98 protein-coding genes, 5 pseudogenes and 3 riboswitches (1 of these 106 only partly in view) are annotated in these 115343 nt (G+C 40.3%); of the genes and pseudogenes, 21 read left to right on the top strand and 82 right to left on the bottom strand.

Annotation, left to right across the window (positions count from 1 at the left end):
* The 15 genes in view from J7I96_RS10920 to J7I96_RS10850 are tightly spaced (at most 38 nt apart) and all read right to left on the bottom strand, a layout consistent with a single transcriptional unit that may run on beyond the window.
* Positions 1-631, bottom strand: partial view of a cobyric acid synthase gene (locus tag J7I96_RS10920; RefSeq protein ID WP_214768017.1) — the 5' portion only. It extends 887 nt beyond the left edge of the window; only the first 631 of its 1518 coding nucleotides appear in the window; its start codon is at positions 629-631; its stop codon lies beyond the left edge, outside the window.
* A gap of 12 nt (positions 632-643) precedes the next feature.
* Positions 644-1180: a cob(I)yrinic acid a,c-diamide adenosyltransferase gene (locus J7I96_RS10915; protein WP_214768016.1), complete on the bottom strand. Its 537-nt coding sequence runs from the start codon at positions 1178-1180 to the stop codon at positions 644-646.
* 14 nt (positions 1181-1194) lie between these two features.
* A complete protein-coding gene (locus J7I96_RS10910) occupies positions 1195-1758 on the bottom strand; it encodes a nitroreductase family protein (RefSeq protein ID WP_214768015.1) in 564 nt (187 codons plus the stop codon).
* Positions 1737-2546, bottom strand: a complete 810-nt coding sequence (gene cobA / locus J7I96_RS10905; RefSeq protein ID WP_063576400.1) for a uroporphyrinogen-III C-methyltransferase — start codon at positions 2544-2546, stop codon at positions 1737-1739. The genes J7I96_RS10910 and cobA overlap by 22 nt, the downstream gene beginning before the upstream one ends.
* Positions 2547-2584: 38 nt before the next feature.
* The gene (locus tag J7I96_RS10900) at positions 2585-3976 is read right to left on the bottom strand and encodes a cobyrinic acid a,c-diamide synthase CobB (RefSeq protein WP_214768014.1); all 1392 of its coding nucleotides are present in this window, start codon (positions 3974-3976) and stop codon (positions 2585-2587) included.
* 15 nt (positions 3977-3991) lie between these two features.
* Positions 3992-5116 (bottom strand): cobalt-precorrin 5A hydrolase, encoded by a 1125-nt coding sequence (locus tag J7I96_RS10895; protein WP_214768013.1) that lies wholly within the window; start codon positions 5114-5116, stop codon positions 3992-3994.
* On the bottom strand, positions 5113-5889 hold the full coding sequence (gene cobM / locus J7I96_RS10890) for a precorrin-4 C(11)-methyltransferase (RefSeq protein ID WP_048678465.1): 777 nt from the start codon (positions 5887-5889) through the stop codon (positions 5113-5115). The genes J7I96_RS10895 and cobM overlap by 4 nt, the downstream gene beginning before the upstream one ends.
* On the bottom strand, positions 5886-6593 hold the full coding sequence (cobI, locus tag J7I96_RS10885) for a precorrin-2 C(20)-methyltransferase (RefSeq protein ID WP_057275921.1): 708 nt from the start codon (positions 6591-6593) through the stop codon (positions 5886-5888). Before cobI ends, cobM begins: the two co-directional genes overlap by 4 nt.
* Positions 6586-7800 (bottom strand): precorrin-6y C5,15-methyltransferase (decarboxylating) subunit CbiE, encoded by a 1215-nt coding sequence (cbiE, locus tag J7I96_RS10880; protein WP_214768010.1) that lies wholly within the window; start codon positions 7798-7800, stop codon positions 6586-6588. The genes cobI and cbiE overlap by 8 nt, the downstream gene beginning before the upstream one ends.
* Positions 7784-8896 (bottom strand): cobalt-precorrin-5B (C(1))-methyltransferase, encoded by a 1113-nt coding sequence (locus J7I96_RS10875; protein ID WP_054396212.1) that lies wholly within the window; start codon positions 8894-8896, stop codon positions 7784-7786. Before J7I96_RS10875 ends, cbiE begins: the two co-directional genes overlap by 17 nt.
* A 5-nt stretch (positions 8897-8901) precedes the next feature.
* Positions 8902-9549: a precorrin-8X methylmutase gene (locus tag J7I96_RS10870; protein ID WP_034312499.1), complete on the bottom strand. Its 648-nt coding sequence runs from the start codon at positions 9547-9549 to the stop codon at positions 8902-8904.
* 12 nt (positions 9550-9561) lie between these two features.
* Positions 9562-10332, bottom strand: coding sequence for a precorrin-6A reductase (cobK, locus tag J7I96_RS10865; protein ID WP_214768008.1), 771 nt, complete (start codon positions 10330-10332; stop codon positions 9562-9564).
* Positions 10329-11261, bottom strand: a complete 933-nt coding sequence (locus J7I96_RS10860) for a sirohydrochlorin chelatase (protein WP_214923836.1) — start codon at positions 11259-11261, stop codon at positions 10329-10331. The genes cobK and J7I96_RS10860 overlap by 4 nt, the downstream gene beginning before the upstream one ends.
* Positions 11262-11279: 18 nt before the next feature.
* A complete protein-coding gene (cobJ, locus tag J7I96_RS10855; protein ID WP_214923838.1) occupies positions 11280-12917 on the bottom strand; it encodes a precorrin-3B C(17)-methyltransferase in 1638 nt (545 codons plus the stop codon).
* A 15-nt stretch (positions 12918-12932) separates the two neighbouring features.
* Positions 12933-13301, bottom strand: coding sequence for a (2Fe-2S) ferredoxin domain-containing protein (locus J7I96_RS10850; protein ID WP_214767995.1), 369 nt, complete (start codon positions 13299-13301; stop codon positions 12933-12935).
* A gap of 151 nt (positions 13302-13452) precedes the next feature.
* A riboswitch (cobalamin riboswitch) is annotated at positions 13453-13642 on the bottom strand.
* Between the two features lie 200 nt (positions 13643-13842).
* A riboswitch (cobalamin riboswitch) is annotated at positions 13843-14038 on the top strand.
* A 175-nt stretch (positions 14039-14213) separates the two neighbouring features.
* On the opposite strand from J7I96_RS10850, the gene J7I96_RS10845 reads away from it, so the two are divergent.
* From J7I96_RS10845 to J7I96_RS10830, 4 genes are read left to right on the top strand one after another with little or no spacing between them, the layout of a single operon-like run.
* Complete coding sequence (locus J7I96_RS10845; protein WP_214768386.1) at positions 14214-14957, top strand: energy-coupling factor ABC transporter permease; 744 nt, start codon at positions 14214-14216, stop codon at positions 14955-14957.
* Position 14958: 1 nt separating this feature from the next.
* Positions 14959-15270 carry an energy-coupling factor ABC transporter substrate-binding protein gene (locus J7I96_RS10840; protein WP_214923840.1) on the top strand — a complete coding sequence of 104 codons (312 nt, stop codon included), beginning with the start codon at positions 14959-14961 and terminating at the stop codon, positions 15268-15270.
* Positions 15257-16033, top strand: coding sequence for a cobalt ECF transporter T component CbiQ (gene cbiQ, locus J7I96_RS10835; protein WP_214767991.1), 777 nt, complete (start codon positions 15257-15259; stop codon positions 16031-16033). The genes J7I96_RS10840 and cbiQ overlap by 14 nt, the downstream gene beginning before the upstream one ends.
* Before the next feature lie 18 nt (positions 16034-16051).
* Positions 16052-16897, top strand: coding sequence for an energy-coupling factor ABC transporter ATP-binding protein (locus J7I96_RS10830; RefSeq protein ID WP_214767984.1), 846 nt, complete (start codon positions 16052-16054; stop codon positions 16895-16897).
* A gap of 113 nt (positions 16898-17010) precedes the next feature.
* Here J7I96_RS10830 and J7I96_RS10825 read toward each other — a convergent pair whose 3' ends face one another.
* The 10 genes and pseudogenes from J7I96_RS10825 to J7I96_RS10785 all read right to left on the bottom strand — a co-directional run bounded on the left by J7I96_RS10825 (position 17011) and on the right by J7I96_RS10785 (position 29045).
* Positions 17011-17229, bottom strand: coding sequence for a YozQ family protein (locus tag J7I96_RS10825; protein ID WP_214767970.1), 219 nt, complete (start codon positions 17227-17229; stop codon positions 17011-17013).
* Between the two features lie 167 nt (positions 17230-17396).
* Positions 17397-18824: an alanine/glycine:cation symporter family protein gene (locus tag J7I96_RS10820; protein ID WP_214767967.1), complete on the bottom strand. Its 1428-nt coding sequence runs from the start codon at positions 18822-18824 to the stop codon at positions 17397-17399.
* A gap of 429 nt (positions 18825-19253) precedes the next feature.
* Positions 19254-20828 carry a class I adenylate-forming enzyme family protein gene (locus J7I96_RS10815; protein WP_214767964.1) on the bottom strand — a complete coding sequence of 525 codons (1575 nt, stop codon included), beginning with the start codon at positions 20826-20828 and terminating at the stop codon, positions 19254-19256.
* A 27-nt stretch (positions 20829-20855) separates the two neighbouring features.
* Complete coding sequence (locus J7I96_RS10810; protein WP_214767951.1) at positions 20856-22028, bottom strand: acyl-CoA dehydrogenase family protein; 1173 nt, start codon at positions 22026-22028, stop codon at positions 20856-20858.
* A gap of 168 nt (positions 22029-22196) precedes the next feature.
* Positions 22197-23102 (bottom strand): LysR family transcriptional regulator, encoded by a 906-nt coding sequence (locus J7I96_RS10805; RefSeq protein ID WP_214767948.1) that lies wholly within the window; start codon positions 23100-23102, stop codon positions 22197-22199.
* A 117-nt stretch (positions 23103-23219) separates the two neighbouring features.
* The gene (locus J7I96_RS10800; protein WP_214767945.1) at positions 23220-24458 is read right to left on the bottom strand and encodes an MFS transporter; all 1239 of its coding nucleotides are present in this window, start codon (positions 24456-24458) and stop codon (positions 23220-23222) included.
* Positions 24459-24721: 263 nt separating this feature from the next.
* Entirely contained in the window at positions 24722-26713 is a 1992-nt protein-coding gene (locus J7I96_RS10795) for an alkyl/aryl-sulfatase (protein ID WP_214767942.1), read from the bottom strand.
* 357 nt (positions 26714-27070) lie between these two features.
* Positions 27071-27424: a DUF2975 domain-containing protein gene (locus tag J7I96_RS10790; protein ID WP_214923842.1), complete on the bottom strand. Its 354-nt coding sequence runs from the start codon at positions 27422-27424 to the stop codon at positions 27071-27073.
* 215 nt (positions 27425-27639) lie between these two features.
* Positions 27640-27942 (bottom strand): annotated as a pseudogene (locus J7I96_RS27985) (IS1595 family transposase); the annotation flags it as partial.
* Between the two features lie 224 nt (positions 27943-28166).
* Entirely contained in the window at positions 28167-29045 is an 879-nt protein-coding gene (locus J7I96_RS10785) for a LysR family transcriptional regulator (RefSeq protein WP_214767926.1), read from the bottom strand.
* Between the two features lie 244 nt (positions 29046-29289).
* Between J7I96_RS10785 and J7I96_RS10780 the strand changes: the two genes are divergently transcribed.
* Positions 29290-29919: a chromate transporter gene (locus J7I96_RS10780; RefSeq protein WP_251025033.1), complete on the top strand. Its 630-nt coding sequence runs from the start codon at positions 29290-29292 to the stop codon at positions 29917-29919.
* A gap of 47 nt (positions 29920-29966) precedes the next feature.
* Positions 29967-30512: a chromate transporter gene (locus J7I96_RS10775; protein ID WP_251025032.1), complete on the top strand. Its 546-nt coding sequence runs from the start codon at positions 29967-29969 to the stop codon at positions 30510-30512.
* A 113-nt stretch (positions 30513-30625) separates the two neighbouring features.
* On the opposite strand, the gene J7I96_RS10770 is transcribed toward J7I96_RS10775, so the two are convergent.
* From J7I96_RS10770 to J7I96_RS10745, 6 genes are all read right to left on the bottom strand, one after another.
* Entirely contained in the window at positions 30626-31942 is a 1317-nt protein-coding gene (locus tag J7I96_RS10770; protein ID WP_214767923.1) for a Na+/H+ antiporter NhaC family protein, read from the bottom strand.
* 191 nt (positions 31943-32133) lie between these two features.
* Positions 32134-32241, bottom strand: a riboswitch (SAM riboswitch).
* Between the two features lie 323 nt (positions 32242-32564).
* Complete coding sequence (locus J7I96_RS10765) at positions 32565-33236, bottom strand: SOS response-associated peptidase (RefSeq protein WP_214767920.1); 672 nt, start codon at positions 33234-33236, stop codon at positions 32565-32567.
* 60 nt (positions 33237-33296) lie between these two features.
* Complete coding sequence (locus J7I96_RS10760; RefSeq protein ID WP_153246094.1) at positions 33297-33452, bottom strand: hypothetical protein; 156 nt, start codon at positions 33450-33452, stop codon at positions 33297-33299.
* 329 nt (positions 33453-33781) lie between these two features.
* A complete protein-coding gene (hutG, locus tag J7I96_RS10755) occupies positions 33782-34738 on the bottom strand; it encodes a formimidoylglutamase (protein ID WP_214767917.1) in 957 nt (318 codons plus the stop codon).
* A gap of 474 nt (positions 34739-35212) precedes the next feature.
* On the bottom strand, positions 35213-37828 hold the full coding sequence (gene ppsA / locus J7I96_RS10750; RefSeq protein ID WP_214923844.1) for a phosphoenolpyruvate synthase: 2616 nt from the start codon (positions 37826-37828) through the stop codon (positions 35213-35215).
* 537 nt (positions 37829-38365) lie between these two features.
* The gene (locus tag J7I96_RS10745) at positions 38366-38770 is read right to left on the bottom strand and encodes a VOC family protein (protein WP_214767911.1); all 405 of its coding nucleotides are present in this window, start codon (positions 38768-38770) and stop codon (positions 38366-38368) included.
* Between the two features lie 695 nt (positions 38771-39465).
* Here J7I96_RS10745 and J7I96_RS28780 point away from each other — a divergent pair.
* A pseudogene (locus tag J7I96_RS28780) lies at positions 39466-39831 on the top strand (SRPBCC domain-containing protein).
* A gap of 227 nt (positions 39832-40058) precedes the next feature.
* On the opposite strand, the gene ggt reads toward J7I96_RS28780, so the two are convergent.
* The 4 genes from ggt to J7I96_RS10715 all read right to left on the bottom strand — a co-directional run bounded on the left by ggt (position 40059) and on the right by J7I96_RS10715 (position 45895).
* The gene (gene ggt, locus J7I96_RS10730) at positions 40059-42134 is read right to left on the bottom strand and encodes a gamma-glutamyltransferase (protein WP_214923846.1); all 2076 of its coding nucleotides are present in this window, start codon (positions 42132-42134) and stop codon (positions 40059-40061) included.
* A gap of 208 nt (positions 42135-42342) precedes the next feature.
* Positions 42343-44337, bottom strand: a complete 1995-nt coding sequence (locus J7I96_RS10725; protein WP_214767892.1) for a TRAP transporter permease — start codon at positions 44335-44337, stop codon at positions 42343-42345.
* On the bottom strand, positions 44330-44836 hold the full coding sequence (locus J7I96_RS10720; RefSeq protein WP_214767889.1) for a DUF1850 domain-containing protein: 507 nt from the start codon (positions 44834-44836) through the stop codon (positions 44330-44332). The genes J7I96_RS10725 and J7I96_RS10720 overlap by 8 nt, the downstream gene beginning before the upstream one ends.
* Before the next feature lie 84 nt (positions 44837-44920).
* Positions 44921-45895 carry a TAXI family TRAP transporter solute-binding subunit gene (locus tag J7I96_RS10715; RefSeq protein WP_214767886.1) on the bottom strand — a complete coding sequence of 325 codons (975 nt, stop codon included), beginning with the start codon at positions 45893-45895 and terminating at the stop codon, positions 44921-44923.
* Positions 45896-46294: 399 nt separating this feature from the next.
* Between J7I96_RS10715 and J7I96_RS10710 the strand changes: the two genes are divergently transcribed.
* On the top strand, positions 46295-47206 hold the full coding sequence (locus J7I96_RS10710; protein WP_214923848.1) for a LysR family transcriptional regulator: 912 nt from the start codon (positions 46295-46297) through the stop codon (positions 47204-47206).
* A 479-nt stretch (positions 47207-47685) separates the two neighbouring features.
* Here the strand turns inward: J7I96_RS10710 and J7I96_RS10705 are convergent, their stop codons facing one another.
* From J7I96_RS10705 to J7I96_RS10685, 5 genes and pseudogenes are all read right to left on the bottom strand, one after another.
* Positions 47686-48678, bottom strand: a complete 993-nt coding sequence (locus J7I96_RS10705; protein WP_214767880.1) for an NAD(P)/FAD-dependent oxidoreductase — start codon at positions 48676-48678, stop codon at positions 47686-47688.
* A 228-nt stretch (positions 48679-48906) separates the two neighbouring features.
* Positions 48907-49155 carry a ferredoxin gene (locus J7I96_RS10700; RefSeq protein WP_214767877.1) on the bottom strand — a complete coding sequence of 83 codons (249 nt, stop codon included), beginning with the start codon at positions 49153-49155 and terminating at the stop codon, positions 48907-48909.
* A 43-nt stretch (positions 49156-49198) separates the two neighbouring features.
* Positions 49199-49993, bottom strand: a complete 795-nt coding sequence (locus tag J7I96_RS10695) for an alpha/beta fold hydrolase (protein WP_214767875.1) — start codon at positions 49991-49993, stop codon at positions 49199-49201.
* Between the two features lie 201 nt (positions 49994-50194).
* Positions 50195-50978 (bottom strand): annotated as a pseudogene (locus tag J7I96_RS10690) (SDR family NAD(P)-dependent oxidoreductase).
* A 365-nt stretch (positions 50979-51343) separates the two neighbouring features.
* Entirely contained in the window at positions 51344-52624 is a 1281-nt protein-coding gene (locus tag J7I96_RS10685) for an MFS transporter (RefSeq protein WP_214767872.1), read from the bottom strand.
* Between the two features lie 691 nt (positions 52625-53315).
* Between J7I96_RS10685 and J7I96_RS10680 the strand changes: the two genes are divergently transcribed.
* The gene (locus J7I96_RS10680; RefSeq protein ID WP_214767869.1) at positions 53316-54338 is read left to right on the top strand and encodes a hypothetical protein; all 1023 of its coding nucleotides are present in this window, start codon (positions 53316-53318) and stop codon (positions 54336-54338) included.
* Between the two features lie 236 nt (positions 54339-54574).
* Here J7I96_RS10680 and J7I96_RS10675 read toward each other — a convergent pair whose 3' ends face one another.
* From J7I96_RS10675 to J7I96_RS10630, 10 genes are all read right to left on the bottom strand, one after another.
* Positions 54575-55321 carry an IclR family transcriptional regulator gene (locus J7I96_RS10675; protein WP_214767866.1) on the bottom strand — a complete coding sequence of 249 codons (747 nt, stop codon included), beginning with the start codon at positions 55319-55321 and terminating at the stop codon, positions 54575-54577.
* A 166-nt stretch (positions 55322-55487) separates the two neighbouring features.
* Positions 55488-56483, bottom strand: coding sequence for a 5-oxoprolinase subunit C family protein (locus J7I96_RS10670; protein ID WP_311315211.1), 996 nt, complete (start codon positions 56481-56483; stop codon positions 55488-55490).
* Positions 56480-57238, bottom strand: a complete 759-nt coding sequence (pxpB, locus tag J7I96_RS10665; RefSeq protein WP_214767863.1) for a 5-oxoprolinase subunit PxpB — start codon at positions 57236-57238, stop codon at positions 56480-56482. The genes J7I96_RS10670 and pxpB overlap by 4 nt, the downstream gene beginning before the upstream one ends.
* Before the next feature lie 22 nt (positions 57239-57260).
* Positions 57261-58052: a putative hydro-lyase gene (locus J7I96_RS10660; RefSeq protein WP_214767848.1), complete on the bottom strand. Its 792-nt coding sequence runs from the start codon at positions 58050-58052 to the stop codon at positions 57261-57263.
* 86 nt (positions 58053-58138) lie between these two features.
* Positions 58139-59278 carry an NRAMP family divalent metal transporter gene (locus J7I96_RS10655; RefSeq protein WP_214768380.1) on the bottom strand — a complete coding sequence of 380 codons (1140 nt, stop codon included), beginning with the start codon at positions 59276-59278 and terminating at the stop codon, positions 58139-58141.
* 121 nt (positions 59279-59399) lie between these two features.
* Positions 59400-60158, bottom strand: a complete 759-nt coding sequence (gene pxpA / locus J7I96_RS10650) for a 5-oxoprolinase subunit PxpA (RefSeq protein ID WP_214767845.1) — start codon at positions 60156-60158, stop codon at positions 59400-59402.
* Positions 60159-60416: 258 nt separating this feature from the next.
* Positions 60417-61541 carry an N-methyl-L-tryptophan oxidase gene (gene solA, locus J7I96_RS10645; protein WP_214923851.1) on the bottom strand — a complete coding sequence of 375 codons (1125 nt, stop codon included), beginning with the start codon at positions 61539-61541 and terminating at the stop codon, positions 60417-60419.
* Between the two features lie 93 nt (positions 61542-61634).
* Positions 61635-63194, bottom strand: a complete 1560-nt coding sequence (gene hutH / locus J7I96_RS10640) for a histidine ammonia-lyase (protein WP_214923854.1) — start codon at positions 63192-63194, stop codon at positions 61635-61637.
* Between the two features lie 82 nt (positions 63195-63276).
* Positions 63277-64662 (bottom strand): MFS transporter, encoded by a 1386-nt coding sequence (locus J7I96_RS10635; RefSeq protein WP_214767822.1) that lies wholly within the window; start codon positions 64660-64662, stop codon positions 63277-63279.
* An 804-nt stretch (positions 64663-65466) separates the two neighbouring features.
* Positions 65467-66789: an MFS transporter gene (locus J7I96_RS10630; protein ID WP_057275972.1), complete on the bottom strand. Its 1323-nt coding sequence runs from the start codon at positions 66787-66789 to the stop codon at positions 65467-65469.
* 261 nt (positions 66790-67050) lie between these two features.
* Between J7I96_RS10630 and J7I96_RS28405 the strand changes: the two genes are divergently transcribed.
* Positions 67051-67182, top strand: coding sequence for a hypothetical protein (locus tag J7I96_RS28405; RefSeq protein WP_285289394.1), 132 nt, complete (start codon positions 67051-67053; stop codon positions 67180-67182).
* Between the two features lie 108 nt (positions 67183-67290).
* Here J7I96_RS28405 and hutI read toward each other — a convergent pair whose 3' ends face one another.
* The 4 genes from hutI to J7I96_RS10610 form a co-directional block, all read right to left on the bottom strand.
* A complete protein-coding gene (gene hutI / locus J7I96_RS10625) occupies positions 67291-68589 on the bottom strand; it encodes an imidazolonepropionase (RefSeq protein WP_214767819.1) in 1299 nt (432 codons plus the stop codon).
* Positions 68586-70262, bottom strand: a complete 1677-nt coding sequence (hutU, locus tag J7I96_RS10620; protein WP_053534747.1) for a urocanate hydratase — start codon at positions 70260-70262, stop codon at positions 68586-68588. The genes hutI and hutU overlap by 4 nt, the downstream gene beginning before the upstream one ends.
* A gap of 194 nt (positions 70263-70456) precedes the next feature.
* Positions 70457-71926: a helix-turn-helix transcriptional regulator gene (locus J7I96_RS10615; protein ID WP_214767816.1), complete on the bottom strand. Its 1470-nt coding sequence runs from the start codon at positions 71924-71926 to the stop codon at positions 70457-70459.
* A 291-nt stretch (positions 71927-72217) separates the two neighbouring features.
* Positions 72218-73537: an MFS transporter gene (locus J7I96_RS10610; protein ID WP_214767813.1), complete on the bottom strand. Its 1320-nt coding sequence runs from the start codon at positions 73535-73537 to the stop codon at positions 72218-72220.
* A gap of 438 nt (positions 73538-73975) precedes the next feature.
* Here J7I96_RS10610 and J7I96_RS10605 point away from each other — a divergent pair, with 438 nt between their 5' ends.
* The 3 genes from J7I96_RS10605 to J7I96_RS10595 all read left to right on the top strand — a co-directional run bounded on the left by J7I96_RS10605 (position 73976) and on the right by J7I96_RS10595 (position 76742).
* Complete coding sequence (locus J7I96_RS10605; RefSeq protein WP_214767810.1) at positions 73976-74581, top strand: TetR/AcrR family transcriptional regulator; 606 nt, start codon at positions 73976-73978, stop codon at positions 74579-74581.
* Positions 74582-74745: 164 nt separating this feature from the next.
* Positions 74746-76176, top strand: coding sequence for an FAD-binding oxidoreductase (locus tag J7I96_RS10600; RefSeq protein WP_214767807.1), 1431 nt, complete (start codon positions 74746-74748; stop codon positions 76174-76176).
* Positions 76173-76742 (top strand): MFS transporter, encoded by a 570-nt coding sequence (locus J7I96_RS10595; protein ID WP_214923857.1) that lies wholly within the window; start codon positions 76173-76175, stop codon positions 76740-76742. Before J7I96_RS10600 ends, J7I96_RS10595 begins: the two co-directional genes overlap by 4 nt.
* A gap of 228 nt (positions 76743-76970) precedes the next feature.
* On the opposite strand, the gene J7I96_RS10590 is transcribed toward J7I96_RS10595, so the two are convergent.
* Together J7I96_RS10590 and J7I96_RS10585 are read right to left on the bottom strand one after the other, a co-directional pair.
* Positions 76971-77855, bottom strand: coding sequence for a DMT family transporter (locus tag J7I96_RS10590; protein WP_214767801.1), 885 nt, complete (start codon positions 77853-77855; stop codon positions 76971-76973).
* Positions 77852-78811: a DMT family transporter gene (locus J7I96_RS10585; protein WP_214767798.1), complete on the bottom strand. Its 960-nt coding sequence runs from the start codon at positions 78809-78811 to the stop codon at positions 77852-77854. The genes J7I96_RS10590 and J7I96_RS10585 overlap by 4 nt, the downstream gene beginning before the upstream one ends.
* 115 nt (positions 78812-78926) lie before the next feature.
* On the opposite strand from J7I96_RS10585, the gene J7I96_RS10580 reads away from it, so the two are divergent.
* Complete coding sequence (locus tag J7I96_RS10580) at positions 78927-80270, top strand: aminotransferase-like domain-containing protein (RefSeq protein ID WP_214767795.1); 1344 nt, start codon at positions 78927-78929, stop codon at positions 80268-80270.
* A gap of 409 nt (positions 80271-80679) precedes the next feature.
* On the opposite strand, the gene J7I96_RS10575 is transcribed toward J7I96_RS10580, so the two are convergent.
* The 8 genes and pseudogenes from J7I96_RS10575 to J7I96_RS10540 form a co-directional block, all read right to left on the bottom strand.
* Positions 80680-81279: a nitroreductase family protein gene (locus J7I96_RS10575; RefSeq protein ID WP_054396318.1), complete on the bottom strand. Its 600-nt coding sequence runs from the start codon at positions 81277-81279 to the stop codon at positions 80680-80682.
* A gap of 99 nt (positions 81280-81378) precedes the next feature.
* Positions 81379-82356, bottom strand: a complete 978-nt coding sequence (locus J7I96_RS10570; RefSeq protein WP_214923859.1) for a ring-cleaving dioxygenase — start codon at positions 82354-82356, stop codon at positions 81379-81381.
* An 829-nt stretch (positions 82357-83185) separates the two neighbouring features.
* Entirely contained in the window at positions 83186-84586 is a 1401-nt protein-coding gene (locus J7I96_RS10565) for an MFS transporter (RefSeq protein ID WP_214767789.1), read from the bottom strand.
* Between the two features lie 129 nt (positions 84587-84715).
* Positions 84716-84976 (bottom strand): hypothetical protein, encoded by a 261-nt coding sequence (locus tag J7I96_RS10560; RefSeq protein WP_054396325.1) that lies wholly within the window; start codon positions 84974-84976, stop codon positions 84716-84718.
* Positions 84977-85156: 180 nt separating this feature from the next.
* Positions 85157-86872: a GMC family oxidoreductase gene (locus tag J7I96_RS10555; RefSeq protein ID WP_202310412.1), complete on the bottom strand. Its 1716-nt coding sequence runs from the start codon at positions 86870-86872 to the stop codon at positions 85157-85159.
* 18 nt (positions 86873-86890) lie between these two features.
* Positions 86891-87655 (bottom strand): gluconate 2-dehydrogenase subunit 3 family protein, encoded by a 765-nt coding sequence (locus J7I96_RS10550; RefSeq protein WP_251025029.1) that lies wholly within the window; start codon positions 87653-87655, stop codon positions 86891-86893.
* Positions 87656-87714: 59 nt separating this feature from the next.
* Positions 87715-88195: pseudogene (locus J7I96_RS10545) on the bottom strand (twin-arginine translocase subunit TatC).
* A gap of 53 nt (positions 88196-88248) precedes the next feature.
* Complete coding sequence (locus J7I96_RS10540) at positions 88249-88467, bottom strand: twin-arginine translocase TatA/TatE family subunit (protein ID WP_034312681.1); 219 nt, start codon at positions 88465-88467, stop codon at positions 88249-88251.
* A 551-nt stretch (positions 88468-89018) separates the two neighbouring features.
* Here J7I96_RS10540 and J7I96_RS10535 point away from each other — a divergent pair.
* Complete coding sequence (locus J7I96_RS10535; RefSeq protein WP_214923861.1) at positions 89019-89369, top strand: c-type cytochrome; 351 nt, start codon at positions 89019-89021, stop codon at positions 89367-89369.
* 108 nt (positions 89370-89477) lie between these two features.
* Here the strand turns inward: J7I96_RS10535 and J7I96_RS10530 are convergent, their stop codons facing one another.
* From J7I96_RS10530 to J7I96_RS10520, 3 genes are all read right to left on the bottom strand, one after another.
* Positions 89478-89738, bottom strand: coding sequence for a hypothetical protein (locus J7I96_RS10530; protein WP_054396339.1), 261 nt, complete (start codon positions 89736-89738; stop codon positions 89478-89480).
* A gap of 541 nt (positions 89739-90279) precedes the next feature.
* Positions 90280-91263, bottom strand: coding sequence for an alpha-ketoacid dehydrogenase subunit beta (locus J7I96_RS10525; RefSeq protein WP_095679607.1), 984 nt, complete (start codon positions 91261-91263; stop codon positions 90280-90282).
* Positions 91264-91275: 12 nt separating this feature from the next.
* Entirely contained in the window at positions 91276-92271 is a 996-nt protein-coding gene (locus J7I96_RS10520) for a thiamine pyrophosphate-dependent dehydrogenase E1 component subunit alpha (RefSeq protein ID WP_214767781.1), read from the bottom strand.
* Positions 92272-92812: 541 nt separating this feature from the next.
* On the opposite strand from J7I96_RS10520, the gene J7I96_RS10515 reads away from it, so the two are divergent.
* Genes J7I96_RS10515 through J7I96_RS10505 form a run of 3 tightly spaced genes read left to right on the top strand, consistent with a single transcriptional unit; the run spans position 92813 to position 96869 of the window.
* Positions 92813-93292 (top strand): MarR family winged helix-turn-helix transcriptional regulator, encoded by a 480-nt coding sequence (locus J7I96_RS10515; protein WP_214767779.1) that lies wholly within the window; start codon positions 92813-92815, stop codon positions 93290-93292.
* On the top strand, positions 93289-95013 hold the full coding sequence (locus J7I96_RS10510; protein WP_214923863.1) for an ABC transporter ATP-binding protein: 1725 nt from the start codon (positions 93289-93291) through the stop codon (positions 95011-95013). Before J7I96_RS10515 ends, J7I96_RS10510 begins: the two co-directional genes overlap by 4 nt.
* Positions 95010-96869: an ABC transporter ATP-binding protein gene (locus tag J7I96_RS10505; RefSeq protein WP_214767773.1), complete on the top strand. Its 1860-nt coding sequence runs from the start codon at positions 95010-95012 to the stop codon at positions 96867-96869. Before J7I96_RS10510 ends, J7I96_RS10505 begins: the two co-directional genes overlap by 4 nt.
* 52 nt (positions 96870-96921) lie before the next feature.
* On the opposite strand, the pseudogene J7I96_RS10500 reads toward J7I96_RS10505, so the two are convergent.
* A pseudogene (locus tag J7I96_RS10500) lies at positions 96922-97362 on the bottom strand (MarR family winged helix-turn-helix transcriptional regulator).
* Between the two features lie 123 nt (positions 97363-97485).
* Here J7I96_RS10500 and J7I96_RS10495 point away from each other — a divergent pair.
* Positions 97486-97926, top strand: a complete 441-nt coding sequence (locus tag J7I96_RS10495; RefSeq protein WP_214767770.1) for a GNAT family N-acetyltransferase — start codon at positions 97486-97488, stop codon at positions 97924-97926.
* A 291-nt stretch (positions 97927-98217) separates the two neighbouring features.
* Here J7I96_RS10495 and J7I96_RS10490 read toward each other — a convergent pair whose 3' ends face one another.
* Together J7I96_RS10490 and J7I96_RS10485 are read right to left on the bottom strand one after the other, a co-directional pair.
* Positions 98218-99516 carry an erythromycin esterase family protein gene (locus J7I96_RS10490; RefSeq protein ID WP_214767767.1) on the bottom strand — a complete coding sequence of 433 codons (1299 nt, stop codon included), beginning with the start codon at positions 99514-99516 and terminating at the stop codon, positions 98218-98220.
* On the bottom strand, positions 99516-99887 hold the full coding sequence (locus tag J7I96_RS10485) for a hypothetical protein (protein ID WP_214767764.1): 372 nt from the start codon (positions 99885-99887) through the stop codon (positions 99516-99518). The genes J7I96_RS10490 and J7I96_RS10485 overlap by 1 nt, the downstream gene beginning before the upstream one ends.
* Before the next feature lie 313 nt (positions 99888-100200).
* Between J7I96_RS10485 and J7I96_RS10480 the strand changes: the two genes are divergently transcribed.
* Entirely contained in the window at positions 100201-100689 is a 489-nt protein-coding gene (locus J7I96_RS10480) for a divergent PAP2 family protein (RefSeq protein WP_214767748.1), read from the top strand.
* A gap of 204 nt (positions 100690-100893) precedes the next feature.
* On the opposite strand, the gene J7I96_RS10475 is transcribed toward J7I96_RS10480, so the two are convergent.
* The 12 genes from J7I96_RS10475 to J7I96_RS10420 all read right to left on the bottom strand — a co-directional run bounded on the left by J7I96_RS10475 (position 100894) and on the right by J7I96_RS10420 (position 114618).
* Complete coding sequence (locus J7I96_RS10475; RefSeq protein ID WP_214923865.1) at positions 100894-101601, bottom strand: GntR family transcriptional regulator; 708 nt, start codon at positions 101599-101601, stop codon at positions 100894-100896.
* 248 nt (positions 101602-101849) lie between these two features.
* Positions 101850-102902, bottom strand: a complete 1053-nt coding sequence (locus J7I96_RS10470) for a YeiH family protein (RefSeq protein ID WP_214767742.1) — start codon at positions 102900-102902, stop codon at positions 101850-101852.
* A gap of 33 nt (positions 102903-102935) precedes the next feature.
* Positions 102936-103685 carry a PIG-L family deacetylase gene (locus tag J7I96_RS10465; protein WP_214767739.1) on the bottom strand — a complete coding sequence of 250 codons (750 nt, stop codon included), beginning with the start codon at positions 103683-103685 and terminating at the stop codon, positions 102936-102938.
* Between the two features lie 136 nt (positions 103686-103821).
* Entirely contained in the window at positions 103822-105174 is a 1353-nt protein-coding gene (locus J7I96_RS10460) for an aminotransferase (RefSeq protein WP_251025065.1), read from the bottom strand.
* Positions 105175-105329: 155 nt separating this feature from the next.
* A complete protein-coding gene (gene xsc, locus J7I96_RS10455) occupies positions 105330-107093 on the bottom strand; it encodes a sulfoacetaldehyde acetyltransferase (protein WP_214767712.1) in 1764 nt (587 codons plus the stop codon).
* A 173-nt stretch (positions 107094-107266) separates the two neighbouring features.
* On the bottom strand, positions 107267-108115 hold the full coding sequence (gene phnX / locus J7I96_RS10450) for a phosphonoacetaldehyde hydrolase (RefSeq protein ID WP_214767699.1): 849 nt from the start codon (positions 108113-108115) through the stop codon (positions 107267-107269).
* A gap of 51 nt (positions 108116-108166) precedes the next feature.
* Positions 108167-108622 (bottom strand): hypothetical protein, encoded by a 456-nt coding sequence (locus J7I96_RS10445; RefSeq protein WP_214767684.1) that lies wholly within the window; start codon positions 108620-108622, stop codon positions 108167-108169.
* Between the two features lie 167 nt (positions 108623-108789).
* Positions 108790-110202, bottom strand: coding sequence for an amino acid permease (locus J7I96_RS10440; protein WP_214923867.1), 1413 nt, complete (start codon positions 110200-110202; stop codon positions 108790-108792).
* 370 nt (positions 110203-110572) lie between these two features.
* Positions 110573-111205, bottom strand: coding sequence for a YitT family protein (locus J7I96_RS10435; protein ID WP_214767663.1), 633 nt, complete (start codon positions 111203-111205; stop codon positions 110573-110575).
* A gap of 537 nt (positions 111206-111742) precedes the next feature.
* Positions 111743-112444: a twin-arginine translocase subunit TatC gene (tatC, locus tag J7I96_RS10430; RefSeq protein WP_251025064.1), complete on the bottom strand. Its 702-nt coding sequence runs from the start codon at positions 112442-112444 to the stop codon at positions 111743-111745.
* A 148-nt stretch (positions 112445-112592) separates the two neighbouring features.
* Entirely contained in the window at positions 112593-112805 is a 213-nt protein-coding gene (locus J7I96_RS10425; protein ID WP_096338675.1) for a twin-arginine translocase TatA/TatE family subunit, read from the bottom strand.
* A gap of 70 nt (positions 112806-112875) precedes the next feature.
* Entirely contained in the window at positions 112876-114618 is a 1743-nt protein-coding gene (locus tag J7I96_RS10420) for an alkaline phosphatase D family protein (protein ID WP_096338676.1), read from the bottom strand.
* Between the two features lie 543 nt (positions 114619-115161).
* On the opposite strand from J7I96_RS10420, the gene J7I96_RS10415 reads away from it, so the two are divergent.
* Positions 115162-115329: an aspartyl-phosphate phosphatase Spo0E family protein gene (locus tag J7I96_RS10415; protein ID WP_082352106.1), complete on the top strand. Its 168-nt coding sequence runs from the start codon at positions 115162-115164 to the stop codon at positions 115327-115329.
* Positions 115330-115343: the final 14 nt, after the last annotated feature.

Here is a 115343-nt window from a genome sequence, read left to right as displayed (position 1 = left end):
TGCCATCGTCCAACAATTCACGCATGCCACGAAATTTATTGATGATGATTCCCTTTACACTATCTCGTTCTTCTTGATCCAATAAGGCAAGTGTCCCGATAATGGACGCAAATACTCCACCACGATCAATATCGGCCACTAAAATGACAGCCGCATCCGTGAGTTTAGCCATTCGCATATTTGCAATATCCCGGTCCTTAAGGTTAATTTCAGCAGGACTTCCTGCCCCCTCGAGTACGATGATGTCATATTCATCTTGTAGTTTTTCCACCGATTTACGGATGATGGGCATGGCTTGCTGGACAAATTGGGACCGATAGCTTTTTGCATTCATATCAAGAAAATGCTTTCCGTGAACGATCACTTCCGAAACCATATCCTGCTTCGGTTTCAGTAATATCGGATTCATATCGGTCGTTGCCGTTATCCTTGCTGCTTCCGCCTGTACCCCCTGAGCCCGTCCGATTTCACCGCCATCCAAGGTTACATAAGAATTCAAAGCCATGTTTTGTGATTTGAAAGGGACGACATGTAATCCTTTATTGGAAAACACCCGGCAAAACGCCGTACAAATCAAACTTTTCCCTACATCGGATGAAGTCCCTTGTATCATGATGGATCGTGCCTTCATTACGCTCACCCCCTAAAACTCTAATCCTTTGACTGCACCGATACCCTCGTCATAATAATGCTTGGCCGCCTCGATCGATGAAACCAAATCCGCCATTTCCATAAGCTCTGGCTTGGCGTCCCTACCGGTAATGACTATATGCATATGAGCGGGACGATTTCGTATTGCATCGATGACTTCAGCCAATGGCAAGACATCATCAATCGGGAATTTGGAAATGGCTAAAGCATTGTTCAGCTCATCCAAAACAAGTAAATCAATTTCCGGATCAGCAAGGGCCAGTTTCGCCTTTTCCCAAGCTAACGCCAATGCATTGCGATGCTCTTCCGGGGTTTTGGTCCAGGTGAAACCAATACCTAGCTGTTCCATTTTAACTCCTAATTTTCCCAATGCCAATGCTTCCCCATATGTACGCTCTGGAGATTTAATGAACTGAAGGTATTTGACATTCATTCCTCTGCCGATCGCCCTTAAAGTCACCCCTAATGAGGCAGTCGTCTTGCCCTTCCCGTTTCCGGTATAAATAAGCATTAATCCTCTGCGTGCCACTCACTCACCTACCCTCATAGCCAAACTGTTTTTTCTATGTATGAAGTCCTTTTAGTAGCAGGAACCGGTTGATCGCCTTTAGGGTATCCGACAAAAATGGTGCCGATCACTTTTTTGTTATCCGGTGAACCGATAAATTCGTGCAGGCGTTCATCCCTGACAAGACCCACTCCTCTAGTGCGCCAAACGAATCCAAGACCAAGTTCTTTCGCGGCAAGCCACATCGAATGGACGGCACAACAAGAAGCAAATACATTGTCTTCGGATGAATCTGGATCGTCAGGTAAAATATCAGAAGTCACGACTATGATAAGCGGTGTCGTCTTTACAACTTCCAGTGAACTGTCAATCAATTTTGGTTTGGTAGGAAAGCGTTCATGTAAATACCTTTCTGCCAATCTTTCATAACGGTGCTTCGCTTCCCCCTTGATAACATAAAAACTCCAAGGTTCACGCAATCGGTCGTTGGGGGCATAGGTAGCCGCTTCCAATAACTGTCTGATTTTTTCGTCTTCCACTTCTTTTCCTTCGTAATTCCTTATTGCCCGGCGTTCCTTCAATTCTTGAATGATGGACATTCCAACTCATTCCTTTCCTTAATGGACTCTGATTCAATCACTCTTTCAAACCATTGGATTTTTTCTCTTAATTGGACGACATCCCCTACTAGAAAGATTGACGGATTTTGAATTTCTTCTTTTACAGCCTTCGAAGAAATCGAACTCAAAGTACCGGTGATCGTCCTTTGTTTATCTGTCGTGCCCCATTCAATGACGGCCACTGGTGTTTTACCGTCCCTGCCATGCTCCATCAATTTTTCACAGATGAACGGCATATTACCAATTCCCATATAAAAGGCAATGGTATCGATGCCTTGAGCCAACGCCTGCCAATTCAGGTTATCCTGCCCCTTGTAATCACGGCCATGGCCTGTCACAATGGCATAACTTGAGGCATGTTCACGGTGGGTTACCGGGATGCCCGCATAAGCCGGTGCTGCGATTCCTGCTGTGATTCCTGGGACGATATCATATTCAATCCCGTTAGCAGCCAGTATCTCCGCTTCCTCACCGCCACGCCCGAAGACAAATGGATCTCCACCCTTCAGACGGGTGACGTTTTTCCCCTGTAAGGCTTTTTCCACTAAAAGTTCATGTATTTCATTTTGAATGAGATGATGTTTCCCTGGTGATTTCCCGCAATACACCAGTTCTGCATCTTCTTTTGCATAGTTTAATAGTTCTGGATTGACAAGCCTGTCATATGCAATGACATCCGCCTTTTGGATACATTCCAGTCCATATACCGTAATCAATTTCGGATCTCCGGGACCCGCACCGACCAGATGAACTTTTCCCGGTTTCATGCTCGCGCCTCCTCTTAAGCTTCAAAAAATACCTTTTACTAGTTGATAGTTTCATGGGCAGATCTGTTTTTTTGTTTTAAGCAAGCATCGATCCAGTTCTTTGCAAGTGTTGGATTGGAAGCAAAATGAAAGTGGGTATACCCAGCAACAAGGTTGTCCAATACACACCCCTCTTGTTTCGAACCGAATCTGCCTTTGGCTTCATAAGCATGTGTAAGATCAGCATCCGCTTCAAATGTCGAGTAGTGGAATTCATGACCTTTTGCCTGCTCCATTTCGTTGATCAAAAAATTGCCTGGAGTTCCTGTTATTTCACGATATCCTAGTGCTGCCAGTTTTTTCTGCATTTTAATCCTGCCCGGTATGATTCCTGCCATCTGATGCGTTTCTCCGGAAGTCGTTTCAATCGATTTGCTCAAAAACATGAAACCGCCACATTCCGCTAGAGTCGGCATCCCCTTTACAATGAAGTTTCTGATGGATTTTATGGCACCCATGTTACCGGAAAGTTCAGCTGCAAATTCCTCAGGAAAACCGCCACCAAGGTATAAACCATCGGCATCCAATGGAACTTCTTCCCCTTTTAAAGGAGAAAAATACTTGATGTTCGCCCCATATGCTTCAAGTAATTCAAGGTTTTCCTGATAATAAAAATTGAAGGCTGCATCTTTTGCGACGGCAATGCACACGTCACTTTCATTTTGGTGTTGAAATATATTTGAGTTCCCACTGGAAACGGGATTTGTCTTTGACAATCGGTATAACTGATCGATATCGATCGTTTCCATGACTAATTGTGCAAGCTTATCGAAAAACGGATTTAGTTCACCGCGTTCAATAGCAGGGATTAAACCCAAATGACGGCTTGGAATATCAATATCCATTTCCCGCTTCATATAACCGAGCACCGGTACATTGCATTCTTGCTCAATGGCTGATTTGACAATTTTATAATGCCCTGCACTTCCCACTTGATTGGCAATGACCCCAATGATGTTCGGACCGGTCGAAAAGTCCTGAAATCCTTTTACAATGGCAGCTGCACTCCGAGCCATGCTGGCACAATTGACTACCAACAGGACAGGGCTTTGCGTGATGATGCTGATTTCAGCCGTCGACCCTGTATTGGATAACGGATTTTTGCCATCGAAGAAGCCCATGACTCCTTCGATGATCGATATATCAGCTCCGGTACCTGCTGTGTTAAGAATTTCCCGGACAGTGTCATGTTCGAACATCCAACTGTCAAGATTGCGTGAAATCCGTCCTGTAACTGCGGTATGATAAGTAGGATCAATATAGTCAGGACCACATTTGAACCCTTGAACCGTATAGCCTTTCTTCTGGAGGGCTGCCATGATTCCGATGGTCAATGTCGTTTTACCGACCCCGCTTCCGGTACCCGCTATTACCAATCTTCTATCATTCATAATTCTTCTCCCTCCTTAAAAAGGAATGACCCCAACTGAAATGGTTACGTTCCCCGATTTTTTCTTTACAAGCTCCAATTGTTCAGCTTTAGTATAAATCCTCACAGCCGGTTCACTCACACCATATGCACCCGTGTATTTAAATACGGTATCCGATGGCGCTTCGATTTTGGCTTGATTAAGCTCTTCGGGTTCATAATGCACGAATTCCCAGCCGTATTTTTCAACTACTTCAATCAAGCCGATTTCGTCTTTCTTTAAAGAAATTGTACAAATCGCTTTAACGCTTTTTATTGAAAATGATAATTCGGCTAGTGTTTCTGCAATCACCTGCTCGATTTCAGCCGCCGCCGTTCCCCTATTGCATCCGATACCTAGGGCAATGACCTTTGGACGATATACGATCCCATTTTCAAGGATCCTCATTTCCGACTGGCTAAGCATGCGGTGAGTCACGACCAGAGCTGCTTGCGGCTCTGCTTTAAGCGCTTCTTCAATGGATGGGTATACGATAATTCGTTCAGGTAATGCCGTTTCATAAGGCCACCAGTTCCGTTCCCCTGACTCCTGTACAACGGCAACATGCTCTTCATTTACTACTGAAGCACTTACTGGCGTCAATTTTTCTGCTGAATCCCAAATCCAGCCGAAGCGCTGGCCGAATAAGTCGACAGGAATCGTTTTTTGTACATCCGAAGCCGTCGTGATGATGGCTCTTGCGTCAAGCGCTGCAGCCACTTCCTTTGTCAGTTCATTTGCCCCTCCCAGATGCCCTGAAAGTACACTGATAACATTTTCCCCTTTATCATCAATGACTACGACACCTGGATCCGTTTTCTTATCCTTCAAAATTGGTGCAATCATCCTGACTACTGCCCCGAGAGAAATAATTAGTATGATTCCTTTATATTCCTTGAACAAAGCTGGCAATAGCATACGGACACTGCCCGAAAAAAGCTGGATCTGTTTATGCTCTTCGTCCCCTTTTTCAAACTTGCTCATGTAATATAGATCGGAATTCGAAAAAACGGTATGTAATTTTCGTGCCAGCTCGACGCCATGCTTTGTAATCGCTACGATCGCATAAGTATGGGACCGTTTAATGGGAGCAAGTTCCGCTTCTTTCAATTCAATGATCATGGTTTAACACCTTTTCTGAAACCGTGGGTAAAGCTCGCATCATATAGTTTGGAACGGTATTCATCTTTATCATGGATGTCAGGGTCCAAAGCCCATCCAGCCAAAATCATCGCGTGCTTGCGGATACCGTTTTGACGCATGGCATCATCTAAGTTCACTAATGTGGTACGGACAATTTTTTGATCCGGCCATGTTGCCCGTTGAATGACTGCGACCGGTGTTTCATCCTTCCAACCTGCTTCCTGAAGTTCTTTAACGATTTTTTTTGTCAAGGTCGCACTCAAGAAAAGGGCAATCGTACAATGATGACTAGCCAAATCACGTAATTTTTCAAATTCTGGAACAGGCGTACGTCCTTCAGCCCTCGTTAATATGAGTGTCTGGGTTAAATCAGGGATAGTCAGCTCTGCTCCTATTGCTGCTGCTGAGGCGAATACCGAACTCACTCCAGGGATCACCTCATAACCAATACCCTCTTTCTTCAATAGGACAATTTGTTCCATGATTGCACCGTACATGGCAGGATCCCCTGTATGGATTCTGGCAACCATCTTTCCTTCTTTAACACGATCGACCATGATGCCAACAATTTCTTCCAAATGCATTCCAGCCGTTTTTAGCACCTCAGCATCGGGTTTTGCCTTAGCAATCAATTCTTCATTCACTAATGAATCCGTATATAAAATCACATCGGCCGTTTGGAGAATGTTCAATCCTTTTACAGTAATCAAATCCGGGTCACCCGGTCCGGCCCCTACAATATATATCTTCATTTTCTCACCACCATCAATGTTAAGTATTCTAGTTCAAGTCCTTCCAATTCACTCACTTTCCAAATCACTTCTTCATCGGAAGTCACTTTGGTTACGACCGAGGCCTTTTCAAGTAAGTCCAAATCTTTTAAAACGGAAATCATTAAATCGATGACCTTTGCCACTTTGATGAACACCACGGCATCATGATCTTCGATCGCCTTCTTCATCGCTTCATAATCATCCCTTGCAGGAACTATCGCAACATGATCATCACCATCAGCCAAAGCGATGCCCAGCCTTGACGCTGATCCATTAAAGGAAGAAATGCCCGGGACCGTCTTGATTTCGACCTCAGGATGCAACTCCTGCATCAATTTCATCATATGTATGAACGTACTATATAAAAGCGGATCGCCTTCCGTAACGAAAGCTACATCTTTTCCTTCATTTAATTTTTGCCAAACCTTTTCAACCGTTCCATTCCATTCCCGATCCAAGATGGCTTGATCTTTCGTCATCGGAAAAACAAGGCCCAGCATCTCCTTCTCTTCAGGACGAATGTAAACTTCAACAATGCGATGGGCGTAGCTTTTACTCCCTTTTCTTTTTTTTGGATACGCAATGACCGGAGATTCCTGAATCACGCGAAATGCCTTTACTGTAATTAGCTCTGGATCGCCCGGGCCCACGCCTAGGCCATATAATGTACCAAGATTACTCATTCATGTCTTCCTTTCGTTGTGCAGTAATGATATAAACCGGATTAAGAGGTACAAATCTGTTCATTCCCAATATTGGCTTACTTCTGGAGATTTGCGCATGCATGATGGAAGTGTGAAAACCAGCTTCAGCAAATGCCTCATTAGCCCGGTAAAGATTCTCGATCGTCGCAGCATTCAGAACGATCCTGCCGCCTTCTTTAAGACGGTTGCAGCAAGTATTGATCAGCTCTGCCATTTCGCCGCCGGTCCCGCCAATGAAGATTGCATCAGGATCCGGAAAAGTTTCCAATCCCTGCGGGGCTTTTCCATGAATAGAGGTTATATCGGTACGGAATTTACGTTGGTTTTGATAACAGTTTTCTAAATCAGGCTCATTTTTTTCAATTGCGAAGATTTGGCCTTCGGGTGCAAGTTTGGCCGCTTCAATTGCCATTGAGCCCGTACACGTCCCAACATCCCAAACTATGCTGTTTTTCCTTAGCTTCAACGCATGCAGACTCAATACTCGAATTTCCTTTTTGGTTATGAGGCCTTTGTCCGGCTTACGCTGCGAAAATTCTTCATCTTCTATCCCCAAGGACCAGCTTGGACCTTCTGATTTTCTTTTCAAAATGACGACATTCAACGGGGAAAATTCACGTTCCATCATTTCACCTAGTTCATACCAGCCAGATTCTTCGGCTTCTCCTTGAAGGTTTTCAGCCACAAATGCCCGGTATTCAGTCATTCCGAATGAAAGGAGATATTTAGCCAGTTGATTAGGACTATTTTCACTGTCTGTAAGTAAGGCCACTTTCGCTTTCCCATCAATTCTTTGGGCCAGCCCTTTCATACTGCGGCCATGAATGCTGACGAGAAAGGCATCTTGCCAGCTTTCCCCCATTTTTGCGAAAGCAAGCTGAATCGAACTGAAATATGGGTAAACCTCCATGTTGATTTTGCTGGAAAGATAGCCTCCCATTCCATAAAACAGTGGGTCACCGGAAGCTAAGACAACCGTTGGACGAGTTTCATCCTGCAGTTGCTCCACGACCTTTTTCAAGCCGCCCTTTATGGCAATCTTCTTGCCAGAATAGTTCGGAAAGAAGGATAAGATCCGTTCACCTCCGACCAGCACTTCACTTTCTTCTATCCATTGGGCATATTGAGGCAGTAAGCTTTCCTGACCGTTATCCCCTATCCCAATTAATTTAATCGATTGACTCAATTCCAACAGCCCTTCCCAGTAATTGTCCTTTCAACGAATAAATCGCCGTTTCCATTTCAATGCCGCCCTTCACCTGGTTAATGGCAGAGTGACAGCAGGATTCACATAGTTTATTAAAAAAGTCAAAGTTATTAATGGCTGACATCATATCCCCGACTTGTGACGCTGTGTTTGCATTCTTTATTTCAAGAACAAGATCATCTTCGGCTCCGACGCTTTGGGCTATTTCCGATAGAAAACCAAAGTCGACCGGGGCACTTTTTGAATGCACCATCATCACACCTTGGGCCACTTTGGAGAATTTACCCATCATGCCGACCAGTGAGACCTTTTTAATTCCCTGCCTCTTACATTGCTTAAGTGAGAAGCCCACAAAATCACCCATTTCAATAAAGGCTTCCTCAGGTAAGTCTGGAAGAAGGCCCATTGCATACTTTTCACTGCGCCCGCCAGTCGTTAAGACTAGATGCTCACACCCGCTCGCTTTGGCGACACTGATAGCCTGGACGATACTTGCCATATATGCGGAACTGGAAAAAGGGACGACAGTGCCCCTTGTTCCCAAAATGGAAATGCCTCCTACAATCCCCAAGCGGCCATTTAATGTCTTTTTCGCTATTTCTTCACCTGCGGGTACGGAGATGACGACTTTCACTCCTCTATTGATCTTAAATTCTTCCAATGTTTGCTGCACAGTGGTTAAAATCATTTTGCGCGGTACAGGATTAATAGCCGCTTCCCCTACAGGAACGGGAAGCCCGGGTTTGGTCACACGACCAACTCCGGTCCCTCCATCCAAGATAATCCCAGGTGCATCGGACCAGCTGACAGTAGAGATAATATGGGCCAGATGGGTGGCATCGGGGTCATCTCCGGCATCTTTAACCGTTTCTGCACTAACCGCATTTTCGGATATTTCATATTTCTCAATAGTGAAAGTGGCATCTCGGCCAATTGGCAAGGAAATCGTTGCCTCCTCTAGTGCATCCCCCGTGATCAATGCAGTCAATGCCGCTTTGGTCACGGCTGTCGAACATGCTCCCGTCGTATATCCATGACGCATTTGTGAGGGGTCTTTTTTCACTTTCTTTTCCATGTTTTTTAACTATCAGCTAAAAGGGAAATCGCGTTCAATGCGGCAACAGTGACAGTACTTCCACCTTTTCGGCCAATATTCGTAATGAATGGAACTTCTGTGATCTTAGCGAGTTCCTCTTTCGATTCTGCTGCAGAAACAAACCCAACAGGCATTCCAATGATTAAGTCCGGTTTTGCAATCCCTTCTTTAATAAGGCGAATGAGCTCGAGTAAAGCGGTAGGTGCATTGCCAATGGCATAAATGCCCCCTTCATTTTCCTTTACAGCTTTTTGCATCGAAATGATTGCCCTTGTCGTATTCAAACGTTTTGCTTCGACCATCACATCCGGATCTGAAATATAGCAATGAACGTCCCCGCCGTGTTTTTGAAATCTTTTTTTGCCTGTACCGCTCTCGATCATTTGCACATCAGCAATGACATGCCTTCCTTTGCGAATGGCTTCCACACCAGCTTGAATGGCATTTGGGTGGATGATGACACTTCTTCCCAATTCAAAATCCGCTGAAGCATGAATGACCCTGCGGACGATCTTCCATTCATCTTCTGAAAAATCATGATTGCCCATTTCTTCAGCAATGATTGAAAAGCTATAATCATATATTTTGTCAGGGTCTACCGTGAGTGGTTTAAAATCCGTTTTAAAATCCATCTTGCATTCCTCCTATTTTTCAATTAGCTGTTTATTCAACTCGGCAATGACATGATCGAAACTGGAATGAACATTCTGATAGTCAACATTCGGTCGTGATATCATGATCGTCTCTATTCCACATTCCAACGCGGCTTCCAATTTCTCATCAACCGCACCGACCTTGCCACTTTCTTTCGTTATCATCAATGTGACACCATACTGTTCATATAGTGCTTTATTTAATTCTTTGGAAAATGGCCCTTGAATCGCAACGATATTTTTTTGTTCAATGCCCAACTGCGCACATTTTTCCATATTGTCCATGCGTGGCAGCATTCTCGCTATGACTCTGGTATTCTCGAGCCCCACCAATTCTTTTGCGAACACGGCCAGGGTTTTACTCCCGGTCGTGAGCATGATGACTCCCCGTTTTGCAGCGGCAAGCTTGGCAGCTTCCTCATAATCACGGACAACTATTAATTTATCATTCTGAAACCATTGACTTTCACGCTCATAACGAATATAAGGGACATTTGCTGCCTTTGCTCCGATAAGGGCGTTTTTGGATGCTTCTTCGGCAAATGGGTGACTTGCATCCACTACAGCCTGAAAACCTTTTGCAGAGATTAAAGATGTCATATCCTCTGCAGATAATCGGCCAATCCGGGTGGATATCCCTGCATCCTGCAAACTCTTGGCCGCCGATTCGGTTACAACAGTTGCCAAAACCTTGAACCCAACCTGCTGCATCTCAATCGCTAATTCCCTTGCATCACTTGTACCCGCCAAGAACAGAATCATTTTGATGTCCCCACCGCTTTCCCATCATGATCGTGGTGATGATCATGGTCATGGTCATGGTCGTGGTCGTGATCGTGGCCGTGGTCGTGATCGTGGTCGTGATGATGGTGATGGTGAGCATGGCCATGTTCCTCGACATGTTTACGATAGTTTTCCAAATCACGCGCCCCGCTTGACCTGCCTTCACTGGCTTCAATTACTCGTTCTTGCAGAATGTTCTGTAAGGTTGGATGATATCCAAAATACTTTGCCAAAATGAAATCTCGATCATGATATTGCTCTTGATAACTTTTCAGCATATCCTCCATTCTTTCCATCAACACCCCTGTGAAGAGGAAATATGGCAGCATCACCACTTTTTTCGCCCCTAAGCGGATGCAGCGTTCAATACCTTCATCAACGTGCGGGTCCGTTACACCCATGAAAGCCGTTTCGACCCATTTAACGTTTAATTTTTCCCATAATAATCTTGAAATTTTATATATATCACTATTTGCATCAGCATCACTGCCGCCTCGGCCAATTAGCAAAATCGCTGTCTCAGCATGTTCAGAGTCCGTATCGAACCCCGCTTCCTCAAGACGGTCTGTCAGGATCGTCAATACATCATGGTGGACCCCGATCGTTTGGCCATATGTGAATTTCACTTCTGGATACTTGGTTTTCCCATCCTCTATTTCAGCTGGGATATGTAATTTCGAATGTCCTGCATGCAACAAAATGATCGGTATGACGATGACTTCAGTAGCCCCTCGTTTTACACAATTATCAATGCCTTTGGATATATTCGGTGCCGCAAATTCCAAGAAGCACGTTTCCACTAGAAAACTCTCATCCAATGCAGGTACCATATTTTCAATAAAATGACGGACTTCTTCATTTCCCGAAGCCAAGCGGCTTCCGTGTCCTACGAACAAAACTGCTTTCATTTACTTTCCCCCTCTTGATTAGTCTTCACAAGGCGCAGGCTCTATGTTTATTTTGGGAGCGATGTCCTGATAAGAATAATTCTGTATTTTTTTCGAACGTTTGAAGTATTTAAAAAGCCGTTCATTGGGATGGGCATTTTGCTTATACTCCCCGACAATGTCCGTGATCAGTTCAACAAGCTGTTCCGGTTCAATGCCTTCCGCAACCGGCTGACCTGGATGGGCTGTTCTTCCAACCGGTTTAGCCCCAAGAAATAAGTCGAACTTCCCTTTTCGGAAGACAATCCCGATATCATCCATCACCGCACTATAACAAGCCATCCCACACCCATTAAAACCGATGTTCAGTTCCTTGGGCATTTTCATTCCGCCAAGCACACGGTGTATTTCATCCGCATAAGGAATGGATTCCGCTTTTTCACCATCACAGAAATCACAGGCCTTTAATGTCAGTACATCTCCAATCGGCGATAATAAAAAGTTTGCTGATTGCAATTTCCCTGTAATGACCTCCGGATCCGTTGTCGGGATCTTTAAGACGATTTTATGATTCGGCGTGTATTCCATCGTTCCCTTTTCCCCGACGACTTCTGCTAGTGTCATCATTTGTTTGGGAGTGAATTGTTTATTAGCCACACCTGGACTAACGGCAAGTTCGAACACCGACTCCATTTTTTGCTGAACAACCGGCTTAATGGATTGCTGAACGGCTTGACCCTTGACTCTGGACAGAGCTTCCATTGCCATTTCAAAAGAAGCTTGCTTCTTTTCAGGTGCTTTTGTAAGTAAGCCAACTCCTCCAGCGGACTCGGGTAAGGCTTCTTGATCTAATGCCCACGGTTCCGCTTCTTTTTGCAGTCGCTGATGGGGCTTCAAAGTTTGCTTTTCCGAATTCAACGTATATTTTCTTTGATAGCCTCTCGGTGTGATGATTTTGTCGTCATATAAAAAGGTGGATGAATTACCGATAATGACGGTGGTCAACATTCCAATATCGTGATTCAACATATCCTTCAAATTGGTAATGACAATATCCTGCCTATCGCGATAAGCACTTTTCACCAACCCGACAGGTGTATCCGGCGAGCGGTAGCGAAGGAGAATTTTCTGTGTTTCAACTATTTGCCGGGTCCGCCTGCCGCTGCGCGGATTATACAGTGCTATGACAAAGTCTGCCATTGCAGCTGCTTCAACCCTTTTAGCGATCAGTTCCCAAGGAGTTAAATGATCACTGAGGCTGATCGTACACGAATCGTGCATGACGGGCGCCCCAAGTAAAGACGCACATGAGTTGATTGCTGAGATGCCAGGAATGACTTCAATGCCCACTCCAGTTTCTTCTTTCCAGCCTTTTTCAATCAATACTTCATAAACCAACCCTGCCATCCCGTAAACTCCGGCATCCCCACTGGAAATCACCGCCACTTTCTTTCCCAGCTCCGCTTGTTTCACTGCCTCCTGTGCACGTGATACCTCTTCGGTCATCCCCGTACTAATGATCGTTTGATCTGTTAGCAGTCCCTGAATGAGTTCAACATAAGTTTTATAACCAATGATGTAGTCACTTTCTTGAAGGGCTTCGACGGCACGTTTGGTAATGTGTTCAAAATTCCCGGGCCCAAAGCCCACGACGAATAATTTACCGTTTGTACTCATTTAAGACATCTCCTTTTACGCTTTGTTCTTTGAAATACCCGTATGAGCAGGGAAATCTGGATTAGGGGTCATTTCCCCGTCATTGTATTGATAGATCATCTGAGGAACAAACTCACCATCATCGATATTATTGACGATCTGCCGACCGAAATCAGGCGTTTCCACTCGATACCAGTTTCCTTGGGGGTAGGCGATCACTACGCAGGCATCCTTACATCTCCCGTTACAGCGTGTCCTCGTTGTATGGATTTTCAGATCCAGTCCTTTTGAAGCAATTTCATCGCGAATCGCTTGGGTTACTTCTTCCCCGCCCTTTTTCATGCAGCTGCTCCCATTACAAATCAACAGATGCGTATTTGTACCCGTCAAGTTCCAAGTAGTCATTTTCTTCCTCCTGAATTCAGGGAAAAGGCAAAATAAAAAACCTTAACATAAGAGTCAAGGTTTAAAAAAACTATATGAATGAGGAGCCAAAGGCAAGCATGCCAAATCCTCCCAAAATCGTCATAGTCCTTCTACCTTTCCCTCCGAAAAGTATCATGCAATTTCAAAAGCAGGTTTCCTGGCTTACGCTTCATTTTACTTTGTCCCTTCCCGGCATCATGCCAGTGGCTATCGACAATTTCATCAGCGTTTACAGTAGCGGGGGCTGCATCGGATTTTCACCGATTTCCCTATTATCCCTTGCTCATTCACACAAGGGCACTTTTAAAAATGAAATATTTGGTTTTATTATACATTTCAACTAACTTAATCTATCATATAACAACTTTGTCAAAATTCAATAGTTTATTCCGACTGTTTAGAAAAGTTTAATAGTGTAAAACCAGTTAAAATCCTTCCCACGCAACAAACTTCGGTACGAAAAAAAAATAGTGTAGCTGGAATTATTTCTTTATGGTACACTATACGAGAATTTTCAAAATAATTACATAAGTTTCATGGTGTTGAATTTCTCGGAATTCAGCTTAAAAGGGAAGCCGGTGAAAATCCGGAGCGGTCCCGCCACTGTAAAGGGAAGTTCCATTACTTTAACTTTGATCCACTGTCAAATGAGATGGGAAGGATGTAATGGGATGATGAACCAAAGCCAGGAGACCTGCCATGAAGCGTGAAACTGTTTCAGCCTACGAGGATGGGCGTGCGGATCAGGCAAAATGGCCCATGTTGGTTCATGCTGCAAAATTCCTGTTCATTACGCACTTCTTTCCTTTGAGAGAAGTGCTTTTTAGTTTGGGCGCCGCTTTTCTTCTCAAGATTGATCAGAAAAAATTAAAAGTGTTGAAAGGGGAAAGAATGAAAAGAACCAATTGGAAAATTATTTATTTTGTCATTTTACTGCTTTTTGTTCCAAAACGGGCTTTGGCCATGCATATCATGGAGGGCTTTTTACCCATAGAATGGGCTATATTCTGGTGGGCCTTGACGCTACCATTTTTAATCTTGGGTTACCGGTCCATTAGGTCCAAAGTAAGGGAAAACCCAGAAACAAAAATGATACTTGGCCTATCTGGCGCATTTGTATTTATATTATCGGCCCTAAAGATTCCTTCCGTTACGGGAAGTTCTTCGCACCCTACCGGAGTTGGTTTAGGTTCTATACTATTCGGACCTTTGGCCATGAGTGTCGTTGGCTCCATCGTTTTGTTATTTCAAGCGGTTTTACTGGCACATGGAGGATTGACGACATTAGGGGCCAATGCATTTTCCATGGCCGTTTGCGGACCGTTCATTGCTTACTTTGTCTTCAAGGGAGCAACTAAATTGGGGTGGTCTTTTTCACTTGCCGTATTCTTGGCAGCTGCTTTTGGAGATTTAGGAACCTATGTGGTAACTTCCGTTCAACTTGCTCTTGCTTTCCCTTCCGAGGTAGGAGGATTCATGGCCTCTTTCGGTAAATTTGCAGGGATTTTTGCCCTGACCCAAATTCCCTTGGCAATCAGTGAAGGGTTATTGACAGTCGTCGTGATGAATTTCTTGAAAAAATACAATCTAGGCGAATTGAAATTGCTGCGAGTTTTATCTAAGGAGGCCCGTTAATATGAAAAAAAGTTTACTGCTGCTTTTCCTGGTCGTCATTCTTGCAACCATACCATTGATCACCCAACAAGGAACGGAATTTGGCGGTGCCGATGGTGAAGCTGAAGAAGCCATCACTAAAATCCAGCCGGAATACAAGCCATGGTTCAACAGTATTTGGGAGCCGCCAGGTGCAGAAACCGAAAGCTTATTATTTGCGCTGCAAGCTGCAATCGGAGCCGGTTTCATTGGATACTTCATTGGCGTAATGAGACAAAGGAATAGGCAAACCAAACAAGAATTGGCCGAAAAATCAAAGCATGTTACTCATTGATAAATATGCCTATTTCAATGGGCTAAAGGATGTACATCCGTTGGAAAAGATGGTTTTTGCACTTTCCCTTTTGCTGTTTTCGTTAACGGTAAGGGATATGGCCGTTTCGCTCATCACTTTTACGGTGATGAGCGCTTTAATCATTTTTGCGGCAAAAATTCCGCTTTCTTATTATCTTAAATTACTTCTATTACCAGGATTTTTTATACTATCAGGAACCATTACCATCCTTTTTTCTTTCTCAAGTAAAATTACTTCGATTTCAAATATATGGTGGTCCTGGAAGATCGGGAATTGGCAAATATTCATCAGTGATGACAGCTTTGGTACGGTGGCCAATTTGATCACTGTCGTACTAGGCAGCATCAGCTGTTTATATTTCCTTACCTTAACTACACCCATTACCGTCATCCTATCCGTACTGCGAAAACTTAAAGTACCTTCCTTATTGGTCGATTTAATAGAATTGACCTATCGCTTCATCTTTATTTTTTTAGATACGGCTTTGGCCATTCACCAATCACAAGCTTCACGGATGGGGTATGGTTCATTAAGGAAAGGCATTCGATCTCTCGGATTACTAATTTCATCATTATTTTTAGGAGTATTGCAACGCTCTGGACAGTTGACGATGGCCATGAACGCAAGAGGCTATCAGGAGAACCTTTCCTATATCGAGGATACTTACACCTATTCCTCACGCAATTGGCTGATCGCGATTGTAATTCTAGGAAGCTTAATCCTTATTAATGGATATTTGTAAATTGGAGGCAACCCAACAATGGACGAGCATATTTTTCATATAGAAGGACTCACCCATCAATTCGCGGATGGAACCTTCGCTTTAAAAGGACTTTCGCTAACGATCCAACAAGGTAAAAAAATTGCATTATTAGGCAATAATGGTGCTGGCAAATCAACTTTATTCCTCCATTTAAATGGTCTATTACAACCTACTGCAGGAAAGATCAGATTCAAGGGCAAGAGAATGAAATATGACCGGAAAGCATTATTATCATTACGAAAGCAAGTCGGCATCGTTTTTCAAGATCCCGACTCTCAGCTCTTTTCCGCTAATGTACAACAGGATATATCTTTTGGACCAATGAATTTAGGATGGGATAGAAATGCAGTCAAGGAGAAAGTAAATTGGGCAATGGCTGAAACGGAAGTAACCGAACTAAAAGATAGACCTACCCATTTTTTGAGCCTTGGGCAAAAAAAAAGGGTCGCTATCGCAGGGGTACTTGCCATGGAGCCCGATGTCTGGCTCCTGGACGAGCCTACCGCTGGATTGGATCCTTATTTCTCAAGACAGATCATGAATCTGCTGGACAGCATCCACCACCCTGACAAAACGATAATCCTCTCAACTCATGATGTTAATTTTGCTTACCAATGGGCTGATGAAATCGTGGTCATGAACGATGGTAAGGTCATATACCAAGGGGACCCTGTTTCCGTTTTCCATGATGAAGACGTTTTGCTGCAGGCACATCTGGAGAAACCGTGGGTTTTTGAAATGTTTCAAGCCCTTCTTCAATCAAGGAATCTTGCAGAAAGTGACCTTTTCCCAAGAACGAAGGAAGAATTGCTTCAAAAGTTGGAGACAGAAAGGATTTATTAATTAAGTATCCCCTAGCTTCTGTTTCACCTTTCGAGAAGCTAGGGGATCTAACCGTATATCTTTAAAATAACAGGCGATAATCCTTATTCCTAAAAAACTTAAAAACCTCAGTATTACTTTTCTTCCTCAGACCTTTCTTTTGCAATCTCAATATCTCTTCCGTTTACATCATCAATGACTGCCTTTATCTCGCCTTCCGCATAAGTATCCGAGACTTGTTCGTGGGTTGTAGCCAGTCCAGAAGATAAAGGATCTTCCCGCTTATAATCGCTGACATCATATATTTTCCCGGCAACTTCTGAAGATTCATTTTTTGATTGCTTCCTATCCATTTTTATCACTCCCAGTTTTTAAAATATCATTACAGTATTAAAGACAAAGGTATTTTGTGTAAAAAACGAAGCAATATTCAATAATGATGAAAAAAGGAGGGAAAAGACAAAAAAGCTTACAAGTAAAAACCCCTTTCAAGGACTTACTTGTAAGCTTAATTTAGAACTTAGGCTTCCTTCTTCACATCCACATTATCGGATGGGTCACCCCAACATTCCACATTCTTCAAACCTTTAATATTGTTCACATGGAAAACTGGATTTTTCCCACTTTTCTTTTGCTTTTGATAATCCGCCAGTGCAGCAAAAGCAATTTTCCCTAGTAATGCTATCGCGATCAGGTTGATAATGGCCATAAGGGCCATAAGCATATCAGCCAGTCCCCAAACAAAGTCCAGTGAGGCAAGCGAACCGAATATCACCATTCCTACGACTGCGACGCGATAGACATTCAGCCAAACCTTATTTTCATTGATGAAGCCGATGTTCGACTCTCCATAATAATAGTTGCCCACAATTGAGCTAAAGGCGAATAACAGGACGATAATGGCAAGGAAAATACCTGCCCAAGATCCCAATGCCGTTCCGAGGGCATTTTGGGTAAGGACGATTCCATCCGTTTCCTTCGATGTATAAAGACCGGAAAACAAAATGATGAAGGCTGTCGAGCTGCAAATGATGAGAGTATCGACAAAAACCCCTAGAGACTGAATGAGACCTTGCTTGACGGGATGACTGACATCAGCCGTCGCACCGGCATTTGGTGCACTACCCATCCCGGCTTCATTTGAAAATAGGCCGCGTTTGATTCCCTGCATCATGGCTGCTCCAAGTACTCCCCCAGCCACTTCTTTTATTCCATCGAATGCACTTTCAAAGATCATAGCAAAAACACCAGGTAACTCGGTAATGTTCATGATGATGATAATCAACGCCACTATCACATAGGCTCCTGCCATGATCGGAACGATGACTTCAGATACCTTTGCAACCATTTTGATTCCGCCAAAAATGATGACAGCCGTGACCATTGCCAAGATGATTGCCGTAACCCACTTTTCAATCCCAAACGATTCGTTGAATGCGCTCGTAATCGTATTTGCTTGTACCGAATTGAAGGCCAGTCCAAATGTAAGCGAAATCAACACAGCGAAAGTGATGCCCATCCAACGGGCATTCAATGCCTTTTCCATATAATATGCTGGACCGCCGCGGAATGCATCCCCATCCTTAACTTTATAGATTTGAGCAAGTGTACTTTCAATGAATGCGGAAGCAGACCCGATCAGGGCTATTAACCACATCCAGAAAACGGCTCCAGGTCCGCCCGTCGTGATTGCGATGGCAACACCCGCAAGGTTACCCGTTCCTACCCGCGATGCCGTACTAATGCAAAATGCCTGAAAGGATGTTACACCTTTTTTATCCGCAGCAGCCCCTTCTCCCAACAGCCTGAACATTTCCCCTACCATTCTGAATTGGACAAACTTCGTGCGGATTGTAAAATAAAGACCCAATCCAACCAACAGGATGATCAATATGGAAGACCATAACACATCATTAGTCCCACTAATAAACTTTTCTAACATCTCCATTAAACCAAACCCCTCTACTTCACTCTAATTATTATTATAAAAACATATACAACTATAATTTATTTCCCCGTGTATCGAGAAAATAAACAAAAGAAGATTGTAAAAAAAAGGAAATTTCACAATGAATCTCCAATACAATAATATATTATATCCTAACACACAATTTTTTTCATTCACGAATTGGTGGAATCAATAGAAAAATATAATATTTCAGTATCATTTACTTTAGGTAATTATCTTTCTCCTCCCTTCATTTAACATTCACTTCAACGTTAATTACACTCATATGAAAAAAGCCTCGCACGTCCTGATTCCAGGTAACGTGCGAGGCTTATTTATCTTGCATTCATCTGCTCTATCTTATATTCTGGTTTGCTGTAGATATAATTTTGAAATCAGATCTTTGATGATACACTTGTTCTGCCTCTCCTACATGGTTAGAATACCTTGTGCAAACAGCTTTCTTAATTCTTTCTTATCTATTTTTCCAATCGGCGTTAATGGGAACTTATCAAGAAAATAGGCTACTTTAGGTACCATATACTTAGAGGTCCTTTGTTTGCAGAAATCAATTAATTCCTCACTAGTACAGTTCGATCCTTCTCGCAGTGATACCACGACACACACTACTTCTCCCCAATCCGGATGGGGAACGCCTATGCAAGCACTTAATGCAACAGAAGGGTGCTGGTTGACCACCCGCTCCACTTCTGATGAATATACGTTCATTCCGCCTGAAATGATCATATCTTTCTTCCTATCTACAATATATAAGTAACCGCTTTCATCCCATTTACCAATATCCCCAGTGTAGAACCAGCCATCACGGATGTATTCACGGGTAAGATCCGGTCTTTGATAATAGCCAACCATCATGGCTGGTGACTTTACGATGATTTCTCCAAGCTCGGTTGGTTTTACATCATTTCCATTCTCATCAATCAGTCGAACTTCGGTAAGAATGCACGGTTTTCCACAGCTTTTCAAAACTTCCGGATTATTATGATAAGCCCATACATGAGCGCTCTTCGATAGTCTTGAAATGACAATATTACATTCTGTCATGCCGTATTGCTGGCGCAAGATAGGCCCGAATACTTCAAAAGCTTCTTTAAGGCGCTTCTGTGAAATCGGTGACGCACCGTAGAAGATATTGCGCATGGAGCCCATATCATATTCCATCTTCTTGGTCTGATCAAGAAGCCTGTATAACATGGTCGGTACCATGAATGTCGTCGTAATTTCGTGTTCCTTTATCGCCTGTATGAATGCTGCAGCGTCGAATGAGCCCATTACATAGATACGGACGCCCGAAACAAGGGATCTCCAAAGTAATGAACCAGCTGAATGCACAATGGGCGTACTTAGCAATACCCGATCACGGTCGTCCAGCGGGTCTTCGATAGCTGCAGAAAGTATCGCGGCGCCGAGTCCCTTCTGGGAATGCATGACACCTTTGGGTGTACCCGTCGTCCCGCCTGTATAGGACAGAAGGGCAATGTCATCTTCTTCAGCTATTGGCAAGTCTAAATTATTTATTTCACCAGGCCATTTAAACCGCTCAAACTCCTCCGGATAAACACTATTAAAGCCTGGGAGCCCAATGACATGGACATCTTCATTCCTCATTTCTTCTAAATACTCAATGAAGCTGTCAAAGTGTGTCTGTGTAGCAATTATGACCACTTCTGGTTTTGCTTCCTTTAAAATGAATTGTATTTCTCGTTTTCCGAGTTTTTCACTTAATGGCACCAGGGTAGCCCCGCATTGCTGGACGGCCAAACCAAACATCACACTTTCCAAACTATTTGGAATGATGGTCGCTATGCGGACGCCCCTTCCTGCACCTAAACGCAGTAGATAAGAAGTGATAAGTTCCGTTTTCCTCCATAACTCGTCGTAGGTTATCGTTTCTCCGTTTGGCAACAAGGTAATAGCTGGCAGGTCGCCGAATCGTTTCATACCTTTATTCATCAGTGACTGAAATGTCAACTTATTCAGCATGTATTTTTTCCTCCCCAAAAAAAGTTTTCACCCTTTTAATAGTGCTTTGGCAATTGTATTTTTTTGAATCTCTGAGGTACCGCTCAGAATCCGATACATCCGTGCACTCCTGTACATTTTTTCTACTGGATGCCCTTTTGCCAAGCCTTTGGAGCCAAAGATCTGAATGGCCTTGTCAGCCACACGGCTATTTACCTCTGAAGCAAACAGCTTGGCCATGGACGTACCGGCCCGATCCTCTTTACCTTGATCAATTTTATCAACCACATCATAGACCATGCACTTTGCTGCATAGATTTCCGTCGCCATTTCTGCGAGCATATGCTGAATTGCCTGGAAGTCACCGATGGGCCGGCCATGCTGGACTCTCGTTTTAGCATGTTCAATAGATAAATCGAGTAGGTGTTGAGCCATTCCGATGAAGCCGGCGGCATGGGATGCGCGATTTGTGTTTATTCTTTTTAATCCGAGCAGCAACCCTTTTCCTGGTTCACCGATTATATTGGCGGCAGGCACACGACATTGATTGAAATTCAATTCAGCATGTATGCGTTCTCCTGATAGGGGAACTTGAATGTCTCCTAGTTCGAACCCCGGCTGTTGGGGTGTTTTTTTATCAACTAGGAAAGCAGTGATCCTTTCTTTTTCTCCTTTCCGGATTTCTTTCGCTATGACGATGGCGAAATCAGCATAGGGTGCAGCACTGATAAAGTGTTTTTTTCCGTTTAATATATAATCTTTGCCGTCTTTAACGGCTGTTGTTTCGATAGCAAAGGCATCCGAACCGGCATTCGGTTCTGTAAGGGCAAAGCAGCAACTCACATCTCCCGTCACAACGGGCAGCACATATTTTTCTATTTGCTCAGGTGTAAAACTTTCCAACATCTGACCAATTCTTAGCGGCCCGCCAATCTCCCCTATAACCTGCCCCCATAGAACCGCACCGGAACGTGCCAATTCTTCCTTGAACATGCACAATCCTTTTAAGCTTACATCTTGTCCACCATATTTTTCAGGGAGGTTAATTCCGTAAAAGCCCAATTCCCTGGATCTTTTCCTTGCCCACTTTATGGCTTCCATCGGAATATCCTCTTCAGCGTTCAAGCCATGCTCCTGTTCATATGGAAGCAGTTCATTTTGGATGAAATCCTGCAACTTTGTTTGAAGTACCTCTAATTTCTCTTCCTGGGTCGTAACCATAAGTTTCCCCTTTCGCTTTTTATTTTCGTTAAACTTTCTAAATAGTTAAAATGTTATAAATCTAATTTTAAATGTAAAAAATATTTAAGTAAAATAAGGATATATGATATAAATATAAAAAATATTGATGCAAATAAAAAAATATTAGTTCCCTATCATCATAGGAAACTAATATTTAAGAGTGGTGTAGAATTCGAGACATTTAATAAACTCCCTGGCAGCTTTTGAAAAGTACTGCTTCTTAGAGCGAACGTAACCGAATTCCATTGTATTATTTTCCAGCTCCACTAAAGGAATGGCCACAAGTTCCCCGCTTAGGAAATAGGGGTCGCTGTTCACTCCAATATCATAGGAAAAGGCGATCGCTAATCCTTCAGCGACGGTTTTTTTGATGATCTCTGTATTATTTGTGAAAAACAATATATTCATCTCACCGTAATGATCAAAAAAACCTTTAATGAACGACTTCATTCTTGGTCCATTGTAAATGACCAAATTTTGGTCCATCAGCTCTTTTGGGGTTATGCTTTTACGGTTCACTAAAGGGGAGTTCTTACTGACCATCACAATCACTTTAGCTTCCATCAAAGGTTGGAATTCCAACTCAATTTCTTTTGGTTTAACCTTTGGGATATTCAATAGTCCGATGTCTATCTTACCATTCCGTACTTCTTCGGTTATCTCTTGTCCCCCTTTTTCTTCAATGACAATTTTCACCTCGGGATACTTCTTCTTAAATAAGGCCAAGGATTTAGGCAAAACCGTTAGAAATAAACCTTGTGTTGATGATAGGCGCAACTCTTTCTCCATCGTATCTGAATGTATTTGGGCACTGTCTCTTATTTCTTCCAATTTGCTTAATACTTCAAGAGCTTTCTGGATGATTTCCTTTCCGTCTTCTGTAGGTATGGTTCCTAATCTTGACCTCTTGAAGATTTTTATACCTAATTCCTTCTCCAAACTCGTAATGGCCATACTGATCCCAGATTGAGAGATATGGAGGCTTTCTGATGCCGTGGAAATCGAGTTAACCTCGGCTACCTTAATGATATATTCCAATTGTTCAATATTCATGGTTCATTCTCCTTCTAGCCTATTACTAATATCATACCTCGAACAGAAAGCCCTTTCAATTTTAGAGAAGTGGAATCAGAACACTTCAAGCTGTATCCTCAAAAGAAGAATCCAGTTTTATACAATGGTAGTTGTTTTTTCATATTCTTTAGCGGGTTGTGCCTGATTATTTTTAATAGATACGGCAACAATCGTTCCCAATAACGCTAATATCACTAAAAACAGGAAAGCGGCATTATAGGAGTCATTAAACAAACTGATAATCAAACCGAGGGCTAAAGGAGAAACCGCACCTGCAATTTGACCGGCGAAAGTTACGAGTCCGGAGGCAGAGCCCGTTAGTTCCTTTGGTGAGTATTTTATGATGATCGTATATAGAACGGTTCCAAAGAAAGACAGTGCTACGGAGTTGAGAGTGAGATAAGTGATGATAAGTGCTATAGACGTGGCGTTAGACATTAGAAACAGAAAAATAGCCGATAATAAAGCGCCTGCAGCGGCAAGATACTTCTCCCGGTTAGCCATATGCTTATCCAGAAGCCACCCGCTTACATTAAACATCAAGAAACCAAAAATATAAGGGATTGCCAATAAACCTCCTGCGGCTATTAAATCCACCCCTTTTTCTTTAACCAAATATATGGGCATCCAAGTGATCAGACCATAGTTGATAATATTTGATATAAACTTGAATATTATGAGTTTCCAAATATTTTCGATTTTAAATAACAGTTTCAGAGCAACCTTTTTTTGTTTCGGTTTGTCTTTTTTAACCTCTTGATTTCCTTGAGGCTTTAGAATGAACCAAATTCCGAAAGAAGCCAATATCCCTAGAATTCCGGAAATGGTAAACATGCCCCGCCAACCGAATGCCACCACCATGGAAGCTGCAAGTGCAGTACCTAATATCCCGCCAATATTTTGGGCAGACAGGAAAAACGAATTTGCCCGGCCCCGTTCTTCTTCCGGAAAGTTATCTCTAATAGTGGACATACTGGCAGGATAGAAAGGCCCTTCACCTAAACCGAACAGGAAACGGATGAATAATAAAGACATGAATGACCAAGCAAACCCAGTCATTACAGTGAACAAGGACCAACTAAACAAAGAAACAGTAACCATGACCCTGGCGCCATACTTATCGGTCATCCATCCACCAAGCGGTTGCATAAGTGAGTAGCTAACAAAAAATATACTGATTAAAATACCTGTCTGGGACGTATTGAGATTAAACTCATCTGCAATAGGGATAATCCCGACATTTATGGCAACGCGATCAAAAAAACTTAAAATCATTCCAACGAATAAAAGACCGCTAATCATTATTTTTCCTTTCTTACTTGCATATAACTGCATTCCCATCACTCCATTTTTTTATATTTTCACAAAAACTCAGCCGCGGAGGAAGCGCTTACAATTCCTTTCGAATTACAACACTTGAAATTTTCTTTTTACGATTTTTGACTTTTGTTCTGTAACTATTAGGAGCGTTTTATAAAAAATTAAAAACGATACAGGATGTCTAACAGGATTAATCAATACATTCAAACCCACGAGACTACTAAGTAGACTCGTGGGTAACCGATCCATCCTGGTTTATAGAATATAGTGGTTGATGATCACGGAGTTACGATATTAACCTTTGTTTGGAATTGATCCAGCAAAGTCAGGAAATCTTCAAACTGATCTTCATCACCGGAAATGGCAACTTTACCGGAAGCTTCCATTTTGGATAAATCTTCACGTCCCAGAGCAATCTGATAGAAGGTCATTTTATCTAATGTTAATGTTGCATCAGGGTTAGACGCCATTTTCCCTTTTTTGAAGTTCAATACAGAATTATTCAGATATATCGTGTAATTGGTTTTCGAATCTGTAAATGTCAAATTGAAAGTCATATTTTTATTTTCCGCTTTCATTCCGTTTAATTTAATGGACAAGAATTTCAGGAAATCATCCATTGGCATATTGAGCAGCGTATCGAGATTCATCATTCCGCCACTTCCCTTTGAGTCTGCCACACCATTCCTTAACTCGTCTGCGCCGGTAAGATAGAAATTCCGCCACACAGAAGATTCAGCTGTGTATCCTAATTGCTCATAAGCTTTAGCCAATAAATTTTTTGCTTCTGTATTTTTCGGGTTGGCCATGACGACATGCTTTAAGACTTGAGCCACCCAGCGGTATTCCCCTCTTTTATAATCAAGTTTTGCCCGTTTAATGACCTTCTTTTCCCCACCCATATACTGTACATATTTAGCGCCCGATTCCTCTTGTGGTAATGGATCCAAGTCGGATGGATTACCGTTGAAATATCCTAAATAAAAGTTGTACACCGCTTTTACGTTGTGTTTCAATGTTCCGTAATACCCCCGATTGGCCCAGACTTTATCCAACTTTTCAGGAAGCTTTAACTCTTCCGCGATTTCATCAGGTGTAAGACCTAAATTAGCTAATCGTATGGTTTGATCATGAATATATTTGTACAAATCACGCTGGCTTTCCAACTGCTCCAGAACATTATCCCTTCCCCATATGGGCCATGTGTGGGCTGTAACCATTGCATCTATATCTTCGTTTCCAAACAAATCAACTGTTTCATCAAGTGCTTTCACCCATTTTAAGGTATCTCTGGTTTTAGCTCCCCTCAATGTATAAATATTATGTAACGTGTGTCCTGTATTTTCGGCTACCACTAAAGTTTTATAATCATTGATATAATAATGCATTTCAGATGGAGCTTCCGAATCCGGCGTCAATAAAAATTTAAATGTAATTCCATCTATTTCCACCGTTTGAATATCATCCTTCACTTCCATTGTTGGCGGTAAATAGCTAAAAGTTCCGTTACTTAATCCTGGGCCAATACCAGAAGTAACAAATCCCCTTTCACTTGCGGGTAAGAGATTTCCAAACATATAACCTGCACGGCGAGACATTATATTGCCTAAAAGAATGTTTTCACTAAGCGCTTCATCGTTAAAACCTGCTGGGACAATAATCGGCACCTTAACTGGATTTTCAGCGTATTGAGCAATGCCTTTCATACCACCAAAGTGATCCGCATGACTGTGACTAATAACAATTGCGCTTACCGGGTTTTTGGGCCGATGTTCGAAATAAAGCTCCATGGCTGCTTTGGCCGTTTCAATTGTAGAAAGTGTATCCAAAACTATTAATCCTGTTTTTCCTTCCACAATGGTAAGCACTGATAAATCCTGGCCCCGAACTTGATAAACGCCATCCACTACTTTAAATAAGCCTGTTATATTTTGTAATTGAGCCTGCCGCCACAAGCTTGGATTTACAGTAAAACTTGCCGGCTGATCTTCTTTGATGAATGAATATCGATTACTATCCCAAACTACGTTACCTTTTGAATTCTTAATTGGATTCATATTCAAAGGCGCAATGAAGCCTTTATGTGCATTCTTGAAATCTTCCTTGTCTGTAAAATTCAACTGTTCATAAACAGCCTTATTAGCTGAAATTGTTGCATCTGTCGCAGGCATCGGCTCATCTGACGCAGCCTTTGTAACAGAAGACCCTGCCAGTAAAACAAAAACAATTGGAACGGTTACAATTCCTTTAATAAAAGATACTTTGGACATTTCATACCCCTTTCTAAGTAGATATCATGTATCTATTCCGAATTTTTCAGCAGTAAACTTTCTCATTTTTTAGAAATTTTTAGAATAATATGAATTTATTTTATAATTAATTTGACTTTAAGTATATTTCCTATTTTTAATGGTAACTTCAATTTCATTTATATAAAGGCTATGTTAAATTGTAATGTTGATATTTGACCATAAGAAAACCGCCTTGGTGAAAAGGCGGTTCATTGAGCTATGAGTCCCCGTAGTTAAATAAATTAGTTGTGTCTGTTTTTTTGATTTTCTTCGTCGCTTTTGTTCTCCAAAAATTACCTGGCTGACAATCCAAAGTCTTACATATCCGTTAATCATTCATTTTTTTGACATTAAATCTGGGGCATTTTTTAATGGCTTTTGAAGTGCGTCCACAATGGCTGCGATGATACTTGTTGCTAAAATACACATTAGACATAATGATGTAGGACCCGCTGCATCATCACTACCTGTAACTTTAGCAAGCACCCTTAAGCTTACTATTCCTAACAAAATGAGGAAAATGACTGTAAAAGCACATTTCTTTATAATCTTCAAAGATTTAAGGGATAATTCAGAGAAAGCATTGTTCTTTTCGATGTAGGTTAATAAGATACACAAAGCCAGCACTGCAATTACAGCCAGAAAAATAATTACCTTTAAGAAAGTGGTTGAACCTTGTTTAACATTCATTTAAAACACCTCACCTATTTAATGACAACTTGATTTTAGCACATTATTTATCGTATAACAGTAAATTTATATTGTTTTTATTTATATTATTATTGTTGTTGAAATATCTTTTTAAATTTAACAACAATAAAAAGCACTTCTCATTACAAAGAAATGCTCTTACTTTAAAATGTTCGATTTACAACTTGTTCAACAAAAACTGCCCGTTTAGATTTATGTGGTCTTCTAGTGCGTTGAGGCGTGTTTATGAGGTAGTTGAGGTTTGATGGCAGGCTTTACAGCGGGTAACGCTGCTGTTTCACCTCTCCTGTTTTGATAACGTATTTACCAAATCGCACAACAAAATGGCTGTCGCAATGTGGGCAGACAAGACTAGCTTTATGCTTTTGTACCTGGATTTCATCATTTGCACGAATAGGAGCCGACATCGGTTTCGTTCGAGACTGCAAGAATTATACAAGTTTGTTTACCACTTTCATTTATGCTTCGGCGAGCTTCTTTATTTCCTTTAACTCCACGCTATATCATCTCCGAACCATCATTATATTTTTTATTATGCCCATTAATCCCTTTGTTTGTTTAACCGAAGGCGAATAACCAAATACAAAATGCCCCTACCGATAGAAAGAGCTTTTATAATCAATGCGGTATATTCAATTTACCATGACTTTTGCTTGCTGCCGGGCTCCACGAAACTGAAAACGTTGCCAATCTTAAGAGTGAACAAAGGCAGCTCCCATCCTTATTGAAGAAAACCAACAAATTTAGACACCCCTATTTTATTAAAACGCTTGTTTTTCCTGACTAGCCATAAATTTCTTGCCATATTTATTCTGTATATATCCACTTCCCGCAAAAAGCCTTGCTCCAATTCTCTTGCCACTGTCAACCTTGGCAAAATGCTGATTCCAAGTCCAGCTTCAACCGCACTTTTTATCGCTTGTGTACTGCCAATCTCCATATAGCTTTCAATTTTATCTAAAACCCCATGCTCCCTTAGCATATTTTCTACGATAAGCCGTGTTCCGGAAATGGATTCACGCCAAATCATCCTTTCATTTCCCAATTCCTCTAGCTGAATTTCTTTTCTGTCTTTCCATGGGTGGTCGGATGGACATACCAATATCAATTCGTCTTCGGCGAACTTGTCTACAATAAAATCGGTGTTTTCCACAAGTCCTTCCACCAAGGCCAAATCAATGACATCGTTTGAAAGATCCTCCAAAACCCGGGGCGTATTTTTTATCGTCAATGTCACTTTTATTTCTGGCTGTTGTTTTTTGAATCTCCCAAGCAAGCTAGGCAATAAATACTCGCCGATAGTCAAGGAAGCCCCTACTATGAGATTTGCATTGTACTTCCCCGTCGATTGCTGAATCACTTCTTTTGAATGGTTGAAGTCATTTACTATGGCTTTAGCAAAAGGGTATAACAGCTTTCCTGCTTCTGTAACCCGCAGCCTTCCTTCCTCACGGTCGAATAACAAAGTGTTATAATAATTTTCCAGTTGATGGATCTGCCGTGTTACAGCGGGCTGAGATAGGAAACTTAACCTCGCTGCCTGGCTTATACTTCCTTCATCCACCACTAAACAAAACATTTTCAGATTTTCCAATTTCAAGAAAACGACCTCCATGTTTTTAGATTGTTATTAAAATGATAGCATCATTAGGTAAATGGTGAAATGAAAATAGTGAGATGCATTCTAAGGCTATTCAATTATTGGCGGCATTCTTTATAAAACGGATGAATCTTCTGGGTATAACTTTTTGTTATACCCGATGATTTTGTTGCAATTTACCCAGCCCTTTTTCTTTGTTATGTTAATGGTAAGAATTAAACAAAGCATGCAAAGGAAGTGACTGATGTCAATGAAAGGACAATGGAAAACTCTATTCCAATTATTTTGGACCTTTTTTAAAATAGCACCTGTCACATTCGGAGGCGGGTTTGCGATGATTCCTTTAATCGAAAATGAAGTGGTCGAAAAGAGAAAATGGATGAAAAGCAAAGAAGTTACGGATGTTTTTGCTTTATCTCAGTCCGTACCAGGAGCTGTCGCCATTAACTCCGCCACCTTTATCGGCCATCGAATTGCCGGAATGAAGGGGGCAATGGCAGCCATGATCGGTGTTTCATTACCTACCTTTTTAATTGTTCTGCTCCTGGGCATTGTGTATTTTTTCATTCAGGATAATCCGAAGGTGGAATCTGCATTCATATCGATCAGAGCTTCCATAGTAGCCATCATCGCCTATGCGGCTATCAAGATAGGAAAAACGGCAGTTGTGGACAAATCGACTTTCTGTATTTTAATAGCAGGAATTCCCGTCCTCTTCTTTCTTCACCCTGTGATGGTAATATTAGCAGGAGCTCTAGCGGGTATTGTGACCATCTCCACTAAGAGAAAATTAGGTTACGATGTCAAGATGGACAAAAAAGAGGGGAAAATAGGAGAAAATGATTTCGAACCTTTCATGGGTGCTGGCATATAGGTAAATCAAAAAAGGTCTAACTAATTTTCAAGAAAGCATGTGATGGAATGATGGTATTGTGGGAGTTGTTTAGCACCTTCTTTATTATCGGCTTTGTATCTTTCGGAGGCGGGTACGCCATGATTCCCGTAATTGAATCGGAAGTCTCACAGCATGGATGGATGACAACGCAGGAATTCACCGATATAATCGCCATTTCCGGGATGTCCCCAGGACCTGTCACCGCCAATAGTGCCATTCTCGTTGGCTATTCGACTGCTGGGTTTGCAGGAGCCATATCATCTGCTCTAGGAATCTTGCTTCCTGCTATTATATTCGTAACCGTTATAGCCACATTTTTCAGCAAATTGAATCATTATCCAGTTGTTCAATCCATGTTTTATGGATTAAGACCGATTGTCACTAGTTTGATCATCTTTGCAGCGATCAGTTTAGCACTTTCCAATCATATGATAACCGTGAACTTTTCATGGCGTACGATAAGCTTATTACTCGTTTTTGGTTTATCGTTATTTGCCCTAATGAAATTACGCTGGCACCCAGCCTATGTAATTATCCTTTCCGGTTTAGTTGGTGTTGTCCTCTATTCATGACAGGTGGCGCACACACAACCATCATTGAAAATTCACATTTAATTATTTCACCCATACAGAAAACACCCAGAATCCAATGATTCAGGGTGTTTTAATATTATTATATTCTCTTTTCAAGAAGTACGTTTCTTCATTTCATCATTTCCCGGCTGCAACCGTGGAAAACCAATCAGGATGGCAATGACGCCACAAAGTCCAATCAGGATTGGGTAATATGAATACGGCAAGATGCTTAACGGAGAAATTTTTGCTACCCCTGCTGCAACCAGCAGTTGTGCTCCATATGGGATCAACCCTTGGATACAACATGCAAAAATGTCAAGGACGCTCGCCGATTTCCGCGGATCAATCCCATACTTTTCAGAAATATTTTTGGCAAGTGGCCCGGCAATGATAATCGAAATCGTGTTATTTGCCGTTGAAAGGTTCGTTAAACCAACAAGCCCCGCAATGCTGAATTCCGCCCCTTTTTTTGATTTGCTATTTCGTGTCACTAAGTGGAGTAGATAATCGATGCCACCATTATGTTTGATTACAGCTACCATACCTGCAATTAAAATGGCAAGGAAGGAGATTTCATACATTCCCGCCATTCCTTCTCCAACTTTTTGAATGACACCCAACGGTTGATAACTACCATCTGCCAAGCCGATGATTCCTGCAAATACGATTCCGATGGAAAGGACCAAGAACACATTGACTCCTGCCAATGCAGTGACCAATACACAAAGATACGGAAGAATCTTCACCCAATCATAAGACTGTTGGGAAATGTCAGCCTGTTCACCCATCGTTAAAATTCCTAGGATGGCACATGTGATGATGGCTGCAGGTAAAACGATGAAAAAATTCACTTTAAACTTATCCTTCATTTTCGTTCCCTGAGTTCGGACAGCAGCGATTGTCGTATCTGAAATGAATGAAAGGTTATCCCCAAACATCGCACCACCAATAACGGCTGCCATTGAAAGGGCAAGTGAAATATCAGTTTGTTCACTAATCCCTACCCCGATAGGTGCGAGGGCAACAATCGTTCCCATGCTTGTCCCCATTGATAGAGAAATAAAACAAGCGATGATGAAAATCCCTACCATTAATAGATTTTGGGGGAAAACAGCTAAGGCAAGATTCACTGTTGATTCAACCGCCCCCATGCCATTGGCAACTTCGGCAAAAGCGCCGGCCAAAAGGAAAATGATTACCATTAACATGATATTGGCGTCCCCGGCACCTTTACAGAAGATATCAACCTTTTCATTGAATGTCTCTTTCCTATTCATCGCCAATGCAGCTGCCGATGCAATGGAAATCGCTACAATCACCGGAAATGAATAAAAATCTTTAGTGATGATTCCAGACCCAATAAATAAAATTAAAAATACGACAAATGGAATCAATGCCCATGGATTCCCTTTATTGTTTGCACTCATGATGTACACCTCTTTTTATTTTTCCCGCGACATGTGTCACAGCTCTTATTCTATTAACAGTTTTCGCAAATAACTCCAATTTGAACCTACCTGATTTTCCAGTCATGGAGCTGTAGCAAATAAAACTGGCATAAAAAAGACCCCTTCTATTTAACAACAAGAAGAGGTCTTTTAATTTATAAAAAACACCCTCCTTATCTTTCAGGCAAAAATCAGCCTGCTGGATTTGGCACAGCACTCCATTTAAGTCCGCTGCCGAGACATCTTCGGGCCAGTCCCTCCGTCTCTCTTGATAAGAAGATTACATTATATAATTTATCAAAAATTACGATGCCTGCCAGAAAAGTACCACGCTGGAAACTTGCCTGAGTTCGTGACATCGAAAGTCGTTTTGAAAAGCAAATATAACAGTACAGCATTTTTTCTATTTTCGCAAGGGTTAATTTTAAAGAATTTCACATGCACTCCTACTGTTCATAAAGAGAACTAAGTTGATTGGAACGGCAGGTGCAAGACTCCTGCGGGAAAAGCGAGTGCCTGGAGGCAACGTTCATATTGTACAAACCCAAAAAAATGCAGACAAACTTCGAGTTGCCTACATTCTGAAAGGTCTAATGACCTCTCAGCAAATTTGTTGGATTAGGTTAGGTGAATTATTTTTTGTCGAGTTCACATCAGTCGATACTTCAAATGCTTCCATTTGTTCCGAATCGAATGACTTTAAATACTTTTGCAGATATGCAGGATCATTAATGGAAGGATTCAACCAATCTTTTTCATCTTCTGGTTTTAGGATGACAGGCATGCGGTCATGAATGCTGGTCATTAGCTCATTAGGCACAGTTGTTATAACGGAGCACGAATAGATGCCGATACCTTCAGGAGATTTCCAGGATTCCCAAAGACCGGCCATTCCAAATGGAGCATGATTCTTCAGTTTTATTCGCATCGGTATTTTTCTTTCTGGTGTCTTCTTCCATTCATAAAAAGAGTCAGCGATTATCAAGCACCTCTTCTTCTTATACGCGTTCCTGAAGCTTGCTTTCTCAGCAATGGTTTCCGCTCTGGCATTGATCATTTTGTAGCCCGCTTTTTCGTCTTTTGCCCAGAAAGGAATAAGTCCCCACCGAAGATATCCAAGCCGGTTCCTTACCCCGTCATTAATGACGGAGAGCACGGATTGGGAGGGAGCAATATTGTAGCTGAATTGGTATTCCCCATCAAATGATCCCTGAATATCAAACCGTTCTTTTATCTCTTCTATGTCAGTGAAAAGAGTGAAACGTCCACACATAATATCGCCTACCGTATTAAGATTTATTACAGTGTATCAAATGGAACGGGCAGGCACAAATCAGCGTTCTAAAATCCTGATATCGGTAAATGGTTGATTAAATAATTCGCTGGAAATCAAAAGAGTGCCAAGGACTTCCCTTTCATCTTCAGCTTTAATGATTTCCGACAAAATTAAGGTACTGCCATTCCTTACCGTTACTTTATATTCATTCATGGAATCCCTCCTCAAAAACACTAGATGGTTGTTATTATAAACCAAAAGCCCACAAGTATCAGTATGGAACTCTGGCAGAGTCATGGTTCCTCAACCTAGATTGGTACATGCCATTATACTTGTAAGAGATGGTCGAACGCAGCAATGCATGGGACCATGAATCCTTTTAAGGAAGCACAAAAAAGACTGTCCATGAATGATCCATGGACAGTCTGGGTGCTGTCAAAGGTTTTTCGCTTTAATACAGAAGATAACATTGAGGAAAGCCACAACAGTCAATACGAAAAGACTTGAAGGACCGAAATGGAGTTGCCGCTATCCCATGTCCATTATTTAAAATGCAGCAAAACCTCATTTATTAAATGCCCTGCCAATGTAACGGTCTTATTATTTTCGTCCAATGAAGGGTTCACCTCAGAGATATCAAATGAGAGGATCTTTTCATTCGATACGATATGCCTAATAATGGCACGGACCAATTTCGGATCCAGTCCAAACGGCGATGGTGCACTTACCCCAGGTGCGTATGCTGAATCAATAACATCCGTACATAATGTAAGCATGATATAGTCATTTTCCTTAGCGAATTCATTTATCCTCCGCTTCGTTTCATCCATTTCGTATAATGACAAATCTTCTTCCAATATGTAGTCAACCTTACTCCTCTCGGCAGTTTCAAACAGTGCCTTCGTATTCCCCTGCTTCTGAATTCCGACACATAAATAGCAACAACTTTGATCTTCGTCCAAAATCTGCTTAAACATCGTGCCAGATGAAGTTTCATTTTCATAAGGTCTCATATCAAAGTGAGCGTCAATATTAATAATCCCTAGTCTAGCTTTTGGTCCAATGGATTTCCTAATCCCAAGATAATGGCCATACAGGGTTTCGTGACCTCCCCCAAGTATGATAGGAATCGCTTTACTCTCCAAAATCCGGGCAACAGCTGATCCCAGTTGAGATTGGGCGGCTTCCATCTCTGTACTTTCACATATTACATCGCCAGCATCCACCAGCTCGGTTTGGGAAGGTAAATGACAAGGTAATTTTGCCAACGACTGCCTAATATGATCAGGACCCTCGGCAGCACCAACCCTGCCTTTATTCCTTTTGACGCCTTCATCACATTTAAAGCCAATCAGTCCAAAAGTTCGTGATGCATTGGAAGAGGTGGCTAATTCCGAAATCGGTGCCAAGCGCACTCTTTGGTGGTATCTAAAGCTTTCGAGGTCAGTTTGGGAATCAATTCTTCCATTCCAATATTTTGAAGTCGGGTTAGTATACATAATTTCTCCTTTATTTTAAAAATTCCGAAATATCTTTCTTAAAAATTATAATGGAGATAATGTATAATTACCAATACAAAAATTTAATATTTTTATAGAAGGTATAGCCGTTTTCAGCGTAATTTATGATATTGACAGATATATCTGTTGGAGAATATCTTCCTCGTATCCGACATTGCTGCTCAAGCCATTAGATTTAGCAAGGAATTATCGATTTTGCCTATAAATAAAATCCACAAAAAGCCCAATTCCCCCGTGTTGCAAGCGAGAAATTGGGCTTTGGCATCATATAAAAGCGACCTTTAACAGAAGGCTCGATCTCAAAATGTCCTTACTAAACTTTAATATCAATTTTCAGTTACTGGCCCCTTATATGACCTAGTGACAGGGGATTTTGCCAAAATCCGCAAAGCATCATTATTTCAATGATTCTCCTAATTCGAATGATCTTCCTTATGATTGAAATATAATGAATTATAGTATTTCTATATAACCTTCTGTTCCATTTACTCGAATACGTTGCCCATCTTTTATCAGCTTGGTGGCATTTACCACACCGACCACGGCAGGTAAGCCATATTCGCGTGCGATGACTGCTCCATGGGTCATCAGTCCGCCAACTTCGGTGACGAGTCCTTTTATGGATACAAATAATGGTGTCCAGCTAGGATCGGTGAAGGTTGTAACCAGTATATCTCCATCTTCTAGATCTGCATCTTCCATGTTTAAGATGACGCGTGCTCTGCCCTCTATAACTCCGGAAGAAACCGATAGGCCTACAATAGCTTCGGCCATGAGATTGTCTCGTTTATATTCCCCTACAATGATTTCACCATCAGACGTGATAACACGTGGTGGAGTTAGTTTTTCATATAATTTGTACTCGTCTTTTCGTTTGCTGATCATCTGGTAATCTAGTTTATTTGTGCGTACGACTTCGTGAAGTTCTTCAAAAGTGAGATAATATATATCTTCTTTTTCATGAATAACGTTGGCTTGCACGAGTTGTTCGGCTTCCTTCAGTAAAGCCTGCTTATAAACGAAGTAGCGGTTAACCATTCCGTATTTTGGATATTCCCGATAACCGATGAAATTTCGGATTAGGCTGATCATTCGTTTTGTTTCTTTGGCTTTTTGTTCACCATCCGGTAATTTTTTCAATCGTTCTAATAGCTCTTGTTCTTTTTTCAAAGCTTCCTGTCGCCCTTGCTCAAATTTTCGATTGCTAGCATTAGGCTCAAAGTTTTTCATATTACTAAGTATCACAGGGACAAGTGTAGTTGGCTTTTCGCTCCAACGAATTTTAGTAATATCGATTTCTCCAGCACATCGCATTCCGTATTTGCCGAGATAATCATAGATGGCATCCTGGGTTTCCTGACCACCATCAAACTTAACCAGTTCATCCAGAAAATTATCATCTTTTACTTGTTGTAGATAATCAATTACTTCTGGATAAGGACGTATCACATCTGCGACATCCATTAGCGCCAGACCCATTTCTGAAGTAATATTGTTTGGTACAGATTGAGAAAGCGTGTCGGCTGCGTTTTTTTCACCTAACCACTTATTCATTTTTTCATTGATCCATGATGATGCATCTATAGCAGCCATAAACACAGCTGAACTTTGTGGGTCAAATAAAATCTTCTTTAATATCTGGATATCTTCCAGAATGAAATCAAATAAATCCGATCCTGATTTCGTTTGGATGTTTTGTTTTAATTCTTCTATCGATGTTTGACTACGGTTAATCAAATCAGAAACGATTGTCGGGTCGTTTTCAATTTGTGCACTAGAATGTCCAGACGGCACACTTTTATTGCTTTTACCGGAATTCTGTTCTTGCTTATCATTTGGTACGGATTTTATGAAATCCCCTCGCTCTATTATGTTAATGAGTGCATCTTTCATGAGCGGATCGTGTTGTCCCATGGCCTCTACTAACATTTTTCTGCTGTCAGGTGAAGTCACCATATGTGTGACATCTACAAACAACCTTCCGCCAGCTATGCGCATGGGTGCAGGAGTCGTCAACAGCCAAAAAGATAATCCCAATGGTTTCATGGCGTCAGTCATCATTTGTTGATGACCGACAGATACATAGACGTGATTCTCTTGATCATTCGCTTCAGGGATGGGGTATAAAGTAGTGATTGGACGGCTCTGGACAATATAAAATGTATCACCAACCAAACACCATTCGATATCTTGCGGCCAGCCAAAATGCGCTTCAAGCTTTCTGCCGATCCTTTCAAGCCCCAACACCTGCTCATCTGACAGGGTCGATAAAACCTGCTGCCCCGATTCAATTTCCTTTTCCACCGTTCCGCCTTCTTTTCGTGTATATATAGCCAACTTTTTGGCAGAAATGTTCTTCTCCACAATCCTACCTTCTTGCACTTTATAATTGTCCGCAGACACTAAGCCAGAGACAAGTGCCTCACCCAGCCCAAAGCTAGCATCGATCGAAAGCACCTTGCGGTTTGAGGAAACTGGATCAGCTGTAAATAGTATTCCGGAAGCTTGCGGAAAAACCATCCTTTGTATAACAACAGACAGATAAACCTTGCGATGGTCAAATCCGTTTTGCATTCGGTAAATCACAGCACGATCAGTAAATAGTGAAGCCCAGCACTTACTAATATATTGTAAAATTGCATCTTTTCCTTTGATGTTTAGATAGGTATCCTGTTGACCTGCAAAGGAGGCAAATGGAAGATCTTCGGCTGTAGCGCTAGAACGAACAGCATATGCATGCTCGAAGCCAAAAGTTAAGAGACATCGGTCGATATCTTCTTCGATCTCCTTGTCGATCTCGATTCCCTCAATCAGATCACGAATCTTCCTGCTAATTTCACTTATTCTTTTTCGTTCGTCCACTTTTTGTACTGCAAGCTGATCGAGTAATTGATGAAGCTCATCATTTTCCCCAATGACTCTTTTAAATGCCTCAGTAGTAACACAAAATCCTTCTGGTACAAGAATTCCATCAATCCTCGAGCATTCGCCCAAATTCATCCCTTTGCCACCGACCACCATTTGTTTCGTTTTATCGATCTCCCGAAAATCCAGTACATATGGTTTCATTTATTTCCCTCCCATTGAATCATATGACAAAAATCATTCATGTTATCAAGCAATCACGCTGTCCAATCGATCTTGGTCCTAGCGAAGTTCCATGTTCATATCAAACACTCCTTTAAAAAGGGATTGACAGAAAAGGATTTTATGCTGTATAATTATAATAGGGTATAATTTATACAAAATATAAAATCAGCGTATCTATATTAATCTATCACAGTTTCTCATATTTTTCAATGTATTTCCATGACCACAATTGTAGTAAATGCAAAGTCAGAAAACCCCTGTTTACAAAACAACTCACAAAAATGATTTCCAAATATCCAATCATTTATTGCTGCGTAAGGGGAAATACGGATGTACAACCTTAATAAACTCCAATAGTAAAAAGTCCGGTTTCTTAGCATTAAGAAATCGGGCTTTTTTAGATACTCCATTAAAGCGTCCGAGCAGTAATGGAGATTATTGAAATTTACACCTTCCCAAATAATAGTAAAGACTTTACAAAGAAGGATGTCTTCTGGTTTAGATTCAAGAATAGTTTTAATTGACAGTAAACATCCATGAAACATCAAATTTATCCTTCAACGAACCGTGAAGTTTCGCAAAGAATGTTTCATGAAGATCCATTTGTACGGATCCCTCTTCTTTTAATATGTTCCATGCCTTTCTAGCTTGTTCCTCCGAGTTAAGCTCCACACTTACAACCACTTTGTCACTATCATTCAATTTACGGTTTGAATCAGAACCCATTATAATTCCATCTTCTGTTAACCTTAATTGTGAGTAAAGAACAAGGTCTTTATCACTCTCTTCAACAGGAAAGTCTGGGCTTGATGGGATTTCACTATATTTTTGCATAGCAATAAGTTCCCCGCCAAATGCCTCAATATACAGTTTGAAAGCCTCTTCACATTCTCTGTTAAACATTAAATATGGTTTAATCATTTTCATTCTCCTTTGAATCAAGATTGGATTCCTTAATAATAACCGGTACCAAGATTATCATCGTTACAAGCATACACGAACATTAGTTCTGTTTCCAAATAAAAACTTCTGATCGTTCTTTTTTAAAATAAAACTTAAACCTATATCATTATGCACAAAAATGGCATTGTTATATTCTCGACGTACAGCATGGTAAACGGTTTCCAAATATAGAACGTGATTTCATCAACAAAACCTATAATGATATCCACAATGCGGCACTATCCCTGAACAAGGATCAGCGCTCATTTTTCATTTTAGGGGAAGGATATTTTTGGTACCGCCTCATGTAGGACAACAATACATTTCTTCTATATTATTTGACGGGAATATTCCTGTTTGTTTATATCTCACCCAAAGGACTATAATTCTAATAAATCGTGGGGTAAAGATGAATACTACCTTATTAATTACTCTTCGAGTGGGCATGGTGAACTCCATGGAAACGGCCCTTTCACCGCGGGAGAATATGCAGAACGACTTCAGATTCGGGACCCATCGGCATCCAAATATATAAGCGGGCTTCACAAATCGGGAGTAGTGGAATTTATGCGGAAGCAATTCGTCGAATTTACAAGCTTCGTCCAGAGCCCTTTAGCATTAAACATTTGGTTTGAACAGTATTGTGAAATACGGTAAGAAAGACTCGACATAAAATGATTTCAAAAACCGAAATCACCCACAGTTTCAATGCTCCTCCTGAGCTTGTATTTAAGGCTTTTACCGAATCAGAACATCTGCAGAACTGGTGGGGCCCAAAAGGATAGTCTTTTGATATTTCTAAGTTTGAGCTTCTAAAGGAAGGTGTCTTCCATTACAGCCAGACATCCCCTGATGTTTATGTAATGTGGGTCAAATTTGTTTATCATGAAGTGAATGCCCCGGATAAACTCGTTTACACCTCTTTCTTTTCTGATGAAATGGGTAACATCGTACGTGCTCCTTTTAACGACAACTGGCCATTGGAAACTCTCAATACTTTTACATTCACCGAGCATGGAGGTAAAACAATACTTCGGTGATTAGGGCACCTGTATCCCCAACCGGGAGAAAATCAAAACTTACGAGGAGTCGCAGGAAATGGTTCAGGAGGGCTTTTCAGGAACCTTCGTTCAACGGGCTGATTATCTCTCTACCATTTCATATGACTAAAAAACAACACCAGACCTCTCTATACATAGAGATTTCTGGTGTTGTCAAGTTTAGGTTCACTTAGTATTCAAGTTCCCGAGCAGACTTAGAAAAACAATCAATTCGTGACACTGCCATCTTCGTCCGGATCTTCAATATCCGCCTGATCTTTTTCCAATAGTGCCTCTTTGTCTTTTTCGTTCCATTTTGTTTTATACCCTAATGATTTCGCTACTCTTAACACAGGTAGATAAGATTTTTTATCTGGTTTAAATGATTCTAAATCCCCTGTTTGGATTACACCCAAACCTAGTAGCAATTTATCTGATTGGATATAGGGTTTTTCCTCGATCAATTTCATTTGATCAGCTGTATAAGGATAAACGGCTCCATTCACTTTTAAGGTAAACGGTCCCTTTTTTTCTTCTTTTATTTCTTTTGGCTTTTTCGATTTATGGGAAACATTATACACACCTTGAACAGTTCCTTCTCTCGTATTATCGGCTCCTCCATACATTTTTCCCTTTTCATAATCATAAATAACAGCTTGCACATTTCCGATATGTTGCGGTTTTTCTTCATAAACATGGCCTTTTGCCATTAACTCCAGCCTTGTATTTTGTTCAATTCCCGGTTCCCACCTAACTGTCGGATAACCAGCTGAATAAATACGTGGCTTATATATGGCATCTTGAATGAGCATTTTATGATCAAGCACGTTCATGATCGTTTCTGATACCGATGCGATTATCGTCGCTCCTCCTGGAGAACCAATGGCCATGAAGGGATTTCCATCTTTTAAAACGAAAGTCGGGGACATACTGCTTCTTGGTCTTTTTCCTGGTTCCACCTGGTTAACTCCACCCGGTGTGGCATCAAAATCCGTCATTTCATTATTTAGCATGAAACCATAATCCGGTACCATGATACCTGAGCCGAATACTTGCTCGATTGTAGTCGTATAAGCAACCATATTTCCCCACTTATCCATTACAGAAAAGTGAGTCGTTTGTCCGATTGGGGTTTTCTCTTCATTTACCATCTTCATTGCAGTGGGTTCTTTGCCCTCATACTTCCATAGATCGCCTGCTTTGACATCAGCTGTTGATCTATTTGGATTGATGAGTTTTCTTCTTTCTTTAATATAATCTTCATCTAGTAGTCCTTCTGTTGGTACATCATAAAAATCTTCATCCGCCATATAGGCAGCGCGATCGGCAAAAGCAAGATGCATGGCTTCGGTTAGATGATGAAGATACTCAGGTGAGTTCGCCCCCATCTTTTCCACATCGTATCCTTCCATAAGCTCCAGGATTTGCAGCACAGTCAAACTGCCTGAGCTTGGTGAAGCTGCCCCTACCACTTCAAATCCCCTATATTCCGATTTAATCGGCTCTCTCTCTTTCACTTCATAGTTTTCCAAATCCTCAGTTGTCATTGTTCCTTCACGCTTTTGTACTTCTTTGGTAAGCGCCTCCCCGATTTCACCTTTATAAAAAACGTCAGAACCTTGTTTTTTTATTAACTTAAGAGTCTTTGCCAGATCTGGCTGAACGAGGGTGTCTCCCTCTTCCAACGGCTTTCCGTCTGGTACAAAAACTTTTGCAGCCGCTTGGTTATTTTTAAGCTTTGTTACATTTTCATCGATATATTGTGCCGTTGCCCAATTGACTTTTATCCCTTCTTCAGCCTGTTTAATGGCCGGGCCAGTGACTTGTGATAATTTCAATGTTCCATATTTCTCAAGAGAAGTCTCCACCCCCATCAGTGTCCCAGGAACTGCAACCGCTTTTCCTGATGTGTGCCGCTTACTAAAAGGAATAGGTTTTCCCTTTTCATCTAAAAAAAGTTCAGGCGTAACATTTTGAGGTGCCATTTCGCGATTTTCGATCATCGTTATTTTATTTTCCTTTTTATTATAAATCATGATAAAACCACCGCCGCCGATTCCAGACATCATTGGCTCAACTACATTTAATGATAATTGAATGGCAGCTGCTGCGTCGACTGCATTTCCACCTTGTTTTAGTATCTCTATACCCGCTTCAGCCGCTAACGGATGAGAAACTGATACGATTCCATTTGTAAAACCCTTTCCCATTGACCCATCCACTCCAGGAACACTTGCAAAAGCCGGTGTGATCATACAAAAGAAACTGAAAGTAACTAAAATAAAACTTTTTAAAAATTTCATGAATTAGTCTCCTTTCAAAATAAAACAAATTAGGGTTTAATCATAAGGCTGGTGGATACGAGCAGAATTCTCTAGTGGGAATATGCTGGTTGTCTCGATAAAAAACAGTCTGCACATTCCCATTTGGCGTTGCGTTCTCAATGATGTTTCACTTCAAAAAATCACCCCCTGAATGGTACAGCTGTACCCTTCACTTCCGGATTGAGGCTCAATTTTTCTCAATGCTTTGGTTATTTTCCAAGATTTTGGAGCTATCGTGATTGTCACTCTTCCAAAGATATTGTAAAGCCAGTAACACAATAAAAGCGGATATCCCAATGATGTCCGATATTGTTTCAGGATAGATCAATAGTAAACCTACGATTATGGCGAGGACTCTTTCTACCCAGTGCATCCCCCTCATCCAGTAACCTATGACCCCCGCACCGATGGCAATCATGCCGGACATTGCTGTAAAAACGACCCACGCAACCTCCATCCAAGTTGTATCGATCATTAGCATTTGCGGGGAGAGAACAAAAATATATGGAATGATGAATGCGGCGATGGCAAGTTTCGATGACTCAATCCCCGTTTTTATCGGCTCACCTCCCGCTACCCCTGCCGCTGCAAATGCCGCTAAAGCAACTGGAGGAGTTATATCTGCTATAATGCCAAAATAGAAAACGAATAAATGTGCAGATAGATCAGGAACACCAAGCAAAATTATCGCAGGCGCTGCAATCGTCGAGGTGATTACATAATTGGCAGTCGTAGGTGAACCCATACCTAATATAAGTGCCGCTACCATAGTGAGCATCAGTGTTGGAATCAAATATCCACCAGATAAATCGATCAACCCATTAGCCAGCTTAAGTCCTAGCCCAGTTTTCGTGACGATACCGACAATGATGCCCGCTGCTGCGGTTGCAGCTGCAACCGCAAGTGCTGTCCGGGCTCCATCCACCAATGCATAAATGATATCGATGAATTTCATGCGGACATCCTTGTTAATGAAACCTACAAGAACCGAGATGGCAATGGAATATAGTGCTGCATGTGTTACCGTGATATTCATCATGAGCAAAATGATAATGGCAAGAATCGGTATTAGTAAATAAAACTTGCCGAACACTTCCTTTTTACTTGGCATCTCTTCTTGAGTTAACCCTCGCAGCCCAAGTCGTTTCGCTTCAAAATGGGTCATGATCCAAATTCCTGAAAAATAAAGGATAGCTGGAATCGCTGCCGCCTTTGCTATATCCCAATACGTAATTCCATTCCCAATGAACTCAACCATCAAGAATGCCGCTGCCCCCATCACCGGAGGCATCAATTGCCCGCCTGTTGAAGCAGCCGCCTCCACTGCCCCGGCAAATTCCTTCTTATATCCAAGATTTTTCATCATCGGTATCGTAAATGCTCCTGATGTGACAACATTAGCCACTGAGCTCCCGCTAATCGTTCCTTGAAGAGCACTGGAAAAAATCGCAACCTTTGCAGGTCCCCCTATCCTTCTGCCGGCAATGGCTGTAGAAAGATCATTAAAGTATTGACCGACGCCTGTTCGGACCAGAAATGATCCAAACAGTAAAAATAGGAAGATGAATGTCGATGACACCGCTAACGGAGTACCCAAAATTCCCTCTGTCGAGAAGAACATCGTTTGCACCAGACGCTCCAGAGTCAAACCGCGATGAGCAAGGAATCCTGGCATATACTGTCCAAAAATACCATAGAAAATGAATAATATAGCAATGACCATGATAGGAAGACCAACTGCACGCCTGGTTGCTTCCAAAACCAGCAGAATGGCCATAAAACCGACCGCAAAATCCAATACGCCCAAACGCCCTACATTCATGACGATATCTTCGAAAAATAAGGGCCAATATGCACCTACCCCAATACTAAGGATCGCTAAAATGATATCGTACCAGGCAATTTGAAACTTTCCTTTTTCACGCTTCTTCCGGTTTGCGGGAAATAGTAAAAATACCAAGGAGAGTGCAAACCCTAAATGTATCGTCCGTTGGATTTGTGCTGTAAAAACGCCAAATATGGCAGTATATAATTGGAATAGCGAAAAAGCCAGGAGTCCAAAAAACGCAATGTGGCCCAAGACACCAGTTAATTTCCTTGTCCCGGCTTCTGGATCATATTTTTCCAATAACTCCTGCTGCTCTGCTTCGGTTAAATATTTGATTTTTTCATTATCAGCCACTAATCTTCACTCCCTTCAACTGTTCCCACAATGAAATTCTTTCCGATGAAATCCTGACCCATGTCCCTGGTTCCATAAAGTCTGCCAATGTGTATGTTTTTTCATCATATATTAATCGATGATTGGCTTTAACTTGTCCTACCCGTAAATCTATATAGGTGAAAGTGCGTTGCATATTTTTTATGAAGTAGGTACCGTCTTTTACTTCAAACACTTCCTCACCCTCTGCATTGGAAGGCATACCGACCGCAAAATCATCATAGGCAAGTTCGGTTTGTTCGATTTGCTTATCCGATAACCGATATGATTCCAAAACATCTGTGAGGTGGATGGAGTGTGTATATTTAATCTTGAATTCTTTTTCTTTTTTCAAAGGAAAGTATGCGACTAATTCCCCTTGGTCCTCGAAGGAAAAGGCTATTACATGCTTATAAGGAAAAAAGAATAAAAAAGCGATGAGCAGAGGTATAAGAAAAGCCATGAATTTCTTGAATATCATAGGCACCCCTTTCACAACAAGTGTCCCATTTAGAAAAAAATGAAGCCGATAGGCCACATAAAGCGAGCTACCGACCCAATTGCATTACTTGGAAACACCTTTTTCTTTAAAGTATTTTGCTGCCCCAGGATGCACTTCCATATCCCCTAATCCTTCAAGTGCAGTTTCTGCTGTAAGGAACTTGCCTTTTGCATGTGTGATTTGATCTGTGTTTTCATATATAGCTTTAGTCATTTCATAAACTAAATCTTTATCAAGATCCTTTGTAACCACTAACATCGCTTTAACTGCAACTGTTTTAACCTCGGAATTGATTTTGTACGTTCCACTTGGAATGGTATCTTCAGCATAGTATGGATACTTTTTAACCAATGCTTGAATTTTGTCCTCTGCAATAGGCAGGACCATGATATCATTCTGGACGGACAGCGCCTCGACTGCACCAGTAGGCGTGCCTGCCGTGATGAAAGCTGCGTCAATATTGCCTGCTTGGATTCCTTCAGTCGACTCATCAAAAGATAGATTTTGACCTTTAATATCTTTTTCAGACAAACCATGAATCTCCAGGATTTGCATGGCATTAATGTATGCACCAGAACCCGGAGCACCTACCGATACCTTTTTACCCTTTAAATCCTCGATTGATTTAATTCCGCTTTTCGCAGTCGTTACAATTTGAACAGTTTCAGGATATAAGGAGCTGATCGCCATTATATTGTCAATGGGTTTCCCATCGAACATTTCTGTTCCTTCAATTGCATATGCCGCGATATCCGTTTGCGAAAAGGCGATTTCAGCCTCTCCAACCCTTAATGTTTCCATGTTTTCGGCTGAGGCGCCAGATGTCTGAGGTGTTATATTCGCTTTTGTTTTATCGGAAATGATTTTTCCAATTTGTCCTCCAAGAGGATAGTATGTACCTCCCGTTCCACCAGTCAACAGGCTCAAGTTTTTGTTACCGCTTCCTGAGGCACCTTCATTACTGTCTTTACAAGCCGTGATAATACCGGTGACCGTCAAAATCATGACCAATAAAAAGCACTTATGAAATGTTTTCATAAAAATCCCCCCTCATGTATATTCATCATCTGCAAAAGATGATAATGTTATTATTCTACCGACCGACTCACTTTCCCTTTTTTTACAAAATTAGACACATCATCCATAAGAACTAGTAATACTTTAATAAGTTTTATAGAAATTAAAACACCAAGCTTAAATGTGTACAAAAACCTATTAAAAACAAGGGAAATCCGCTATCCAATAGTAATATTTTACCGTTTATTACTTATTATTCCTTTCTTTAAGGATAATATTGACTCTTCCATTTTAGAAATATATTATTGTTATAAACTTATAAGTAGATGTTATAAAATTACAGATTTTGTTTGGGAGGAAATTAAAAGTCTCCCCTTTCTTAACCTTGTATTTTCAAATCCGACTGAAGTGGGTGATTGTTTGAATTACCTATCCCTCCGCTATTTCATAGAGGTTTCCAACCATCTTAGTTTCAGTGAGGCTTCCAAAACCCTGCATATATCCCAGCCCGGACTTAGCCAACAGATTTCATCCCTCGAAAAACAATTAGGCTTTAAACTATTGAATCGAACGACAAGAAAAATTACATTAACGGAAGAAGGAGAATACATCTATAAAAAGCTTGCGCCTTCCTTTGAAGATATCGAGAAAACAGTGAATTACATAGTTGAAAACAAAACCATCCCCAAGCCTAAACTTAAGATTGCTACCGTACCCTCCGCAGCTAGTATATATATCCCAAAGTTATTGAAAAAGATCGTGGAGCAATACCCGGAAACAGAGTTTTACGTGCATGAAACAACATCTTCAAGAGCAGTAAAACTCGTAAACCAACAAAATTATCACATCGGTTTCATCCGAACGCCCATTCACGGTGACATCATCGCCAATGAAGGATTAAGCATGATTGAATTCATGAGGTTCCCTTTACAATTAGTCGTCTCCATTGATCATCCACTGGCCCAAAAAGAGGCCATAAATTTATACGAAGCAAAAGACGAACCTTTTATCCATTATGATGCCGTTCAAGCACACTCCCTTCAATTCCTTTTGGAAAAGGCTTGTCTGACGGCTGGATTTTCACCTAAAGAATTATGCAAAGGCTCTGAATTACTGACGATTGCCAATCTAATATCAAATAACTTAGGCGTAGCCCTCATGCCGAAAGATATGGTGAGTTTGTTGGGAATAAGCCAAATCAAAGCCTTGAACATCGAAAACTTGGAATTAACCAGTTCGATATCGGCAGTTTGGAAAAACACGGATGCCTCAATTCTGGCTAAGCATATTTTGAAAACGTTAGAGAATGATGATGATTTTAGCAAAATATAAGATTCTTGGTTGGGTAATTGCTGCGAAGCGAGGTAATTATAGTAAAATGAATGATACTTATCGGAGTTAAAAAGCCCCATTTCTCTTTTTATGACACTGAGAAACGGGGCTGTTAATATTGGATAATTTCACCTTTTAAACTACTTATTGGCGACGGGGTGTTCCCCCTTATATAACTTATGAAAACCTTATAAGAAACCGTGTGCTTATTTTTGATCCGTATTACCTGTAACTTTTATAAAGATTAATATTATGTAAAATCTCTATAGGGGCGTTACTTAAACCAATCTAAAAAGTCATATTAACCTGTTCCCTTGTTAAGCATCAAAACATGTATAGCTTCAAAATATATCAACTTTCCTTTTTTTCGATTTAAACCGGACAATCGAGAACCCCTATCCATCACTTTTTACATAAGGGACCCAGCCTATGTATTTAAGATTCTTTTTCTTAAGAAAAGTCTTGTTGTTAGAAAGAGGTCATCCAAATAATGAAGTACTATGAAGCGGCTGAACTTTCGCCAAAGGATCAATATAGGCTTTGGCATTGTTAACTGCCGTAGGACCTTCACCAAATCCGGAAGCAATTAATTTAACCTTTCCATCATACGTACAAATATCCCCAGCTGCGTATATGCCTGAAATATTTGTTTCTTGTTTGGAATTAACGATAATTGCATTTTTATTGATGTTTAGACCCCATTCTTTAATCGCTCCAAGAGAAGAGACAAAGCCGTAATTTATAATTAAATCATCTACGTCAACCACTTCTTTTTGTTGAGTCTTTGCGTGTTCTAAAACTATTTGAGTAATGTGATCTGTTCCTACCAATTCGGAGGGTATATAAGGTGTTTTGACCTCAACAGCGGAATTCACTAATTTTTCTACACTATGCTCATGGGCACGGAATTTATCTCTTCTGTGTATCAATGTTACCTTTTCGGCAATCGGCTCTAACATAAGGGCCCAATCAACAGCAGAATCCCCACCGCCTAGAATCACCACTTTTCTTCCTTTAAATCGGTTCATATCATTCACGAAATAATGCAAATTCTTATTTTCGAACTGTGTTGAATCTTCCAATTCTAGTTTACGAGGCTGAAAGGCTCCATTTCCAGCAGTAATGATCACTGATTTAGAGAAATGAGTATCGAGGTTTGTGGTGATCTTAAATGTTCCGTCTGCTTGCTTTTCCATTTGTTCAACTGCTTCTTCAAGACAAATGGTTGGTTCGAATACTTTCATTTGTTCTTTTAAATTCTCTATCAATTCCTGCGCCCTTACTTTTGGAAAACCAGCTATATCATAAATGAATTTTTCGGGGTAAAGAGCCGAAAGCTGTCCACCCAATTGAGGAAGACTTTCAAGGATTTTCACCTTCGCTTGCCTCATTCCGCCATAGAACGCAGTAAACAAGCCAACTGGGCCGCCACCAATAATGGTTATGTCATAGACCTTCTTTTCTTCTGTCAATGCAATCACTCCTTGTTCTTCTAGGTTGGTTGTTCATACTTAACGTGAATTACTGGCTGTAAGGGATAAACTTATAATGTTTCCACTCGTCATTCCAATTTTTCCGGTTCTAAAAATGATAAGATCTGTGAATATCCATCCTTTCAAAAAAACTAACTAGTGACGTCAGTTTCCTTAGTTTTAAAATCCATAAATCAGTTACAAATACCCCCATAGAATCTATAAATCTTATTCAAATTTATTAGGGTTACCATCAAATGCTGCTTGAGCCACTTTTATAGAATCGGTTGGACATCCTTCTGAAGCATCTATCATATCTTCCTCAAGTTCTTCAGGTATAATCGCTGCCCCAACATTATTATCCAATAAAACGAACGCAATCCCTTCTTCATCATAATCATAAATATCCGGAGCAGAAGCACCACAAGCTCCGCAAGCAATACACGTTTCTTTATCCACGATTGTATAATTAGCCATTTTTCCTGTTCCTTCCCCTCTTAAATCTCAGCCTGTCTTTTCCTTACTCATTACCGTTCAAAAATTCCAAAATGCTCGAATTAAACTTCCTTGGATTTTCCTGGTAACACAAATGTCCGCCATCTGGAATAATCACTAGCCGGGAGTTTATTAGCTTTTCATGAATGGCTTCTGATTCCTTAATAGGAGTTACAGTATCCAACTCACCACAAACCACAAGAACAGGAACAACTATATGAGATAACATACTCATTTGATTTAGATGATAAAGTGAATATGCTACCGAACGGTATCCTGCCGGTCTTATCTGTGTCATAATCTCTTTGACTCGTGTATGGACATTTTCTGAAGCATGGGGGGATAGCAGTGCTTGTATTCTCTTTTCCGCTATCTCCTCAGTAGAAAGGTTTTCAATTGAAAATAATCGATTTTTCAATTTCGTCTCGTTCTCTTCTGGGGATAGAGCAGCAGCCCCCCTCGTCGAATCTGCTAATATAAGTTTATTAACCTTATTAGGGTACAGGCTACAGAACTCTATCGCAATTGCAGCTCCCATTGAATGGCCGAGCAGATGGATTTTTTCCAGCTTTAGCTGATCTAGCATGCCGTTCAGAATACGTGCGAACTCTTTAAAATTTCTATATTCTTCTGCTGGATCTGAACTTTTCCCATAACCCGGCGCATCCCATGCGATTACTGTATAATGCTCCTTTAATTCCTGGATTTGTTCCTTCCATGACTGTGAATTATTGCTCATACCATGCAATAATACTAAAGGTTCTCCATTACCTTCTATTTCATAATGAATACTTAAATCTTCTACTTTTACGAATGGCATACGATCAGTCCCCTTCTAAAGGTAAGTCTCTAACTCTTAAAGCACCCAAACTTGAAATAACTTTCTTAAATTAGAGAATGATTTACTATTTTTTATGCTTGAGACCCCTATAAAGAAAGTGCTTCCTTTCTTGAAGACAGGCAGGAAAAATTGCCTTACCTTCCCGTCTTACCAGCTAACATATTCAAATACCTCTCTAGCTTAGCCAAGGCCCCGCACGGACAATCCGCCGTCGCTGGAAATGACTTCACCGGTGATTGCGCGTGATTCGTCAGAAGCTAACAGTACATACGCCGCAACGTGATCTTCCGGCATCTGGGCAAGTTGAAGAATATTCCGTTTTTTAATGTTGCTTGCTTTCGTATCATTATCGACGACTTTCACAAATGGACGCAGCGGCGGAATCACCGTGAGTGCTGTCAATGTCCCCCCTGGAGCTACCGCATTTACCCGGATGGAAGGAGATAGTTCGAATGCAAGCTGGCGCATCAATCCAATTTGGGCGTGTTTGCTCGCTGTGTACCAAACACCGCCGCCATCTGGGTAAAAACTTGCACCGGACACGGTAAAAATAATATTGCCGTTTGTTTTTTTTCAGTTCTTCAAGAGCAGCTTTAGCTCCGAAAAACGAGCCCTTTACGTTAATATTGAATAGGAAATCATACGCTTCGGAAAGCGCCTCGGGAGTCACATCGGCAAATTTGGCAAATCCATCGAACACGCCTGCATTCGCAACGAAGACATCTAACTTTCCGAATTGCTCAACAGTAGCTTGGACCGCTTGCTCATTGTCTTCGTATTTGCTTACATCTCCCTGATAAGTCAGGATATTTTCACCAAATTCTCCTTTCATTTTCGCTAATGTGTCTTTAGAGCGGCCGATAATGCTCACTTTTGCTCCTTCTTGTATAAAACGGCGTGTGACCGCTTCACCTATTCCAGAAGCGCCCCCTGTAATCAAAACGACTTTATCTTTTAAAGCCATGCCCATTGTCTCCACCCCTTCTGATATCTTTTAAACGTGATGAACGGTTATCCAAAGATCGGTTCCATTCAAGTTTACTTTCTTGTAGCGAGCACATAATCCTCATAAACGTTTCATATATAAAACAATGTTTCTCTTTATAAACAATTCTAAAATGTAATCGCTTCATTGTCAATGTAAGCTGTAAAAACTGAAACCATCGTTCGGGAATACGTGCCTTGTCTATATCAAGCTATGGTCATCCTTATTCCTGTGTACACGTCACTGAGTATTCAAGATTTATTGTGGTTCTCAGTAAGAATCTAGCGTCCCTTCTTACTGAGATACCCTTTTAAAAAACGTATGATATTACTTTTTTTCGCTCTCTATAAAGTTACTTTGTTTCCTGTCGTATTACTTAGGTGATATTCGGCAACTTCTTGTTTAATCATAAACAAGTACGCGACAAACCCCAGAGTGGCTGCTACAATAAGCATCGCAATGGAGGGACCAAAATCACCGCCCGACATATCGCGGCTCCACCCCATGATATAACTTGAAAATCCACCCATAATATTCGTGAATCCCATTAAACCGGCCGCACGTCCCGCTGTTTCAGGTGTTGAAAATTTGATGATGAAGAAATTGGTTAGATGAAACATTCCACCCTGAGTTCCCATGGCGAGCCCCATTGAAACCCCGGCCATAATAGGACTAGGTGCAAGAACGGCGATTGTCAAAAATACAGCTGTTAGTATGAAAAGAATCGTCGCAAGCAAACTCGGGCGTTTCGTTTTGTCCGCCAGAAATCCGCCAGCCAGGACAAATCCAAGCGCGAATAGCCATGATAATGAGGTAATCCCAGTCATTGCATCTCTTTCAAAGCCTTTGGCCTCCACGAGATAGGTAGGAAGCCAAATACTGATTCCAAAGAAAAGAAAGGACGACATCAAATTGCCAAACCAGACAATCCAATAACGATAATCCTTTGCGAAGAATTGCTTCAACTGCACATCATGCGCTTCGTCCTTTTGGCGAATATAAGAGACTTCCTCTTTACTCATGCGTGGATGTTCTTCTGGCGTATTACGAGCCAAATACAGGAACATTGGAATATTTATAAACAAGTTAAAGGCAGCGAGAGCAAAGAACGCGGCCTGCCAATGAAATGTTGAAATAATGAGGATGAGCATAACGGTACCTACTGCCGGGCCAAGGTAGTTTCCAGTAATCCAAAATGACTGTGCCCTGCCAAGCTCTAGTTTATTAAACCAATTCGATATGAATTTACCCGATATCGGGATCATCATGCCTTCCCCGATTCCGAGGATGACCCTACTAATTAAAAACATTTCGTATGAAGTGGACAGCCCTCCCATGACCATTGTCGCAGTCCATACCAGTAAACCTAAAACCGCTGTTTTCCGCGCCCCTAACTTGTCGATAATAACACCCCAAAAAATGTTGGAACAGGAGTATGAAATCATGAATATAAAGGAGATCAAGCCAATTTTCGCATTTTTATCGGGGCCAGTCAGACCAAGATCACTTAAAAATCCCGGATCGGTTTGGATAACAGAGATACCTACTTTATCAATCTGACCGAAAAACCAGAAGAAAAAAATAGGAATCGCAATGTACAACCATCTTTTTTGACCTTGTAACATGTTATTTCCCCCTTATAACAGGCTCATTTGAATGCGCTTTCATGATTTTCGATACAAAATGGCTATCATGCTATCAAACTTCACCAACTCCCTCTTTCAAAAGATAGCAGTAACTATCGTTTCGTATAAAAAACATTGTTACCGATATTTAATGTTATATTGAATTTTCTTAATAGTCAATAATATTCAGAATAATATTTTCCACAGAAAAACTAGTTTTATATACAAAACTAAATAAGGGATTGTTTCGATGAAAACAACCTGAAACAATACCTTACCCATCGATCACCTAAAACCAAATAACGTTTCTGCAAATCCTAGTACCTAAGGTAATGCAACTCCATAATTATTTGAAACTTCATTATCTGCAACAATAAAATGTCCATCATGGGACTGAAGCGCTACTAAGTCTATTTCCGTTCAAGTAAAGAGTTTTAACCTGGAATAGTATGGGGTTTTCTGTCCATCACCCCAACTTATGCTGCCGCTTGAGGTGAATGAGGCATACAATTCATGAACCGCCAACCAACTATTCCTTAGACAGGTAAACTCAACATTGAAGAATGATCATTCGGTTGCCGTCGTCCCTTTTATAACGATTCTTTATAAATATATAAAAATTAACTATTTTTATTATTTTTCACTCAATGTTAGCATTTTGTTATACGTTATTTGAAAGGATGAGAGATGAATGACTATCCAATACTCTGAATTCGCAGTATTCGGGCTCGGTCCCATCGGAATTGAAATTCTTCGCAGTGCTTATCAAACGAATCCTCAATCGATTATCGGTGTTGTCGATATTGATCCCGAAAAGGTAGGGATGGATATTGGCTTCCTCATCAATGAAAAGGAAACGAACAAGTGTGTAGTTCCTCATATCCAGGAAGTAAATACTGAAGCTGACCACCCTATCGCCCTACATGCAACCGGTTCCAATGCACAACAAGTATGGCCCCAAATCAAAGAGCTGATAGATCACGGTTTTTCAGTGGTTTCCACCTGTGAACAGCTTTCCTTCCCTTGGCATCGCTACCCTTTACTTTCAAAGGAAATAGATGATTATGCTAAAGCAAAAGGACTTAGTGTCATCGGGACCGGAATCAATCCAGGGTACATCATGGATACTATGGCCATTTCTTTTACAACAGTATTGACCACAGTTAACCAAATTAAGGTCATTCGTAAAGTTGATGTTTCGAAAAGGCGCCTCCCTTTACAAAAAAAGGTCGGAATAGGGATGACCAGAGAAGAGTTTGAATTTTTAGCCCAACGGAATGAAATTGGGCATGTAGGTCTTGAGGAGTCTGTAAGGTTAATCGCTTATGGGCTGAATTGGAAACTTTCAAGTGTTGTCAATACCATTGAACCAACGATTGCAAGCGAAAATATGACCGTTCCGCTAACTACCTTAAAACGAGGGGATGTTATGGGGCTTCATCAAATTTCCACAGGCAAGACTGTGGCTGGAAAGGAAATTTCCTTGGATTTAACGATGTCTGCAGATATTAAACAGGAAGATGAAATCGTTATTGAGGGGAACGAAACTCAAAGGCTGATTGTTCCAAACGGCATTTTTGGAGATACTGCAACCGCAGCAATGATCATCAATACCGCTAAGCAAATTGATGCACTCCGTAAACCAGGTTTACTTACAATGGCTGATATTGGGGTGCCTAGAAATATAAATCAATCACACTATGTGCGTATTTAATGGCTGACTAACAAACTTGCGATAAAGTATTACGATATAGGAAAAGGTGAACCCCTAATGGTTCACCCTTTCGTTTTGGTTCAGCTGGGCATGCCAACATGACAAAAAAACCACCATAAGAGGTGGCTTTACTTCCTATTTGTAGTATGCAGGAATCCACTATCTTATGTAAGTTATCTTATTTCAGAAAAATATATTCCGAAAATGAAATGATTTTTCTATTTTCATTAATATGTTTAAGGACCAAGTTTCACGGAAATGGCTTTTGCAGCTTTCGTTACTTTGTCAATCAATACAGGCAAGCGATCATCCTGAAATCTTGCTTCAATCCCAGCGACACTAATACCAGCCACTATTTCACCTTTACCATTGAGTATCGGTGCACTCACCGCTTTTGTATAATCCTCAAGTTCTGATGAAGTTATCGTGTAACCATTCGATCTCGCTTCATCCATTGCATGACGGAGTATAGTTTTATCCGTAATCGTTCCCATGGCGATTGGTTTTAATTGGATGTTTTCCAAATAATTTTCACGCTCTTCTTGAGGCAAAAATGCTAGGATGATTCGAGAATCGCCAGCGTACAATGGCGAACGCCTTCCAATGGATGTATAAAGTCGAACAGGTTGCAGGGTGTCCACCTTTTCAATATACATCGCTTCATCCTTATCCCTCACAATTAAATTCACTGCTTCTTCAACATCATCCCGTAGGTCTTTCATGATCGGATAGGAGATTGACCTGATATCCAAACGCTCCCCTACCAGTTGACCAAACTGCAGGAATATCAATCCAAGTGAATAGTGCCCATCATTGTCCTTTGTTAGAAACCCCATTTCCTCCAAAGATCCCACCATACGGTGTAACGACGTTTTCGGCAAATTGGAAAGTTCCATCATTTCATTAAAGGTCAGTTTTGGATGATTTATGAAAAGGGTTAGGATTTGCATGGATTTCACGACCGTTTTGTTATGTGCCTGCATACTATGTCTCCTTTCATGATACATGTTTTCCTTAACTATCATTCTATTATAAAATATGGATGAAAGGATATAATGCCTTCAATAAAATATATATTTTAGCGCGAAAAAAAAAAGAAAGCACTCTTTAAGAGTACTTTCTCATCGTTTGCGTTCTTTTAATAAGCGATTATATATCCAGCCATTTGTTCAGGGCCAATGAAATCGAAACTTTCAATTCCCTCAATTGCCGTTCTTTTTGAAGGAACAGCTGTTCAGCCTCATTTAAGTTCACTCGTGAGAACTGAATCGATTCCCCTGGTTTAACCTGAGCGATAATTGGTAAATCCGCCGTAATCACCTGAGCTATCTTAGGATATCCGCCCGTTGTTTGGCTATCTGAAAGGAGGATGATCGGATTTCCATCTGGCGGAACCTGAACGGACCCATTTGTGACCGCTTCGGATAATAACTCCCCATTTTCCTTTAATTTCAGTGAAGGGCCCGATATTCTATATCCCATGCGGTCGGATTGATTGGATACTTTAAATACTCCCTCTACAAAACTATCTTTACTTGAATCTGTGAAATATTCATATTGGCTTCCATCGATGAAACGGATGAGAGGTTTTCCTCCTGGCATGAACTCCTTCTCATTGACAAACCACTTTGGGAAGGAAAATGAACCTTTGAACGTTCGATCATCAAGATTCTTCGAAGGTTCATTAAACTCCAAGACATCGTCAGCCTTTAATGCCCTCCCCATATAGCCGCCGATCCCAGCCCTTAGATATGTGCTTTTACTCTCCATAATTTCAGGAATAGCAAAGCCTCCCGCTACAGTTAAGTACGCCCTGCAACCTGATTTACACCCTTCAAACCGAAGAATCGATCCATTTTTCACAAGAATCGGCTTCCACATCGGTACCACCTTATTATCAAGTGTAGGTGATAAATTCCCACCTGTTATCGAAATCAGGCAATTTTTCTCTACTTTAATGGTCGGGCCCATTAATGTAATTTCCAAGGCCGCTTCTCCTTCTTCATTGCCAACCAACATATTGGCAATTCGTAAAGAATGTGCATCCATCGCCCCGCTTACAATCACCCCATGTTGCTTGAATCCTTTTCTTCCAAGATCCTGTATACTGGTCAATAATCCCGGTTTGATTACGCGCAGGCTCACTGTACCCCCTCCTTAAGAATCATTTCTTTATATTCTTGATCCGTAATCGGATGGAACTTCACAATGTCCCCTGCTTGTAATAGACTTGGAGGATTTACATTTGGTAAAAATAGTTTGGTTGGCGTTTGTCCGATCAATTGCCATCCACCAGGCGTTGATATGGGATATACTCCCGTTTGCATACCCGCAATCCCTACTGCCCCTGCCGGAATGGTCATTCGGGGAGAGGAACGCCTAGGTGTCGCGATGTTCTCTGAAAGTCCGCCAAGAAACGGGAAACCCGGTGCGAACCCAATCATATAAGCTAAATATTCACCGGTTGAATGAATATGAATGACTTCATCAGTAGTCAAATCATTATAGCGTGCAACATATTCCAAATCGGGTCCATATCCATTCCCATAGCACACGGGAATGGTAACCGTTCGATGTACCAGATTTTTATCTTCTTTTAAATCCTGTAATTTCATTTCCAAGATGGAACGGACCACTTCAAAGGGAGATATGGTTTCATTACCATTACTTTTATTTTGTTCCTTATAAATAACGAGTGGATCATAAAAAACCGTCAAATTGGTATAAGCCGGTACACATTCTATAAACCCTGCAAAAGGTTCATCTTCCAGCAAATCCTTTAACAATTTTATTTTTTTGTGAACGCTGTATTCCATTCCATTCCCGAATGTTATCACGATTGCGGAATCGCCTAATGGAGAAAGTGTACATGCAGTTTTTTTCAAAAGCTTTTCCGGCATAGGAATCATCTCTTTCTGTCAGTTATAAAACTCCTAATTTTTCATCACGAATGTCCGTTATGAACATATGTCCAGGTGCATGCGTGATCATGATCTCCGGTTTAGTTTCCATAGCAATGGATTGAGGTGTTACACCACATGCCCAAAATACTGGGACTTCCCCTTCACGAATCGTTACTGGATCACCAAAATCCGGATGCTGAATGCTGTAAACACCGATCGCTTCAGGGTCGCCAATATGGATTGGAGCGCCATGAACGGCCGGAAACCGCGATGTCACTTGAGCTGCCCTCACCACATCCTTTTGTGGAATCGGCCTCATGCTAGCCACCATTTTCCCATGAAAAATCCCTGCTTCAATACAAGGGATATTGGTTTTATACATTGGTACATTGGATCCCTCTTCAATATGACGAATCGATATATCATTATTTAAAAGGGCGTGTTCGAATGTAAAGCTGCACCCGATTAGAAATCCAACCATATCATCTTCCCAGTAGTTTGAGATATCCGTTACTTCTTCCATTAATTCTCCATATTTATAGACCCTATATTTAGGAATATCAGTGCGAATATCCCCAGACTTTGCCGCAAACACGGGAATGGGTGAACCAATTTCCGTAACGTCCAGCAATGGACAGGATTTAGGGTTACGCTGACAGAATAATAAGAAATCAAAAGCATGCTCTTTTTTTAAGATGGCTAAGTTCGCTTGTGCATAACCGTTAGCCATGCCGGCTGTCGGCTTTATCAATTCGTTGTTTCGGATCATTGAACGCAACTCAGCCGGGGTAGCTTGAGAAAGGTCGATCATTCGTATTCATCTCCTATTGCAAACTGGCAGCCATTGATAAACTGGCACGCCACTTCCACCTTTATTTATTGGATTTTCATTAATCATTAAAAAAGTGCGGGCAGTTGTTTCATTAATGTATATACACCCATTAACGCCATGATGACTACCACGAATACACCGGAAATCGTTAACCATAACGGATGCTTATATTCACCCACGATGTTTTTCCTATATGCGGCAATTAGCAATGTACCAAGAGCAATCGGTAAAATCAGTCCGTTAATGGCCCCAACTACAAGCAGTACTTTAACCGGTTGACCAATCAATAGAAAGCAAATGGTTGATAAGGCTATAAAGCCAATGATTATCCAGTTTGCCTTATTATTTATCTTTTCGCTGAAAGTTCTGATAAATGAAACCGAAGTATATGCCGCACCAACAACAGACGTGATCGCGGCAGCCCACATGACGACACCGAAGATTTTATATCCTATATCACCTGCAGCGAGTTGAAAAACGGATGCTGCAGGGTTATCCGGATTAATTTGTAAACCTTTCGATACAACACCAAGTACCGCCAGAAATAAGGCAACGCGCATGACCGTCGTTATCAGGATCCCCATTACCGAACTCTTCGTGACCTGTGGCAATGAGTCTACGCCTTTCACGCCTGCATCCAATAGACGATGGCCTCCTGCAAAAGTAATATAGCCGCCAACAGATCCGCCCACTAATGTAACGATCGCGATGATATCGATTTTATCAGGGGCAAAGGTCTTCACTACCGCTTCCCCTACAGGAGGAGAGGTTGTCCAAGCAACGTAAATCATCAAACAAATCATAAAAAATCCGGCGATTTGCGTAAAGCGGTCCATCGCTTTTCCTGCTTCTTTCACTACAAAAATCAATACGGCGATGACTGCGCTTATTGCCGCCCCCGTAGTTGGTGATATTCCCGTCATCGCATTTAGACCTAAACCGGCTCCTGCGATATTTCCAATATTAAATGCCAGCCCGCCCATGACGATCAATGCTGCCAGTACATAACCCAGTCCAGGAAGGACCATGTTTGCAATCTCTTGACCCCGCTTTTCGGATACAGCAATAATCCGCCATACATTTGTTTGGGCAAATATATCAAGAATGACCGAAATAAGGATAACAAAACCGAAACTTGCTGCAAGGCTTTGGGTATAAACGGTCGTTTGCATTAAAAAACCTGGTCCTATTGCCGATGTTGCCATTAGGAATGCTGCACCTAACAATAAAGTGCGGTTCGTTTTTGGCTTAGTCAAATTCTGTTTCTGTGCTGTTGTATTTTTGATTGGCTTCAATGGAATCTTCCTCCTGATTGTTTAGTTTTTTTCAAGAAAAGGACTTGACTGTTATTTCAGATAATTGCAAAGATTCCCTAACATGCCGTGCAAAGGATAAAGCATGTGCCCCGTCCCCGTGAATACAAATGGTATCTGCTTTTAATGCCACATCTGTGCCTTGCTGGGACAGTACCTTCCCTTCCTTCACCATGCGAATGACTTGGGCAACGGCAACATCATCGTTTTCAATCAGTGCGTCCTTTTTCAATCGGGAAGTCAAAGAACCATCATGTTGGTAGGTACGATCGGCAAATACTTCACTCCCTGTTTGCAATCCGATAGCCTGTCCGGCGCGTATTAATTCACTGCCCGACAAACCAAATAAGATAAGCTCGGGATTCACTTTATACACCGCTTCGGCAATGGCCATGGATAACTCCTTGTTCTTTGCGGCCATATTGTACAATGCCCCATGTGGTTTCACATGCTGCATACTTCCGCCTTCGGATTGCAGGAAGCCATTTAATGCTCCAATTTGATAGACGACAATATCATAAGCTTCCTGTGGTGAAATATTCATATTGCGTCTGCCAAATCCTATTAAATCCTGTAAACCTGGGTGGGCTCCGATTTTGATATTTTTCCCTAAAGCAAGCTGAACCGTTTTTCTCATGACTGTCGGATCACCAGCGTGGAATCCACATGCTACATTGACAGATGTTACATAATCTAAAATTTCTTGATCATTACCCATCCGGTAAGCGCCAAAACTTTCTCCTAAATCACAATTCAAATCAACCGTGTTCATACTACCCTCTCCTTAAATTACGGAAATTTTAGTAAACCTATAAAAATATGTAAGTACTCTTTCAATCATCCAAATGCATAATTCCGAAATTCGGAACCTCGGTTTCATATTTCGGAATATTCTAATTCTAGCATATTTTAATTATTTCGACAATATTTTGTTAGAAAACCTAACATTGCAGTTTGTTAAAAAAAGCCGTTGTTTCCTATGAAAGGGAGCAACGGCCATGATTACAGCTTTTAAGTTTAGAGTATTAATTCAAAACCGGTTAATCGAAAACAATGAAATATCTTCCTTGGTCGTACCGGAGATAATCAAGTCACTCAAAATTTCTCCCATGACACTGCTGAATTTAAAACCGTGTCCAGAGAAACCTGCCGCTATAGCAATATGTGGATAATAAGGATGTTTATCCACTATAAAATGCTCATCAGGGGTCATGGTGTAGATGCAAGTTTTCCCATATTTCATTTTTTGATCAGCAGGCATATATTGCCCTAAAAACCTCATCAAATCACCCTCATCCTCATCCATTTCACCAAAACCTTTGATACAGCCATCAGGATTGATCCTCTTTCCTCCATCATGTCTCCCTATTTTCAGTCCAGAACCATTTATACTAGGAAAGCCATAGTATGTACCAACTGAAGTATCAAAAGTGAAAGCCGGAAAATCATTATGATTATATAATTTTTCATTTGCATGAAACCAAGCAAATGTTTTTCTGATGGGTTCCAGCGGGAGATTCAAATCCAACATCGCCAATATTTTCGGTGCCCACGCCCCAACTGCAACCACTAAAGATTCCGAGTGGAATGTCTGTTCATCCGTTATAACCGTGACCCCGTTACTATGAGCAACTATCTTCCTTACTTCACTGTTTACAATGAAGTCCGCACCATGGGATTTCGCAAGTTGTTGATACGCCCTTAAGCACTCTTCACTTTTCAACACGCCCGAAGTCGATTCATAGCATCCAATGTAGTCTTCCGGCAGTGTTATTCCAGGCCATCTATCATGAATTTCATGGTAATCCAAGATTTCCATAGGTAACCCATATTCGTTTGAACCCGCTATCACTTGCTTAATGAAATTGGAATTTTGGCTTCCAGCATTCAGGACACCCGTTGGAAGAAATACTTGTTGACCCGAAATTCTTTCCAATTCACCCCAAAGCTTTTGTGATTTAAGTGCCAAAGAAACATACTCCCTGCCTTCACCATAAGCATGCCTAATAATTCTTGTTTCCCCATGATGGCTGCCCTTATTATGAGGAGGGGCAAAGGAATCCAATAATAATACTTTTTGTCCATTTTTTGATAGATAATAACCTGAAGACATTCCCATGGATCCAGCTCCAATTACAATTACATCATAATGCATGTTTCATCCCTCCTCCTTTAAATATGGTCCTTCATTTTAAAAAAAGGAAGCCATTTTACTTATAAAATAAAGTAAAACAGCTTCCACATGGTTTTAGAACTCTATTTCCCCGATCGCCGTTTCAACGAACTTCACTATTTCCCCTTCATGAATTTGCCTATATATCGCCTCAATGTCAGGATGGAAAAAGCGGTCTTTTTCTACCATAGGGACTTCGCTCCGAACTAAATGATATACCCCCTCCGTAACCGGTGACGGTTTCAAAGGCAGATGAAAATCCATTGCTTGCGTTGCCGTCATCAGTTCAATGGCTAATATATATTCAAGTTTCTTCGAAATCCGATAGGCTTTCCTCGAAGCAAAATAGGCAAAACTTATTACGTCTTCTTGATTTGCACATGTTGGGATATTATCTATAGTGGCTGGATGCGAGAGCACCCTGATTTCATTCAATAGCCCGGCAGCTGTATATTGCGGAATCATGTAGCCACTATTCAAACCTGGATTGACCACTAAGAAATTAGGTAATTCACTAAGGTGATGGTTTACAAGGCGATCTATTCTGCGTTCTGTTATTTTTGCTAAGTTTGCTAACGCTATGGATATCGCATCCGCATAAATCCCAACAAATGAACCATCAAAATTCCCAGCCATCATGCCAATTCCATCTTCCTCTTCCGGAAAAATCAGAGGATTGTCACTTACGGAGTTCATTTCATTCTCGATTGATACAGCAGCGTCTTTCAATACTTTTTTTATGGCTCCATGGACTTGTGGAATGCATCGTAAGTTAAGTGCATCTTGTAATCTGTGTTCCTTGTATGTATCAATGATTTGGCTGCCTTCAAGAACCCTTGATACATTTCTGGCTGTCTTGGCCTGTTCCTCATGTTTTTTCAATGAGTGGGGACGGGGATCAAATGCTTTTATAGTACCTTTCAGCACTTCTAAGGACATAGCTCCCGTAATGTCAGCGGTTTTCGCCGCCTGCATGCTATTGTATAAAGCAAGGACAGCCATGGCGGTGACGGAAGTAGTCCCGCTTGTAAGTGCCAAACCTTCTTTAGCACCCAACGTAACAGGTGCTAATCCCGCTTTCCCCAAAGCTTCCATGCCAGGCATGAGCTCATCTTCATACCATGCCTTCCCCTCACCCATCACCACTAAGGCCATGTGGGCTTCAGGAGAAAGATAACCCACTGACCCATCACCTGGAACAAACGGAATGATATCGTGATTTAATAGTGAAGCAATTAGATTTAATACCTGTAAACGAACTCCTGAATACCCTTGGCCTAAATTCACTAGTATCATCAATTGAATGGCCCTTACGACTTCTTTTTCAAGAGTTTCCCCAACAGAAACGGCATGTGAACGAACAATATTCCGTTGAAGGGTTTCGGCGTCCTTTGGAGAAATCACCTCGGTCATATTACTGCCAAAACCCGTAGTTACACCATAAATCAATCGATTTTCATCTAAAAACTTGTCTATTAAGCTACGTGATTTATTCACCCTATCACAATATGTTTGTGTAAAGGAAACCATCGCCCCATATCTTGCAACCGCAATTACCTCTTCGATTGAGATTTCACCATCACCTAGTACAACCTCTTTGATATCCTTCGGTTGTAAACAATCGGCAGTTGTCATCCTTATACAGCTCCTCTCCTATGAATTATCTAGAAGGAGAAAAAAGTTTTGGTCCTTCTCATTTAATTGCTGGAAGTTAATCTTATGTTATTTTTTCATTTTCTGTAAAGGGAATTTCGGTTACCTTCGGAGAATTCTCCGTTTCTAACAATGGGTCACTTGCTTCATGTAATGAAAGATTCTTCGTTTCAGGAGCCCAGGCGATCGATACGATCAGGCCCACCAGCAGAATGGCTGCCATTCCTGCCATTGAGGCACTTAATCCGAATGAACTTAAAGATACAGGCAGCAGAAATGTTCCAATCGCAGAACCAATCCGACTAATTGCCGTAACCATCCCTATTCCCGAGCCGCGGATTTCAGTTGGAAAAAGCTCTGCTGGGTATACTAGTGTAAGGTTCGATGCTGCTGACATGAAAAAAGTAAAGATCAAGAAGGCTAACAACATTAAGAATTGAGAACCATTGTGCAAGAAGCTGAGTGAAAACAATGAAACGGTAAGGATCGTGAAAGCCCCGATGGTAAATCCTCTACGAGAAAATTTTGCAAGCAGCCATAGGCCCGCAATTGCCCCAACAAGCAAGAATAGATTTAACATGGTATCGGCAAAAAAGTTCTGTTCAAAACCCATTGTACCAAGTATGGAAGGAAGGAAAGTGTAAATGGCAAAGTATGGAATAACAAGAGTCAATTTGAATATTCCCCCAAAAGCCAAACGCTTACGGAGCCTTTTACTGAAAAGCCCACGAAATCCCAGTGTCTTTTGATTTTCCGTGCCAGTCGTCGTTTCTCCCATTTCAACGTTCGATCCAAGGTGTTTTTTTACGATCTGGCGAGCTTCTTCGACACGCCCCATGCTGACAAGCCACCTTGGTGATTCAGGCGTCCCTATTCTTAAGATTAAAACCACAATTGCCGGAATGGCTGCGCTGACAAGCATCCAACGCCATGAGTCTGAACCAACTTGGCCCAAGTAATGACCAACAAAGTTGGATGCAACATATCCAAGCGTCCACACCACGTTTATAGACGCGAGGAGCGAGGAGCGATACTTTTTGGGAGAAAACTCGGCAAGCAAAGTCGTACCTACAGCGTAATCCCCTCCAAGTCCAAAACCAATCAGCAACCGTAAAATAAAAAGCTCTTCCGGGCTGCTAACAAAAAATTGTAAAATGGTAGCAACCGTGATGAGTAAAAAGTTTACGAGAAAGATTTTCTGTCTGCCTACACGGTCAGAAAGTCTTCCAAGTATTAAAGATCCCGCAAACAGGCCGATTAAAGCAGAGCTGCCGATCAGCCCTGTCCACAATGAATTCATATTCATCTGAGGCCCGAATACTGTCAGGGCCATCGCAATGATCCCTAGAGAATAGCCATCACAAAAGCTGGAACCGAATGTGAGTCCTGCAATTCGAAAATGAAACCTATTAAATGGGGCATCGTCAATCGTGAATTTTTGTTCGTTCAAAGAATCTCCTCCATTTTTTGATTTATCAGATATATTGATTCAAAAAAACACTAGAACTGTAACACGCCGTGAGTGGCGAAGAAATTGACTGGAACGATTAAGCTTAATACTATAAAAAAATTGAGCAAAGAATATTATGAAATATACTCTTTTTATAAACTATATCAAATCATTCTGCCTTTCAATTTCTATCTAATATATGAAAATATAGTTTAAGATTCAATCAATTGTTTATCATTGAAATAAATGACTTGACTAAGGATTTTACAGCCTTCCATTACCTCAAATTTATCCCTTGCTTCCTTTTCTTGCTAAACTCAAACATTTTTATGCCATTTTTCGAATGGATAGTGATTACCCACATAAAATTCCCTCCATATGGAGATTCATTTCCACATTTCCCTTAATACACTTTCATCTAATTTCACTGTAAAGCAGTAAAGTTTTTAAGGCTGCCAATGGGTAGGATGATAAACCACCATCCTACTATTCAACACCATTACATATGGATAAATACTTGTAAAAGCCCAATTCATCTGCTGAAATGGGTAGATATTGACTGAAGGTCAAGGCCTGATCTTTTTTAGTGATTCTTAAAGGCCAGTTTTTAGAATCACTCTTCAAAAATGGCGTTAAAGAGGGTTTTTACTCGACAAATTCTTGCTCACGCCCATTATTATCCTTTGGAACCGCATGGGCTCTCATAAAAGTAGGAACTAGATCAATCGGATGCTCCTCTTGTAAACTTCTTCTGAAAGTGAAATACATAATCCGTAATCAATATACATCCATTTATGCCTTATCTTAGCTAACCATATTATTGGTGGTTTCCGATGAGTTACCTTGTTTGCCAGGCTTCACGAAAACCATGGCTATCATGCCAATCGTGACGGCTATTGATGCTGCAATAAACATGGCATTATATCCATATATGGCGACAAGACTTCCAGTTAAGGTAGGGGCAATAATGGTAGCCAGATTGGCAATGAAATGAGTTACCCCGCCAAATGTTCCAGCTTTATTCGGTTCTGTATCCAGAACCACTATCCAATAAATGGAGTTAGGTAAATAATTAAAGGCATTTCCTATACACATTAAAGCAAGTACGGCCGCCGCACTCTCGACAGTCGGAATCAACATAAAACATACAGCAGTACAAAATAAGGAGACTACTGTGAACCAAGATCTGGCAATACGTAAATTCCCTGTTTTCCTGCGTAATATATCCGAGATTTTACCACCTAATAATCCAGTGATAATAGCTCCTACCCAGGGAATCATACCAATATATGAAAGTGAAGAAAGTGAATAATTAAATTCATCTTGCAGATATTTTGGGGTCCATGTAAGTAATAAAATATTTACATATAAAAAGGCAAAGTATCCAATTGCATTAAATACTAACGTAGGGTTTTTAAAGAAATGGTACCATGGTACATTTATTTGTTCGTCTAATTTCGTCTCACCTTTTATTAAAATATCTGCTCTTCGAATTTCTTCAAGTTCGGTTTTCGAGACTCTTGGATGATCTTCAGGTAAGTTTGTAAATACTTTGTTCCAGATTGCTACCCAAATAAAGCCTAATATTCCGAGAATAACAAATGTTACTTTCCAGTTAGTGAATGTTAGAAGGCCTACTACGATGGGTGCAGTAATTAATGCTCCAATTGGCGTTCCAACTAATCCAAGTGCTACAGCAAACCCTTTTTCTTTAGGAGATACCCAGTTTGCCATCGTTCGGTTCATCGTTGATAAGGTAGGTCCTTCAGCTAAACCAAATAAAACACGAAACACCGCAAATCCTGCCAAGGCAGAGCCTCCAAATAATGCTGCACCTATGTGACCTGCGAAGATTGTCCCAATTTCAAAAAAAGACCATGTAGTTCCGGCAATGATCCACATGAATTTGGGACCTTTCTTATCTGCTAAAGCACCACCAAATAGTGCACCGAATATATAACCATATCCAAAATACCCCAGGATCGCTCCCCAACTTACTGGATCTAAATTGAACTCCTTGATTATTTCAGCTTGGGCATATGAAAGTGCACCTCTATCAATATAATTTATGATTGTAATAACAATAATCATAAAAATGATAAAATAACGATAGTTATTTCTCAACATGTAATCACTCCTTGATGTTTGTTAGAGAGCAGCAATACTGACTGATTTTAAACATAAAAAAACAGTAATCTTAAAACCCTGAATTTAGTCTGCATTATGCAGCCTGTAATAAATTGCAGCCATGAATGCCCTGGTCTTGACTGTTTCGCCCCCCCATAGAGAAGCTCGAATCAAGACAGAAAAAATCAATTTGCATGACAATCGGATACTGGCCAAATTCTAGTAAAATATTAAAAAAACCCTTATAGCAGGTATTCCACCATGGGTAGAAGCATGTATACCAGTGCAGCTGAAATACCAGATCCATCTCTTGCTTTGACAATCGTAATACTGTTAGATCATGTTGTACGTATCAAAGCCTTTTTACATCCGCCAAAATTCCAACGGATATAAAGAGGCTCCTGATACATAGATTAAAGTTCATTAAATGGGCGTTTCATGAGAGATCCGGTCAACCTAATTATGGTTCGATGGGTACAGACTCTCTTCTATTAGTGAATTTTATAGACCAGTCAGGCTTTTTGTATCCGTCTTCACTTTATCATTCACTACTTGCACACCATTTTTCCATACAGACTTAACGTGATTGACCCCAAATAAATATTGCAACTCCTGATAGTTTTCAACATTCCATAATACGACATCCGCTTGTTTACCGACTTCAAGGGAACCGACCCTTTCTTGCCTGTTGATTGCACAAGCAGCATTGTATGTCGCTGCCGTAAGAGCTTCTGCAGGGGTAAGCCTCATCGAAATGCATGCCAGATTCATGACAAGCGGCATGGATGTCGTCGGTGAAGATCCGGGATTGCAATCAGTCGAAATGGCAACAGCCACACCTTCATCAACCATTCGTCGTCCAGGGGCCGCTTCTTCCCGTAAATACAAGGCGGTGGCTGGAAGCAAGCAAGCAATCGTACCTGACTTCGCCATAGCAGTAATCCCCTCATCGGAAGCTTTTAACAAATGCTCAGCCGAAATGGCTCCTATCTTGGCAGCTAATTCAGCTCCACCGTATGGCTCAATTTCATCAGCATGAATTTTAGGGATCAAGCCGTACTTTTTCCCGGCCTTTAAGATCCGCTCTGATTGTTCAGGGGTAAAAACCCCCTTTTCACAAAAGACATCATTGAATTCTGCAAGCTTTTCTTCAGAGACGATTGGAAGCATATCATTAATCAGATGATCGACAAATTCATCCTCGCGGCCTTTATAATCCTTTGGAACCGCATGGGCTCCCATAAAAGTAGGAACCAGATCAATCGGATGCTCTTCCTGTAGCTTCTTCATCACCCGCAATTGCTTTAATTCGGTTTCCAAATTCATTCCATAGCCGCTTTTACCTTCTACTGTAGTCACTCCATGAGCGAGAAACGAATCAAGTCGTCGCGTGGTTTGCTCCATCAATTCTTCTTCACTTGCTTCCCTTGTCATGCGGGTGGTAGCATGAATGCCCCCACCTGCGTTCATGATGTCCATATATGTTGCGCCTTCAAGTCGCATTTCAAATTCACGCTCACGGCTCCCGCCATACACAACATGCGTATGTGGATCAACTAACCCAGGTGTCACCAAATGGCCAGTTGCATCAAAGATTTCAGCTTCATGCATTCTATCAGCATAGAGTTTTTCCAATTCCTTGGTTGTCCCGACAGCTTGGATCACCCCTGACTCCATCCATATACTTCCATCCTCTATCAAACCAAGCTCCGACATTGCCTCTTTGGAACGCGGACCTTTCCTTTCAGAGGTAAGGGTGGCAAGTTGAGTGGCATGTTTTATCCAAATTGGCTTTGTCATTTTTTATCAATTCCTTTACCAAGCATCGGGATATTAATACCTCTTTCACGTGCTGTTTCCTCTGCAAGTTCATATCCTGCGTCAACATGGCGCACTACACCCATCCCAGGGTCCGTTGTCAGCACTCGCTCAATCCTGGCTGCTGCTTCTTTTGTGCCATCTGCCACAATTACAACGCCTGCATGCATGGAGTAACCCATTCCTACGCCGCCACCATGATGTACGGAAACCCAGGTTGCACCGCCCACAGCATTCACCATTGCATTTAAGATCGGCCAGTCAGCCACTACATCGGAACCATCCTTCATGGCTTCCGTTTCACGATTCGGCGAAGCGACAGAGCCTGAATCCAAATGGTCACGCCCAATTACGATCGGTGCCTTCAATTCACCGCTTGCAACCATATCATTGAGGATTTTACCAAAACGGGCGCGCTCCCCATAACCAAGCCAGCAAATACGGGAAGGAAGACCTTGGAACTGGATTTTGTCTTGAGCCATTCTAATCCAGTTACATAGATGTTCATTATCAGCGAATTCACGTAAAATGGCTTGGTCTGTTTTATAAATATCTTCTGGATCCCCAGATAAAGCGACCCAACGGAATGGACCTTTCCCTTCACAGAATTGTGGACGGATATAAGCTGGAACGAAGCCCGGGAAGTCAAAAGCATTCTCTACCCCTTCATCTTTCGCAACTTGACGGATATTGTTGCCATAATCAAACGTCACAGCTCCTTTTTCCATCATTTCAAGCATCGCCCTTACATGTTTGGCCATTGAAGCTTTAGAGAGTTTAATATACTCTTCTGGATTTGCATTCCGTAATTCTGCAGCCTCCACCATTGACAGGCCTGAAGGAGTATATCCATTTAGCGGATCATGGGCCGAAGTTTGATCCGTCAAGACATCAGGAATGAAGTTCCTTGCGATCATTTCCGGAAGAATATCTGAAGCATTCCCAATCAAACCAATCGATAATGCTTTCCCTGCAAGTTTAGCTTCATTCGCTAAACGAATGGCTTCATCCAATGAATCCGTTTTCACATCGGTATAACGAGTCTCGATCCTCCTGTCAATTCTTGTCTCATCTACATCGATCCCGATACAGACCCCACCGTTCATCGTAACTGCCAGCGGCTGTGCCCCTCCCATTCCGCCTAAACCTGCCGTAAGAGTGATGGTGCCTTTTAACGAGTTATTGAAATGTTGTTTTGCAAGCTCGGCAAAGGTCTCGTATGTACCTTGAACGATCCCTTGAGATCCGATATATATCCAGCTGCCTGCTGTCATCTGCCCATACATCATCAATCCCTTTTTATCAAGTTCATGGAATGTTTCCCAGTTCGCGTATGCAGGGACGATATTTGAATTGGCAAGCAGGACACGTGGTGCATCCGAATGCGTTTTAAAAATGGCCACCGGTTTCCCTGATTGGACAAGTAAAGTTTCATCTTCTTCTAGCTCTTTTAGTGATTTGACGATTGCATCAAAGCATTCCCAGTTACGAGCTGCTTTCCCTATCCCTCCGTATACCACCAAATCTTCTGGACGTTCAGCAACTTCAGGATCCAAATTATTCATAAGCATTCTAAGCACTGCTTCTTGTTGCCATCCTTTAGTATGCAATTCTGTTCCAGTATAACGGATAACCTTATTTGTAATCGTGTTCATTTTCATTTCCCCCTTGTTTTTGTTATATATTCATTCTATAAGAAAAATTCAGAATAATTAATTATATTTTAATGATTATTTTATAATTTATTTCAACATTTTGTAGTTAACTTTATTATTTTATGAATAATCTCATTAATTACATTGTTATGAAATAAATAAAAAAGGACGATTCATTTATTGAATCGTCCTTTTTATAAGCCAGACCTATATGCTGATGGTGTACAATCTTCAAGCAATTTGAATTTTGCATTGAAATAGGTTTGATGTGAATAGCCGGCCAATTGTGAGATTTCCTCTAATGATAAATCCGTTTCCTTTAATAAACGTTTAGCTTCCCTAATTCGAACTTGATGGAGCGTATTTCGAAAAGACTCGCCGGATTCAGCGGCAAAACGACGGCTGAGTGTGCTTTTATTGATCCGCAGAGTATCGGCACAACTCGCTAGATTCCACTGGGCGTCCCAATAGTTGGACTCGATCAGCTCCCTTGCCTTTTCGCTGATTGTGCGTGCCCCTTCTTGTAATTGTCCATGATCCTGCATAAGCATATGGGTGGTGAACGCATGCAGCTCTTTCACTATTTGATGAATGACAGGTTTATGTACAATTTGCTGAAATACATCATAGTATATGGCTTCCAGGGAAGCATTTTGCAAGTTGTATGATTTCATATGCCTGCGAATCTGTGCGAGTACGCTTGTAAGGCGGATACGAACGATTTCCGGGTCGGGGTATGGTCGTTCGAAGGTAAGGAATTCACGTTCAATCCAGTTCCTGATGGCCTTCGCATCCCGTCGTTCTAACATTTCTATCCATAGTCTTTGTTCAAGAGGAGTGAGGAAGGGATCCATCTCTTGAGGCGAAGTCTGTTGACTTTCGGCTAAGATGATATCATATCCATCAAAAAAGATTTGTCTCGTAAATTCACGAGTTTGCTGATACATCCTTTTTAAAGACTCATCTGAAGTTGCCGCCTTTATTATAATGGCAAGGGGCTCATCCATTCTTTCTTTCCAATGGGCAAGGAAAGCCTGATACTCTTCCTTATATATCTCCATTTCCTTCGTTTCCTGGACACATAAAATAAAATCCGATAAAGCGAAGATTTGATTCTTCCCAGTAAAAGAATATCGTTGCAGTTCATCATAAACCAATGGAAGGGTCTTGTTATCAGGTGTCAAAAAAGCGACCATGGTTATTCGACTTTCATGCTTCCGGTCTGTCAAGAAGAAATCTGGATACCCAATATCCAGAGCATTCTCATCATCCATGGTGTTTGACGAGATAACACCTGGACCATTTCTTAATTGAAAACGTAATTGTTGGATATGTTTTACCAAATCCGCCGAAGAAAAAGGACGGAATAAAACATCTTCAGCACGAAAACGTAAGGCTCGATAAGCCGTTTGAAAGATTCGCTCAGATGAAATCCCTAACCATCGAATTCCCCTCCGCTTTAACGAAACACCCATCGCCTCACTTTCATCCGTCCAAATATCCATATCCAAAATAACGAATTCAGGTTGCTGATTGCGTATGCCCTTTTCGAATTCTTCAATCGTTCTCCATAAGATCAGTCTAACTCCCGTTAGGTGGGACTCTACTATCCAACGAATTCCTTGAGCCTCAATCTCATCTTTTGCCACCAAGTGAATTTCCACATCATCACCTCATTTCTGCTGTTATTCACCTAATGAATAAATATGAATAGAAAAGGGATCCCTGATCTTTTCGAAAGCCCTTTCATCTCATCTCCATTCTAATCCCGCTGAAAACTACAAACAAGTCTTATTAGGCAGAACCTACGATTTTAGATTAAATTTTTACATGCTCAATTGGTATTTTCACACCATAGAAATATGCTTAAATAAAAAAAGAAACATCGTGGAAACACTGTGATTTCCAATGATGTTTCTTTTTTTATCATTTTAATCTTCAATAATTTAGAACCTTTATAAACGATTAATATTGACATCAACTTCTTTACCTATGTTTTCATCTGAAGCTTCCGTCAATTTTAATGATAATAAGGTGATGACACCTATTATAAGTAATCCAGATAAAATAAACATCCCTTGAGTAAAGGCAACAGTTCCGAGAATCATCGGTCCTACAAAACCGCCTAAAGCCGCAAATGAATTGACTATGGCTATTCCGACTGGGGCAGTGGACTCAGTGAAGAAAAATGTCATATAGGCAAAGAAACATCCACTGAACCCGTATAACCCGAAAGATGTAATCGTTAACATAAGCACCATCATAAAAACACTATTTGAAAAGCCGCACCCGATAAATCCGACAACCGCTATCATGAGGCAAACGAGCAAATGTGTTTTATGTTCATTGGTCCGATCTGAATTCCAGCCTACAAACATGACGGCAGGTATACCGACTAACGATGGAATCATCGCTAACCAGCCTATTTCTAGATTGGTCGTTGCGTTTTCCGATAAAGATTTTATGATGGTTGGCATCCAGAATGACAATCCATAGATGGATGTGTATCCTGCAAAATAAAAAAGGGCCAACTTCCAGATTTTCGAATCTTTCAGCATATCAATCTTCGTGACTTTATTTATTTTCGAGCTAACTTTTCTTTCCGCACTCAATTCGCCTTCTAACCAATCACTTTCTTCCTTTGATAACCATTTAGCGTTAGACGGTCTATTAGTTAAATAGAAAACAACAACAATTCCTATAATAATGGCCGGAATGCCTTCAAGAATGAACATCCATCTCCACCCTGCCATACCAAACCAGGAGATATTGTCAAGAATCCATGTCGACACAGGCGCACCGATCAATCCGCCAATCGGTAGGGCCAAAAGCAAAACCGCTGTTGCCCTTCCTCTTTCGCGAGCCCTGAACCAATAAGTTAAATACAAAATTATACCAGGAAAAAAACCAGCTTCGGCAACACCTAATAAAAAACGGAGAATATATAAATGCATCGTTGTTTGGGCAAAACCAGTTAATATTACCACAAGTCCCCACGAAATCATAATTCGGGCAATCCATATTCGAGCTCCCACTTTATGCATGATCATATTGCTTGGGACTTCAAAAAAGAAATAGCCGATGAAGAAAATACCGGAAAGCAATCCAAAAACTTCAGCGGATAAGGCTAATTCCGCATTCATTTGTAAAGCAGCATAGCCTAAATTAACCCGGTCCAAGTATGCAATGATATAAAGGAGCAAGATAAATGGAAGAATGCGTTTCATCGTCTTACTGATCGTTCGTTTCTCTATTTCACCACTGGAATGATTCAAGATTATTTCCTCCCTTTTCATGCTACTATTTCCAAAACCGTACAACTATTCTCCAGCTTCCCGACATTCTGGTTAATTCCTAGCTCTAAATTTATCCTGAAAACCACCACCCTCCATTTTACATTTACTGAATCCAACAATATTATAAATACAATCCATATACTCAGGGCTAAAGAGGAATAAGCCTTTTCTTCAAGACAGTAACCGATTGTATAGGAATCCTTGAAAAACCTCCCATTTAAACTGAATTAACCTTCCCCATACTTGATCCCAAAGCCTCGTAAACGCTTACTTAATGTGCGAAAACCATTTAAAATAGCGTTGTGATTATTCATGATCTACGTTAGATTAAATAGACCAGCAATCATTTAACTAGACTGTAGTCTGATATTAAACTATATAGGAATATTCTGTCAATTTTCATTTGGAGGTTTTTTTATGATTGAACCCAGAAAGAAACAACTTAGGGGAGAAAAGACTCGTGAAAAAATTTTACAAATATCTCTAAAGTTATTTAGCGAAAAAGGTTACGATAAAGTTACCGTTGACGAAATCGTGAAAAAAAGCGGCACATCAAAAGGGTCATTTTACCAACACTTTTCAGCGAAATCGGACATTTTTTTAGTGAGATTCATAGAAGTCGATGATTACTATCGCGAAGTCTTCCGTTCGTTCCCAGTCGATATGGACGCTACCGAGAAATTGTTTATTTTCATTCGCAAATTGATGCGTTTTCTGGAAGTAGAAATGGGCAAAGATTTAATGAAAGTGATTTACAGTTCCGCTTTAGATTCGAAGGAACATACTTACTTTTTAAATTCAAACCGCTCACTCTTCAAAATCATTCGTTCATTAATTGAAGAGGCGAAAGAACAAAACGACATTGGCACTGACCAATCAGTTAACGAAATTTCACAACTTATCTTCCAAAGCCTGATGGGAATCATCTATCATTGGGGATTAAACAACTCAGAACAAAGCTTGGAATCACTATCCATACCGCTAACCAAAACAATCATTAATGGGCTGAAAACTAAGAACTAATACATAAATCAAAAGATTCATTTCTAAATTTCTGACATTTAATTCAATATTAACCCCATTCTCATTGCTTGGTCAGGGAAACTCCATTAATATATCAGGTTCATACATTTTCTTTATTTCAATTAAGTGTCAACCAAAGTAAACGAGGAGTAGAATGCCAGATCATGAAACGATTTTTATTTATCACCCTATATGCACTATTATTTGGATTATCGCTGCAGGCTTTTAATTTCAAGCTTGACCATCCTATTGCCAAAGATATAAGCCGTCTGATGCCAGTTAAAATGAAAGTGATAAAGGCAGAAGATAGTGAAGAAGAAATCAAAAAGGTCGTTTTGGATGCCGAAAAAAACGATGATCCCATTTCCATTGCCGGAATGCAGCATAGCCAAGGAGGGCAGACATTATATCCAAACGGGATCCTCCTCGATATGAAGAAATATGATAAAATACTTGATTTGGATGTAAAAGAAAAACGCATCACGGTCCAAAGCGGAGCAACCTGGGCTGCTCTTCAGGAATACATCAACCCATATGGACTTGCACTGAAGGTCAGTCAATCTCAAAACATTTTTACCATTGGCGGGTCTTTGAGCGTTAATGTCCATGGCCGGGATATCCGTCATCATGCCTTGATAGAAACCGTGGAATCATTTAGATTGCTTGACGCAAAAGGACAAACCCTAACAGTGAGCCGCGAAGAAAATTCGGAGCTCTTCCATACGGTTATTGGCGGGTACGGATTGTTTGGAGTCATACTCGATGTAACACTCCACCTTACTGATGACGAACTTTATAACATTAAAACTAAATCACTTCATTATGATCAATATACGTCGTACTTTAAAAAAGAAGTTCTTAAAAACGCTGATGTTAAAATGCATCTTGCAAGAATATCTGTTGCTCCAGACTCCTATTTGGATGAAATGTATGTAACGGATTATTATAGGGCAAATGACCAAACAAGGCTATCTGACTACGATACTCTCAAACGGGAAACGATCATTGCCGTGCCTAAATTCTTTCTTGGCCTCTCACGTTATAATGACTGGGGTAAAAAAAGGTTTTGGGAAACTCAAAAAGCCTACACGGCCAATATTGATGGCAACTTGGTTTCGAGGAATAATGTGATGCGGTCGGATTCAGCATTCATGGATTACAGCAATCCCAAAAAAACTGAAGTGCTGCAAGAATACTTCGTTCCGATTGATCAATTTGCTGATTATATCGATGACTTAAGAAGAACCTTATCTATTGAGAAAGATTTTAATTTATTAAATATCACAATTCGTTATGTGGAACATAATGATGAATCACTCATGTCCTATGCCAAGGATGATATGTTCGCTTTAGTGATGCTCATCAATCAAGGGAAAGATGACGAAAGCAAGGATAATACAGGGAGGGTCATCCGTAACATGATCGATGTGACGCTTGACCATAACGGCAGCTACTATCTGCCCTATTATGGGTATCCAACCAAGACACAATTATTTGAAGCGTATCCGCATACTGAGGAATTCTTTCGATTAAAGATGAAATATGATCCTGATAATCGCTTCATGAATCTTTTCTATGAGGGGTATCATCCATGAATTATAAACGTTTTGTTTTTTACCAAGGCACTGTTGGAATGGCTGCCAGCATGATTTTCCCCTTTTATATTTTGCTAATCAAAAATGTGGGCACCAGTTATTCGCAATTCGGGTGGGCATATGGAATATTCTCCTTGACTGCAGCGCTCAGCTATCCTTTAATCGGAAAATTCACTGACAAAACAGGTGACAAAGCATTTCTCCTTATCTATTCATGGGGGATGGCACTTATCCTGCTTGCCTTTCCTCTCGCATATGAAATTTGGCATGTCTATCTCCTGCAAATCATTATGGGAGTACTTGGGGCAGTACAAAGAAACACTGAAAAAACGGTACTGGCAAGATATGTAACGAAGAAAACCGCGGGTGCGGAAATCGGGAACTACCATGTTTGGACATCCGTCGGTGCTGCAGCTGCGGTGATTGCAACCGGATATTTAGTCGACTTTTTAACGATCGGCAGCATCTTTTACATAGCCTCCCTTATGTTTGCATGGAGTGGGTTTATTATAATGAAGATGGAGAAAAATACATCACAATCTCATACACAAAAACTAAAAATATAAGCATTTATTATGGTAAGAGCCAATAAATCAGTTACCCCTTTTAAAAGAAGCATCTGCTAACCTCAGCAGATGCTTCTTTTACTATATAATCATTTGTTGATCAAAAAACTAAAAATGATCTTACAAAAAAGTTTTAATCCTTCTGCCCATTTTTCAATATGGTTTCGTTATATATACGATTATATTAGTACAATTAAAGATAACGGACATTAGCCATATAATAAAATACTACATTCTTTTCAATTTGATAATTATTTTTTTGTCTAAAAAAACTAATGACATCATTATTATACCCATTCCAATCAATTGATGAATAGACAACTCTTCTTGTAAAAAGAAATAGCCTAAAATCATTCCGATGACAGGTACTATATAATTACTATATGAAGTAAATAATGCGCCTTCTTGCCGAATCAGACTGTTAAATAATGCATAAACAACACCTGCATGGAAAATGCCTAAAATCGCTAAGTAGATGGATTGAGATTGTGCTATATCCAATTTGAAAGATTGCTCAAACAAAAGGGACATGGGGATGAGCAATGCACTGGCAATCAGTAATACATTTCTCATATGAATGACGGAAGATCCCTCGTTCAATTTCTCCATGAAAATCAATGATAATCCAAAACTCATAGCAGCCAATATCATGAGGATGTTCCCCTGAATACTGTTAGAAAGCTCTTGGATTCCCTGTGTCGGCCAGGAAAGGAAGACAATACCTGCAAATCCGAATAGGATACTTGTAATCTGCAGCCTTGTGCTTTTTATCTTGAAAAATACTGGTAAAAAAAGGATGGTAAAGATGGGGACCATACCAATCAGCACCGCTGCGATACTGCTAGGCACAGATTTCTGGCCTTGTGCAATAAAAACGAATGGTAGTACAACCTCGAAAAAAGCAATGATAATATACCATTTATAATAACTCCTGGGTACTTTTCGCTCTTCTTTTGATAAAAACAATCCCAAAAAGAGTAAACAGATACCGCCGATGAATGCTTTAATGGCTGACAATGTAATGACCCCAACATTTTCTATGACTAATGCAATAAAGAAGAATTGAGATCCCCATATACCACTAATCAAGAGTAACAATACATATTTATTCATTCCTTTACCTCCCTTTTCAGCAATGGGTCGGCAAAAGTCTTACTATTATGCTTGGAATGATTTCGACCAAAATAATTCGTGCCGATTACCCCAGCAAGAATGATCATTGCACCTATTACATGATAATAATGAATCGATTCATGTAAGAAAATCACCCCTGCCATTATCGTAATCAATGTCGCTAAATTACTAAAAACGCTCATTTTAGATGCTGGTAATATAGATAATGAATAGTTTGATAAAAAAGCAGTAAGCAGTGACGATAATACCCCAAGATATACGATTGAAATGAGGAATGCACTACTTGTGAAGGGTAATAAAAAGCTGCTGATAGATTGGTTAATTATATGGTTAATGACGGCCATACTATTAAAAGTCACAAAACCAAAGAATGTCATCACATACGTTAACGTAAATAGTGAATATTGCTTTGTTACCTTCCTCGCTACCACATTATAGAGAGCGGAAGCAATCGAAGATAATAAGATCAGGATCGTTCCTTTCAAACTGTAAGCCGCATGTTGCAAGTCATTCATGACAAAGATAAAGACAACCCCCATAACAGATAAACACAGAAAAAATTTCTGAGCTCTACCTGCGTATTCTTTCAAAAATAATGAAGCTGATAATAACGTGAAAATTGGTATGGTCGCTTGGATAATACCCGCTTCTGAAGATGAGGTATAAATGAGACCAAACACTTGAAAAATAAAGAATAAAATTGGATAAAGGAACACCAGCGGAAGAATTTTCACAGAATCCTTCGCACTCATTTTCACTGATGTCCCCCTTAATAGCTTAATAATTATGGCGATCAAGAAAGCCATCGTAAATCGATGTGCCAATGTATCTAGCGGACTAGCTTCCATTAATGATATTTTTGTAAAGAAAAATGAAAATCCAATAATAATGGCATAAAGTATCGCCGCAAGATAGGCTTTTTTATTTTCTGGCATATTGAGTAATCCTCCTTTTCAACACCCGGCCGGTTGTTAGTATCGTATTAAAAGTTCCACTACGATACAATACAAATATGAAGCATCTGTAACGGTACAGTTTTAGGAGGTATTCATGCTAAAATACGTAGCTTTGTTTAATGAATTTGCATCTCTCATCCAGAATGGACGGCTCAAAGCGGGCTCTAAACTCCCGTCTATCCGTCAATTAAGCGATCAACATCAATATAGTAAAAGTACAGTCTTGAAAGCCCTGCAAGAATTGGAAAAGAGGCATTTAATCTTTGCGGTTCCTAAAAGTGGATATTATGTCGTTCAAAAAGAGTTTCATGATAAAAGCGAACCTACAACGGACATCGACTTTGTTACCTCTGCTCCCGCTTGGCATCAATTTCCGTATCATGACTTTCAACATTGCATTAATAAAGCCATCGATACCTATCAGCAAGATTTGTTTATCTATGGCACTCCAAAAGGACTGCCCTCTTTAATTAAAGTGATACAAAAACAATTAGAGCAGTATCAGGTTTTCGCAAAAGAAGAACAGATTTTCATTACTTCTGGCGTGCAGCAAGCACTTTCCTTATTAACGTTAATCCCCTTTCCAAATGAACGTACCCATATACTTGTTGAGCAGCCTAGTTATCATCTATTTGTGGAGCAATTGAAAGCGTACAAGATTTCCGTGCTAGGAATCGAACGAACAGCAGAAGGTATTGATTTAGGGGAGTTAGAACGGATCTTTAGTGATCAGGAAATTAAATTCTTTTATACGATGCCTCGTTTTCATAATCCGTTAGGGACTTCTTATTCTAAAATGGAAAAAGAGGAGATACTAAAACTTGCTGTAAAGTATGGTGTCTATATTGTAGAAGATGATTATTTAGCAGATTTCGAAGAAAATATGAAGGTAGACCCTATTTTTTCCAAGGATACCCATAACATGGTCATTTATTTAAAAAGCTTCTCAAAAATAATGTTTCCAGGATTACGCATAGGTGTTGCCGTCTTGCCTAAACCATTAACGGACAGCTTCCAACTATATAAGAGAACGGCTGATATTGATAGTTCCATGATTTCACAAGCAGCATTGGAAATCTACATAAAAAGCGGTATGTTTAAACACCATAGAAACAAAGTGCGCCTTTCCTATTCATTGCGTGCAAACTTGCTTTATGATGCTCTAGAAAAGCACTCTGCTTCAGGTTTTTATCGCCCAGCATCCATATGCATGAACGCTCATATCATACTGCCTCATCGTATAAATAGTACTTACCTCATCAATAACTTACAGAATCAACAAGTACTGGTAGAGACGATGGGTCAAAATTTTTTAGATGGCTTTCCCCAGGAAAAAATATTAAAATTAAACGTGTCCAATACAAATATACAAAAACTTGACCACGGAATAGCTCTCATTTTTAAAGAATTGAATAACAAGCAAAACTATTACGTATAAAGCTTTTACATGAGGTTATTAAACAAGAAAAGCAGTAAAATATTTTTTCTGATACATCGGAAAACATTAGTTACAGACATTAACATTTGTCATTCTGAAATAGCCTATGTAAATGAGCTCAGCCAAAAAAGAGCTAAATAGAATTAGCTCTCAGACTGTAGACAAACTCGCTTTCCTTCGAGTTTGTCTACATTTTTTTTACTTGTACAAGTTGATTGGAACGTAGGGCATTCGCTTTCCGCGGGCGGTCCGCCGTCGGCGTGCTTGCGCCTGAGGGTCTCTTGGACTCGCTACTCTCGCAGGAGTCTCACACACCCGCTCCAATCAACTATGCTTAATAATTTGGATACAACTCCTTTTGCCTACAGTCTTAAGCAATTATAGGATTTGCACTAAAAAAGTTTACACTTTATTTATAAAATTTGATACGATCCTCAAGTGGTTTGAATTCTTTATCACCCGGTTGAGCTGTTGGATTTCCAAATGGCATTTGCGCAATCAATTTCCAATTGCTTGGAACATTCCATTCTTTTTTCACTTCATCATCAATTAGAGGATTATAATGCTGTAAAGTTGCTCCCAATCCTTCTGCTTCAAGTGCCGTCCAAACAACTAATTGATGCATGCCTGATGTTTGTTGTGACCAGATTGGGAAGTTATCGGCATACGTTGCAAATTGTTCTTGAAGTGATTTTACAACAGATTCATCTTCAAAGAATAATATTGAACCATATCCCGCTTTAAATGAATCCATTTTTTGTTGAGTGCCAGAGAAATCTCCCTCTCCAACAGCTTTCTTTAATGCCTGCGTCGTAATATCCCATAATTTATCATGTGCCGATCCTGTCAAAACAACAAGGCGTGAGGATTGGGAATTAAAAGCCGATGGCGTATGTTTTACCGCAAATTCTACTATTTCTTTAATTTTCTCATCGGATACTCCGACCTCTTTATTGATTCCATAATATGAACGTCTTTCTTTAATGGCCGTGTAAAAATCTTTTGTCATAAGTCATTCCTCCAGAGCATTTTTTCTATTTCAAATGATTATTCCATTTTTTATTTCTACCTATTTTAGTATGGGCATAAACCAATATATCATTCGCAATTATTCTTTAATGAATTCCTTGGTGCTTCTTACTGTATCAATTGGACGGACCAACTTTTCGATTTGATCCCGTTTCGGTTCCAAGAACGGTGGTAAAGATAACTTTTCCCCAAGCGTTTCATACGGCTCATCCCCCATGAATCCAGGACCATCCGTGGCAAACTCGAATAAAATTTGCGGTGCCACCCGTACGTAAAGCGACTCAAAAAAGTGACGATCGACATAACCGGACGTATGAAATTGGAAGCTTTCCATTCGTTTGATCCATTCTTCCAGAACGGAACGGTCTTCAACACGGAAGGCTGTATGGTGAACAGTCCCAAATCCCTGCCGAGCCTGAGGAAGGATCGAATTATGCTCGACGATCACTTGTGCACCATTCCCGCCTTCCCCTACTTCAAATAGGTGAAATGACCCTTCGTTGGCTATTTCTTTGAATAATAGGACTTTTTCCATCATTTCTTTAAAGTAATCAAAGTTGGCGATACGAATGAAAATTGGACCTAATCCCGTAATAGCGTATTCCAGAGGAATCGGTCCTTTTTGCCAAGGAATCCCGGATGCAACCCCTTCATTATTTTCATCTGAGATCAATTGATATTGCTGATCATCAAAATCCACAAATGAAATGTTCTTTTTGCCAAACTGTTCTTGGATTCCTGTATTCTTTACCTCTAAACGGTCAAAGCGTTTAACCCAATACTCCAATGCCGCATCAGTCGGTACACGGAAGGATGTTTTGGAAATCTCATTAGTCCCATGCTCTCCTTTAGGAATTCCAGGAAAATCGAAGAATGTCATGTCAGTACCCGCACCGCCAACATCGTCGGCAAAAAACAGGTGATAGGTTTGGATATCATCTTGGTTAACAGTTTTCTTGACTAAACGCATGCCCAATATATTTGTGAAAAATTCATAGTTTTTTTCAGCACTACTCGTTATGGCCGTTACGTGGTGTATACCTTTTAATCCATTCATACATTATTCCTCCCATTAAAACGATTCAATTTTTGGATATTCAGCGTTTTCCTTAATCCCCTATATTTTTCCTTCAAAAAAGAGTGGCTATTCATTAAAGGGGTTTGATAAAGTGTTTCTTATTATCTTGAATTAATATATCTTTACTTAAAGATAATTTATCATGAATACCATCCACTGTCAACAACATTACCTCAAATCAATATATCTCAGTATCGAAATAATTACAGGGCAAAAAAAAAAACACACAGTCAATTTCACTTAAAATAAAGACCATTCTGTATATGGGTTACTGTCTATAGCTATAAATAGCGACAAAGACAGTATTTTGTATATCTATTATTTTTAGTTCCGTACCAATAAGCTTAAGATATAGCAACCGTTGTTTTAAGGCTGTCACTATTAATCATTCCCTAATTTTCATAATATCCATTTGAATTCACCTCTTTTCATAAATTATGGGTTTATCGAGTATACATCTCGTAAATCTGTTCTTCCTTTAAATCAAAGCGAACAAACCGAACATCTCGTAAATATTCCTTTTGATCCATCATCAAAAGCATAATAGGAGCTGTTAAAATCCCGATACCTCTTCTACCTTATTTGCATCAATGTGCCCCAGGTGGATAAGTGGGTAAATTGTCCAGCAGTTCCCTAGGAGAAAAGAGAACTTATTCGTTACCCATTTCTTTAAATAACTCTATCGCTTTCGTTAAATTACTCTTTCTACTTTTAAACAACTTTATTATTCGTGAATACCACAAAACCCGAAATACAGACGCTCAAGATTGAGTGACAGTATTTCGAGTAGTCCTCCCATTGTGTTTTTTTATTTTTCTCTTTGTTCCGTTTTCCACCATAGGGAATCTTTTGGATTTTCAACAGCTTCTTGAAATTCAGATTTTGAAGCAACTGTTGGGTAAGATCCTTTTAGCGATTTTCCTGAAGTACTATTGAACAAGAATAATATCACTAAAAACCCGATAATATTCACGGCTGTTAAATAGAAACCAGGTGCTAAGTTATTCCCCGTTTGGTGAACTAACCATGTGGAAACTAAAGGGGTAGTTCCACCAAATATTGAAACTGAGACATTAAAGGTCACTGATAATGTTCGATATCGAATATCAGTATAGAACATGGCTGGTAACGATCCAGGCATTGTGCCTTCATAAATTGAAAGCAGAACACCTAGAATTAGAACACCTAACGAAATAAATACTAAAGCATTCAGGTTTATTAAATAAAAAGCAAGGGCAGATAATAGGCTTAAACCGCCTAAACCGATTAAGAAAACAGTCTTATTTCCAATTTTATCACTGAGCTTTCCAAATATTAAAGTAAGAGGCACCATAATAATCATTAGAATCGTAATTAATAGGGTTCCTACTGTACTGGATAATCCAATAATCTCATCTAAATAAGAAGGCATGTATGATAATAGCATATAGCTTGTAATATTAAAGAATGCAACAGCTACAAAACATACAAGAATATCCTTTTTGTGATTTTTGAAAATAGATAGAAAGCTTTCATTTGGGGCTTCATCATCAGAAAGTTCATTTTCAAAAATCGGTGATTCTTCTAAACTTTTTCTTAAGTACAATCCAATAAGCCCTAAAGGTAAGCCGAGTAAAAACGGTATTCTCCAACCCCATGAGGCCATCTGTTGATCGGAAAGAGTAATAAAGAGTGTACTGGCAAGTAATGAAGCTAATATATAACCAATTAGCGTACCAATTTCTAATCCACTTCCAAGCATATTGCGTTTATTGTCTGGAGAAGATTCTGCAATATAGACCATTGCACCAGCGTATTCGCCACCTGTTGAAAAACCCTGAATAATTCTAGCTATTAATAAGAGTATAGGTGCCCATATACCGATTTGATCATATGTAGGTAATAAACCGATTAGTAATGTTGAAAAAGCCATCAAAATAATCGTTGTTGTCAAAACGACTTTTCTTCCTAATTTATCACCGATTTTACCAAATATGATACCCCCTACTGGGCGCATTAAAAAGGCAATCGCAAACGTTGCAAAGGTGAACACTAATTTTAGTTCATCATTCTCAACAGCACTAAAAAAATTTTGACTAATGATAACAGCCAAATAGGAATATAAGCCAAAATCAAACCACTCCATAGCATTTCCTACCCCTGTAGCAAACACGCTTTTCTTCGCTTTTTGAATATCTACAACGTTGATTTTTTTCTTGTTAAATTTCATTTTATCATGTCAACTCCATGGAATACATTTATGCAAGAATAAGAAGTAAAGTCAAACGGGAGGAAAATCGGATTTTGGGCGTTTTTCCAATGGTATCCCAAATATAATATTGTCTTCTTATTAGAGGTTCTATAAATCGCCTCTCGATTTATTAAATTCAAGGTTATTGCCTTTTTCCATTTGTTTATCCGTTTGATCAGGGTTTTCATCGTGCTTGAATGATCGATTATCATCATCATTATTATTTGGATTCGTGTCCGTGTCATTTCGAACAGGACGATAATCTACTTCCTCTTGATCATTAAAATCGTTATTACCAGCGTTACATGCTGACAGAAAACTTACCGAAAGTAATGCGGATAAAATAGTGATTTTCCATTTGCCTTTCATTTTATAACCCCCCTTATCTTAAGTTTTTGGTATTAATTTTAATATGTACCTTAAACGATACCCTTAGTCTTAAATGGAGCCCATCCATGTTTGTTTTTTTAGTATCCTAAAATAAAAAAACTGCCCCCAATTATTGTGGGAACAGGTCATGTTATTTTTTAGGTCAAAGGAATAGCTGTCTTATACGAGGGAACCACCTTTTTTAAGGTACTTTACAATCCCTTCTGCTGCTCTATATGAAAAGGCACCTAAAGTACCAGTTGGGTTAAACGAACTGTTATGAGGAAATGCTGATGAACCCGCAACAAATACATTTTCAGCGTCCCACATTTGCAGGTAAGTGTTAACCGCTGAATTTTTTGGATCAGCCCCCATGATGACGCCGCCTGTGTTATGCGTATTCGTATCTGTGTTTACGTTAAAATTTGCTTGTTCAGCGACCGTATCAATATGGTCAGGACCCATTTTTTTAGCAATCGATCTTGTTACTTTCGCCATGTATTTTACTAACTCACGGTCTTGGGCAGTATAATCATATGTCATCCGTAATAAAGGCATACCGTATACATCTTTATAAGTAGGGTCCAGATCAAGGTAGTTTTGTATGTGTGGCATACTTGCACCCTGCGATTTGACTTGCAGGATGCTATTGGCATATTTAATTGATTGCTTTTTAAATTCCGCACCCCATGAAGGTGTTCCGATTGGTGAATTATTATTTGCTATAGGTCTATTCCCATACTGGGTTGTACGAATTCCTGCTCCGTGAAGGAAGTTTACATCCGAATGGTCGAAATTATCACCTGTAAATTCTGCAATCTCAATGCCTAATGCACCTGCACCTCCATAAATATTGAACTCACGGTCATTATAATAAAGGCTTGAATATCCTGAACTCACTTGGTAACAATAGTTTTTACCAATTACACCATTTCTGGTTTTTGGATCATAGGGTATTCCAAGATTTGAATTAAGTAAAAGTCTAACATTATTAAATACATAACTCGCTAAGACCACTACTTCTGCCGGTTGTTCGAATTCTTCACCCGTGAAGGTGTCTACATAAATAACACCTGTCGCTTTCGTACCATCATTTAAAATACGGGTGACGTTTGAGTATGTCCGCAGGTCAAGGTTACCAGTTTTTTTTGCAACAGGAATGACCGTAACAACTGGATCTGCTTTTGCTCCATACTCACAACCGAAGTTTTCACAAAATGCACAATATTGACAGGCTGAACGTGAAATGCCATCAGGGTTTTCGTAATTCTCTGATAGATTTGCAGATGGGATCATATATGGTTTGTAGCCAAGCTTCTTGGCTGCTTGTTCGAATTCCGCTAATACAGGTGTTTTTATCATCGGTCCTGTTGGATAAGGATTGGAGCGTTTTCCATATAACTTAACAGTTTCACCAGATATTCCTGCCATTTTTTCAAAAGTATCATAATATGGTTCGATTTGGTCATATGTAATGCCCCAGTCTTGAATCGGATAGTCTGATTTAATTTTATTTTTACCATACCTTTTTTCAGTTAGTGATTTAATTTCAAAATCATAAGGAAGAAAACGGTAGGTCTGTCCATTCCAGTGACTACCAGCCCCTCCAAGACCTTCACCTACGATAAAAGTACCATAATTACGCATAGGCAGTGCTCTCATTTTTTGGTTATTACGATGAGTAATAGTTTCTTTTGATAAATCTTGCATTAACTCTTCACGATGTTGGAAACGCAGTTCGTCATGCACCATTAAATAATCACTCATATCCCGTTCTTTCCCGCGCTCTAGTCCAACGACTTTGATTCCTGCTTTTGTTAATTCCGAGGCAATAATACCTCCAGCCCAGCCCATCCCGACTACAACGACGGGTACCTTAGGTAGTTTTTTTGCCATGTTTTTCATCCCTTTCTATCATGAATGTTTCATATGACTTTGAAGGCTATTTGGATCTAACTTTAAAAATTCTTTACTTTGGATTTCTTTTGTATAACTCATTCGAGAACCAGGATACTTTCGCATCTGCCAGCCTAGCATTTCCTTATTTCCTCCGTACAATGGATCTGCATAAACACCTTCAATGGTCAAAGTTCTTAACAATTGGAAAAATGCCGATGAAGATGCACCAGAAAGCGAACTTGCTTTACCTTTCTCGAACGCAGCTAACACTTCATCCTGTTCATTAGCCTCTAATTCTGTAAATTTCTTTTTATAGTTTTTGTTGCTATATGTATTCAATTCTTTTAAGCCTAGCCGGAACAAATCTTTTCGGTAAAGTTTATTCTGTTCACCTTGTGTTGGCTCTGGCTTATAATAGGGTCCAAGTTTATAATCCTTTTCATTTACGCCCCACCCACTGTTGAGTTGATGGTCAATATATATCGCTGCATTTAATTCCATAGCACCTGGCCCAAGATCGTCCTTTGGGAAAATACGTTCTGCAGCTGCCGCTGTCGTCTGATATTCTTCTGGATAAAAAAACATTAGGGCTTCATTCGGATTATTAGCTTGAGTTTGACTCTTCTGTTCTGTTTTCACACCACTTTCCGAATTTCTATCAAACATGCTTCCAACTGCTCCACCTAAAATAAGCCCTCCAACAGCTAAACCGGAATTCTTTAAAAAGGTACGTCTCGTACTACCTTGTTTTTCCATTTGACTTTTCTCTTTGTCCGACAAAAAAAAACCTCCTATTTCATAATCAAGGTGTGAATTTTCTTATCACATTGATGCATCGCTTACACCTTTTTCTTATAAGCAATTATGGTGACACTTAATTCGTAAAGAACCAGAAATAATGACGGGTATATCCGATATGAAATCCGGAGGAGTAATCATAATTGATACGATTACCAGAAAGAAATAGGATACTCTCCACGCTTTTGCCAACCTTACTGGATTGAGAACTCCTAATCACTGCTGATATATTTGTTAAAAATTCCAGCACTATGGAAAATAACAGAAAGTATCCAAAAGAGATTCCGACAATAAACAAAATGAATAAACCTGGGATAAACGTTTGAGTCACTTTGCGTTCTTCTTTTGAAAGGGCAGGTGCTATAAATTCCCAAGTCTGATAGGCAACTGCAGGAATCGTAGCCGCAATGGCAAAAAACATCCGACTATATATGTCTTCAACAAAAACTAACGCACCAACGAAATCATTCGTTGCCGAAGTTCATCAAGATGTTCAATGAGATGTGAATCTTTGTTTTGCAAGGTGGCCACCTCCAGTTATATGAAAAATGCCCACCTGCATACCACTATGGACTCTACTGTTTATCCAGCATCTTCTTTTCAGCAGTCGATAACTCATGTTTTTTCTCTTCCTGTTTATCTTCATCAGAAATTAATCCATTTGTTGCACCCTTGAATTCCGTTAATGTCCGTCCAAATGCTCGACCAATTTCAGGTAGTTTTTTCGGACCGAAAATTACAAGCGCAATGATAAGAATTACGACCAAGCCTGGAATCCCAATATTCTGAAACATCACGTCAATCCTCCATAAAAAACAACAGTTACATTTACTAAAAACCGTTTGTAACCTTACAGTAAACGTTATTATTCACACACTAAAGGATGTTTAAGTGCCTTTTTTATTCCTTTTACATATATTCACAAAAATGTTCAATTTTATACCTAGCTTATATTTAGACATGCCTGTTTTGATTACAGTCCAATGTTCAAATTCCTCATCTTCTAAATAGTTCATATTAGTTTTTCAGTAATTCGACTATATGTATAACTTTTATTAAATAACCATGCAGAAAGTTGGAAATGTTATTAAGGAATTTTTGGTACCCGAGATTAGAGTAAAAGAATCTTACCTTTTATTAAAAATGTATTCATGCAAAAATAAACTTTGGGGAAAGATATAAATTAATAATAATGCTTAAATACTTTGGATGAGTAAAATAAGACCTTAGCGGTTTATGTATTTTCCACGGATTCTATTATTAAGCAGAAGATATATTAGAAACGTTCTTTGTTCTTTTATCAAAAAGATTTTCACTCCACGCTACATTAAATACGGAGGTATTTATGAAAAAAATTTGGTTTACTTCTGGAGCAAGTATCGTTCTTGCTGGTTGTTTAATATTTTTACTGTTTTTTTACAGAGGCCATCAACCCTCACCCTCCCCTAATTCAAATGGGGGAACACAGGATACTTCAGCTGGTAATCCTGAAGAAATTGTAAGTAATAGTTGTATATCTTGTCATGGGGAAAATTTACAAGGAGGAGCTGGTCCAGCTTTAAATAAAATTGGTGCAAAATATACACAAAATGATATAGAGAATATTATTAATAATGGTAAAAATGGAATGCCAGCAGGCGTTATTTCAAATGAAGAAGTTGCAATCGTGGCAGAGTGGTTATCACAGAAAAAGTGAAGAGGCAATTTTTCAACTATACCAATGCCCTTATTTAAACGTAAAATAAAACAGCCAAATCCAATAATATGGATCAGGCTGTTTTGTAATTTTCAGGAATAAATATATTTAAAAAAATGAGGACCAATTCAAAACAATTGACCAAACAGCTGTGTTTAATAATAAGCCTGTAATAAAAAGAGACCATTGGTTTTTCTTTTGTTCCCAACAGGAAATCATGAGGGCAAGACCAATTGAAACACCAATAAAGGAAAGCCATGGAAATGAATCAGTGAACTTTGTGAGAAAAACCGCAAGGCAAGCTGTGAATAATAATGATACAAGGTACTCCGTGAATAATGATAATTCGCTTTTAATATGATCGCTCAATTTTCTCCTCCTTCAAAATAGATATTATCTTCATATAATACTTCATGATGAATTTTTTATACGAAATTGCCTGCGCCCGTAGATTTCTAAAAGATAATAGTCCCTTGCTAGTTTCAATGTTCACCACTCACTGTACTGCTTTCAACATTTAAAAATACCCAATATTTATCGCTAATATATATTGAATTTTGCGTGACTATTAACAATTACAATTCCATAATATGTACTTTCAAACACCATACCAATAGTTTATTATTTGATAATTGTCCAGTATTTATCATTCGTTCTTCTTTATCAAGAATTCTTTTCAATAGTATATATTCATGTAGTGAAAATCCAAAAAAAAAATCTCTGGTTTTATATGCTCCCTCTAGCGTAATCAAACGGATTATATTTTAACTATAGATGATTTATTCAGCGCAAAAAAAAAGTCTGGCAACCTATTTTATAGTTGCTAGACTTAAGTTCATTTTTAAGATCAATCCAAATATAAACAACAATTTATACGGATAAGAAGAGTTCGTTCCTCCATGCAGACCATTTAATAGGCAACCAGGTCCCGCAGCGCCTTTTCCACTTTTTCAGGATTCACCATGAATGATTTCTCTAATGATGGTGAATATGGCATTGCAGGAACATCCGGGCCAGCGAGTCTCATGATTGGGGCATCAAGATCGAAGAGGCAGTTTTCTGCAATGATCGCCGATACTTCACTAATGATGCTTCCTTCCTTATTATCTTCAGTAATCAATAGGACTTTTCCTGTTTTAGATGCAGCTTCCATTATGGCTTCTTGATCTAATGGATAAACGGTACGTAAATCAAGTATATGAACGGATATGCCATCACTGGCCAGCCTTTCAGCTGCCTGAAGCGCAAAATGAACACAAAGGCCATAAGTGATCACTGTAACGTCCTCGCCTTCACGTTTTACATCCGCTTTACCAATCGGTAAAACATAATCATCATCCGGCACTTCTTCTTTAATTAGGCGATAGGCTCTTTTATGTTCAAAGAAAAGGACCGGGTCATCATCGCGAATGGCAGCTTTCAATAATCCTTTCACGTCATAGGGTGTAGAGGGCATGACAATTTTAAGTCCCGGTTGATTCGCAAAAATGGCTTCAACGGATTGTGAATGGTATAACGCCCCATGTACACCTCCGCCGTATGGAGCTCTGATGACAATAGGACAATGCCAGTCATTATTGGAGCGATAACGGATTTTTGCAGCTTCCGAAATGATTTGGTTGATGGCTGGCATGATGAAATCAGCGAATTGCATTTCCGCAATCGGCCTCATTCCATACATGGCCGCGCCGATGCCGACTCCTGCGATTGCGGATTCAGCAAGCGGTGTATCAATGACACGCTGTTCACCGAATTGCTCGTATAACCCTGAGGTCGCTTTAAACACGCCGCCCTTTACCCCTACGTCTTCACCTAATACAAATACACGGGAATCACGTTCCATTTCTTCCCGCATCGCCATTATCACGGCATCTATATAAGATATCACTGCCATCTTCTTTCCTCCTTACCTTTCTGCGTAAACGTATTTTGAGAGCGTGTCTTCATGTGCAAATGGAGCATTCTCCGCATAATCCGTCGCTTCGTTCACAACTTCCATTATTTCCTCGTTCAATTGTTTCTCCATTTGATCATCCATGATTCCCACTGCTTTTAAATAGGCACCAAAAGTAATGATTGAATCTATTTTTTTTGCCTCCGATACTTCATCAGGCGACCTGTATTGACTATCATCATCATCGCTTGAATGTGGTGTAAGCCTGTATGAAACCGTTTCGATTAAGCTTGGACCCTCACCGCGCCTTCCTCTCTCAGCAGCTTCTTTCACCACCCGGTATACTTCGATCGGATCATTCCCATCAACCGTCACCCCTGGCATGCCGTAACCAATGGCCCGGTCGGACACTTTCCCGCAAGCCAATTGCTTTTCAATAGGGACGGAAATGGCATACTGATTATTTTCGCACATCAAGATGACCGGAAGTTTATGTACACCTGCGAAATTCGCTCCTTCATGAAAATCTCCTTGATTTGATGAACCCTCACCGAATGTAACGAATGAAACAATATCTTTTCCTTCCATTTTTGCAGCGAGAGCAATCCCCACTGCATGTGGCACTTGAGTCGTAACTGGCGAAGATCCCGTCACGATTCGATTCTTTTTTTGCCCAAAATGCCCAGGCATTTGACGTCCGCCTGAATTTGGATCTTCTGCCTTGGCAAAACTGGATAACATTAAATCCCTGGCGGTCATCCCAAACGCGAGCACCACTCCTAGATCCCTATAATAAGGAAGGACATAATCATTTTCACGATTCAACGCAAATGCTGCACCCACTTGAGCTGCTTCTTGCCCTTGACAAGAAACGACAAATGGAATTTTCCCAGATCTGTTCAACAGCCACATCCGTTCATCCACTCTTCTTGCCAACAACATAATTCTATACATCTCTAGCACCTGCTCATCACTCAGACCTGCCTGTAGATGGCGGTTTTCAACCATATGTCATCATCCCTCCTAATAATTAAAACGGTTTTCTGTTAAAACCAGAATGTTCTCCTCACGCTGTCACCCATTATAAATATGGGTCTTTATATCACAAATTACTAACCTTTCTTTTAGCTGTTTGTTTGTCTCGCAAACTTATTTCCTGTTATGTATCTAAGGAAGGGAAAGCTCTTATATGTATGCATGCTTGCCATTTAACACCCTCAAATGCGTTATCATCTACTATTATTACCTGGTACTAACTCAATGCAATATTATCCTACCACTTTTCATCTCACATTTTCAAGTTAATTTCACTTTGTATCGTTATTTTCACGAGAAAACCTTTCTATAACAAAAACACAATGGGTTTATCAGTTTTAGCCTGACCTGACTTTAACTCATTTCCATATACGCATCCAAGACTAGATAAAAGCCGGGGTGCTGAAGTTATTTATTTGTTGACTAAGCGGAAGAATAGCTGTAAATTAAAATGGTTCATAAAATTAAATGTTCGAAATGGAACAGTTCAATACAGAAAGAATGGTGATGTTGAGTGGAGAATGAAAAACAATTAATGCGTTCCGTACAACTATTGCGTTCATTTTGGAACGTACAGAAAAATATCATGCGGTTCGTTCAAAAGACAGCCGCAGAAAATGGATTAACAGTTCCTCAATATTCCATTTTGATGACCATTACCCTTTACAAAGAGACCTCCCAAAAAAATGTCGGGGAGAAAACATTTCTTCCAAAAAGCACCTTGAGCCAAGCTATCGATGGTCTGGTTCGCGGAGGTTTGCTCCATCGTGAGCATATGGAGGGCAACCGGCGTGAGATTCAATTGTCAATCACCGATAAGGGCGAAAATTTATTAAAATCGATTCATTTTCACGAAGGAAGCATTCACCAAGTCTTTCAAACGGCCATTGAAATGCTTTCCGAAGAACAGTTTGAAGAGTTGCTAAAAACACATCTTCAAATTACAAACTTTTTAGAAGCACAAGCAACCGAACAGGGAGCGTGTACAAAATGATAAAAATACTGAAAAATTTATCCGTTTATAAGTGGATTATTTTAGCAGTTATCGGTCTGGTGTTTATTCAGTCCATGTCAGACCTCTTTTTGCCTACACTAATGGCTGATATTATTGACAAAGGCGTTGTTAAAGGAGACACTTCTTATATTTGGAAAATCGGCGGTTTTATGCTTTTGGTTTCCGCACTTGGCGCTTGTGCATCCATAATCGCAAGTTACTATTCGTCCAAAGCGGCAATGGGAATGGGACGCGATCTCCGCCTGAAGGTCTTTAATCACGTTGAAAAATTTTCGTTACAAGAATTTGACGAAGTCGGTACGGCGTCATTGATTACACGTACGACCAATGATATAACACAAGTCCAGCAAGTGGTTATCATGATGCTTCGTATGGTTATCAGTGCACCTATCATGTTAATCGGCGGAGTAATCATGGCTGTATCCATGGATGCAAAATTATCACTTGTCATTGTTGTCACAATGCCTTTTTTGATTGGGTCAATCTTGCTTATTCTATATAAAGGTGTGCCGCTCTTTCAAACGGTGCAAAAACGATTAGAACGGTTGAACCTTGTATTACGAGAAAATTTAACTGGCATTCGCGTCATTCGTGCCTTCAATCGTGAAACACAAGAGAAAGAACGTCTAAAGAATGCGAATAAAGAATTAACGGATGTCTCAATCAAAGTCAATAAAATCATGGCCTTCATGATGCCTGTAATGATGCTTGTCATGAACTTGACGGTTGTTGGTATCATTTGGTTTGGTGGAGTCCGTATTGATAACGGCGGTATGCAGATCGGGGACTTAATGGCATTTATCCAATATGTTATGCAAATTATGTTCGCTCTCGTTATGGCTTCCATGATGTTCGTTATGGTTCCACGAGCTGCCGTGTCGGCAACAAGGATAAACGAAGTCCTTGACATGAAACCTTCATTCCTGGATGAGGGGACAGAAAAGGCAGATCGTGTACATGGTACCCTTGAATTTGAACATGTTACGTTCAGTTACCCAGGAGCAGAAGAACCTGCATTATCGGATATTAGTTTTTCAGCAAATCCTGGTGAAATCACAGCAATAATCGGTGGAACAGGTTCCGGGAAAACGACTCTTGTCAATTTGATCCCTCGCTTCTATGATATTTCAAGCGGAACGATTCGCGTCAATGGTGTTGATATTCGTAAGTCATCTCAAGATGAAGTCCGTTCAAAAATTGGCTTTGTACCACAAAAGGCCTCCCTCTTTACAGGTACTATCTCTGAAAACATTCGCTTTGGAAAACAAACAGCTACACAAGATGAAGTTGAGCATGCGGCTCGGATCGCACAAGCGGAGGATTTTATCAGCAATATGAAAGGCGGCTATGAGGCAGAAGTCGATCAAGGCGGTTCAAACCTATCAGGAGGGCAAAAACAACGGCTTTCGATTGCAAGGGCACTCATTCGAAAACCGGATATTTATATATTCGATGATAGTTTTTCGGCACTGGACTACAAGACGGATGCCAACCTTCGCGCAGCCCTAAAAAATGAAACGAAAAATTCGACGGTACTACTAGTTGCACAGCGTGTCAGTACCGTCGTTGACGCTGACCGAATCATTGTGTTAGACGAAGGCCACATTGTAGGCATTGGAACACACCATGAGTTGCTTAGCACAAACGACATTTACCGTGAAATTGCCTTATCACAGCTCACAGAGGAGGAAATTGCATGAGTAATCAAAAGAAACCTCAAGGCGGCGGTCAGGTCGGGCATGGCCCTGGTGGCGGTAACATGATGCTGATGGGGCAAAAAGCTAAAGATTTTAAAGGAACACTAAAACGTCTATTGACCTATTTAAAACCGAGGCGCAACAGATTGATTTCCGTGTTCTTAGCTGCAATCATGAGTACGATTTTTATGATTGTAGGACCGAAGATCATGGGAAATGCAATTACAGAATTATTCGAAGGAGCTTACGGAAAATTCCAGGGAATACCAGGAGCAGCTATTAACTTTGATAAAATTGGCCAGATTCTTCTACTCCTTGCCGGACTTTATGCTTTAAGCAGCCTTTTCAGCTATGTACAACAATACATTATGTCAAGTGTTGCACAAGACACGGTATATGATCTTCGAGAAGATGTGAACAAAAAGCTCGAGAAACTTCCACTCAAATATTTTGAAGGACGTCCAAACGGTGAAACACTTAGCCGAATGACAAATGATATTGATACAATCGGGAGCACCCTTCAGCAAAGCTTAACGCAATTCATCACATCAATCGTAACGATTGTGGGGATTATCATCATGATGCTTTCGATAAGCCCATTATTGACATTAATCTCGATAATCAGCTTACCTTTGTCAATATTTGCAATCCGGCCCATTTTAAAAAGATCCCAAAAACATTTTGCCGATCAACAGCGTAAACTCGGACAATTAAATGGTCACATTGAAGAAATATATACCGGCCATCAAGTCGTTAAAGCATTCGGATATGAAAAAAAGGCGAGTGCCCAGTTTACTGAAGTTAATGAAGAATTGTATAAAGCGGGAAGCAAAGCCCAGTTTATATCGGGTATCATCATGCCGGTAATGTTCTTTATCGGAAATTTGAGCTATGTCCTCATCAGCGTTGTCGGCGGAATATTGGTGACGCAACGTTCGATTTCAATTGGTGACATTCAAGCATTCATCACATATTCGAAGCAGTTCACCCAGCCAATCACACAAACGGCTAACATCGCTAACATTATTCAGTCGACGGTTGCAGCCGCTGAACGTGTTTTTGAACTACTTGATGAAGAAGAGGAAATGAAAGAACAAACCACAGTTAATATAAAAAGGGCAAATGGTGCTGTCTCTTTTGAACATGTGGACTTTGGATATGGGGAAGAAATGTTAATTGAAGATATGAACATCGATGTCTTGCCTGGACAGACGGTCGCAATTGTTGGACCGACTGGTGCTGGAAAAACGACCATGATAAATCTCTTGATGAGATTTTATGAACTCAATGGCGGAAAGATTACGATTGATGGTCTTGATACACGGAATATGTCACGTAATGATCTTCGAAAGAATTTTGGTATGGTACTTCAAGATACCTGGCTCTTTAATGGTACGATTAAAGAAAATATCGCTTATGGCAAAAATGGAGCAACTGATGAAGAAATTTTTGCAGCTGCTCGGACGGCACATGCCGACCATTTCATTCGGACACTGCCAGATGGTTATGAGACAATCTTAAACGAAGAAGCTTCGAACATCTCACAAGGCCAAAAGCAGCTTTTGACAATCGCCCGGGCTGTTCTAGCAGATCCGCCAATCATGATTTTGGATGAAGCGACGTCTAGTGTGGACACTCGGACAGAAGTCTTTATCCAAAAGGCCATGAACCGACTGATGGAAGGACGAACCAGCTTTGTCATTGCCCATCGTCTCTCAACGATTAAGGATGCAGATTTGATTCTTGTTATGGAACAAGGAAAAGTGAAAGAGAAAGGAACGCATTCAGACCTTTTAAGGGAGAATGGTTTCTACGCAGAGCTATACAATAGTCAGTTCACTGAAAATGTGGCTGGATAATTAGAAAGAGGCTCGATTCTGAAACGAAATCGAGCCTCTTTCTTATAATGTATCACTCCCCCCTTTTATTTCCCTTTTTCACAAATTCCCAATCTACCTCAATATTTTTTCTGACTCTTTGAAGAAGATGAAGAATCGTTTCCGCTTCGTCCAGAGAAAATCCAGATAACGCAACCTTGTCAGTATACTCCCCTTCTTTTTTCAAAGAGGATAGACCTTTTCACCTATATCGTTTGCATATAGCTTTTTATTTTTTTGTTTTCCTCATCACTTTTCTTCTCGATTAACCCTTGTATTTCAAGTTTTTTAATGGCACGAGCTGCTGTCGTTCGGTCAACCTTTATCATTTCTGCTAACTTTTCCTGAATGATACCTGGGTTTTCACATATTCCAAATACTGCCCTTTTGTAAGGTCAAATTCTTTAAATTCGATATTACTTATAAAGTCCAATGCCCTTGCTATCATTCCAATTTTACGGAGTATTTCCTTCATTCAAAAAGACCTTGGCTTTTTTTGTTGTATTTACAACAAAAATAATTTCATTTATACTAAAATAGGATATACATTTATTATGGCTTGTCTTTTTATATAAATCTAGAAAAGGGATGAAGAACATTGGATTCAAAAAGAATAACTACTGAAAATGATTTAAAAATAGCCTTTCATATCAGAAAAGAAGTATTTGTCGAGGAACAAGGTTTCCCATTAGAATTTGAATTTGATGAATTTGATACACTTAATGCTTTATCTGAACACATATTAGTCTATTATAATGAAAAGCCAGTCGGAACTGGAAGATTGAGAGTTGTTGATGGGTTAGGTAAATTGGAGAGAATTTGCATCTTGGAGCCTTACCGTAAATTTGGTCTCGGGAAAATAATACTTAAAACGTTGGAAGAAATTGCAAAGGAACAAGGTGTTACTCAGGTTAAATTACATGGGCAAACACAGGCAGAGGGCTTTTATAAAAAACTTGGCTATCGGACTTCATCCGATGTCTTTATGGAAGATGGGGGTCCACATCTATTAATGATAAAGGAATTGGTTAAGGAATAAGTGTTAAATGTGAGTAAAACAAAAAATAACCTTTGATTTAAAAGGTCAAAGAACAGAATGATTAATCTATTAACTTTGTATTGTGAATTATACTTCGGATAAGGGAAACACATAAAAAGTGACCCTCATCCCACACTTTCCGACCCTTCTAAATAAAAGGAAAGTTTGGTTTACAAGTTTCAGATTTATATTTAACCCCAAAATCCACGCGACCATATTATGCATTTTATGAGAGATATACGCGAACAAAAAGACGAAGCTGTTTATAACATAAACGGCTTCGTCTTTTTATTACAGAACGGGTGCTTTTTCTTGAACGAGCGGGTGAAGGGCCTGGGTTTCATCAATATAAATAAAAGCATCGTATCTATCTGACATTACAGAAGGTACATAGTTACCATATTGTTCATATTCCGGTCTGTATACAACCCCAATCGCCCGGTGACCAATCCTGCCTTGGAATAGCTGACGATTTTCATCGGTGAAAATGAGCAACTTATCATAAGCCCCCGAAAGGTGCATCGCCTCCTCCCAACTTCCATTCATAGCCGGGGGTACTGTTTTTATTTCAAAATCCATGCCCCACTCCTCTGCTGCTATGACAGTTCCTCTGTAGGTTCCGAAACCTGTGATAAATACATCTTCAGTCGGGTTTTGCTCTCGAATGACCTGGCCGACATTAATCATCCCTGAATCTTTCATATCAGTAGCGCTGGCGTCACCAACATGGGTATTATGTTCCCATACAATCGCCTTGCCTTCAGAGCCGTAAAAATCCATAATTTCATTAAGTGCATCAACCATATGCATATCTCGAATATTCCATGATCTATCATCATGGACGACCATGGTCCTGTAATAATTTTCGGCATTGTATGTTACCAACGCATTCACTTGAAGATTCAAATTCAATTCTTCGTGATGAGGGTATTTTTCTTTTTTTCGTTGAATAGTCGTCAGTAATTTGGCTACTTCGTCTATACAGTCTTCCGAAAAAATGCCTGCAGAAACTGCGTACTCCTCGTTATTCCGATTGAATGGCTCAAAACAAGTGAACGCCTGTCTGGCAGCTTCGAGGTCAGTTGAATCAATTTGTTTTAAGTAACGGATAACTTCATCCATGGATTCCCAAAGACTGTAGATATCTATCCCATAAAATCCAACTTTCGTTTGATTTTGTCCAGACTCATTGTATTCTTTCATCCATTCAATCAGGTCAATCATTTCCTCGTTTGCCCACATCCAGGTCGGCCAGCGGTCAAAACTTTTTAGCACATCTTTTGCGGATTTAGTCACTAAGTCATAGCCTTTAACATACCTATTTATTGCCTGGCAAGCGGGCCAATCGCCTTCAACAGCTACAAAGGTGAACCTTTTTTCTTGAATCAGCTTTTTTGTTATTTCAACTCGAGCCGTGTAAAACTCGGATGTCCCATGTGATGCCTCACCAAGCAAAACAAATTTTGCATTATTAACTTGTTGAATGAGCTTATCCCAATCTTCTTCATTAGTAAGCATGACTGATTGTTCGACTATTGACTGAACAAGATTATGTTTCACCGTTTTTCCCCCTTGATATCTTACGAACATTATCGTTTGTACTCGGCATTATAAGAATTGGAACCTGCGTGTACGGACAGTAAAGTATCAGCGTATCCCACTAGACGATTAATAAGTTCATCACAAATAGAGTAAACCAGCTGAAAATTTTCTTCCTCAAATAGAACAGGGTCATCCAGTATGACCGTGGTGTTAATGAACATATCTTTGTTTCCATATAGGTTGTAGTGAACTATAGCCTTTCCAGCAGCTCCACCTGTACCTGGGTCATTGAAGCCAGGAATGAAAACGAACCATTCTTCAGCAGTAGCAGACCTGAAGTTTTTTGTGAAAGACATTCTATCGGTTACCATCATGATCTTTTTTAACTCTTCCGGATTCATATCCTTGATCTTGTTCATTCCTTTGCCACCTTAACACCATGTTAATTATGTGTTCCGTTATATATTTTCCTTAAGGTTCCCATCCTATAAATATTATTATGAAATAGTGACCTTTTCCGTAAAAAAACAAGCCTGACTCCACCTCGGATCGATGATTCAGCTGAACTCGGACGCGGCAAAAAGTGATATCATGATTCATTCAGAGACTCTTATTAAATGCCGATAATCATGGAACTGCTGCATATAAAAAATATTTTTGGGGTATCAAAATAGGGAAGATAATTTCCCGGATTGGGTTGGACTGGTCTGGAGTGGAGTGGAGGAGTTGCTCATGGAAAAGATGAATCGGGGAATTTTAACGGCGCTGTCGGCGATTGGCCTTGCACAAGGGCTGAAAATTTTAACGCATTATAAGCTGACGGGAAAGTGGGACTTGAAGCAGGCTTTCACAACTGGTGGCATGCCTAGTTCGCATTCTGCGGGAGTGGCCGCCCTGGCATCGTATGTGGCAGCGAATAAAGGATGGCTGCATACGGAAACATCGCTTGCGACAGTGTTTGGCGTGATTGTGATGTATGATGCCCAGGGGATTCGCCGCCATACAGGGGAAATCGCTAAGCTCGTGAATGATCTTGAAGATAATATGGCCAAATTTTCCGGAGAGTTTCCGAGCTTTGAGTATGTTGAGCGTGAGAAGGAACTGAATGAACTGCTCGGACATCAGCCTGTGGAAGTGGGAGCAGGTGCATTGCTGGGAGTTGCACTTGGGCTTATTTCGGCTAAATTGGAGGATGGCAAGCCCTCAAAACCGATCGGCTGAAAACGGTGGGCAAGCCTTGGTCTTTTAGCTCTTGAGGTAAGTACATAATTTGAATATAACAATAGGTCATTTTAAAACATGCCTATGTTATTAACATCGGCATACTCTCCACCAAAAATCGTATCATTGGATATCCCGGTAGATTTGAAAATGACCTAGGCCTCTCAACTCTCTTAGATAGGCCTAGGTCATTTTATGTAGAATTCAATTCTTCCGGGACATTTTCATTGCGAATGAATACATATCCGATCGGAATAACCCTTTATAATATTCTACTAAGTTACCATCAGAATCAAAAATCATTCGTTCTGTAATCAGTAAGCACATCGTTTCGGCTATACCCAAATGCTTTGCATCTTCTTTTGTTGGAAAGCCGCAGGTTATGATTTGTTCCGCTTCACAAAAGTCAATGTTTAATTCACCTTCGAGTGCATCGTACAATACGGTTGTACTTAAATCGAATTTCGTCAATTTTTTTCCTAGGTCCAAAGAATAATAATGCAATTCAATGGCAATTGGGACATCCCCCTGTAACCGCAGCCTTTTAATATGGTAAGATTCATCCTCAAACCCATTTGCATCAGCTATATTTTCAGGTGTCATTACACGGCCATGATCTAGCAGTTTAATCCCCATGCTTTTAGTGGTCTCCGTAAAACTTATCATCTTAAGCCATTCTTGCACAGGTTTAAGGGAGACGAACGTTCCCTTCCCATGCCTCTTTTCCAATATTCCCTCACGAACCAGGATGGAAACTGCTTCCCGTACAGTGCTCCTGCTGACAGAATACATATCCATCAGTTCCCTTTCACTCGGGATTTTGTCTTTATAATAACCTTCCAAAATCTGATTTTCCAATATGGTTTTCAATTGAGCATGTAAAGGGATTGGATTTTTAAAGTCTAGCTCCATAAAATTTCCTCCAAACAGAAAAAGACATCGTAATGTTCGTATCAGTTCTTATATTGTAAACCAAATAGTTATAATATTCAAACATGCCACCGTTCAATTTTTCCCTTAAATTAGGTTTTGTTGAGTTTCCAGCGTTCATATACCGTTTTTCTTCGAGTAAATAAAAAAACCTGAATAGCTCTATGTATTCAGGGCTTATCCTATATGCAACCTTCATCACATTTCATGCATATACGAAAGCTTATATATTAAATGATAAAGTACGAAATAATGGAAAGCAGCAAAGAGGTAATGGTCATGGCTAAAAGAGGACGCATGGCTTTTGTTCGCAGTGCCTGCAGGCTAACATTCAGTCCAAGACCGATCATGGCCATAGTCAATATAAATGTAGTCGCTTTGGAAATGCCATCCATTACGAGAGGTGAAACCGTAATATAACTTCCAAACACATAACTTCCTATTAGGCTCATGATTATAAAACCAACGAGGAACCACGGAAAATCAATTTTGGCATCATGGCCCATTTTCCCGGATGTTCGCTTTTTCATCCAATACATAAAAATGAAACATAAAGGAATGAGTAAAAAGACACGTCCCAATTTGGCGAGGAGTGCAATCGCTAGCGCATCTTCACCAGCCGGTGCTCCTGCCAAAGCAACATGGGCGATTTCATGAAGACTGATCCCAGACCAGATTCCATAATCCAAAGCAGATAGCGGAAGGAGCGGACGTAAAAGTGTATAAACAATGGAGAAAAGTGTTCCCATTAAAGCGATTATCCCGACGCCTATGGCTGTATCCTCTTCCTTCGCTTTCACGATTGGAGATATTGCCGCGATGGCTGCTGCACCGCATATCCCGGTTCCTACAGCAAGAAGAAGGGAAATGGAAGCATCCGCCTTAATCCACTTTGCAATCAGGACCATCACGACTATGGCGAATGTTACTGTCCCTATGTCACGTACCAATAATGGCAGTCCCTGATTGAAAATCACATCGATATTTAATTTCAACCCGTATAAAATAATGGCAAAACGCAAAAGTTTTTTTGCGGAAAATTCGATTCCAGTCCGGAACTTTTCTGGATATCCCGCAATTTGACGATAAATCACGGCAATGATGATCGAGCATGCAAGTGGACCGATTCGATCGAATCCTGAAATCTTCGACAGCCCCAAGCCTAAGAGGGCAATGAAAAAGGTGAAAGCGATACCGCTCAGCCACAAAAGCACCTTATTTTGAAGTGGGTTCTGCTGCACCTGAGGTGTTTCTTCCAATGGCTCATATTTTTCTAATTCCATACAATCCTTCCCCCTTTCCAGATAAACTAAATATCATCCCATCCTTTCAATCGTTTGAAAAAAATCGGTTTCATCTATATTAGGAAGCGAATTCCCTTTGATAAAATACTCGGATTCCTTTAAAAAAGGCAAGCTTGGAATTTGTTTCCCCCACAATTCAGGAACCGCTAAAGTCTGGGAACGATGTGACCTTAAGGCATGGATCTTTTTCTTTAAAGTCCCTGCTATATTCACTTCTCTGATACTTCCCAGCCCGTTTTCCTTTAACCATTCATCATAAAAAGCATGCCAAAGGACAAAGTACAGACAATGAACCTTAAAAGCTGGAAATACTGGATCTGGATAAAAATCGGAATCACCGGAGTTTAAGAAAGCAAATGCGGCAGCACGGCCAATCGCACAATGGTCTGGATGCCCACCGTATTTCTCATGGAATGTAATTAGTGCATCCGGTTGAACTTCACGTATCACCTTTACGATTCTCTCCGTCAATAAATCGAATCTTTCAAATTCAATCGTTTTATCCCTTACGTTTAAAAATCGCAGGTCACTGATCCCCAATTCTTCACAAGCTCTTTTTAACTCCTCCACCCTTAGTTCTGGCAATGCCTCCCTTGTTGTTACAATGGGATTTCCCATTCGTCTGCCCATTTCGCCTTTTGTCGCACATAGTAAAGTTATCTGAACACCCCGCTCAGACATTTTAGCAATGGTTCCCCCACACAGGAATGACTCATCATCGGGATGTGCGAGAACCACCAATAACCTTTGTTGTGATTGCATGTTTCCTCCCGTTTTGCATTTCTAATTTTTTCCATATAGTTAGTCTCAATATGAAAAAATGGACATGGATGTCAATCATGCCCATCTTCATTTTTCTTCTATATAGATAGCACCCTAAAGTTCCACATCTTTTTGGTTAGCATAATTCACATAAAACGGATTTAACCGTTTCTATGACAAAGCGTAAATCTTCAACGGTCGAAGATAAAGGCGGTGCAATGATGAGTACATTTCCATATCCAGGAACCGTATCACCATTACGTCCGATGATAAGTCCCTTTGCCTTGCAAGCCCCGATTATTTTACCCATGAACTCTTCGGAAACAGGCGTTTTTGCCTTTTTATCTTCCACTAATTCAATGCCATATAAAAACCCGACTCCCCGAACTTCCCCTACTTTATCCAGGGCTGTCAATTCAAAGAGCGCGCGAAGTGTCGTTTCACTAAGTTCAGATACTCGTTGAACGATGTTTTCATTTTCCAAGATTTCAATGTTCTTTAGCGCAACTGCGCAAGATGCAGGGTGGCCTCCATATGTTGACACATGCCTGAAATGATTTAAATTTCCGTTGTCTTTGAACTTCTCATAAATCCTTGAATTCACGGCCGTTGCTCCAAGTGGAAGATAACCGCTGGTCAAACCCTTTGCCATCGTAACAATATCCGGTTGAACCCCATCTGAGTGCATGAACCCAAACATTTTTCCGGTTCTTCCAAAACCTGAAACCACTTCATCCACAATTAATAGAACTTCATGCTTCTTACAGATTTCCGAAACCCTCGTTAAGTATTCTTTTGAAGGAATAAGGACCCCGCCACCAGATATGAATGGTTCAAGGATAACACCCGCTACCGTGTCAGCTCCTTCAAAGTTAATGACCTGATCGATATATTCAGCTGCAAGCAAATCGGAGTTTTCAACGTTTTCCCCAAACGGGCTTCGATAACTGTACGGCGGTGGAACATGCAGGAAACCTGGTACCGCCGGATCATATTTCACTCTCCGATTAGCCTGTGCAGTTGCGCTTAGCGCGCCAAAAGTATTGCCGTGATAAGCTCTATACCTTGAGATGAATTTGTATTTACCCTGATTTCCATTTTGGGAATGATATTGCCTGGCTATTTTAAAAGCTGTCTCATTCGCCTCAGAACCGCTGTTCGTAAAAAAAGTTGTATAAGGGCCCTTTAAATGTTCACTTATTTTTGCAGATAATTCGATTGCCGGCTTATGACTTAATGTTAAAGGGAAGTATGATAAATTAATCATTTGTTCATAGGCAGCCTGGGCAATCTCTTTTCGTCCGTGACCAAGATTCAAGCACCATAAACCGGAAACACCATCTAAATATTTATCACCTTTAGTATCTGTGAACCATGAGCCGGATCCTTCTGTAGCCATCATGGGAGCATCCTTCTCATTATAGCGATGCATCGCATGCCATAAATGGTCTTTATCCATTTGAACAAGGTCTTTCGTTTCAGTTTCCATCTTCACTTTTGAAACCCCCTTATTTTTCATTGAATGTAACTAAGTTAAGTTCCCATGCTGTTACAGACCTTTTAAAGCGAATTGGTGATGGTGCGATGACCCAAATCGTTCAACAAGTCATCGCAGCTGTCCTATCACCTTTTTTTCACAAACTCTTATTTATCCCAGTTTTTATGATCTAAATGAGAATATTTTTCTAATAATCTAGTAGGCATTTTTAATGCATCTTTTCTAAATGGCGGAGCCAATTGTGTTCCATCCACTTGTATATCAATGACAGTCGGTTTGTTTGATTTTATTGCTTTTTCAATGACAGAGCCTAACTCGTCTGCTTTTTCCACCCTAATGCCTACAGCACCCATTGATCGGGCAACTTCTGCAAAATCAGGATTTTGGATATCTGCCCCTACAAAACGGTTATTATAAAAATCGACCTGATTCTTTTTCTCTGCGCACCATGCATTATTATTGAAGACGCATGCTATGACCGGTATGTTTTCTTCAACGGCCGTACTCACTTCATGTAAGCTCATGCCCCACGCGCCATCTCCAACAATGGCTATAACAGGCGTGTTCGGCTCAGCTAATTTGGCACCTAGTGCGGATGGGTAAGCAAATCCAGTATTCCCGAATGTAAGCGCAGCGATATGCCTGCGTCCCTGATTGAATTTCAAGTAAGCGTTTGCAGTTGAAGAAACATTACCGATATCTGTAGTAACGATGGCATTTTCAGGCAACACTTTTGTCAATTCCAATAGGGCTCGACGCGGATTGATTGGGGTTCCATCGATCATAGCAAGGTTCACCAATTCTTCTTCCCATTTTTGTTTTTCATTCGTAACTTCTACTATCCGCTCTTTTTCTTGTTTTAGGCTTGGTTTATTAGCCTTCAACCGTTTCAAGATTTCACGACTCGCTTCGCGGGCATCTCCGATGATCCCCACTTCCACAGGGTGCGTCCTCGCTATTTGCCTTGGGTTAATATCAATTTGGATGATTTGCGCATCTTTAGGGAAATAATCAATGTCATAGCATGGCAGTGTTCCAAATACCGATAATCTTGTGCCGACCGCCAAAATGACGTCCGCTTTCTTAAGTGTATTCATGGCAGCCTTCGAACCCATGTAACCGATTGGGCCGACTGACAAGGGATGATCGGCAGGAAAAGCATCATTATGCATATAGGAGACAGCTACCGGAGCCGTTAAATATTCTGCCATATTCTTAATTTCCTCAATGCCATCTGAATCAACCGTCCCCCTACCGGAAATGATGACCGGATACTGTGCCTCGGCTAAAATTTCAGCTGCTCTATCCAAGGAAGCAGAAGAACCGCAGCCCCTTTCATCTACGCGATATTGATGTGGTTGAAGTATTTGATCTTCCACTTCACCATAGAAGTAATCACGGGGAATATCGAATAAAACCGGTCCCCTCTCGGCGTAAGCAATTCGAAATGCTGTCCTGAGGCAATCAGCGACCCGGCCTGGGTGTGTCACTCTAACCGTTTCTTTCGTGATTGCCTTGAAGATGGAAACCTGATCGCATTCCTGGAAACCATCCCATCCAACCGTTGGTGTACCAGCTGAAGGTGAAATGACCACCATAGGAGTATGAGCTTGATTGGCCGCTGCAACAGAGGTGACCATATTCGTCATCCCAGGTCCGTTTTGACCGATGACAACTCCTGCAACACCAGAGACACGACAATACGCATCTTCCATATGGGCTGCACTTTGTTCATGGCGGACACCAATGAAACGAATTCCTGCAGTTGGCAATAAATCAAGCATATCCATGAAAGCAGATCCCAAAATTCCCGAGATATGTTTTACTCCTTCGGCCACTAATGTTTCAACGATTGCTTCACTTGGTGTCATTTTAACTTTTGTACCTCTTAACATTTTTGTTTCGACCATAGCACATTCTCCTTAATTATATTATTTCTGATAATGACGTTGCGACGTCCGTACCAGTTATAAGATGTATAATACTACCATTATGCGTAATAGTCAATGAATAATTCGAATATTTCGAATTAATTTAAAATCTCTGTCCGTCATAGGCACTAACACATGTATTTGACTTTTTATTAACCAATAAATATATCCTTTTTTTCAGTCAATCTGTAGTTGATTCTATCGATGATCTCCAATAAATCACCTATTTCATCAATTACGAAATCGGCACCTGCATTCCAAAAACGATTTTCTGCATGTTTCATCCGTTTTTGCAGATCATATGGGTCCACTTCGTTGATTTCTGCTTCTGATAGGCCGATCTCACTGCCGCCTTTCAATACGGCAACAGTCCACATGCCCGCAGAAATGCCTTCTTTGATGTCACTGATCGTATCGCCGACTTTAACGATTTTGCTGAGTGGATACACTTCGAGATTCATCGCCGTCTTAAAGCACATCCAAGGGGCAGGCCTTCCTGTAGGCACTTCGGTTGACGCAACGATGGAATCTGGTTGATAGCCCCATTTTTCCGCCTCTTCTTTAACAACATCAATCATTTCACGAGTATATCCTGTTGTCGAACCGATTTTTATTCCTTGCTGCCTTAACCGGCTGACTAATTCAATTACGCCTGGTATTGGCTTGGCGTACTCCTTGAGAACCTTAAAAAGCAAAGCCTCAAAGTCCTTATATAATGATTTTATATCTCTTTCGTCCGGTTCTTTCCCGAATTTAGCAATCCATAAATTGGAGATTCGTTTCATTTTCAGGAGTTCCATTATATGATCCATTTTCAATAATCCCATAGGTTCCCTTGCTTCCTTAATGGTGATATCTATCCCCCTTATCCTGAATATCTCGACAAATGCTTGGACCGGCGCAAAACAACCATAATCCACCGTCGTTCCTGCCCAATCGAATATCACTGCTTGAACCTCTTTGCATTCTTTTGCCCTTTCCAATCTATGCTTCCCCCTCATCTTACCTCCTCCAAAATCACCAAACTTGCTAAACCAGGGTATTAAGAGAATTCAATTAACTTCTTCCAAAAATAACTGTAAATCGTCCTTGGTAGCTTTAGAGAGTCGTTTAATTTTTTCAAGGTCCTTTTTTGGATTCCCTGACTCCCCAATTAATGGGTAAAGGTTTTTCTCAATCCTTTCATACCAATCCGGGTATTCATCTTCCACTTGCTTTTCTATCGAATCCCAAACAGAACTCATCTCTTTTCCCATTTCTTCAATTCTCTCTGAATCCGCATCCGTATTAATTTCAGATTCCAATTCTTTTATGGATTGAATCACATCACCGACACCTTTTTTAATGACCTCCACATTTTGGGTTTCACCCGTATTTGAATCCGGATTTTCATTCATGACTGGACTTTTTTCTTGTTGAGCCTCGTCCGGTTCAGCTGAATTGCCGCAGCCTGACAGCAATATGGCTCCAAGGACAACTCCACTGGTTATTACGCGGAAAACATTCAACCTAACCCCTCCTTCATGATTTAAAAGACAGATGGCACCAAGCACTTATTGGCACAATTCTCTTTTTCTATAGGAATCATATTCTAGCTGATTAGTGAATTGAAGAATTTTGTCTGAGGAATTCCATAGAAGTAATCTTAAATTAAACCAATGGTGTGGAGCCAAAGCTATAACTTTTCAGAATTAGGGGAACCAGAAGCAATATTAAATTCATTCTCCAAATACTTCGCTTTTTTTCGCCGAATGAAAAAGAATGAACAAATAACGATCAAGCTAAATAGCATGGTAAAGATGAACTGCGGACGCTGCGAATCGATAAAAGCCATTAATATTAACACTGAAATCATGGAAATGATGGTTGCATAAGTCAAATATGGGAATAACCACATCTTAATCTTGAATATTCCAGGATTCTCTTTCTCGATTCTCTTCCTTAATCGGAGATGGGAAACCGCAATGGCCAGATAAACAAGAATTCCGACTCCGCCCGAGGAATTCACTAAAAAGAAAAAGATTTTATCAGGTGAAACATAACTGAAAATGGTGCTGATAAAGGCGAATATAGTAGAGCCGACTACAGCAAATATAGGGACACCGTTCTTGCTCACTTTAGAAAATAGCTTTGGGGCGTCACCCTTTTGTGCAAGTGAAAATAACATGCGCGAACTCGTATACAATCCCGAATTCAAACAAGATAGCAATGCAATGAGGATCACTATATTCATGATCAGGGCAGCAGAAGGGATTCCCAGCATTTCAAGTACGGCAACAAATGGACTTTTCAGCAAAGAAGCCGAATTCCATGGTAATAGCGTCACTAGAATGGCGATGGACCCAATATAGAAAATCAGGATTCGCCAAACCACACTATTCAATGCACTTCTAACTGATTTAACCGGATCACTGGTTTCACCCGCGGCAATCGCTGGAATCTCCACTCCAACAAATGCATGAAAAACGATTGCAACACCAACAAGCACAGAACTTAGCCCATTTGGAATAAACCCGCCAAAGTTTAAAAGATTGGAAGCTCCGGGTGGTTTTATCGTTGGGATAAGCCCTAATATCACGGCCACCCCCAGGCACAGGAATAGTATGATACTTATTATTTTAATGATTGAAAACCAGTATTCGAACTCACCAAACGATTTTACGGAAAAAATATTCGTCATTTTCAATAGAATGATCAATGATAGACTTATGACCCAGACGGGAACGGAAGGAAGCCAGCTGTGAATGATTGCTGCTCCAGCCGTTGCTTCCAAAGCAATTACGATAACCCAAAAGAACCAATATAACCAACCTGTTGTAAAACCGGCCCATTCACCTATCCCTTCTCTTGCATAAACCGCAAAAGATCCAGTATTGGGATTCACTGTGGCCATTTCCCCAAGCATCCTCATGACTAACACAACGATCAAGCCTGCCAAAACATATGATAATATCGCCCCGGGGCCCGTTTGACCAATAATGATACCGCTTCCTACGAATAAACCAGCTCCTATGACACCACTCAAAGATATCATCGTTAAATGTCTTTGTTTCAGACCTGGTTTCAGTTCTTCCTGTTGATGTTTCATACCCTCCACCAACTTTCAATAATTTGGGGAATCAACTAAGATAATCGCTACTTGAATGTAAAGCAGGCTTTTCAGCAGCCTGTCCTTTACACTTTCACAAAGATAGTGGGAACTTGGAAACATGGCATTTTAAAAACAACACAGGGCATGACGCTATGAACTTAAGATTCTATATCACTAGTCCTCCTTCCTTAAGGCTATTTTGAAAAACGAAGCGAATCTAACATCACTACGTCATGATGTTAGTACCACTTTCTATGTGTATAATACACTCTGATTTTTTTAAAGTCAATTTAAAAATCAGAATATTTAGATAACAAAATGATCATTTTCAAATAAAAAACGATGTCCATTAAGTCGGCAATTTTAGTTATTTTACTTCATTTACCTTTGGTGTTTCATCCAACACACTTTCCGTAGCTGACGTTACTGCCTTCTGCTTCCTATCCAGCATTTTCTTTAATAGATATGAAAAAATCAATGTAAAAGCAATTCCCTTAACAATCGATGCATAACCATAAACCAGAAAGCCCAAGATCAGTACGATAAGATTAATAATCCTTATTGTCGCAGCAATATCTATTTTTTTATTTTTGTGATGTAAAATTAAGGCGATAACGTCAAAACCAACCGTGGAGGCATTTGCTGTTATACATAAATAATATCCTATCGCTATCAAAATCGACGAAATGAAAATCACTAAAATGATATTCATATCAAACTGAATGTTCAATGAATAAAAAAAGTTAAAAAAAACCATATAGCTAAGGGAACTTACGATCGACTTAAAAAAGTACTCTTTCCCTAGAAACACTAAACAAATGATTAACAGTATTCCTGTAACCAAATTGGCGAGCATGGCAATGTTATAGCCCAATAATGCATTCAATAATAATGCCGAGCTAGTTACCCCGCCATTGATGATTTCATTGGGAACGATTAAATAAGCATAGGCAAAGGTCATGGAGATGTTTCCTGCGATAATTTTCAATAAATCCTTCATAAATTCTCACCTTCCTGTTCGATATTTTGATAATTCTCTCCCCTCTAAATATATATTTATACTTGAACGTTAATAAGATTCGAACCTTTCACTTTTCAATATTTTGGAATGATATTTCGAAGAATGCATTTTTCTGTTCAAGTGATTACAATTATTCGCTAACCAGAATCCTCTCTCCTTCTAAATAAAAAAAATAAAATATCCCCCTTAAAACTTGAAGATGTTCATGGCTACTACATAATCATTTAGACATTGCAGATTTTCTATACAACTTATGTAACTTGTGATTACCTTGAAGCCCCAATGCCTTTGTTTTAAATAATTTGGATTCCACAGGGTTGGACAAGTAGAAGGCTTATAAAACTTCGTCCCCTTACATAATCACATTGGTCAGAAGGCAAATGCAAAAGCATACCCGCTAATCATTCCCAAAAAGTATTATTCCACAATAAAAAGCTGAGGGGGTCCCCCTCAACTTTTTATTATCCATTAATTATTTCCCAAGAAATGTTACTTTCAAGGTTATGATTATCCATTTCATGTCAAGGATAATGCTGACTCATCCTTCATTAGCCTTTTACGATAAACCATATTGGATAGCTGTACACTCACTTCATAAAGCACAAGTAAAGGGACGATAACCAAAATGTCCGAAATTATATCTGGAGGCGTAATCAGGATCGAGATGATGACCAGGACGAAATAAGAAATCTTGCGAGACTTTTTTAACACTGCTGGATTGATGATGCCTAATCTGGTCAGGAACATGACCACAAGCGGCATCTCGAATAAAATCCCGAAAGGTAAGATCAAATTAATCATGAAACGAAAATACTTTTCCGCAGTGAACATCATCTCGAACTGCCCGGCCGATAGGGAAGTTAGGAAACCCAGCACTATTGGAAACAACACAAAATATCCAAATGAGATACCTGTGATGAATAGAATGAACAGTCCGGGTATGAAGCGAAATGTAACCCTTCTCTCTTCCGGTTTCAAAGCTGGAGCCACAAAGCGCCATAACTGATAGGCCGCAAGCGGAATCGTTGCAGCTATTGCGCAAACCCCAGCAATAATCATATATACCCACAGGATCTCACTCGGCCCGAGCACGGCAAGCTTTCCTTCCAAATCTTTAATAAGTAAATTATAAATATCCTGTACGAATATGAAGCTCATTATGAAAAAAGCCACAAAGCCTATCAGTGTTTTAATGATTCTGCTTCGGAGTTCCTCCATATGCTCAATAACGTGTAAATCCTTACTCTCCACTTTCACTCCCCCTTTTTAGACATATTATTTGCCATTTTGCAAATAGCGCTTCCCCTCTAACCCTTCTCATGAAAAGAAGCAGGCGAGTCTTTCCGCCCGCTCTATCTCATTCACTTCATCCCTCTTTTTTAACAGCTCTTAATGCAGCTTTATTCTCATTTTCATCTTCTTTTTCTGTATCATTCACCAATCCTTTGGTTGCACTTTTGAATTCCGATAATGTCCGGCCAAATGCACGGCCTATTTCCGGCAGTTTGGACGGTCCAAAAATAATCAGTGCAATCACAAGGACAATCACCAAACCGGGTATTCCTATATTTGAAAGCATTCTTACTCACTCCTCTGTTCTTCTCATTTTTCTTCGCTACATTCCTGTCAAGCATCATAAGGATTCCCTATCAATTAGTCACTTTCCCCTGACTTTTCATTCTTTGTTTTTCATGTGCGCGATTATGGGCACGTGTCCGATCCTCCTCGACTTCGTTCGTTTTTTGTGCACCTTCCATAACCGCTGCTGATGCAACCTTTCGCAGCCCTGTTTGATCTTTATCAAAAACAAAGGATGCTCTTGTCGATATATCCGCACCTGGTTCTGTCACGAATGGGACTACACGGTAATCCGCCTTCCATTGTTCTGGTGTTACTTTGCACCGGACATATCCCCTGTAATCATTAAAGAACTTTATATGCGGATTCTGACTTAGTATTTTATCCGTGTCCGCACGCTTATCCGCACCATTTCCGCCAGATGTGATCGAAGTGCCGACAAACTCCACACCGAAAATCCTTGAATTTGGATCATCGAAATCCGCCTTTAAATTGGCGGCCCAGCTTGCATGTACATCACCGGTCAACACGACCAGATTTTCCAGGTTGTTGCTTTTGATTACATCAATTAAGCGATCGCGTGCAGCCGGGTAGCCATCCCAGGAATCCATGCTGAATTTGGGAGCGGTTGGTGTTCCATAATTCCGTTGTGCAAAGAAAATCTGCTGAGGCAGAACATTCCACTTCGTTTTTGATTTTGATAAATTGTCAGTTAGCCACTGTTCCTGCTCTGGACCTAGTAATGTCCGTTTCGGATCAAGTGACTCAGGCGTTTGCGGTGAACTTCCATCACCGTTTGCCTGATCATCCCGGTATTGACGTGAATCCAATACAAAGAAAGAGGCCAGGTCGCCATATGTGAAATTTCGGTATAACCTCATATCCGCTCCCTTAGGCAAAGATGATTTTCGAAGGGGCATATGCTCATAGTAAGCCTGATAAGCGGCGGCCCTTCTCTTGATGAAAGCTTCTACCGATTGCCCTTTTTCCGGGATGACATTTGCATAATTGTTTTCAACTTCATGATCATCCCAAGTCACGACCCATGGGAAAGCTGCATGTGCCGCTTTTAAATGGGTATCAGAGCGATATTGTGCGTATCTATTCCGATAATCTTCAAGTGTAATGATCTCTGGTCCACTATGTACACGGACATTACCTGTAGAAGAAACATATTCATTTGGGCCATATTCATATATATAATCGCCAAGGTGGAAGACAATATCCAGATCTTCCTTTGCCAAATGTTTATAAGCCGTATAATAACCATGCTCAAATTGCTGGCATGAAACAAACGCGAATGACAAGCTCGATACACTTGAACCTATTGGCGGAAGTGTTTTCGTTTTCCCTGTCTGACTTACTTCCCCGCCGCTTTTAAAACGGTAAAAATAGACTTTATCAGGTTTTAATCCGCTTACTTCCACATGTACGGAGTGGCCAAGTTCCGGCCTTGCTATTTCCTTGCCTTGCTGGACAATCTTTCTGAAATTCTCATCCTTTGCCACTTCCCATTTAACCGAAATGGCTTCTTTTGGCATTCCTCCGCCATTCAACGGATCAGGTGCCAACCTTGTCCATAAAACTACACTGTCCGAGAGCGGATCACCTGAAGCTACACCGAGAGTAAATGGATAATCACTGAATTTCGGGGCAGCATTCACTTCAATCCCGCCCATTGATTGGGCAAGGGCAAGACCTAATGAAAGTCCGGCAAGCTTACTTGCTCCCTGGATAAAGTTTCGGCGGTCCATATTCTTACCTAATTCGCTCCAATTCTTAATTAAATCATCCATTGCTCTTTCATTATTCATTGATCTTTCCCTCCTATTATTTGAATCTGGTTCAAGTATAGTATGGCCCTTTTAAAGGTGTATGAAGATGTGTAAATCAATAAATCAAGAAATTAGGAATTTTTAGGCAGGTCTTATGATACCTATTGAATACAAAAAGAGTTTTGATTCACTCATGCATTTACATAGCCCTACAAACTTTTACATATAACGACAGTCTTTCAGCCTAGTTCTCTTAACGAATCATTTATTTAATCGTTACAAATAACTTCAATAGGCTATTTTTACAATAAACCTCCAAAACTATAAAAGCCTAAAGAAGCCAGCGAAATAATGGAATAAAAGAAAGATCGCCATCACTTGGTTGGATCCCACCTCAGGAAGGAAACCTTGATTCAAAGGAAGGTTTAGAATTCATCATGGTTTTCTAAAATCGGACTAAAAATGCTTTAGTAATAATTTTATAAGTGAATACTCACTTCAGGTTTAAAAACATCCCAATTTATGTAATAATAGTTTCATAACAAAAAAAAGAAAGCACTTGAGGATTCTGCATTGGAGAGTATGGAAGCATTATTTGAAAAAATTGAGATATTGAGGAAAGAACTAATAACCACCGGATTGATTTATGGATTTACTGCTCCAAAAACATTACATAAAAGCCAGGAACTAGATGAACTGTTGAATTTACTTACAAATGAAAAAGAACCAAATGATTTAGAATATGTCTAAAAAGATCCATGAAC

This window comes from Bacillus sp. ISL-78, from assembly GCF_018613455.1.
Lineage (GTDB): Bacteria > Bacillota > Bacilli > Bacillales > DSM-1321 > Peribacillus > Peribacillus frigoritolerans.
Note: the sequence above shows the minus strand (reverse complement) of the source record. Positions and strands in the feature narration are given on the sequence as shown.

What these genes read in the sequence shown, in the direction of transcription:
- cobJ (WP_214923838.1), bottom strand. Translation starts at nt 12,917, where the DNA reads ATGAGTACAAACGGTAAATTATTCGTCGTGGGCTTTGGGCCCGGGAAT.
- J7I96_RS10525 (WP_095679607.1), bottom strand. Translation starts at nt 91,263, where the DNA reads ATGGCAGTGATATCTTATATAGATGCCGTGATAATGGCGATGCGGGAA.
- J7I96_RS10460 (WP_251025065.1), bottom strand. Translation starts at nt 105,174, where the DNA reads ATGGAAACTGAAACGAAAGACCTTGTTCAAATGGATAAAGACCATTTA.
- J7I96_RS10520 (WP_214767781.1), bottom strand. Translation starts at nt 92,271, where the DNA reads ATGGTTGAAAACCGCCATCTACAGGCAGGTCTGAGTGATGAGCAGGTG.
- J7I96_RS10815 (WP_214767964.1), bottom strand. Translation starts at nt 20,828, where the DNA reads ATGCTGAATAAGTTGACATTTCAGTCACTGATGAATAAAGGTATGAAA.
- J7I96_RS10700 (WP_214767877.1), bottom strand. Translation starts at nt 49,155, where the DNA reads ATGGCTAATTATACAATCGTGGATAAAGAAACGTGTATTGCTTGCGGA.
- J7I96_RS10440 (WP_214923867.1), bottom strand. Translation starts at nt 110,202, where the DNA reads ATGAAACATCAACAGGAAGAACTGAAACCAGGTCTGAAACAAAGACAT.
- cobK (WP_214768008.1), bottom strand. Translation starts at nt 10,332, where the DNA reads ATGATTCTGTTCTTGGCGGGTACAAGTGATGCAAGGGAATTAGCGATT.
- J7I96_RS10570 (WP_214923859.1), bottom strand. Translation starts at nt 82,356, where the DNA reads ATGAATGGATTAAAAGGTATACACCACGTAACGGCCATAACGAGTAGT.
- xsc (WP_214767712.1), bottom strand. Translation starts at nt 107,093, where the DNA reads ATGGTCGAAACAAAAATGTTAAGAGGTACAAAAGTTAAAATGACACCA.
- pxpB (WP_214767863.1), bottom strand. Translation starts at nt 57,238, where the DNA reads ATGCCGGAAAAGCTTTTGAAAAAAACTGCATGTACACTTTCTCCATTA.
- cobM (WP_048678465.1), bottom strand. Translation starts at nt 5,889, where the DNA reads ATGAAGATATATATTGTAGGGGCCGGACCGGGTGACCCGGATTTGATT.
- J7I96_RS10780 (WP_251025033.1), top strand. Translation starts at nt 29,290, where the DNA reads ATGTCAATGAAAGGACAATGGAAAACTCTATTCCAATTATTTTGGACC.
- J7I96_RS10685 (WP_214767872.1), bottom strand. Translation starts at nt 52,624, where the DNA reads ATGTTACAAGGTCAAAAAAGATGGTTGTACATTGCGATTCCTATTTTT.
- J7I96_RS10575 (WP_054396318.1), bottom strand. Translation starts at nt 81,279, where the DNA reads ATGACAAAAGATTTTTACACGGCCATTAAAGAAAGACGTTCATATTAT.
- J7I96_RS10695 (WP_214767875.1), bottom strand. Translation starts at nt 49,993, where the DNA reads ATGCCATTCGTAAAAGTAGAAGATTTAAGTATTCATTATGAAATAGAA.
- J7I96_RS10900 (WP_214768014.1), bottom strand. Translation starts at nt 3,976, where the DNA reads ATGAATGATAGAAGATTGGTAATAGCGGGTACCGGAAGCGGGGTCGGT.
- J7I96_RS10875 (WP_054396212.1), bottom strand. Translation starts at nt 8,896, where the DNA reads ATGGAAAAGAAAGTGAAAAAAGACCCCTCACAAATGCGTCATGGATAT.
- J7I96_RS10435 (WP_214767663.1), bottom strand. Translation starts at nt 111,205, where the DNA reads ATGAAGGATTTATTGAAAATTATCGCAGGAAACATCTCCATGACCTTT.
- J7I96_RS10715 (WP_214767886.1), bottom strand. Translation starts at nt 45,895, where the DNA reads ATGAAAACATTTCATAAGTGCTTTTTATTGGTCATGATTTTGACGGTC.
- J7I96_RS10790 (WP_214923842.1), bottom strand. Translation starts at nt 27,424, where the DNA reads ATGAATGTTAAACAAGGTTCAACCACTTTCTTAAAGGTAATTATTTTT.
- J7I96_RS10565 (WP_214767789.1), bottom strand. Translation starts at nt 84,586, where the DNA reads ATGAAATTTAACAAGAAAAAAATCAACGTTGTAGATATTCAAAAAGCG.
- J7I96_RS10480 (WP_214767748.1), top strand. Translation starts at nt 100,201, where the DNA reads ATGGAAAAGATGAATCGGGGAATTTTAACGGCGCTGTCGGCGATTGGC.
- J7I96_RS10420 (WP_096338676.1), bottom strand. Translation starts at nt 114,618, where the DNA reads ATGAATAATGAAAGAGCAATGGATGATTTAATTAAGAATTGGAGCGAA.
- J7I96_RS10555 (WP_202310412.1), bottom strand. Translation starts at nt 86,872, where the DNA reads ATGGCAAAAAAACTACCTAAGGTACCCGTCGTTGTAGTCGGGATGGGC.
- J7I96_RS10425 (WP_096338675.1), bottom strand. Translation starts at nt 112,805, where the DNA reads ATGCTTTCAAATATAGGAATACCCGGTTTGGTGATTGTCCTTGTGATT.
- J7I96_RS10810 (WP_214767951.1), bottom strand. Translation starts at nt 22,028, where the DNA reads ATGGTTACGACCCAGGAAGAGAAATTAGAGGTACTTCAAACAAAGTTG.
- J7I96_RS10660 (WP_214767848.1), bottom strand. Translation starts at nt 58,052, where the DNA reads ATGATCGACCTTTCTCAAGCTACCCCGGCTGAGTTGCGTTCAATGATC.
- J7I96_RS10910 (WP_214768015.1), bottom strand. Translation starts at nt 1,758, where the DNA reads ATGTCCATCATTCAAGAATTGAAGGAACGCCGGGCAATAAGGAATTAC.
- cobI (WP_057275921.1), bottom strand. Translation starts at nt 6,593, where the DNA reads ATGAGTAATCTTGGTACATTATATGGCCTAGGCGTGGGCCCGGGCGAT.
- solA (WP_214923851.1), bottom strand. Translation starts at nt 61,541, where the DNA reads ATGCATTATGATGTAATTGTAATTGGAGCTGGATCCATGGGAATGTCT.
- J7I96_RS10595 (WP_214923857.1), top strand. Translation starts at nt 76,173, where the DNA reads ATGAATTATAAACGTTTTGTTTTTTACCAAGGCACTGTTGGAATGGCT.
- hutI (WP_214767819.1), bottom strand. Translation starts at nt 68,589, where the DNA reads ATGACAAAGCCAATTTGGATAAAACATGCCACTCAACTTGCCACCCTT.
- cbiQ (WP_214767991.1), top strand. Translation starts at nt 15,257, where the DNA reads ATGTTACTCATTGATAAATATGCCTATTTCAATGGGCTAAAGGATGTA.
- J7I96_RS10590 (WP_214767801.1), bottom strand. Translation starts at nt 77,855, where the DNA reads ATGAATAAATATGTATTGTTACTCTTGATTAGTGGTATATGGGGATCT.
- J7I96_RS10505 (WP_214767773.1), top strand. Translation starts at nt 95,010, where the DNA reads ATGAGTAATCAAAAGAAACCTCAAGGCGGCGGTCAGGTCGGGCATGGC.
- hutH (WP_214923854.1), bottom strand. Translation starts at nt 63,194, where the DNA reads ATGACAACTGCCGATTGTTTACAACCGAAGGATATCAAAGAGGTTGTA.
- J7I96_RS10870 (WP_034312499.1), bottom strand. Translation starts at nt 9,549, where the DNA reads ATGGATTTTAAAACGGATTTTAAACCACTCACGGTAGACCCTGACAAA.
- hutG (WP_214767917.1), bottom strand. Translation starts at nt 34,738, where the DNA reads ATGTATACTAACCCGACTTCAAAATATTGGAATGGAAGAATTGATTCC.
- J7I96_RS10540 (WP_034312681.1), bottom strand. Translation starts at nt 88,467, where the DNA reads ATGTTTCAGAATATTGGGATTCCAGGCTTGGTCGTAATTCTTATCATT.
- J7I96_RS10850 (WP_214767995.1), bottom strand. Translation starts at nt 13,301, where the DNA reads ATGACTACTTGGAACTTGACGGGTACAAATACGCATCTGTTGATTTGT.
- J7I96_RS10825 (WP_214767970.1), bottom strand. Translation starts at nt 17,229, where the DNA reads ATGGATAGGAAGCAATCAAAAAATGAATCTTCAGAAGTTGCCGGGAAA.
- J7I96_RS10675 (WP_214767866.1), bottom strand. Translation starts at nt 55,321, where the DNA reads ATGCAGGCACATAACAAAACGGTCGTGAAATCCATGCAAATCCTAACC.
- J7I96_RS10765 (WP_214767920.1), bottom strand. Translation starts at nt 33,236, where the DNA reads ATGTGTGGACGTTTCACTCTTTTCACTGACATAGAAGAGATAAAAGAA.
- hutU (WP_053534747.1), bottom strand. Translation starts at nt 70,262, where the DNA reads ATGAACACGATTACAAATAAGGTTATCCGTTATACTGGAACAGAATTG.
- J7I96_RS10820 (WP_214767967.1), bottom strand. Translation starts at nt 18,824, where the DNA reads ATGGAGATGTTAGAAAAGTTTATTAGTGGGACTAATGATGTGTTATGG.
- J7I96_RS10655 (WP_214768380.1), bottom strand. Translation starts at nt 59,278, where the DNA reads ATGGCAACATCGGCAATAGGACCAGGTTTTTTAATGCAAACGACCGTT.
- pxpA (WP_214767845.1), bottom strand. Translation starts at nt 60,158, where the DNA reads ATGAACACGGTTGATTTGAATTGTGATTTAGGAGAAAGTTTTGGCGCT.
- J7I96_RS10630 (WP_057275972.1), bottom strand. Translation starts at nt 66,789, where the DNA reads ATGTTGAGAAATAACTATCGTTATTTTATCATTTTTATGATTATTGTT.
- J7I96_RS10770 (WP_214767923.1), bottom strand. Translation starts at nt 31,942, where the DNA reads ATGAGTGCAAACAATAAAGGGAATCCATGGGCATTGATTCCATTTGTC.
- J7I96_RS10585 (WP_214767798.1), bottom strand. Translation starts at nt 78,811, where the DNA reads ATGCCAGAAAATAAAAAAGCCTATCTTGCGGCGATACTTTATGCCATT.
- J7I96_RS10535 (WP_214923861.1), top strand. Translation starts at nt 89,019, where the DNA reads ATGAAAAAAATTTGGTTTACTTCTGGAGCAAGTATCGTTCTTGCTGGT.
- J7I96_RS10465 (WP_214767739.1), bottom strand. Translation starts at nt 103,685, where the DNA reads ATGCAATCACAACAAAGGTTATTGGTGGTTCTCGCACATCCCGATGAT.
- J7I96_RS10580 (WP_214767795.1), top strand. Translation starts at nt 78,927, where the DNA reads ATGCTAAAATACGTAGCTTTGTTTAATGAATTTGCATCTCTCATCCAG.
- J7I96_RS10415 (WP_082352106.1), top strand. Translation starts at nt 115,162, where the DNA reads ATGGAAGCATTATTTGAAAAAATTGAGATATTGAGGAAAGAACTAATA.
- J7I96_RS10720 (WP_214767889.1), bottom strand. Translation starts at nt 44,836, where the DNA reads ATGATATTCAAGAAATTCATGGCTTTTCTTATACCTCTGCTCATCGCT.
- J7I96_RS10475 (WP_214923865.1), bottom strand. Translation starts at nt 101,601, where the DNA reads ATGGAGCTAGACTTTAAAAATCCAATCCCTTTACATGCTCAATTGAAA.
- J7I96_RS10605 (WP_214767810.1), top strand. Translation starts at nt 73,976, where the DNA reads ATGATTGAACCCAGAAAGAAACAACTTAGGGGAGAAAAGACTCGTGAA.
- J7I96_RS10600 (WP_214767807.1), top strand. Translation starts at nt 74,746, where the DNA reads ATGAAACGATTTTTATTTATCACCCTATATGCACTATTATTTGGATTA.
- J7I96_RS10830 (WP_214767984.1), top strand. Translation starts at nt 16,052, where the DNA reads ATGGACGAGCATATTTTTCATATAGAAGGACTCACCCATCAATTCGCG.
- J7I96_RS10560 (WP_054396325.1), bottom strand. Translation starts at nt 84,976, where the DNA reads ATGAAAGGCAAATGGAAAATCACTATTTTATCCGCATTACTTTCGGTA.
- J7I96_RS28405 (WP_285289394.1), top strand. Translation starts at nt 67,051, where the DNA reads ATGGGTAGAAGCATGTATACCAGTGCAGCTGAAATACCAGATCCATCT.
- J7I96_RS10510 (WP_214923863.1), top strand. Translation starts at nt 93,289, where the DNA reads ATGATAAAAATACTGAAAAATTTATCCGTTTATAAGTGGATTATTTTA.
- J7I96_RS10490 (WP_214767767.1), bottom strand. Translation starts at nt 99,516, where the DNA reads ATGTTCGTAAGATATCAAGGGGGAAAAACGGTGAAACATAATCTTGTT.
- ggt (WP_214923846.1), bottom strand. Translation starts at nt 42,134, where the DNA reads ATGAAATTTTTAAAAAGTTTTATTTTAGTTACTTTCAGTTTCTTTTGT.
- J7I96_RS10470 (WP_214767742.1), bottom strand. Translation starts at nt 102,902, where the DNA reads ATGGAATTAGAAAAATATGAGCCATTGGAAGAAACACCTCAGGTGCAG.
- ppsA (WP_214923844.1), bottom strand. Translation starts at nt 37,828, where the DNA reads ATGAAACCATATGTACTGGATTTTCGGGAGATCGATAAAACGAAACAA.
- tatC (WP_251025064.1), bottom strand. Translation starts at nt 112,444, where the DNA reads ATGGAGGAACTCCGAAGCAGAATCATTAAAACACTGATAGGCTTTGTG.
- J7I96_RS10680 (WP_214767869.1), top strand. Translation starts at nt 53,316, where the DNA reads ATGACTATCCAATACTCTGAATTCGCAGTATTCGGGCTCGGTCCCATC.
- J7I96_RS10800 (WP_214767945.1), bottom strand. Translation starts at nt 24,458, where the DNA reads ATGCAGTTATATGCAAGTAAGAAAGGAAAAATAATGATTAGCGGTCTT.
- J7I96_RS10795 (WP_214767942.1), bottom strand. Translation starts at nt 26,713, where the DNA reads ATGTCCAAAGTATCTTTTATTAAAGGAATTGTAACCGTTCCAATTGTT.
- J7I96_RS10760 (WP_153246094.1), bottom strand. Translation starts at nt 33,452, where the DNA reads ATGAATGAATATAAAGTAACGGTAAGGAATGGCAGTACCTTAATTTTG.
- J7I96_RS10845 (WP_214768386.1), top strand. Translation starts at nt 14,214, where the DNA reads ATGAAAAGAACCAATTGGAAAATTATTTATTTTGTCATTTTACTGCTT.
- J7I96_RS10745 (WP_214767911.1), bottom strand. Translation starts at nt 38,770, where the DNA reads ATGATTAAACCATATTTAATGTTTAACAGAGAATGTGAAGAGGCTTTC.
- phnX (WP_214767699.1), bottom strand. Translation starts at nt 108,115, where the DNA reads ATGAGGGGGAAGCATAGATTGGAAAGGGCAAAAGAATGCAAAGAGGTT.
- J7I96_RS10895 (WP_214768013.1), bottom strand. Translation starts at nt 5,116, where the DNA reads ATGATCATTGAATTGAAAGAAGCGGAACTTGCTCCCATTAAACGGTCC.
- J7I96_RS10840 (WP_214923840.1), top strand. Translation starts at nt 14,959, where the DNA reads ATGAAAAAAAGTTTACTGCTGCTTTTCCTGGTCGTCATTCTTGCAACC.
- cobA (WP_063576400.1), bottom strand. Translation starts at nt 2,546, where the DNA reads ATGAAACCGGGAAAAGTTCATCTGGTCGGTGCGGGTCCCGGAGATCCG.
- J7I96_RS10775 (WP_251025032.1), top strand. Translation starts at nt 29,967, where the DNA reads ATGATGGTATTGTGGGAGTTGTTTAGCACCTTCTTTATTATCGGCTTT.
- J7I96_RS10805 (WP_214767948.1), bottom strand. Translation starts at nt 23,102, where the DNA reads ATGAATATTGAACAATTGGAATATATCATTAAGGTAGCCGAGGTTAAC.
- J7I96_RS10860 (WP_214923836.1), bottom strand. Translation starts at nt 11,261, where the DNA reads ATGAAAGCAGTTTTGTTCGTAGGACACGGAAGCCGCTTGGCTTCGGGA.
- J7I96_RS10485 (WP_214767764.1), bottom strand. Translation starts at nt 99,887, where the DNA reads ATGAACAAGATCAAGGATATGAATCCGGAAGAGTTAAAAAAGATCATG.